The organism is Stenotrophomonas sp. NLF4-10 (assembly GCF_022359915.1).
Lineage (GTDB): Bacteria > Pseudomonadota > Gammaproteobacteria > Xanthomonadales > Xanthomonadaceae > Stenotrophomonas > Stenotrophomonas daejeonensis.
Genome location: NZ_JAKSEE010000003.1, coordinates 2,980,793 through 3,090,718, shown reverse-complemented (window position 1 = coordinate 3,090,718; position 109,926 = coordinate 2,980,793). Strand labels below are relative to the sequence as shown.

Genomic DNA, 109,926 nt, shown 5'->3' with positions numbered 1-109,926 from the left:
GAATACCCGTTCAGCGTGTCGCTGCTGCTGGACGGAAAAACCGCAAGGGGCTGCGCCTTCGACCCGGCTTCGCCACCGCCGCCGCAGTGAACCGTCGGCGGCGGTTCCGGTGGGAGGGACGAGGCTGCGGATGGGGTATGGTCATGCCATCGATGACAAGGGAGGGGACACATGCGGCAACGTGAACGCGGTTCGGCACAGGTGGGCGTCTGGGTGGTGACGGGGCTGGTCGCGCTGGTGCTGGTCGGCACTGCGTGGGCCGTGCCGAGGTACCGGGTGTACGCACAGGAGCTGCGCGGCAAGGCGGCCCTGGTCGAGGCCGAAAGCAACCGGCGCATCGCCGTGCTTGAGGCCGAAGCCGCGCGGGATGCCGCCGTCGCGCTGGCCGCCGCCGAAATCGAACGGGCCAAGGGCGTGGCCGAAGCCAACCGCATCATCGGCGACAGCCTGAAGGGCAACGAGGGCTACCTGCGCTACCTCTACATCGATGCGCTGAAGACCACGCCGAACCAGACCATCTACATTCCCACCGAGGCGGGCCTGCCCATCCTCGAGGCCCAGCGCAAGGCATTGCCGGCGCAATAGTCGTCCAGACGCGGCCGCCGGGCCTGCCCGGCAGGTTGCCGGATGCTCAGCCGAGGGCTTCCAGCCGGAAGCCGTCGGCGTCCACCCGCAGTACCGAGCCTTGTTCGTACCAGTCGCCGAGCACGATGCGGGTGCAGCTGGCGTCGCCCGCCTGCACCGTGTGCACGGCCGGGCGGTGGGTGTGGCCGTGGATCATCGTGTCCACGCCGTAGCGGCGGAAGGTGGCGACGACCTCGGCCGGGGCCACGTCGGTGACGGTCTCGAACTGGGCGCGGTCGCCTTCCTTCATTTCCGACTGGCGCGCCTGGCTGGCCGCGCGCGCCTTCTGCGCGAAGGCGATGCGCGCTTCCAGCGGCTGCGACAGGAACTGGGCGATGAAGGCCGGGTCGCGGGTCTGCGCGCGGAAGGCCTGGTAGGCGACGTCGTCGGTGCACAGCAGGTCGCCGTGCTGCAGCAGCACCGGCTTGCCGTACAACGGGACCACGCAGGGGTCGGGCAGGATGCGCATGCCGGCCCGCCTGGCGTAATCCTCGCCGAGCAGGAAGTCGCGGTTGCCGCGGATGAAGAACACCGGCACGCCGGCATCGGCCAGTTCGCGCAGCGCGGCGGCCACCGCGTCGGCGGCGGGCGAAGGCGTGTCGTCGCCGATCCATGCTTCAAACAGGTCGCCGAGGATGTACAGCGCCTCGGCCTGCCGCGCTTGCCCGCGCAGGAAGTCGAGGAACAGGTCGGTGATGGCCGGACGGCTGGGGTCCAGGTGCAGGTCGGAGATGAACAGCGTGGTCATGCCGGGCATTGTAGGGGCAACGCCGTCACGTCACCCGTAGGTCGGGGTTACATCCCCGGCTGCGTGAATGCCGGGAGGTGCGGGGTTGCCGGGCAGCGGCCGGCACCACCGTCAGAACGGCAGCGGCCACAGCTGCAGCGAGGCGGTGCCCAGCAGCAGGGCGATGCCGGTCGCGGCCAGCACGTCGCTGGGGTAGTGCAGGCCCAGCACCACGCGCGACAGCGCCACGCCGGCGCTGAACGGCAGCAGCAGCGGCGCCAGCCACGGGTAATACGCCAGCGCCACCACGGTGAACGACACCGCGTGCAGGGTATGCCCGGATGGGAAGCTGTATTCGTCCAGCGGCGCCACCCAGGCGCGGATGCGCAAGTCGGCGGCGAACGGGCGCGGGCGCCGGGTCCAGCGCTTGAGCACCTTGTACAGGGTCAGCGCGACCACGCCGGTGGCGGCCATGTGCGCCGAGGCGCGCAGGCCATCCATGCCGTCGGCCAGCACCAGCGCGCCCATCAGCAGGTACCAGAACACGCCGTCGCCGAGGCGGCTGAGCACCGCAAACAGGGTGCGGATGCCGCGGCGCCGGCAATAGCGGTTGGCCTGCCGGCACCAGCGGGTTTCGCGGGCGAGCAGGCCGTCAGGCGGCGGCAAGCGCATGGCCACGCCTCCGTTCGGAAAGTTCGCGCAGCAGGGCCTCGAACTCGGCGACCACGTGTTCCGGGTGCAGCCGCTGCATCGTGCGGCTGGCATTGGCGCCGAGCAGGGGGCGCAGGTCGTCGTCGCTGGCCAGCCGCAGGGCCGCGTCGATGAATCGGTCGTCGCTGTCGACGCTCATGCCGCTGTGTCCGTTCTGCAGGTGTTCGCGCGCGGCGCCGTAGTCGAAGGCGACCGTGGCCACGCCGCTGGCCATCGCTTCCAGGGTGACGTTGCCGAAGGTTTCGCTGCGGCTGGGGAACAGGAACAGGTCGCCGCTGGCGAAATGGCGGGCCAGCGCTTCGCCGCGCTGCACGCCGCAGAAGATGAAATCCGGGTTTTCCTGCGCGAGGCGCCCGCGCAGCGGCCCGTCGCCGACCCAGACGAAGCGTGCCTCCGGGCGCCGCTGGCGGAGGTGGCGGAATGCCTGCACCGCCAGCTCGAGGTTCTTTTCCGCGGCGATGCGGCCGACGTGGATCACCGCCAGCCCGTGGTCGCCCAGTCCCCACTCCCGGCGCAGCGCCGGGTCGCGCCGGTGCGGCGAGAACCGCGCGGTATCCACCGCCCGCGCCAGCAGCCGTGGCTGGCGGAAGCCGCTGTCGAGCAGGAAGTCGTGCAGCTCGCGGGTCGGGACCAGGGTGGCGTCGCCGCGGTTGTGGAAGCGGCGCATCCAGCCCAGCGCCGCCGGTTGCAGCCAGGCGGCGCCGTAGTCGGGCAGGTAGCTGTCGAAGCGGGTGTGCAGGCCGGTGGCGACCGGGATGCCGAGCCGGCGCGCGCTGCGCAGCGCCGACCAGCCCAGCGGTCCTTCGGTGGCGATGTAGACCGCGTCGGGGCGGTGCCGGCGCCAGTAGTGCGCCAGCTGGTACGGCGCCGGCAGGCCGAAGCGCAGGCCGGGATAGCGCGGCAGGGCCGCGCCGCGTACCAGCAGCTCGTGCGGCCCGGCGCTGTCCCCGGGCTGGCGCGGGCGGATCAGGTCCACCGTGTTGCCGCGCGCGCGCAGGCCGCGCTCCAGGCCCTGCACGGTCAGGGCGACGCCGTTGACCTCCGGCGGATAGGTCTCGGTGACGATGGCATAGCGCATGCGCGTTCTCCCGTTTGCATCAGCATGGGGACGGGCGGTGGCAGCGATGTGACCGATATGCGTCTGTGGAGTGACACGCGGATGCGAAGCCATGCCGCACCCGTAGATGCGGGGCTTGCCCCGCACGGGGCATTCCCGGTGATGCTTCGTGCGGGGCAAGCCCCGCATCTACAAGCACGCAGGTCGGGGTTACGCCCCCGACGCGGGAGGCCAAGGGCGTCGGGGGCGTAGCCCCGACCTGCGTGTCTCCCCGTTCCCCGTCCTCAAGCCACGAACGGCCGGAAGCTGATGCCCAGCCCGGCCATGCCCTCGGCCTCGCCGACCAGGTCGGCGCGCAGCAGCGGGCGGGCGTCGATGAAGGCCTTGTCCAGCACCAGCGACAGCGTGTTGCCGTCGATCGACAGTTCCAGCGTCGGGATCGGGTCGTCCTCGCGCGCACGATGCAGCAGTACCGCCAGCCGCAGCAGCGCGGCGGTGCGTTTGGCCGGCAGCAGCAGGCGCTCGGGCAGGGCGTCGAACGCGGCCTTGGGCACGTTGCGGCGGTGGGTGCGGATCAGCGCCGCCAGCACCTGCTGCTCTTGCCGCGAGAAGCCGGCGATGTCCGAGTGCTCGATCACGTAGCTGCCGTGTGTGTGGTAGCCGCTGTGCGCGATCATCAGCCCCAGCTCGTGCAGGTGCGCGGCCCAGCCGAGCATGCGGGCGTCGTCCGAATCCAGCTTCCAGCCCTCGGCCACCTGCTCGAACAGGCGCTGCGCGGTCGCCTCCACGCGCTGCGCCTGGGCTTCGTCGATGGCATAGCGCCGGGTCAGCGCCGCCACCGATTCGTCGCGCGGGTCGTTGTCGCCGGCGCGGCCGACGATGTCGTGGAGGATGCCCTCGCGCATCGCCGCCTTGCTGACCAGCAGCTTCTGCAGGCCCAGCGCCTGGAACGCGGCCTCCAGCACCAGCACGCCGCCGGCGATGATCGGCCGCCGTTCGCTGGACAGCGTCGGCAGGTTGATGTCGTCGATGTGCTTGGCGCGCAGCAGTTCCTCGCGCAGCTGTGGCAGCGCTTCGGCGGTGATCGCGCCCTTGCTCAGCTTCATCGCCGCGCAGATCTCGCTGATCGCCTTGTGCGTGCCGGACGAGCCCAGCGCCTCGTCCCAGCCCAGCGCGCGGTACTTGGCCGCGAACGGCTGGAACTCGGCGCCGATCTCGGTCAGCGCGTCCTTCCAGCGCTTCTTGCTCAGCTTGCCGCCGGGGAAGAAGCGCCGGGTGCTGGCGATGCAGCCGGCCTGCAGGCTCTCGCGTTCCAGCGGCTGCATGCCGGCGCCGATGATGAATTCGGTGGAGCCGCCGCCGATGTCGATCACCAGCCGCCGCTGGCCGGGTTTGGGCGGCTGCGCGTGGGCCACGCCGAGGTAGATCAGGCGCGCTTCCTCGCGGCCGCTGACCACCTCGATTGCATGGCCCAGCGCGGTTTCGGCCGGCATCAGGAACGACAGCGGCGAGCGCAGCTGGCGCACGGTGTTGGTGGCCAGCGCGCGCACCCGGTACGGCGGGATGGTGCGGATGCGCTGGCCGAAGCGGGCCAGGCACTCCAGCGCGCGCTGCCGCGCCTCGGCCGACAGCCCGCCCTTGCCGTCCAGCCCGTCGGCCATGCGCACCGTCTCGCGCAGGCGGTCCACCACCCGCAGCTGGCCGAGCAGGTAGCGGGCGATGACCATGTGGAAGCTGTTGGACCCCAGGTCGATGGCGGCCAGCAGGTCGCCGTCCTGCAGGGGGGGGAAGGTCGGGGGGGACTGGGGCATGGCGGAATGGTAGTGGATGGCCGGGACGGGTGTGTAGGAGCGCACCTCGGTGCGTGGGAGGCTTTCCCGGCAAAGCGCCATCGCGCAGCAAGCTGCGCTCCTACAGCGCTTCCAGCAACGCCTGCTGCGCCGAGTGCGGCGCCTGCCCCGGCTGCGGCTCGCACTTGCGGTAGTGGCCGTCGGCCTGCAGTTCCCAGGCGTTGAGGTTGTCGTCCAGGTAGTTCTGCAGCACCTCGCGGTGGATGCGCTGGACCAGGTTGTCGTCCAGCACCGGGAAGCAGGTTTCCACGCGCCGCAGCAGGTTGCGTTCCAGCCAGTCGGCGCTGGCGCAGAACAGCTCCGGCCTGCCGTCGTTGCCGAACCAGTAGACGCGGCTGTGTTCGAGGAAGCGGCCGACGATCGAGCGCACCCTGATGTTGTCGGAAATGCCTTCCACGCCGGGGCGCAGGGTGCAGGCGCCGCGCACGATCAGGTCGATCCGCACGCCGGCCTGCGAGGCCGCGTACAGGGCGCGGATCACCTGCGCCTCGTTGAGCGCGTTCATCTTGGCGATGATCCGTCCCGGCCGGCCTTCCAGCGCCAGCCGCGTCTCGCGCTCGATCCGCTGCAGCAGCCCGCTGTGCAGGGTGAACGGCGATTGCAGCAGGCAGTCCAGCGTCCTTTTCGAGGCCAGCCCGGACAGTTGCTGGAACAACTGGTGCACGTCGTTGCCGATGTCGGCGTCGGCGGTGATCAGGCTCAGGTCGGTATAGGCGCGCGCGGTGCCGCTGTGGTAGTTGCCGGTGCCCAGGTGCACGTAGCGGCGCAGCTTGCGGCCCTCGCGGCGCACGATCAGCAGCATCTTGGCGTGGGTCTTGTAGCCGACCACGCCGTAGACGACCTGCACGCCGGCGTCCTGCAGGCGGTCGGCCAGTCCGAGGTTGGCTTCCTCGTCGAAGCGCGCGCGCAGTTCCACCACCACGGTCACGTCCTTGCCGTTGCGCGCGGCCTGGATCAGCGCGTCGACAATGCCCGAGTCCTTGCCGGTGCGGTACAGGGTCTGCTTGATCGCCAGCACGTTCGGGTCCACCGCCGCCTCGCGGATCAGTTCCAGCACCGTGCCGAACGAATCGAACGGGTGGTGCAGCAGCACGTCCTTGCGCGCCACCGCGGCGAAGATGCCTTCCGGCGCCTTGAACACGCGCGGGGTCATCGGCGGGTACTTCAGGTCCGGCCGCTGCACCAGGTCGTAGACCTGGATCACGCGGTTGAGGTTGACCGAACCATCGATGCGGTAGGCCGCGTTGTCGGACAGGCCGAAGTTCTGCAGCAGGGTCTGCACGATCGGTTTGGGGCAGTCGTGGGCGATCTCCAGCCGCACCGCCGGGCGGTAGCCGCGGTCCACCAGCTCGTCGCGCAGCGCCAGCGCCAGGTTCTCGACCTCTTCCTCGTCCACCACCAGCTCGGAGTTGCGGGTGACCCGGAACTGGTAGGCGCCGCGCACGTCCATGCCGGGGAACAGTTCGTCGACGAAGGTGGACAGCACCGCCGACAGCAGCACGAAGTTCTGCGCCCCGCCCAGCGATTCGGGCAACTGGATGATGCGCGGCAGCGAGCGTGGCGCGCGCACCACCGCCAGGTGCCCGGCGCGGCCGAAGGCGTCGGTGCCGGTGAGCACCACGACGATGTTCAGCGACTTGTTGAGGATCTTCGGGAACGGGTGCGAGGGGTCCAGCCCCAGCGGCGACAGCACCGGCATGATCTCGTTGCGGAAGTAGGCGCGCAGCCAGCGGCGCTGGCGCGCGGTCCACGCCGACGGCGACAGGATGCCGATGCCGGCCTCCTGCAGCGCCGGGCGCAGCACCTCGTTCCAGCAGCGGTACTGCTGGTCCACCAGTTCGGCGGCGCGGTCGTGGATGGCCGACAGGATCTGCTGCGGGCTCAGCCCGTCCGGCGCCGGCGGCAGGCCGAACTCCTGCGCGTGGCGCACCGCCGCGGCGCGGATCTCGAAGAACTCGTCGAGGTTGGTGCAGGAAATGCACAGGAAGCGCAGCCGCTCCAGCAGCGGCACCTGCGCGTCCATCGCCTGCGCCAGCACGCGGAAGTTGAAGTCCAGCTGCGACAGTTCGCGGTTGATGTACAGCGCCGGATCGCGCAGCGGATCGGCGGCGGGAGCCGCTGTGGCGACAGGCGGGACGGAGGGATTCATGCCGGGGAGTCTTCGGTGGGGGCGGTAGGGAGGGCGATGTCGCGCGGGCGCACGTGCTCGGCGTCGAAGTGGCAGGCGAACACGCTGCCCTGGCCCACCTCGCTGCGGATCTCCAGCCGCGCCTGGTGCAGGCCGAGTATGTGCTTGACGATGGACAGGCCCAGCCCGGTGCCGCCGCTCTCGCGCGAGCGACTGCTGGACACGCGGTAGAAGCGCTCGGTCAACCGCGGCAGGTGGCTGGCGGGGATGCCGTAGCCGGTGTCGGTGACCGACAGCACCGCGCCGCCGCCCTCGCGGGCGAAGCGCAGGCTGATGCGGCCGCCGGCCGGGGTGTAGCGCACCGCGTTGGTGACCAGGTTGGAGAACGCGCTGTGCAACTCCTTGTTGGAGCCGGCCAGGTCCACCCCGGCGGTGTCCTCGACGCTGATGTCATGGCGGCCCTGGCTGTGCGCCTCGGCCTCGCGGCGCAGCGAGGCCAGCATCGAGGTCATCGCCACGGTTTCCAGCTCGGTGTGCTGCTGCGACTCCAGCCGCGACAGGGTGAGCAGGTCCTCGACCAGCTGCGCCATGCGCTGGCTCTGCTTGCGCATCTCCGCCAGCATCGGCCCGGTGTCGGGGAAGTCCTCCGGGTCCATCATGTCCAGGTAGCCGTGGACCACGGTCAGCGGCGTGCGCAGCTCGTGCGAGACGTTGGCGACGAAATCGCGGCGCACCTGCTCCAGGTGCAGCAGCTTGGTGACGTCGCGCGCCACCAGTAGCCAGTGGTGGTCCGAATACGGGATCAGCCGCAGGTGCAGGCGGATGCCGGCATCGACCGGCGAATTGGCGTCGAGGATCGGCTCGGCGTTGCGGCCGCCGGCCAGCCAGTGCGCCAGCGGCAGCGGTTGCAGGCGCTCGACCAGCGGCGCGCCCATGTCGGCCGGGTGGCGCAGGCCGAGCAGGCCGGTGGCCGCCTCGTTGAACCACTGGATGCGCTGGGTGTTGCGGTCCACCACCACCACCGCGTCGGGCAGCGCCGCGGCGGCGGCGCGGTAGCTGCGCAGCATGTCCAGCAGGCGCCGCTTGCGCGCGCGCATTTCCTGCTGGTTGCGGTACAGCAGCCGGTCCAGCTCGTTCCACACGCCGGTGCCGTCGCGGGTTTCCCAGCGCTGGCGCGCGGTCAGCCGCAGCAGCACCTGGCGCAGCCGCCAGTAGTGCCAGGCGAGGATGCCCAGCGCGGCCAGCGCCACCACCGAGGCCGGCTTGCCGAGCAGCGCGCCGAGCAGCCCGGCCAGCAGCAACAGCGCGGCCACGGTGGCCAGCGTCTTCAACCAGGCGGATCGGAATTGGCGGGGCATCGTGGGGAGGCGGGGAATGTGGGAACGGGGAATGCGGGGTGATCGGGCGCCCGTTACATGCAGGCGGGAAGGGAGTGCTTGTGCTGCTTCAACTATTGCGCATCAGGCAGGGAAAGGGGAGCCGTGGGGCCATGCCGTGGTTTTGCGCCGTTCCGGTGATTCCCCGCTTTTCACCTACCGACTCCCGGCCTTGCTTCATTCCCTGTTCCCCGTTTCCGTGTTCCCCGCTTCAGGATGCCGAGAAGCGGTAGCCGGCGCCGCGCACGGTCTGCACCATGTTCTCGGCACCGAACGGCTCCAGCGTCTTGCGCAGGCGGCGGATGTGCACGTCGATGGTGCGCTCTTCCACGTAGACGCTGCCGCCCCACACGTGGTCGAGCAGCTGCGAGCGGGTATAGACGCGCTCGGGGTGGGTCATGAAGAAGTGCAGCAGGCGGTATTCGGTGGGGCCGATGGCCACCGGCGCGTCGTTGGCGAACACGCGGTGGGCGGCGCCGTCGATGCGGATCGGGCCGACGCCGACGCTGCCGTCCTCGTCGTCGTCGCGGGTGCGGCGCAGCACCGCGCGGATGCGCGCCAGCAGCTCGCGCGCCGAGAACGGCTTGACCACGTAGTCGTCCACGCCCGCTTCCAGCCCGCCGACGCGGTCGTTCTCCTCGCCGCGCGCGGTGAGCATGATGATCGGCACCTCGCGGGTCAGCGCCTCCTTGCGCCAGCGTCGGGCCAGCTCCAGGCCGCTGGTGCCGGGCAGCATCCAGTCCAGCAGGATCAGGTCCGGCACGTGGTCGGCGATGGCGGTCTGCGCCTCCAGCGCGTCGCCGGCATGCACCGGCTCGTACTCGCCCTTGCGCAGGGCGAAGGCGACCATGTCGCGGATCGCCGGTTCGTCGTCGACTATCAGGATGCGTTTGAGCACGTTTTGCCTGTCATGGAGCCCGTTCGGCCGCGATTAGACTACGGTTTGATGACGGGTTTGTGACAGCAATGACGAGCGTGGTGGCCTGGCACGCAGGTCGCAGGTCGCAGGTCGCAGGTCGAGGCTACGCCCCCGACACCTCGACATGCTCCCATGTGCGACCGTCGGGGGCATGGCCCCGACCTACCGGCGCTGCATGTCCGGGTCGCGCTGGCCCAGCCGCCGCATCTCCAACACTGTCGGCATGATCGCCTCGATGCGGGCATCGACGCGGGCGCGGCCGACGTAATCTAGCGCCGGCTGCTTGAGCAATGCCTGGAACTGCAGCAGCGCCTGCTCGGGGCGGCCGTTCAGGTAGGCGGCCTCGGCATAGGCCTCGCTGGCGCGGGTGGTGTCGCCGGCCAGTTCGCAGGCGCGGGCGAAGGTGCGCTGGAACACCGGGTCGTCGCCGGCGCGCGCCAGCAGCGGGCGCAGCATCGCCTGGGCGCGCTTGCCGGCCTCGGCGCCGCCCTGTTCGTTGAGCACCTGCGCGTAGGTCAGCGCTACCGGGCGACTCTGCGGCAGCTGCCGCAGCAGCGCGTCGAAGCGGCGGTTGGCGTCGTCGTGGCGGCCGCTGCGCGATTCGGCCTCGCCCAGTGCCAGGCCCACCCACAGGTTGTCCGGGTACTCGGCGTGCAGTTCCTGAAGTTCCTGCAGCGCCTGCTGCACCGCCTTGCCGCCGTCGCGCAGCTGGGCGATGGCCACGCCGTAGCGCTGCGGGTCGCTCAGGCCGTCCTTCTGGCTGCGGCGCAGGTCCTGGTATTCGCGCACCAGTTCGGACGGGGTGGGCGCGCTGAGCACGCGCAGGCGCTCGCGCGCCCAGTCGAACTGGCCGCTGGCGCCGCGCGGCAGGTCCAGCGACGGCAGCGACAGCTGCATCGAGCCGGGCAGCAGCGGGTTGCCCAGCGTGGTGAGCGGGTCGGCGGCCGGGTCGGACGGGTCCACCCGCTCCTGGCGCACGCCGCTGGGCGTGGTGGTGGTCAGCAGCACCGTGTCCTTCTTCATCTGCTCGGCGCGGGCCTTGGCCTCGCTGATGCGGGTGACGGTGACCGGGTGGGTGCGCAGGAAATCCGGCGTGGAATAGCCGCCCTCGTTGCCGCGCATCGCCGCCGCCATGCGCTCGAAGAAGCCGGCCATCGCATCGACGTCGTAGCCGCTGCGCGCCAGCGTGCGGATGCCGAGCCGGTCGGCCTCCGATTCGTTGGAGCGGGTGAAGTTGATCTGCAACTGCTGCATCAGGCCCATGCCGGAGGTGATCGCGGCCATCGTCGCGTCGCCCGAGGAATTGCCGCCGGCCTGCTGCGCGGCGACCACCGCGGCCAGCATGCCCAGCAGGATCGGGATCTGGTCGCGCTGCGCCTTCTCGACGCTGCGCAGCACGTGCTGCTGGGTGACGTGCGAGATCTCGTGCGACAGCACCGCCGCCACCTCGTCCTCGCGCTGCGCGGTCAGCACCAGCCCGGCGTTCATGCCGATGTAGCCGCCCAGGGTGGCGAAGGCGTTGATCTGCCGGTCCTTGAGCATGAAGAAGGTGAATGCCTGCTGCGGCTGCGCGCTGTTGGAGCCGAGCCGGGTGCCCATGCGCTGCAGCCAGTCGTCGACCAGCGGGTCGTCGACCAGGTAGCCATAGTTGCGCAGCTCGCGCAGCATCATGCCGCCGTACTCGGCCTGCCGCGCCGGGGTCAGCAGTTCGCCGGCGGACGAGCCGATGTCCGGCAGCCTGCTCTCCTGGGCGGAGGACAGCGGGGTGGCCAAGGCCAGGGTGACGGCGGTGGCGAGCAGCAGCGTGCGCAAGGCAAGGCTCCGGTGGGGCTGGACGGAGGATGACGGGGAAGCGGCGGGGCGGGGTGAAGCACAGATTAACCCGCAGTGTTCCAGCGACGGGCGGTGCAAGGGGCCTGTGGAATCGGCGCGGCCGCTACCATATGCAGACAACAATCCCGCGTGGAGTTTCCCGTGAGCAACCAGACCCCCGAGATCACCATTTATTCGACCGCCGTGTGCCCGTACTGCGTGGCGGCCAAGAACTTCCTCAAGAGCAAGGGGCAGTCGTGGACCGAAGTGCGCATCGACCTGGACCCGGCCGCGCGCGAGAAGATGATGACGCTGACCCGCCGCACCAGCGTGCCGCAGATCTTCGTCGGCGAGGTCCACGTCGGCGGCTACGACGACATGATGGCGCTGCACCGCGAGGGCAAGCTCGAACCGCTGCTGGCGGGGCAGGGCGCATGAGCGGCGCGGAGAAGGACCGCCTGGCCGAATTCACCGAATTCCGCCAGCGCATGAACCAGCGCATCCTCGCCGAGCCCAACCAGGTGGTGCGGCGCTTCTTCGCGCTGGACACCCAGACCTACCAGGCCGGCGCGCTGGACGTGAAGACCAAGGAGCTGCTGGGGCTGGTGGCCTCGCTGGTGCTGCGCTGCGACGACTGCATCAGCTACCACGTGGCCCAGTGCAAGGACGCCGGGGCCAGCCGCGAGGAGCTGTTCGAGACGTTCTCGGTCGGGCTGGTGGTCGGCGGTTCCATCGTCATCCCGCACCTGCGGCGGGCGGTGGATTTCCTCGACCAGCTCGAATCCGGGGCCGCGCAGGCCCCGGCCGGGCACGACCACGGCTGAACCTGCGACCTTGGTCCAGTTGGGGCAGGGGGCGGGGATCGGGCATAATTGACAGTTGAAACTTTCTGACGCGCCTGATACCGGGCAGCCGGCCGGCGCGCACCCCCTCATCTGTTCGGAACCCCAAAACATGACGCAGACAATCACCGTCATCCGCGGCGATGGCATCGGCCCGGAAATCATGGACGCCACCCTGTTCGTGCTGGACCAGCTCGGCGCCGGGCTGTCCTACGAGTTCGCCGACGCCGGCCTGGCCGCGCTGGAAAAGCACGGTGAGCTGATCCCGGCTTCCACGCTGGAGTCGATCAAGAAGAACAAGGTCGCGCTGAAGAGCCCGCTGACCACCCCGGTCGGCGGCGGCTTCAGCTCGATCAACGTGGCCCTGCGCCGCCAGTTTGACCTGTATGCCAACGTGCGCCCGGCGATCTCGTTCCCGAACACCAAGTCGCGCTACGAGAACGTCAACCTGATCACCGTGCGCGAGAACACCGAAGGCGCCTACCTGAGCGAAGGCCAGGAAGTGTCGGCCGACGGCGAGACCGCGTTCTCCGGCACCCGCATCACCCGCAAGGGCTCCGAGCGCATCGTGCGCTATGCCTTCGAGCTGGCCCGCAGCACCGGCCGCAAGAAGGTTACCGCCGTGCACAAGGCCAACATCATCAAGTCCACCTCGGGCCTGTTCCTGAACATCGCCCGCGAAGTGGCCGCGAACTACCCGGAAATCGAGTTCCAGGAAATGATCGTGGACAACACCTGCATGCAGCTGGTGATGCGCCCCGAGCAGTTCGACGTCATCGTCACCACCAACCTGTTCGGCGACATCATCTCCGACCTGTGCGCCGGCCTGGTCGGCGGCCTGGGCCTGGCCCCGGGCGCCAACATCGGCGAGAACGCGGCCATCTTCGAGGCCGTGCACGGCACCGCGCCGGACATCGCCGGCAAGGGCATCGCCAACCCGTGCGCGCTGCTGCTGGGCGCGGCGCAGATGCTGGACCACCTCGGCCAGCCGCAGAACGCCGAGCGCCTGCGCAACGCCATCGTCGCCACCATGGAAGCCAGGGATTCGCTGACCGGCGACCTCGGCGGCAACAGCGGCACGATGGATTTCGCCAAGGCGATCGCCAGCCGGCTGTAAGCGGGCGACCATGCGGTCGAAGAAGAAGGGCGCCGTTGGCGCTCTTCTTCGTTTCATGCGTACTGCTCCCAGCCTTACTGCAGGAGCGACGCCAGTCGCGAATGGGGCTTCACCAGGAAAGCCTCGTCGCGACCGACGTCGCTCCTGGGGGAGGCGGGAGATCAGTTGCGCGACTGCAGCTTGGACAGCAGCCGCAGGAACTCGATGTACAGCCACACCAGCGTCACCATCAGGCCGAACGCGCCGTACCACTCCATGTACTTCGGCGCGCCGGCTTCCACGCCGCTTTCGATGAAGTCGAAGTCCAGCACCAGGTTCAGCGCGGCGATCACCACCACGAACAGGCTGAAGCCGATGCCGACCAGGCCCGAGTCGTGGATGAAGGGAATGTTGATGTTGAAGAAGCCCAGCACGATGGTCGCCAGATAGACCAGCGCGATGCCGCCGGTGGCAGCGATCACGCCGAGCTTGAAGTTCTCGGTGGCCTTGATCAGCCCGCTGCGGTAGGCGAACAGCAGTGCGAACAGCGTGCCGAAGGTCAGCAGCACCGCTTGGAACACGATGCCCTGGAAGCGCGCCTCGTAGATCGCCGAGATCGTGCCGAGGAACAGGCCCTCGGCCAGCGCGTAGAGCGGCGCGCTGACCGGTGCCCAGCTCTTCTTGAAGATGGTGACCAGCGCCAGCACGAAGCCGCCGATCATCCCGCCCCACAGGTACAGGCGCGCGCCGGCGGCCAGCTCGCCGCCGTCGGTGAGGGTATGGTTCCAGGCGAAGGCCGCGGTGAGCACGGCCAGCAGCAACAGGATGCCGGTGCGGTTGACCGTGCCGTTGAGGGTCATGGTCCCGCCGTCGCGGGTCACCACGGTGCCGCTGCCGAGGTCGAGGAAGGTGGAGTCGGAGAGGGCGGGGTTGCCGCTGCGCATGTGAGGCTCCGGATGTAGGGGGAATGCCCGAGCATAACCAAACGCGCGGCGATGCAATCCGCCGTTGACAGACTGTCGCGCAGTTCCGACAATAGCCGACCTTTCGGGGGGAACCTCGGGAGATTCACCGCCGGGGTATAGCGCAGTCTGGTAGCGCGCCTGCTTTGGGAGCAGGATGTCGGGGGTTCGAATCCCTCTACCCCGACCATCCAGTGCACCGCAGTGCGTTGGAGTGCGACGATCCGGTCAGAGCGCCCGTAGCTCAACTGGATAGAGCACCGGCCTTCTAAGCCGGCGGTTACAGGTTCGATTCCTGTCGGGCGCGCCAATCGGCGCAAGCGGTGGGTTGTTGTTTTCAGTGGTGGCTGTAGCTCAGTTGGTTAGAGTACCGGATTGTGATTCCGGTGGTCGGGGGTTCGAATCCCCTCAGCCACCCCATTGAACAGGACGCCGGCGTGCATGCATGCCGGGGTTGAAAGAAGCAAAGGGTGCGGGTACCATGTGCACCCTGATTTTTCAGGGCCGTTAGCTCAGTTGGTAGAGCAGTTGACTCTTAATCAATAGGTCCAAGGTTCGAATCCTTGACGGCCCACCAGTTGCGACAGCCATCCAGAAGTTTCGGATGGCTGTTTTGTTGAAAGATGTGGTTTCGCGTTTTACGGGCTGTTAGCTCAGTTGGTAGAGCAGTTGACTCTTAATCAATAGGTCCAAGGTTCGAATCCTTGACAGCCCACCAGATCCAGGCACCCGCTACCACGGGTGCCTTTTTCTTTGCCGCCGCCCTCCTTGGCGGCACCCCTCCGGACCGGGCGTTTTTTGCCCGGCGGCCTGCGATAATGCCGGTCGCATGCGAAAGTGGCGGAATTGGTAGACGCCCTGGATTTAGGTTCCAGTGCCGCAAGGCGTGGGGGTTCGAGTCCCCCCTTTCGCACCATCCGTGGGTCGTCCGGATGTCCGGCCGCGCCGCGTGCCGGGCGCAGGCTGGCGGCCAGGGCCGGAATCGGCCAAACTATAGGGCTGCGGCGGGGACAGGTGCCTGCCGGAAGTCATTCATTTCAGTCCACATTCGTGCCGGGGCCCGGGGCCGCCGGTGGCAGGAGTCCACATGCAAGCTTCGATCGAATCCACCGGCAATCTGGAACGCCGCCTGACCTTCTCCCTGCCGGAGGAGCGCCTGCAGAGCCACATCGATGGCCGCCTGGGCGAGATCGCGCGCACCGTGCGCATCAAGGGCTTCCGCCCGGGCAAGGTGCCGGCCAAGGTGGTCGAGCAGCGCTTCGGGCCGCAGGTGCGTGCCGAGGCGATGGATGGCCTGTTGCGTGAAACCTTCGACGCCGCGCTGCGCGAGCACGAGCTGCGCATCGCCGGCAACCCGCGCATCGAGAAGGCCGGCGAGGGCGAGTTCGACTTCGTCGCCAACATCGAGCTGGTGCCGGATTTCGGCGACGTCGACGTCACCAAGCTGACCGTCGTGCGCCACACCGCCGAGGTCACCGACGCCGACATCGACCAGATGATCGAGAACCTGCGCCAACAGCGCCGCAGCTGGAAGGCGGTCGAGCGCGCCGCGCGGGAAGGCGACCTGGTCGCGCTGGAAACCTGGTCGCAGGCCGGTGACGAGCGCCTGCCGGCCGAGGGTGCCGAGAAGGGCACCGTCATCGTCGGCCAGGGCATGATGTTCGAGCAGATCGAGAAGGGCCTGGTCGGCCTGGCCAAGGGCGAGGAGAAGACGCTGGACGTCGAGTTCCCGGCCGACTGGCGGGTGCCGGCGCTGGCCGGCAAGCAGGTCAAGGTCGCGGTCAAGGCAACCGAAGTGTCCGAACCGGTGGTGCCGGACGTCGATGCCGCCTTCATCAAGAGCTTCGGCGTCAAGAACGGCGGGCTGGAGCAGTTCCGCGCCGACATCCGCTCCAATCTGGAGCGCGAGCTGAAGGGCGCGCTGATGAACCGCCTGCGCCGCGAGGTCGGCGAGCAGCTGATCGCCGCCTACGCCCACGTCGAGCTGCCGCCGCGGCTGGTCGAGAACGAGGCCCGCGCGATGCTGGCCCAGCAGGTCGATGCCATCCGCCGCCAGGGCGGCAACCCCGGCAACGTGCCGGCCGACGCCCACGAGGGCTTCAAGGACGCCGCGTCCAAGCGCGTGCTGGTCGGCCTGCTGGTCGGCGAGGTCGCCCGCAGGAACGAGTTGCGCCTGGACCCGAAGCGCCTGAACGAAACCATGCGCCTGATCGCCTCGACCTACGAGGAGCCGGAGCAGGTCATTGAGATGTACCGCAACGACCCCCAGCTGATGGGTGGCCTGCAGAACCGCGTGATGGAAGAGCAGGTGATTGACTGGATCGCCGAGCGTGCCCAGCACACCGCGCAGTCGCTGTCGTTCCAGGACGCGATCCGCCCGTAAGCGCGGGTCGCCCGCAAGGCCCCGCGCTCCATGCGCGGGGTTCCAACACACCTCAGGAGATTCCCGCGTGGACAACCGAACCACAGCCTTGAACATGGTTCCGATGGTGGTCGAGCAGACCAGCCGCGGCGAGCGCGCCTACGACATCTATTCGCGCCTGCTCAAGGAGCGGATCATCTTCCTGGTCGGCCCGATCGACGACCACGTCGCCAACCTGGTGGTCGCGCAGATGCTGTTCCTCGAGGCGGAGAACCCCGAGAAGGACATCAACCTGTACATCAACTCGCCCGGTGGCGTGGTGACCGCGGGGCTGGCGATCTACGACACCATGCAGTTCATCAAGCCCGACGTCAGCACCATGTGCATCGGCCAGGCCGCCAGCGCCGGCTCGCTGCTGCTGATGGCCGGCGCCAAGGGCAAGCGTTTCGCCCTGCCGAATTCGCGGGTGATGATCCACCAGCCGTCCGGCGGCGCGCAGGGCCAGGCGACCGACATCGAGATCCAGGCGCGGGAGATCCTGTACCTGCGCCAGCGCCTGAACGGGCTGTACGCCAGCCACACCGGGCAGCCGATCGAGCAGATCGAGCGCGACATGGAACGCGACCGCTTCCTCAGCGCCGAGGGCGCCAGGGAATACGGGCTGATCGACCAGGTCGTGGACCGGCGTTCGGAGGAGTCGATCCAGCCGGCATGACGGCGGCAAACAGCCGAAAACACGGCAATTCCGCAGGGTCGGAACCGGGCTGGCGCCCGTCCGGCCCTGTGCTATTCTCGAAATCGAATCCCCTGTTCATGGGGGAGGGCAACTGGGTAAGCGAAGCATGAGCGAAGACCGGCAAGGTCGTTCCGGGGACGGTGGCAAGATTCTCTACTGCTCGTTCTGCGGCAAGAGTCAGCATGAAGTACGCAAGCTGATCGCGGGTCCGAGCGTGTTCATCTGCGATGAATGCGTGGAGCTGTGCAACGACATCATCCGCGAGGAACTGGAGGAAAAGGCGCAGTCGGCGCGCAGTTCGCTGCCCAAGCCACGCGAGATCCTCGAGGTCCTGGACCAGTACGTGATCGGCCAGAACCGCGCCAAGCGCACGCTGGCGGTGGCCGTGTACAACCACTACAAGCGCATCGAGAGCCGCCAGAAGAGCGACGACGTCGAGCTGTCCAAGTCCAACATCCTGCTGGTCGGCCCGACCGGCTCGGGCAAGACGCTGCTGGCCGAGACGCTGGCGCGCTTGCTCAACGTGCCGTTCACGATGGCCGATGCGACCACGCTGACCGAGGCCGGCTATGTCGGCGAGGACGTGGAGAACATCATCCAGAAGCTGCTGCAGAAGTGCGACTACGACGTCGAGAAGGCGCAGCAGGGCATCGTCTACATCGACGAGATCGACAAGATCTCGCGCAAGAGCGAGAACCCGTCGATCACCCGCGACGTGTCCGGCGAAGGCGTGCAGCAGGCGCTGCTGAAGCTGATCGAGGGCACCGTGGCCAGCGTGCCGCCGCAGGGCGGGCGCAAGCACCCGCAGCAGGAATTCCTGCAGGTGGACACCAAGAACATCCTGTTCATCTGCGGCGGCGCGTTCGCCGGGCTGGACAAGGTGATCCAGCAGCGTTCCTCGGACAGCAGCGGCATCGGCTTCGGGGCCAAGGTCAAGAGCGCCGAGCGCAAGCAGGAAGTGGGCAAGATACTGGCCGAGGTGGAACCCGAGGACCTGATCAAGTTCGGCCTGATCCCCGAGTTCGTCGGCCGCCTGCCGGTGGTGGCGACGCTGGAGGAGCTGGACGAGCCAGCGCTGGTCAGGATCCTGACCGAGCCGAAGAACGCCATCACCAAGCAGTTCAAGAAGCTGTTCGAGATGGAGAACGTCGAGCTGGAATTCCGCCCCGACGCGCTGGCGGCGATCGCCAAGAAGGCGATCAAGCGCAAGACCGGCGCGCGCGGCCTGCGCACCATCGTCGAGTCGGTGCTGCTGGACACCATGTATGACCTGCCGTCGCAGGAGAACGTGAGCAAGGTGGTGGTCGATGAATCGGTCATCGAGCACAAGTCCGAGCCCTACGTGATCTACGAGGCGCCGCCGGCCAAGGCCGCCTCCGGCGACTGAACCGGCAGGCCCCCCGGCCTCTTGCAAGCCCCAGCCGATGGCCCCATAACGGGGCCATCGGCTTTTCAATGGCCGCCCCCTGACCCAGTGGAGCCCTCATGGCCCAGCACAAACCCGAAGTCCTCGACCTGCCGGTCCTGCCACTGCGCGACGTGGTGGTGTTCCCGCACATGGTCATCCCGTTGTTCGTCGGCCGCGACAAGTCGATGCAGGCACTCGAGCGGGCGATGGAGGCGGACAAGCGCATCCTGCTGGTGGCGCAGAAGTCGGCCGAGACCGACGACCCGGCGGCGGCCGACCTGTACACGGTGGGCACGCTGGCACAGGTGCTGCAACTGCTGAAACTGCCCGACGGCACCATCAAGGTGCTGGTCGAGGGCCTGTCGCGCGTGGCCGTGGAGAAGATCCGCGAGCAGGACGGCTCGCTGCAGGGCGTCGGCGTGGAGCTGGAATCGGACGAATCGCGCGAGCCGCGCGAGATCGAGGCCATCGCCCGCTCGCTGATGTCGCTGTTCGAGCAGTACGTCAAGACCAACCGCAAGCTGCCGCCGGAGCTGCTGCAGACCCTGGCCGGCATCGAGGAGCCGGCGCGGCTGGCCGACACCATCGCCGCGCACATCGGCGTGCGCCTGGCCGACAAGCAGAAGCTGCTGGAAATCCTGCAGGTGGGCGAGCGGCTGGAAATGCTGGTGGGCCTGGTCGATGGCGAGATCGACGTGCAGCAGCTGGAGAAGCGCATCCGCGGCCGGGTCAAGTCGCAGATGGAGAAGAGCCAGCGCGAGTACTACCTCAACGAGCAGATGAAGGCGATCCAGAAGGAGCTGGGCGACCTGGACGAGGCCCCCGGCGAGCTGGAGGAACTGGCGCGCAAGATCGCCGGGGCCGGCATGCCCAAGGCGGTGGAGGCCAAGGCGAAGAACGAGCTGAACAAGCTCAAGCAGATGTCGCCGATGTCGGCCGAGGCCGCGGTGGTGCGCAACTACCTGGAATGGCTGCTGGGCGTGCCGTGGAAGAAGCGCAGCAAGGTGCGCAAGGACCTGAAGGCCGCCCAGGACACGCTCGACGCCGACCATTACGGGCTGGACAAGGTCAAGGAGCGCATCCTCGAATACCTCGCGGTGCAGTCGCGGGTGAAGCAGATGAAGGGCCCGATCCTGTGCCTGGTCGGCCCGCCGGGCGTGGGCAAGACCTCGCTGGGCCAGTCCATCGCCAAGGCGACCAACCGCAAGTTCGTGCGCATGAGCCTTGGCGGCGTGCGCGACGAGGCCGAGATCCGCGGCCACCGCCGCACCTACGTCGGCTCGATGCCGGGCCGCATCGTGCAGAACCTCAACAAGGTCGGCAGCAGGAACCCGCTGTTCGTGCTCGACGAGATCGACAAGATGTCGATGGACTTCCGCGGCGACCCGTCCTCGGCGCTGCTGGAAGTGCTCGACCCCGAGCAGAACAACGCCTTCAACGACCACTACCTGGAAGTGGACCTGGACCTGTCCGAAGTGATGTTCGTGGCGACCTCCAACTCGCTGAACATCCCCGGCCCGCTGCTGGACCGCATGGAGGTCATCCGCATCCCCGGCTACACCGAGGACGAGAAGCTCAACATCGCCCTGCGCTACCTGGTGCCCAAGCAGCTCAAGGCCAACGGCCTGAAGCCGGAGGAACTGGCGGTCGAGGAAGCGGCCATCCGCGACATCGTGCGCTACTACACGCGCGAGTCCGGCGTGCGCAACCTCGAGCGCGAAGTGGCGAAGATCTGCCGCAAGGTGGTCAAGGAGATCGCCCTGGCCGGCCCGCAGCCAGTGAAGCCGGCGAAGAAGCCCGCGAAGAAGGCCAAGGCCCGCGTCGTGGTCGATTCGGCCAACCTCGACAGGTACCTGGGCGTGCGCCGCTTCGACTTCGGCCGCGCCGAGGAGCAGAACGAAGTGGGCCTGGTCACCGGCCTGGCCTGGACCGAGGTCGGCGGCGACCTGCTGCAGATCGAGTCGACGCTGATCCCCGGCAAGGGCGCGGTGACGCTGACCGGCCAGCTCGGCAACGTGATGAAGGAATCGGCCACCGCGGCATTGTCGGTGGTGCGCGCGCGGGCCGAGGCGCTGGGCATTGACGTGGATTTCCTGCAGAAGCACGACGTGCACCTGCACGTGCCCGACGGCGCCACGCCCAAGGACGGCCCCAGCGCCGGCATCGCGATGGTCACCTCGCTGGTGTCCACGCTGAGCAAGGTGCCGGTGAAGGCCGACGTGGCGATGACCGGCGAGATCACCCTGCGCGGCCGCGTCACCGCCATCGGCGGGTTGAAGGAGAAGCTGCTGGCCGCGCTGCGCGGCGGCGTCCGCACCGTCATCATCCCCGACGAGAACCGCAAGGACCTGGCCGACATCCCCGCCAACGTCACCCGCGACCTGGACATCGTGCCGGTGAAGTGGATCGACGAGGTGCTGGACCTCGCGCTGGAGACGCCGCTGGCCCCCAGGAAGGCGCGTGGCAAGGCCCAGCGGGTGGCGATGCGCGGCAAGCCGAAGCCGGCGCCGAGCGCACGCGTCAAGCATTGAAGATGAACGCGAAATGCCCTGAAACCCGCGCCATTGCTGGCTTTTCGGCTTGCGTGGGTAGGGGGGCGCTGGTATAAAAGCTCGACCCACCTGCCCGCGTCAAAGCGGGCAGCGTGTTTGCAGGATCTTCCGGTTGCCGCCGCTGCCGTCATGGGCGGGGACCAACCCAATCTATTCCGCGGGATCGTCCGCATAGGGAGTTTTACGTAAATGAACAAGACCGAATTGATTGATGGCGTTGCCGCTGCCGCTGACCTCTCCAAGGCCGAAGCCGGCCGTGCGGTCGATGCCGTCGTTGCCGAAATCACCAAGGCGCTGAAGAAGGGCGATGCGGTGACGCTGGTCGGCTTCGGCACCTTCCAGGTCCGCGAGCGCGCCGAGCGCACCGGCCGCAACCCGAAGACCGGCGACACCATCAAGATCGCCGCCTCGAAGAATCCCTCGTTCAAGGCTGGCAAAGCCCTGAAGGATGCCGTAAACTAAGCGGCTCACCGGGGGTGCTTAGCTCAGTGGTAGAGCGTCTCCCTTACAAGGAGAGGGTCGGGGGTTCGAAACCCTCAGCACCCACCACGAAGCACCGTCAGTAAGCAGTTTTGAAATGTGGAGCGGTAGTTCAGCTGGTTAGAATGCTGGCCTGTCACGCCGGAGGTCGCGGGTTCGAGTCCCGTCCGCTCCGCCAGTTTCAAGAAGGCCCCTGAGCGATCGGGGGCCTTGTTTTCTCCGACGCCCGCGAGGGCGCGGGGAAACGAAGGGTCAAAGCGCGGAGCGGTAGTTCAGCTGGTTAGAATGCTGGCCTGTCACGCCGGAGGTCGCGGGTTCGAGTCCCGTCCGCTCCGCCAGTTCCACCCTGCCATTGCCCTGCAATGGCGCGCACGCCGCGGTGTCGGTGGGGCGCAGCAGCACAACGCGGAGCGGTAGTTCAGCTGGTTAGAATGCTGGCCTGTCACGCCGGAGGTCGCGGGTTCGAGTCCCGTCCGCTCCGCCATTGATCGCAAAGCCCCCGGCGCAGGCCGGGGGCTTTTTCGTTGGCTGCCCGCAATGGCGGCAAGGCCCGCCGTTTGGGCGTGGGGCGGGAAGCGGGTTACACTGCCCGGCTCGCCATCAGGCCCTGATTTTTCCCATGCTGCAGAAACTTCGCGACAAGACCTCAGGCTGGATCGTTACCGTGATCATGGGCCTGCTGATGATCCCGTTCCTGTTCGTGATCGACAACAGCTACCTCGGTGGCGTCGGCGGGCAGAACGTGGCCAAGGTATCGGCGCCACCGTCGTGGTGGCGTTCGGCGCCGTCGTGGTGGCCGATGTCGTTCCTGTGGAGCCACCATGAGATCAGCAACGACGAGTTCCGCACCCGCTTCGAGCAGGCGCGCATGCAGGCGCGCGAGCAGCAGGGCGAAGATTTCGACCCGCGCGAGTTCGAGACCACCGAGAACAAGCTGGTCGTGCTCGACCAGATGATCGACGAACAGGTGGTGCGGCTGGCCGCGGAAGACGCACGCATCGTCATCGGCGATGCCACCGTGCGCGACTACATCGCCAGCATCCCGGCCTTCCAGCGCGACGGCAAGTTCAACGCCGAGCAGTACCGGCTGACGCTGGCGCAGAGCATGCCGCCGCGCACCCCGGCGATGTTCGACCAGGTGGTGCGCACCAGCTTGCAGCAGTCGATCATCCCGACCGCGCTGGCGCAGTCGGGCTTCGTGACCCAGGGCGAGAGCGAGCGCCTGTTGAAGCTGCTGGGCGAAACCCGCGACGTCGAGTTCGCGATCCTGCCGGCGCCGGAAGCGGATGCCGCGGCGGTGGACGATGCGCAGGTCAAGCAGTGGTACGAGGCGCACCCGGCCGACTTCCGCCAGCCGGAGAGCGTGTCCATCGAATACGTCGAGCTGGACGCGGCCAGCATGCCGCCGGCGGCAGCGGCTGATGACGCTACGCTGCGCCAGCGCTACGAGGAAGAGAAGGCGCGCTTCGTCAAGCCGGAAGAGCGGCTGGCTTCGCACATCCTGATCGGCAACGGCGAGGGCGCCGAGGCCAAGGCGGCCAGGCTGGCCGAGGAAGCAAAGCAGCCGGGCGCCGACTTTGCCGCGCTGGCCAGGGCCAATTCCGACGACCCGGGCTCGAAGGAGGCCGGTGGCGACCTGGGTTGGGTCGAGCGCGGGGTGATGGTCAAGCCGTTCGAGGACGCGCTGTTCGCCATGCAGCCGGGCGAAGTCAGCGGCCCGGTGAAGACCGAGTTCGGCTACCACGTGCTGCAGCTGCGCGAGACCAAGGGCGGCGAAGGCCGGCCGTTCGAGGAGGTGCGCGACCAGCTGGCGGCCGAGCAGTTGCAGGCCGACACCGAGCGCGCCTTCAACGAGCTCAGCGGCAAGCTGGTGGACTTGGTCTACAAGAACCCGACCGTGCTCGAGTCGGCCGCGGAGGAACTGAAGCTGCCGGTGCAGACGTTGGGGCCGTTCAGCCGCGCCACCGCCAGCGGCATTGCCGCCAACCCGGCGGTGCTGCGTGCCGCGTTCTCCGATGCGCTGAAGGAAGACGGCACGGTCAGCGACCCGATCGAGCTGGGGCCGAACCACAACGTGATGATCCGCGTCACCGAGCACACCCCGGAGCAGGCCATCCCGCTGGAGCAGGCCCGCGAGCAGGTGATCGCGGCGGTGCGTGCGAACCGCGCCGAGGAAGCCTCGAAGAAGGCCGCCGACGCGCTGCTGGCCAAGCTGGAAGGCGGGCAGACGCTGCAGGCCCTGGCCGAAGGCGAACACCTGCAGCTGCTGCCGATTCCGGGCCTGCCGCGCTCGGCGCCGATGCCGACGGCGGCCGCCAACCGCGCGGTGTTCACCGCCACCCCGCCCACCGGCGACAAGCCCAGCTACGGCAAGGTGGTGCTGGACGACGGCCGCTATGCGGTATTCGCGCTGACCAAGGTGACGCCGGGCAAGCTCGACGAAGTGCCGGAGCCGCAGCGGGCGATGCTGAAGCAGCAGCTGAGCCAGATCGACGGCGCGGCGGCGGCCAAGGCCTATGTGGACGGCATGCGCAAGCGCTTCAAGGTGCAGGTGCAGGAATCCCAGCTCTGAGCGCAACGCATCGCTGAAACGGAAAACCCGGCCACTGGCCGGGTTTTCCATATGGGGCATCTGCCATGGATTGTTTGCAGGAGCGACGTGAGTCGCGACCGGGGATTGCCGGGAAGGCCCCATCGCGACTCACGTCGCTCCTGCAGGCAGGCCGCGATCAGCGTGGATCGTCGAAGCGCAGCACCATGCCCGGCTTGAGCACCGCAGTGGCGTCCAGGTTGTTGCGCGACAGCAGCACCTTCAACGGGATGCCGTGGCGGCGCGCGATCGACCAGGCGCTTTCGCCGCGGCGGACCGTGTGCCTCTGCGTGCCGGTTGCCGCCACGGTGGCGACGGCAGCGGCGGCGGACGCGGGTTCGCTTTCGGTGGCGGCGACGACCACGGGCGAAGGCTGCCTGCCCGGCTCCGGTTCGGGCAGGGCCGGGGCCAGCACCCGGGCACCGTTGCGTTTGCCGGTGAGCGCCGGGTTGAGGCGGGCGATGCGGGTGGCGTCCAGCGCGTTCGCCGCCGACCATTCGGCCAGCGTGGTGCCGGCCGGCAGGCTGTGCCCGCGCAGGATCGGCACCGGGCGGTCCAGCGCCGCCATCAGCTCCGGTTCCTGCTCCGCCTGTTCCAGCACGCAGGCCAGCGCGTGCAGCTTTTCGACGTAGGCGTGGGTGATCGGCGACAGCCCCGGCAACTCGGCCGGGCGCGCGTTCTGCGCGTTCATGCCGCCCCGGCGCAGTGCCTGCAGGATGCGGTATTCGCCGGCGTTGTAGGCCATCACCGCCAACTGCCAGTCGCCGCCGAACATGCCGTACAGGGTCTTGAGGTAACGTACCGCCGCCTGCGTGGATTCCACCGCCGAAAGCCGGCCGTCGTAGCCCTTTTCCATCGGCACGCGGTGGTTGCGGGCGGTGGTGGCGATGAACTGCCACAACCCGGCTGGCCCGTTGGCGTTGCGTGCGCCGGGGCGGTAGCCGCTTTCGACGAAGGGAATCAGCGCGAACTCGGTGGGCAGCCCGGCGGTGCGCAGTTCGTCGACCACGTAGCCGAACAGCGGCAGCGCGTCATCCTCCGCGTTGCCCAGCCGTGTTGGCGCATGCGCGAACTGCCGGCGCCAGCGCGGGTTGGTCGCCTCGCTGTCGCATTGCGGCGCGGCCAGGCCATCGCGGAAATTGGCGAGGATCAGGTGGCCGTTGCGCGTGAGCGGTGCCGGCAGCGCGGCCGGATCGGTGGGCAGGCGGTTCAGCGCTGCGAAGTTCTGCGCCAGCCCGACGCCGGCCGGGATCGACTGCGCGGCGGCGATGCCGCTGCCGGCGCCGAGCAGCACTCCCAGCGCCATCGGCAGGTGCCGCTTCACGCGCGGAAACCGTCTTTCCAACGCCGCAGTTCGGCGAATACCTCCACCTCGTCCTCCGGCGCGCGCCCCAGCCGTGCGGCAATGGCCGCGACGACGGGGGCCGCGGACGTGCGCAGGAACGGGTTGCAGGCCCGCTCGTCGCTCAGCAGCGAGGGAACGGTGGGGAGCGAGCGGCTGCGCATGTCCTGAGCTTCCTTCTGGCGGCGTTGCAATGCCGCGTTGGTGGGATCGACATGCCGCGCGAACGCGGCATTGCCCAAGGTGTATTCGTGCCCGCAGCAGACCTGCGTCCGTGCCGGCAGCGCCGCCAGCCGTTGCAGCGAGGCCAGCATCTGCGCGGGGGTACCTTCGAACATGCGCCCACAGCCCAGACTGAACAGCGTGTCGCCGCAGAACAGGTGGTCGTGGCCGTGGAATGCGACGTGGCTGCGGGTATGGCCGGGAACGGCCAGGACCGTGAAGTCGAAGCCGGGCAGGCTTGCCCGGGCGCCTTCGCCGACCCGTTCGCATTCCAGCCCGATCCGTTCGTCCTCCGGCGCGAACACGGGCAGCTGCGGCCAATGCCGGCGCAGCTCGGCGACGCCGCCGGTGTGGTCGTCATGGTGGTGGGTGAGCAGGATGGCCGTCGGCTGCATGCCCTGCGCCACCGCGTCGAGCACAGGTTGCGCCTGTCCCGGGTCGACGAACAGCGTGCGCCCGTCCGGCGCCTGCAGCGCCCAGATGTAGTTGTCCTGGAATGCGGGCAGGGCGGTCAGTCGCATAGAATTGGGACCATGCCTGCCGCCCCGTTCCCCCGTCAAGCTGCAGTCTCTACCTGGTTTGAGAAGACGGGTGCGGAAACGGTGAGGGCGATGGAAAACCGCCATCTGCTCGACCAGTTGCAGGGCGTCCCCGCACAGCCTTGGCTGTGGCTGGCGCCGTGCAGCGCGTGGCGCCCGCAGCCGGCCCCCGCCGGGCGCGGCCTGCGCCTGCAGCGGACGCCGGAGGGCGCGGGCTGGGAGGGCGACGTGTACTGCGCCCTGCCGCTGCCGCTGCCGTCCGAGGCGGTCAACGCCATCGTGCTGCAGCACCCGGCGACGATGGAGCTGGAACCGCTGCTGGCCGAATGCGCGCGGGTGCTGATGCCGGGCGGGCGCCTGTGGCTGACCCTGCTCAACCGCCACAGCCTGTACCGCGGGCACTGGCAGTGGCGCGGCATGCGCCCGCCCACGGCGTTGCGTTGCCGCAGCGGTCTGCAGCGCGAGGGCCTGCGCATCCGCACGACGCGGCATGTCGGCCCGTTGTGGAACGACGCGGCGGCGCCGGCCGGCAAGGTGTTGCCGGCATTGCGCGCGGTATGCGTGCTGGAATTCGAGAAACGCACGGTAGCCTTCATCGGCCCGGAAAAAGCGCAGCCGGTAGGCTGGCGCGGGCCGGTGGCGACCTGAACGACGGAGCAAGATGAAAGAGATCGAGATACACACCGACGGGGCCTGCCTCGGCAACCCCGGGCCGGGCGGCTGGGCGGCGCTGCTGCGCTACAAGGGCCACGAACGCGAACTGGCTGGGGGCGAAGGGCATACTACCAACAATCGCATGGAGCTGATGGCCGCGATCATGGGGCTGGAAACGCTGACCGAGCCGTGCCGGATCGTGCTGCAGACCGACTCGCAGTACGTGCGCCAGGGCATCACCGAGTGGATGCCCGGCTGGGTACGGCGCAACTGGAAGACCGCTGGCGGCGACCCGGTGAAGAACCGCGACCTGTGGGAACGTCTGCATGCTGCCACCCAGCGGCACCAGATCGAGTGGCGCTGGGTGAAGGGCCACAATGGCGATCCCGACAACGAGCGCGTGGACCAGTTGGCCCGCGATGCCGCAATCCACGTGCGCAACGGCGCCGCAAGCAACTGAGGTAACCCGTGCGCCAGATCGTCCTTGATACCGAAACCACCGGCCTGGAATGGAAGAAGGGCAACCGCGTGGTCGAAATCGGCTGCGTGGAGTTGCTCGAACGCCGCCCCAGCGGCAACAACTTCCACCGCTACCTGAAGCCGGACTGCGCGTTCGAGGCCGGTGCGCAGGAAGTGACCGGCCTGAGCCTGGAGTTCCTCGCCGACAAGCCGCGCTTCGAGGAGGTCGTCGACGAATTTCTTGCCTATGTCGACGGTGCCGAGTTGATCATCCACAACGCCGCGTTCGACATGGGCTTCCTCGAGAACGAGATGCTGCTCGTGGGCAGGGGGCGGCTGGACGAACGGGTGACGGTGACCGACACCCTGGCGATGGCGCGCGAGCGCTTCCCCGGCCAGCGCAACTCGCTGGACGCGCTGTGCAAGCGGCTGGGCGTGGACAACTCGCACCGCCACCTGCATGGCGGCCTGCTCGACGCGCAGATCCTGGCCGACGTCTACATCGCGCTGACCTCGGGGCAGGAGGAGATCGGCTTCGGCCTGCCGGAGGCGGAAGCGGCGAGTGCCGGCGGCGTGGTGCAGGTATTCGATGCCGCCGTGCTATTGCCGCGCCCGCGCGTGCTGGTCACCGCTTCCGAGCTGGAGGCGCATGCGGCGCGGCTGGAACGCCTGCGCAAGAAGGCCGGCCATGCGCTGTGGGATGGCGCGAAGGCGGAAGAAACAGTCAGCGCGTAGATGCGGGGCTTGCCCCGCATGCTCGTGGCAGGCGACGCCGGGAAGGCCCTGTACCGGGCAAGCCCGGCACCTACGGTGCGGGTTCCGGCATGACGGCGTTGCTCAATGGCAGCGCACCAGGATGGCGGTGATGTTGTCCGAGCCGCCGCCGTCCAGCGCCGCGGCGACCAGCATGTCCACGCATTCCTGCGCGCTGCAGTCGTGCTGGGCAAGGGCATCGGCGAGGCCGGTGTCGTCCACTTCCTCGGTCAGGCCGTCGCTGCACAACAGCAACTGCATGCCCGGCCGCAGCTCGCCGGTCATCGTCGCGACATTCAGGTGCGCCGGGTCGGTCACGCCCAGTGCCTGGGTGACGACGTTGCGGTGCGGGTGGGCGCGGGCCTGCTCGGCGGTCAATGAGCCCTGCGCGATCAGCTCCTGCACGTAGCTGTGGTCCTGGCTGAGCTGGGCCAGCTTGCCGTCGCGCCACAGGTAGGCACGGCTGTCGCCGACCCAGGCCACCTCGAAGCGGTTGCCCAGCACGCGCGCGGCAACCACCGTGGTGCCCATCGGCAGGCTGTCGTTGCGGTGGCGCGAGGCGCGGATGATGTCCTCGTCGGCGATGCGGATCGCCTGCGGCAGCGTGGTGCCGCCGCGGACCTCGCGGACGATGGCCTCGCGCGCCAGCGCGCTGGCGACCTCGCCGCAGGCATGGCCGCCCATGCCGTCGGCCACCAGCCACAGCCCCAGTTCGCTGTCACCGTGGTAGGTGTCCTCGTTGAGCTGGCGGCGCAGGCCGACGTGGCTGAGGTGTCCGAATTCGATCATGGGCGCCGGCGGGGGCGGTTTTCAGCGGAAGCGGCCTGCATCATCGCGTCCGCGGCCGGTGCACGGCAAGCGTCTTGCCAGGGTGGAAGGGCAGAAACCGCTTGTCCACGCCGCCCGCGCCCCTTATCATTCGCAGCCCGGTTCGCCGGGAACCGCCGGGAAGGTGGCAGAGTGGTTGAATGTACCTGACTCGAAATCAGGCATGCGTTTATAGCGCATCGGGGGTTCGAATCCCCCCCTTCCCGCCAGACACGCGAGTTTCTCGCAACCCCGCGCAATGCTGCGCGGAACATCGAAACCGGGCCGCGCACTGCGCGGCCTGCGTCTATGGTGGCCCCGTCGGCCCCTCGCGACGCTAGGTCGAAAATCCCGCCAGGGCCGGAAGGCAGCAACGGTATCGACTGACGCGGGCGCCGAGGTCAGCCGGCGGGGCCGCCACCTTTTCGGGCCTGCCAACTGCCGTAGCATGTGATATTGGGCATGCTGTAGATGCGGGGCTTGCCCCGCATGGAACCTCCACGGCAAAGCCCCATGCCGGGCAAGCCCGACATCTACGGGGAAGCGAATGGCTCCGCCTGCGCTGTCGTGGGCGCGGCCAGCGCCACGCATTGCCCCGGCTCGGCCACGCGGTGCCCGCGCGCGCGCAGGGCGGCGCCATCGGCGGCGCTGGCGTAGTGGTAGAGCATCATCCGCGCGCGCAGCTCCGGCGGGTATTCGCGTTCGAGGTCGTCGATGCCGGTATGCGACGGATTGCCGTGCAGGCCGCAGTCGTGCGCGACCAGTTCGCCATCGTCCGCGTAACGGGCCAGCATTTCCGGAATGGGGCGGGTGTCGCCGCTCCATGCCAGCGCGCCCTGCAGGCGCAGGCCCCAGGCGGTTTCCGGCCAGTGGTGGCGCACCGGGAACACCTCCAGGCGCAGGCCGTCGTGCCAGAACGCCTCGCCGACCACGACCAGCTGGAACGCGTCCCAGAAATTGGCGCCGCCCTCGGCCAGCACGTTCGGGTAGTCGGCCACGCGCCGGTGCAGCAGCGGCACCACCGGCGCCGGCACGTACACGCGGACCTTGCCGCGCCGTTGCGGGTTGAAGTACGTATCGACGAACAGGCGCTCGAACCCGGCCACGTGGTCCAGGTGCACGTGGGTGACGAACACGGCATCGGGCATCGCGCCGTAGTGCGCGTGGTAGGCGGTCAGGCCCTCGCCGCCGCAGTCGATGGTCAGCCACGGCCGGCCGTCGCGCTCGATCACCGCCATCGGCGAGCCGAGCTCGACCGCCGATGCGTTGCCGACGCCAAGGAAACGCAGTGCCCAGCTCACTTCACACGCCCCGGTTCCAGGCCAGGTCGTAGGCGCGGCGCAGGCGCGCGAAATCCTTCTCCACGTCCTCGCGGCTGCGCTCGCCACGCAGCTTGAGCAGCGAGCGCAGCAGGCGCTTGAGGTTGCGCTCGCGCCAGCGCGTGGCGGGGATGCGCAGCACGCCGCGGTCGAAGTCGATCAGCCAGCCGCGGCCATTGGCGTCGAACAGGATGTTGTGGGCATTGAGGTCGGCATGGTCCAGCCCGGCGCGGTGGAAACGCGCGATCAGGCGCCCGGCTTCCTCCCACGGCGCGCCGCGCCCGGCGACCAGCGCGCGGTCGGCCAGCGAGCGCACGTCGTCCAGCCGCTCCATCAGGAGGGCCGCGCGGTAGCGCAGCCCGTCGCGCATGTAGAACGCCGCCACCGGCCGCGGCACCGGCAGCTTCTGCGCGATCAGTTTCCGCATCAGCCGGAATTCGGCGAAGCTGCGGGTGCGGTTGGCGCCATGCCACAGGTAATGCGCATGGCTGATCCGCGCCGCCAGCCCGCCGCGCAGGTAGTGGCGCAGCACGCACTGGCCGAAGGGCGCGTTGACGAACCATGCGCCGCCGCGGCCGCCGGCGCCCACCGGCCGCGCCTTGTCGCCCCACCAAGGGGGCGAGAACATCGCGGCTTCGGCTTGCCGCAGATATTCGTGGTCGAACAGAATGGCGCCCTGGCCGCGGCCTTCGCGGCAAGGCGTCAGCGCTTCAGTGGCGTCGAAAGCGACCATTCCGGCGAGTCTAACAACACCATGCCCGCAACGTCCTCCCCATTGTGCCTGCTGCGCCTGTCGGCGCTGGGCGACGTGACCCATGTGCTGCCGCTGGTGCGCACGCTGCAACGCGGCCTGCCGGGCGCCGAGCTGCATTGGGTGATCGACAAGGCCGGGCACAAGCTGCTCGACGGCCTGCCGGGCGTCGGCTTCCACGTCTACGACAAGAACAGCGGGCTGGCCGGCATGCGCGCGCTGCGCCGCGAATTGCCGGCGGGTGGTTTCGACGCGCTGTTGCAGATGCAGGTGGCGTTCCGCGCCAACGTGCTGTCGGCGTTCATCCCGGCGCGGCGGCGCATCGGCTACGACAAGTCGCGCTCGAAGGACCTGCACGGCCTTTTCATCAACGAACGCATCCCCGACCGCCCGGGCATCCACGTGCTCGATGCCATCGGCAGCTTCTGCGAACCGCTGGGCCTGAAGCAGACCGACGTCGCGTGGGACCTGGGGACGCCGCCGGAAGCGCACGCATGGGCGCGCGCGCAGTGGGAGGACGATGGCCGCCCGGTGCTGATGATTTCCCCCTGTTCCAGCCATGCGCGCCGCAACTGGCGCGCCGACCGCTACGCCGCGGTGGCCGACCATGCCGCCGCGCGCGGCTGGAAGGTGGTGCTGTGCGGCGGCCGCAGCGAACTGGAACGCAGCACCACCGATGCGATCCTCGCGGCGATGCGCGGGCCGGCACTGGACCTGGTCGGCAAGGACACGCTCAAGCAGTTGCCGGCATTGCTGGCCCGCGCCGACCTGCTGCTGACGCCCGATTCGGGGCCGATGCACATCGCCAATGCCGTCGGCACCAAGGTGTTGGGCCTGCACGCGGCCAGCAACCCCGAGCGCAGCGGCCCGTATTCGGACCGCCGCTATTGCGTGGACCGCTACGACGACGCGGCCCGCCGTTTCCTGCACAAGCCGGCCAGCGCGCTGAAGTGGGGCACCAAGGTCGAGTTCGACGGGGTGATGGACCTGGTGACGGTGGACGATGCCATCGCCGCGTTCGAGCGTTACGTGGCTGATCACCTGGCCTGAAACCCCCTGCAGGAGCGACGCAAGTCGCGACGAGGCTTTCCCGACAAAGCCAGGTCGCGACTTGCGTCGCTCCTGCAAAACGGGTGGTTCAACGCGCGGCGTAGTCGGCGTAGGACTTCTCTTCGACGTAGCCCGAGCCCAGCGCGAGGTTGATCGCCTTCTTGATACGCGCGCGCTCGTCGTTGCGGAAATACACGCTGCGCGCCAGTTCGACGAAGCCGTCGTCGAAGGCCTGCGCCTTGTCCTTCAGGCGGATGTCGTCCTCGATGTCCCACAACTGCTCGTTCACCGCCTTCAGCTCCGCGTGCAGGGCACCGATGTCCGCGGCCGCGGCCGGATGCGCGGACCAGGTGGCCTCCAGCGCAGCCAGTTCCTTGCGCACGTTGGCCAGCTTGGCCGCGTCGCTGATGCGCTCGGACTTGATCTGCAGGATCGTGATCTTGTCGAGCAGCTCGCCGAAGGAGACGGGGACCAGGATTTCGGACATGACGGACACCATTGAAACGATGATGGGAAGTGTAGCGGCCATCGCGCCGGGCCGATGGTTTGCCATGATCGGCCTGTGCCCCGACCCGTGCCCGCCGATATGGGTTCCGCCCAAAGAAAAACCCCTGACGAGTCAGGGGTTTCGCATGATCTGGCGGAGAGAGGAGGATGGGTTCACCCCCGTTTTCACGGACACTTACGAGAAGGCCGATCGAGGCCTGAGGAGTGTTCATGTCGAAGCGAAGGAAGTTCAGCGCCGAGTTCAAGCGCGGTGCTATTGAGCAGGCCAGCCAGCCGGGTGTGAGCTGTGCCCAAGTGGCTCGGGAGTTGGGGATCCGCGACACCCTGTTGACCCGCTGGAAGCGGGAAGCCCAGAGCCAGGGGGTGGTGGCTTTCGGCGGCAGCGGGACGCCCCGGGACGAAGAGCTGGCCCGCCTCAAGCGCGAGCTGGCCCGGGTGAGGAAGGAACGGGATTTTTTGCGAGAAGCGGCGACGTTCTTTGCCAAGGGATCATCCTGAGGTATCAGGTGATCGAACGTTGCCGCGACGCGTTTCCGGTTCGACTGATGTGCCGCTGCCTGAAGGTGTCGGCCAGCGGTTACTACGACTGGAGCCAGCGACTGCCCAGCGCCCGACAGCGCGACAACCAGCGCCTGGCCGCGCGAATCCGCGAGATGCACGAGGACAGCCGTGGCACTCTCGGCGCCGGTCGCATGCACGAAGACCTGGTCGATCAGGGCGAGTCGGCCAGCTTGAACCGCGTGGCGCGACTGATGGCGGCCGAGGGTTTGCAGGGCTGGCCGCGCCCGAAGCGGCGCGGTCAGCGCGGACGGCCGGCGCTCACGCCTCCGGGCGTGCGCAACCTGCTGGAGCGGGACTTCACCGCACTGGAGCCGGAGACCAAATGGGTCACCGACATCACTGAGATCAAAACAGGACAAGGCAAGCTGTATCTATGCATCGTGCTGGATTTGTTCGACCAGCGCGTGGTGGGTTGGTCGATGCACCACAGGCAGGACCGGCACATGGTGATCCGGGCGGTGCAGATGGCGGTATGGCAGCGGCAAGGCGCGGAGCCGGTGATCCTGCATTCCGATCGCGGCAGTCAATTCCGAAGCGGCGACTACCAGCGGTATCTGTCGAGAAACGGCCTGGTCTGTTCGATGAGCGCGGTGGGACACTGCGGCGACAACGCGGCCTGCGAAGGGTTTTTCGGCGTGCTCAAGCGCGAGCGGATCTACCGCACGAAGTACCTGACACTCGATGCAGCGAAGACTGATGTGTTCGAATACGTCGAGCGGTTCCATAACCCGAGGATGCGGCGAAGAGTCGCCAGGCGCGATCGGGAGTTCCAAGCTCTTTCACAACCGTCCGTGATTTCGGGGTAGAACCCTGGTTGGGTGAAGGGCACCGGCAACTGGACCGAGGAGGAGTCCAAGAACGTGGCGGCGTCGCTCTACAAGCAGCAAGTGAACGACCCCCTCATCAGACGAGTAGATGCGGTCACCGGCGGCTTGGGGAAGGACGGGGCGCACAACGTGTTTGCGGTTTACGCCCCGTACGGGATGGACAAGGGGCCGCTCTTCCATGCGCATGTCGATGGCCATCAGGCCGCGCAGGAGCCTGCGCAGCAGAACCTGCAGCAGGCCGAGTTCATCAAGCAGGACCAGGTCCGTCAGCAAGCACTGGAGCAGACGCAGCAGCAAACCGTCCAGCAGGAGCAAGGGCCGCGGATGACCATGGGCGGCCTATGAAAGCGCTGGCCGATGAAGCTTGCTTTATAGAATTGGATGGTTAACCGGCCGCCAACACCAACGCGCGCATCCGCGCGTCTTTGCATGTCGCAGGTTTGCAGGGTGCGCTTGAAGGTCTGCCGGCCCACGACTGACTGGAGATCGACGGGCACCCGTTGCCGAAACGACCAGAGACCGGTTGGTGCACGGGAGAGATGATGAGGGATGCGCATAGGCGTCATGTGTCCCACCTTGCGTCTCTGTAGCCCAATCCTTACGCCAACAAAAAACCCCTGCGTAAACAGGGGTTTGCGTAATCTGGCGGAGAGAGGGGGATTCGAACCCCCGAAGCGCGGTTTAGACGCTTACACACTTTCCAGGCGTGCTCCTTCAACCACTCGGACACCTCTCCAGGACTTGCCGCCACTTTGGGCGGTGGCAAGGGCGGGAATTCTATAGGGGCGGGACGGCGGCCACAAGTCGGGAACGCGGAGTCGGGCGGCAGTCCGCCTCCGTGCGCCGCCCGGTGGCGGCGGCCTGTTCAGGCCAGCCGGAACACCGCCACCATCTGCGCCAGTTCGTCGGCCTGCTCCTGCAGCGAGCGGGCCGCGGCGCTGGCTTCCTCCACCATCGCCGCGTTCTGCTGGGTGGCGCCGTCCATCTGCACGATGGTCTGGTTGACCTGCTCGATGCCGGCGCTCTGTTCCTGCGAGGCGGCGGCGATCTCGGCCATCAGGTCGCTGACGCGCTGCACCGAGGCGATGATCTCGCGCATGGTGTCGCCGGCGTCGCCGACCAGCGCCGCGCCCTGGCCCACGCGCTGCACCGAGTCGCCGATCAGGCCCTTGATCTGCCGCGCGGCCTCGCCCGAGCGCTGCGCCAGCAGGCGCACTTCGCTGGCGACCACGGCGAAGCCGCGGCCCTGCTCGCCGGCGCGGGCGGCTTCCACCGCGGCGTTCAGGGCGAGGATGTTGGTCTGGAAGGCGATGCCGTCGATCACGCCGATGATGCTTTCGATCTGCCGCGAGGCGTGGCTGATGCCGTCCATCTGCTCGACCACCTGCCCGACCAGCGCGCCGCCGCGGCCGGCGATGTCGGCCGCGCCGGTGGCCAGCTGCCGCGCCTGCTGCGAGGTGGTGGCGTTGTTGCGCACGGTGGAGGTGAGCTCTTCCATCGACGCGGCGGTTTCCTCGAGGTTGGCGGCCTGCTGCTCGGAGCGGGCGGCCAGGTCGTTGTTGCCGGCGGTGATGTCGTGGGCGGCGGTGCCGATGGCGTCCACCGCGCCGCGCACGCCCTGCATGATGCCGGTCAGGCGCTCCACGGTGGCGTTGGTGTCGTCGCGCATCTGCCCGAACACGCCGCGGTAGTCGGCGGTGATGCGCTGGGTGAGGTCGCCCTGCGCCAGCGCGCCGAGCACGCGCTGCACGTCGCCGATGGTGCCGGCGTTGGCGTCGAGCATGCCGTTGACGCCGTCGGCCAGGCGGCGGAAGAAACCGGTCTTGCCGTCGCGGCCGATGCGCCGGGACAGGTCGCCGTCGGCGGCGGCGTCGATGACGCTGCCCACTTCGGCCTCCACCGCCACTTCCTGGCTGCGGTCGCGCCATTCCACCACCACGCCCAGCCGTTGGCCGTCGCCGGCAACCACCGGTGCGGCGGTCTGCGCGAACACGGCGCTGCCGAAGGCCAGTTCGCGCTGCACGATGCCTTCGATGTGGGCCAGCGCGTCGCCACCGTCGGGCTGCAGCTGTGCCAGCGGTTGTTCCTCAAGATGCTCGAGATCGGCATCGGGCAGGTGCCGGGCCAGTTCGGCGCGGTGCTGCGCCAGCAGTTGCCGCATCGCCGGGTTGGCATAGGCGACGCGGCCGCCGGCATCGGCGATCAGCATCGCGGTGCCGGCATTGTCCAAGGCGATGCGCACGCGCAGGTTCTCCGCGGCGATGCGGCGCTCGGCGTCCAGCCGCGCCTTCAGGTCGGCCTGCATCTTGCGCAGGGCGCGCGAGACTTGTCCCACTTCGTCGTCGCCACCGGCGGCGATGGGGTAGTCCAGTTGCCCGGCGGCCACCGCGTCCACGCCCTGCACGATGCCGCGCAGCGGGGTGCCGACCAGCTGCCGCAGCAGCAGCACGACCACCGTCACCAGCGCCAGCACGCTGGCCACGCCGACCCAGATTACCCGGTTGCGGATCTGCACCACACCGGCCATCACCACATCGACCGGGGCCGAGACCATCAGCGCGAAGGCGTCCGGGGCATGGCCGACGGTGATCGGCACGTAGACGCGGAAGACCTCGCCGCCGACGCTGGCGTCGACGGTGCGCTGGTGGACGATTTCGCCCTTGGCCAGCCGCGCCAGCAGCGGCGCCAGGTCCGGGGCGAACGGTTTGCCCAGGCTCTGCTGCTCCGGCGCGGCGAGCACGGCGCCGGTGGGCGAGAGCAGGCGCACCACGCCGCGCTGGTAGGGGCGCACCTTGGCGAGGTTGGCCTGGATGGCGGACAGGGCGATGTCGGCGCCGGCCACGCCGTGGAACTGGCCGTCCAGCTTGATCGGCACCATCAGGCTGGTCATCAGCACCTTGGTGGTACCCACGTCGTCCAGGTACGGCTCGAACATCAGCTCGTCGCCGCGCTCCTTCACCGCCACGTAGTACTTCTCGGCGTCGGGGCCGTCGATCTTGATCTCGTTGCTGCTGCCGACGGTGTCCTGCAACGCCGGTTCGGCGTCGCCCTGGCGGGTCCAGTAGATGGAGATGCGGCCGGCGTCGCTGCTGACCTGCTGGTCGGGGTCCAGTCCGGCGATGAAGGCCTGCAGTTCGTCGCCCTCGGGTTCGCCCTCGGGCCAACTGCGGGCGAACTCGGCGTCGCGGCCGTCGTAGCCATTGGGCTCGAATTCCAGCCAGTAGCCCAGCACCGCCGCGTCCGCGGCGGTGAAGCGCCGGGTGAGTGCGGACACCTCGCCGCGGCTGGCGTCGCCGCGGGCCATCAGCGCCTCGGTGGCGTCGGCCAGGCCGCGCACGCGCGACAGGGTCTCGGTGGCGTCGCCGCGGACCTTGGCGGCCTCGGCCTGGGCCAGGTGCTCCAGCTCGTTCAGGGCGGCCGCCTCCTGCACCGCCGCCGCCTTCTGCTGGATCAGCCACGCCGCGCCGGCGAAGCAGGCCGCGGCCACCAGTCCCAGCACCAGCGCGGTACGCGCCACCACCGATTTCAAACCCGTTCGGCGAACTTGCATTGGTCCAACCTCTGGAATGTTGCCGGAGCGCAGTCAGCACAAGGCTGGGCGGCAATGCCGGCCCCGTTGCTGGAGATATCGCCCCCGGCGGCCGGATCTTTAACCGGGCCGGCGGCGCGGGTGTGGCACCGGCCGGCCGGCACCGGCACAATGACGGTCCAGATGAAGACGGTTGCCTGATGTCCTACCTCGTCCTCGCCCGCAAGTGGCGCCCCAAGCGTTTCGCCGAGCTGGTGGGGCAGGAACACGTGGTCCGCGCGCTGAGCAACGCGCTGGACAGCGGCCGCGTCCACCATGCCTTCCTGTTCACCGGCACCCGCGGCGTCGGCAAGACCACCATCGCCCGCATCTTCGCCAAGTCGCTGAACTGCGAGCACGGCACCAGTGCCGACCCCTGCGGCCAGTGCGCGGCCTGCCTGGACATCGACGCCGGCCGCTACATCGACCTGCTGGAGATCGACGCGGCCTCCAACACCGGCGTGGACGACGTGCGCGAGGTGATCGAGAACGCCCAGTACATGCCCTCGCGCGGCAAGTACAAGGTGTACCTGATCGACGAGGTGCACATGCTGTCCAAGGCGGCGTTCAACGCGCTGCTGAAGACGCTGGAGGAGCCGCCGGAGCACGTGAAGTTCCTGCTGGCCACCACCGACCCGCAGAAGCTGCCGGTGACCGTGCTGTCGCGCTGCCTGCAGTTCAACCTGAAGCGGCTGGACGAGGAACAGATCCGCGGGCAGATGACCCGGATCCTCACTGCCGAGCAGATCGAGTTCGAGGACGGTGCCATCGCGCAGCTGGCGCGCGGCGCCGATGGCTCGCTGCGCGACGGCCTGTCGCTGCTGGACCAGGCCATCGCCTATGCCGGCGGCGTGCTGGGCGACGAGGTGGTGCGGGCGATGCTCGGCACCGTGGACCGTACCCAGGTGGCGGCGATGCTCGATGCGCTGGCCGCGGGTGATGGCGCGCGGCTGTTGCAGGTGGTGGCCGCGCTGGCCGATTTCTCGCCGGACTGGAGCGGTGTGCTCGATGCGCTGGCCGAGGCGCTGCACCGCATCCAGGTGCAGCAACTGGTGCCGGGCGCTTTGGTGCCGGGCGACGGCATCGACGCGGTGGCGTTCGCGCCGCGCCTGCGCCCGGAAGTGGTGCAGCTGTGGTACCAGATGGCCCTGGGCGGCCGCCGCGACCTGCATCTGGCGCCGAGCCCGCGCGCCGGTTTCGAAATGACCGTGCTGCGCATGCTGGCCTTCCGCCCGGCCGGCAGCGTGCCGGCGGTGCCGGAAGGCGCCGGCCCGGAGGCGGGCGCTGGAGCGTCGTCGGCAAGCGGTTCCGCGCCTGTGGCGTCGGCCGCGGCCATGGCCGCGCCGGTGCGGCGGGCGAATGCCACGCCCGCAGATCCTTCCCCGGGGGCTTATGCGGCAGCGAACCCGGTGGCCGCCGCGCCCGAGCCTTTGCGTGTGCGCGAACCCCGGTCCGAGCCGGTGGCTTCCCCGTTGCCGGCCCCGACAGCAGCCCACCGCGACGACGACCTGCCGCCGTGGATGGAAGAAACCGCCGCCGCGCAGGCGCGCGACGACGCGGCCGACGCCCTGCCGGCCCCGGTTCGCCAGGCGCCGCCTTCGCCGTTCCGCGCCGACGGCATCGCGATTGCGCCGCCGCCCGCCGTCGAACGCAGCGCCGCCGCCACGCGTGCGCTGGAAAGCGCCGGGCAATGGCTGGACCTGGTTGCCGCCAGCGGCCTGTCCGGGCCGTCGCGCGAACTGGCGGCCAACGCCGCCTTCGTCAGCTACCGCAATGGCGTGCTGCGCCTGGCGCTGCCGCCGGGCTTCGAATACCTGCAGTCCGAGCGCTCGCTGGCGGCGCTGGCGCAGACCCTGGCGCAGGCGCTGGGCAGCGCGCCGAAGATCGTGGTCGAGGCCGGGCAGGAGGCGCAGGCCGAGACCCTGCACGCCCGCACCGACCGCCAGCGTGGCGAACGACAGACCGCGGCCGAGGCCGCCTTCATGGCCGACCCGCAGGTACAGCACCTGCTCGCGCAGGGCGCACGGGTCGTGGCCGATTCCATCCGTCCCTTTGAAGAGTAAGCAAGCATGCGCGGCAATATCGCCCAGATGATGCAACAGGCCCAGAAAATGCAGGAAAACCTGCAGAAGGCCCAGGAAGAAATCGCCAAGCTGGAAGTCACCGGCAGCGCCGGCGGCGGCATGGTCAACATCACCCTCACCGGCACCAAGGAGTGCCGCAAGGTGCGCATCGATCCTAGCATCCTGTCCGACCAGGAAATGGTCGAGGACCTGATCGCGGCGGCGTTCAATGACGCCTCCAACAAGATCGACGCCGAATCGCAGGCGCGCATGGGCTCGGCCACCGCCGGCATGAAGCTGCCGCCGGGCATGAAGCTGCCGTTCTGACGGCAGCGGACGCCAGCCATCAAGCCCCTCTCCCGCCGGGAGAGGGGTTGGGGTGAGGGTTCGGGGGCGAAGCCTTGCGCACCCTGTGTATGCAAACAGCGGTATCTCGATTGTTTTCTCCACGGGCGCGTGGCGACGCGTTCATCGTCAGGACCACCGTCAGTTCCCTGCGGCGCGGCTTCGCCCGTACCCTCATCCGCCCCTGCGGGGCACCTTCTCCCGGAGGGAGAAGGAAACAGCCGGCATTCGACGCCGATCACGTCCAGCCAAGCCTTCCCGACTCCCCGTGTCCTCACTTCTCGAACAACTGATCGACGCCTTCCGGGTACTGCCCGGCGTCGGCCAGAAGACCGCGCAACGCATGGCCTACCACGTGCTCGAACGCGCGCGCGAGGGCGGCCAGCGCCTGTCGGTGGCGCTGGCCGATGCGATCGAGAAGATCGGGCATTGCACGCAGTGCCGCGATTTCAGCGAGACCGAGGTGTGCCCGGTGTGCGCCAGCACCAGCCGCGAGCGGCAGACCCTGTGCGTGGTGGAGTCGCCGGCCGACCGTCTGGCGATCGAGCATGCCACCAGCTACCGTGGCCTCTACTACGTGCTGCAGGGGCGGTTGTCGCCACTGGATGGCATCGGCCCGCGCGAGCTCGGCCTCGACCAACTGGAAGCAAGGTTGGCGCAGGGCGAGGTCAACGAGTTGATCATCGCCACCAATTCCACCGTCGAAGGCGAGGCCACCGCGCACTACCTGGCGCAGCTGGCGCGCCGCCACGGCGTGCGCCCGAGCCGGCTGGCGCAGGGCCTGCCGCTGGGCGGCGAGCTGGAATACGTGGACCGCGGCACGCTGTCGCACGCCTTCGGCAGCCGCAGCGAAATCCGCGACTGACGGTTCATTGCCGGTGGCCGAGGTTGCCGGATGCCGGTGGGTGCTGACCGTTGGCCGGCACGGCTGTTCGCCATCCATCGAACCGCACGGTGCTGCGCATCGCCGCCACGACCAACGGTCGGGCGGGTATCGGCATTGCATACAATGCCTTGGACATTCCGCCGAGGCAGACCATGCGCAACGACACCCTTTTCGGCAAGATCATCCGCCGCGAGATCCCCGCCACCATCGTCTACGAGGACGAGGAGGTGCTGGGCTTCAAGGACATCGCCCCGCAGGCGCCGGTGCACGTGCTGTTCATCCCGAAGAACGAGCTGATCCCGACCCTGGACGACCTGCAGCCGGCGCAGGCGCACCTGATCGGCAAGCTGGCGCTGGCTGCGGCCGGGTACGCGCGCCGGGAAGGCTTTGCGCAGAATGGCTACCGCATCGTGATGAACTGCCGCGAGGATGCCGGGCAGACCGTGTTCCACATCCACCTGCACCTGCTGGCCGGCGCGCCGCTGGGGCAGTTCGGCGCGGCTTGACTGCTGCTGCATGCGGGGCAAGCCCCGCATCTGCGGCGCTGCATCCGCAGGTGCCGGGCTTGCCCGGCACGGGGCTTTCATGGCGTGCCCGACGTGGAACCTTTTCGCCAATGAGGGTGCAAACGAAAACGCCGCCCATCGGGCGGCGTTTTGCATCAGGCGCTGCGCGGGCTTACCACCAGCCGTAATAACCCCATCGGCCCCAGCCCGGACCCCACGGGCCATAAGGGTAGGCCGGCACCACTTCCACCTCGCGCTGCACCGGCCACAGGTAGACCACGTCGGCGGCGATCTTCGGCAGCGGGTAGTCGTAGTCGCCGATCTTGGTCGACTGGTAGCCGTCGATGCGGCCGATGAAGGTCACGTCGCGGCCCGGTTCGAACACCGCCGGGTCGTAGAAGCCGGCGCGGCAGGCCAGGAAACGGCCGTCGCTGGCATCGGCGGACGTCGTGCTCGGGCGGCCGGTGCCGTTGAGCGGGCGGGCGATCATCTGGAAGCAGGTCTCGCCCTGGCCGGGCAGGGTCTCGATGATGCGGCCACCCCAGCGCACCGGCGTGCCGGTCTGTTGCTGCGCGACGGAATCACGCGGCGAAACGGTGCTGAACTGCCCCTGCAACGGCTTGGGGGCGGTGGCACAGGCAGCCAGTGCGAGGCTGGCGCCGAGGGTCAGGAAAATGCGGATGTTCATGGTCATGCTCCGGTTCGTGCTCCGCGTTGGGGGCGATGCCTGTGCAGGTCCGACAATAATGCGCTGTCCAGACCGGCGCCAGCGTAGCGTGCATCGGTGAAACGGCGGCTGAGCGCCGGCAGGCTGCTGCCGGGTCGCGCCGCTTCCACGCGTGCGGCCCAGCGGCCGGCGGTTTCGTGCGGCAGGCGGCCCAGGCCGAGGCGGGCATAGCGGCGGTCCAGCCGGCGCCAGGCACGCAGCAGCGGATCGCGCTCGCGTTCCCCGCGCGCCAGCAGCCAGGCCATCATGCCGATGGCAAGCAGCGCGAAGGTGGCGAACAGGCCGACCAGTTGCGCCGGCTGCAACCGCTCGACGCCGAACGCGCGCAGCAGTTGCTGCTGGCGGCGGGCGTCGAAGGACAGCACCATGCCGTTCCAGTTGCGGCGCAGCCAGTCGCCCACCTGCGCCACCTGCAGCCAGCGCGTGCCGAGGTCGAGCGTGCCGCCGCCGGCGCGGGCCTGCGCCAGCCGGTCCTCCAGCGTGTCGCGGATGCGCTCGGGCGCCACCGCGGCGGTGGGGTCGACGCGGGTCCAGCCGCGCTCGGGCAGCCACACTTCGGCCCAGGCGTGTGCGTCCATCTTGCGCACCAGCCAGTAGTCGCCATAGGGGTTGCGGGTGCCGCCGGCATAACCGGTGACCACGCGCGCGGGGATGCCGGCGCTGCGCATCAGCACCACGAAGGCCGAACTGAAGTGCTCGCAGAAGCCGGCCTTCCATTCGAACAGGAATTCGTCGGCGCCATGCCGGCCGGGCAGCGGCGTGCTCAGGGTGTAGCTGAAGTCGCGCCTGATCCATTGCAGCGCGCGCTCGACGATGGCGGCATCGTCGTCGCCCGCGTCATGGCGCCACTGCCGGGCCAGCGCCAGCGTGCGCGGGTTGTAGCCGGCTGGCAGTTGCAGGGCCTGCCGCCGCAGCAGGGCAGGCAGTTCCGGCTGGAACCGGGCCGGGGCCGCCGAGCGCAGCTGCAGGCGGGTCAGCGCGGTCAGCGGGCGGTTGCTTATCAGGGTGTAGTCGGCATCCAGCCGGGTTTGGTCCGGGGCGGCCAGCGGCAGGTCCAGCGCGACCAGTTCGCGGCGTTCGCTGGCTTCGTATTCGACCTGGTAATCCCACTGCGCCGCGCCGGTGCTGATGGGCGGTGGTGGTGCGCCGCGCTGGTAGTCCAGGCGGCTCCAGCGGCGGCCGTCGAAACGGGTCAGTACCGGACCACGCCAGTAGCGCTGCTGCGGTGCCGGTGCGGCGCCGGAGAACTGCACGCGCAGCGCCGGGCTGTCGTCGGTCATCAGGTCCAGCCACTGCCCCGGCTGCATCGTGTCCGACAACCCCGGCAGCGCCACGGCCCGCTGCGGGATGCCCCACAGCGGCGTGGGCAGGCGCGGCACCAGCCAGAAGGCCGACAACGCCAGCGGCAGCGCCACCAGCATCAACCGGCCGACCGTGCGCAACTGGTGCGGTGCCGGCAGTGGCGCGGTACCGGTGTCGGCATCGGCCAGCCGTTGCAGGGCGAGCAGGGCGGCGACCACCGCGGCCACGGCCAGCAACAGGGAGCCGGGCCCCTGGTCGAGCAGGAAGGCGGCGAACGGGGCGAACAGGGCGAAGCCGAGCAGACTGCGGGCGTCGCGCAGCGTGCGCAGCTCGCCGGGCTTGAGCGCGAGCATCGCCGCCAGCAACGCGCAGCCGCTGTCGCGGCCGGGCGTGGCACCCATCTGCCAGTAGATGACCGCCAGCAGCGCGACGACCAGCAGCAGCCGCAATGGCGCAGGCAGCACGCGCCGCCACGCCAGCGCCCCGACCGCGAGCGCGCTGGTGGCGAATATGGCGGCCAGCACGCGGGGCAGTTGCAGCAGCAGCGGCAGCAGGGCCAGTGCGGTGGTCAGCAGCAGCCAGCCGCGCGCGGTCGTTGGCAGGGTGGTGGACCTGTTCATGACGCACATCCCCGTGCACCACCTTTCGGGCGGCTTCGCTGTGGGAAATGCCTGTCCTGTCGTTTTTTCATGGCGCACATCCGTGTGCGCCGCCCTTCGGGCGGCTTCGCCGTGAAAAACGACTGTCCTGTCGTTTTTTCATGCGGCGGGCATCAGTGCCAGCGCGCGCAGGCACTGGTGGCGGTGGGCGTCGCCGCTGGACGGGCCGAGCGCCGGCTGCCCCGGCAACAGCAGGCGGTAGCGGCGGCCCTCGCGTTCGGCGTCGTCGACCCAGCGCGCCAGCCGCGCGATGCGGTGTTCGTGCGGCAACGGGCCGAGGGCGTGCCAGTCCAGCAGCAGTTCATTGCCGGTGGCGCGTTCGTGCTCGCGCACCAGCAGGCTGTCGCGGCGGGCGGAGTGCTTCCACGCGATGGCGCGGCGGGCGTCGCCGTGGCGGTATGGACGCAGTTGCTGCAGGTCGTCGCCGAGCGGATCGGGGCGGGTGTGGGTGCCGCGGTCGCCGGTATCGGGCAGTGGCGGGGCATTGCGCTCGGGAGCGGGATAGACCAGCACCGGCGTCGCCGGCCAGACCCAGCCCCAGGCGCGCACCAGTCCCAGCGGTTGCAGGGTGGACAGGCGGATGCGCTGCAACGGCAACCAGCCGCGCCGCTCGGTGGGCAGCCACAGGTCGGCTTCCACCTGCTCGCCCTGCAGCAGGTCCACGCAGGCGCTGGCCGTCCCGTAGGACAGCTGCAGGCCGCGGCGCGGGCGGTGGTCGTCGCGGGCGAGGGCCAGCCGCAGCCGCAGCGGTTGGCCGGCGGTCACCGGTTCGGCGGACAGCGCACGCAGGCGCAAGCTGGACAACTGCAGGTGCGCATGCAGCGCACTGGCCAGTGCGCTGGTCGCCAAGACCAGCGCCAGCAGCAGCGCCGGGTTGTTGTTGTAGTTCAGGGCGCCGAGCAGCATCACCGCCAGCAGGGTGCCGAGGAACAGGCCGAAGCCGGTGGGCAGCACGTAGATGCGGTGGCGGTCGAGCGTGACCGGCAGTGCTTCGGGCCGCCGCGGGCGCGCCAGCAACTGCAGCCTCCGCGATTGGACATGCAGCCAACCGGGCATCTCAATCGACCTGCACGCCGTGCAGGATGGCCTGGGCCAGCGCCGGTGCGGCGGTGGCCTCGGCCTCGGCCACCAACCGGTGCGCGGCGACGGCGACGAACAGTGCCTGCACGTCGTCCGGCAATGCATGGTGGCGGCCCGCCAGCAGCGCATGCGCCCGCGCCGCGCGCAGCAGTGCGATGCCGGCCCGGGGCGACAGACCCACGCGTATGCCCGGATGCTGGCGGCTGCGCGCGAGCAGGCGCTGCACGTAATCGACCAGGGCGTCGCTGGCATGCACCTGTTCCACCGCCACGCGCAGTACGCGGATGTCCTGCTCGGACAGGCACGGCAGCGTCTGCGCGATCAGCTCGCGGCGGCTGCTGCCGGCCAGCAGGGTGCGTTCGGTGGCGGCGTCGGGGTAGCCGAGGGTGAGCCGCAGCAGGAAGCGGTCCAACTGCGAGTCGGGCAGCGGGAAGGTGCCCGACAGGTCCACCGGGTTCTGCGTGGCGATGACGAAGAACGGGTCGGGCAGGGCGTGGGTGGTGCCGTCCAGGGTGACCTGTTGTTCGGCCATCGCCTCGAGCAGCGCGCTCTGCGTGCGCGGCGGCGCGCGGTTGATCTCGTCGGCCAGCAGCACGTTGCTGAACACCGGGCCGGGGTGGAAGCGGAAGCTGCGGCTGTCCGCTTCGTAGATGGACACGCCCAGCACGTCGGCCGGCAGCAGGTCGGAGGTGAACTGCACGCGCTGGAACTGCAGCCCCAGCGCGGAGGCCATCGCATGGGCGAGGGTGGTCTTGCCCAGCCCCGGCAGGTCCTCGATCAGCAGGTGGCCGCCGCAGAGCAGGGCGACGAAGGCCAGCCGTACCTCGTCGGCCTTGCCCAGCAGCAGGGCGTTGACCTGCGCCTGCGCGCGCTGCAAGGCCTGCAACGTGACTTCGGGTAGCATTTCGGTGGATGCCGGGGACATGCGGTGTCTCGCAGGGGATATTCAGGGGAGTGTAAGTGGCATTGCAGGGCGAACAGCGGGCGCGGGCAATCTTCCTGTCGTTGTGGGTGATTGTCACGGCGATCAAGATATTCGTGGCCTGGCGGCTGCCGTTGTTCGTCGACGAGGCGTTCTACTGGCAGGAAGGGCAGCATCTGGCCGCGGCCTATTCGGACCTGCCGGGGCTGACCGCGTGGCTGACGCGGCTGGGCGTGGAAATCGGCGGCGGCCACCGGCTGGGCCTGCGCCTGCCGTTCCTGCTGCTGGGCGCGCTGTTGCCGTGGATGGTGGCGCGGATTTCCGCGCGCTGGTTCGGCGGCAGGATCGGCTGGCTGGCCGGCTCGCTGACCCTGTTGATGCCGCTGTCGGCGACGCTGGGCATCCTCGCGGTGCCGGACGTACCGATGGCATTCGCCTCGGTGCTGTGCCTGGGGGCCGGGGCGAAGCTGCTGCGCGACGTCGATGCCGGTGGCGCGCTGCTGCTGGCCGCCGGGTTGCTGGTCGGGGCGCTGAGCCATTACCGCTTCATCGGCGTGATCGGCTTCGGTTTCATCGCGTTGCTGCTGTTGCCGGAAGGAAGGCGGATGCTGCGCGACGCGCGGGTGTGGATGGCGCTGACGGTCGGCATCGTCGCCTGGCTGCCGCTGCTTGCGTGGAATCTGGGCAACCAGGATGCCGGCCTGCGTTTCCAACTGGTCGAGCGCCACCCGTGGTCCTTCCAGGCCACCGGGCTGTGGTTCCTGGTGATCCAGCCGCTGCTGGTGACGCCGTTGCTGTGCCTGGCGATGTGGCAGGTGGGCGTCGCCGGGTTCCGCCCGAATCATGGTGACACCTACCGGGTGCAATGGCGCTATTTCGCGCTGGTGGGCGGCGTTTCCACGCTGGCGATCTTCCTGTTCGGTTTCTTCACCGACGTGGAGCGCATCAGCTTCCACTGGCCGCTGCCGGGCTACTTCGCCCTGCTGGTGGCCGCACCGGTGGTGCTGAGCCGCTGGCCGCGGCACTGGCGCCGCATCACCTGGGGCCTGACCTCGGTTGGCCTGCTGCTGGCGCTTGCCTATTACGTGATGGCGGCGACACCGTCGCTGCGCGAGGAACTGGCCGGCAACAAGTTCTATCCGCGCAATTTCGCCGGCTGGCGGCCATTGGCGGTGGCGGTGCGCGAGGAACTGGTGGACATGCCGGCCGACACCAAGGTGCTGGCCGGCAATTTCAAGATTGGCGCGGAGCTCGGTTTCCGGCTGGGCGATGCCTCCATCGAGGTGTTGCCGCATGCACTGAACGACAAGCATGGGCGCACCGCGCAGCTGGCACTGTGGGGGCTGATCAGCGACGGCAGCCGTTCGACGCCGCGGCTGCTGGTGCTCGCGCCGGGCGACCAGCGCTATCGCGACCTGCTCCAGCGCTATCACCAGGTCTGCGACCTGGTCGGGCCGCTGCCGCCACCGCGGGTGGTGGCGCTCGACCACGGCAACCAGCGTTTTCTGCTGTTCCGGCTGCCGGCCGAAAAGCAGCCCGGCCCCTGTGTGACGCCGGCGATGGCGTGGATCAATACGCCGCTGCCGCACGAGGCGGTGGGCGGGATCGTCGAGATGCAGGGCTGGGCTTTCAAGGACGGGGTGGGCCTGAGCGGCGTCGAGGTGCTGGTGGATGGCCGGGTTATGGCCACTGCCGATTACGGCGCCGACTACGACGTCTCCGGTTTTTGGAAGATATCCACCGATCCCAACCATCCGAAGACCGGCTTCACCGCCCGCTTCGATACCACCGCGCTGGCACCCGGCAGGCATTGGCTCGGGCTGCGCCTGCATGGTGCGGATGGCAGCGTGGAGGACTGGAAGGAGCAGCCGTTCGAAATTCCGGACCGCTAACCATGCCGCGTCGTTCAGGCCGGATCAGGGCAAGGTGAAGCCGGCCTCGCGCAACAGCCCGGCGGTGGCGATCAGCGGCAGGCCGACCAGCGCGGTGGGGTCCTGGCTGTGGATCGCCTCGAACAGGGTGATGCCGAGGCCTTCGCACTTGAAGCTGCCGGCGCAGTCCAGTGGCAGCTCGGCATCGACGTAGCGTTCGATCTCTTCCGGCCGCAACCGGCGGAACGCCACCCGGGTCAGGTCGCAGGCTTCCCGTTGCATGCCCGCGCCGGCCACGCACACGGCGGTATGGAACGCCACTTCACGGCCGGACATCGCCGCCAGCTGCGCGCTGGCGGCATTGCGACTACCGGGTTTGCCGAGGGGCCGGCCGTCCAGTTCGGCGACCTGGTCCGAGCCGATTATCCAGGCGCCGGGATGTTGCGCGGCCACCGCCATTGCCTTGGCGCGGGCCAGGCGGACGGCCAGGGCGCGGGGTGCCTCGCCCCGCAGTGGCGTCTCGTCCACCTCGGGCTTGGCGCAGTCGAACGCCAGCCGCAGCCGTGCCAGCAGTTCGGCCCGGTAGCGGGAGGTGGAGGCGAGGACGAGGGTGGACATGCGAAAATCCCGGCGTGAAGGCGCCGCCGAGTCTGCGGCGCGGTTGCCGGCATGGCAACGGCGGCCGGGGCGGGTTTGACAGCGGCCGGGGCGGGCCCTAACATTCTGCGGCTTATGTCCGCGAACGTGCCCGAATTGCTGGATGCTTGGCGGATGGTCGCAGCGCACAGGCGCTTTGACGGCCGGGTGCCGTTGTCCGGGCTGGAGCGCCTGCAGGGGCTGGTCGCCGATACCGAAGGGGAGTGCGCGTATGCACTGGAATTCGGTCGCGACGAGGCTTTGCAGGTACCCTATGTCGAACTGACCATCGAAACCGCGCTGCCGTTGACCTGCCAGCGCAGCATGCAGCGTTTCCTGCTGCCGGTGTCGCTGGTGCAGCGGTTGGGCCTGATCCGCGACGAAGACGAGGAACAGGCGCTTCCGCCGGATTACGAAGCGCTGCTGGTGCCCGAGGACGGCAACCTGCGGCCGCTGGACCTGGTGGAGGACGAGTTGGTGCTGGCGGTGCCCGTGGTACCGCTGGCGCCGGGAAGCGAGGCGGTCGAGCGCGACTTCTCCGCGACCAGTGAAGAGTTGGACAAGGCCAATCCGTTCGCGGCATTGGCGGCATTGAAGAAACAATAGCGGCCGGTTGTCGTCGGCGGCTGCGGCGAAAGCGAAAAAACAGTGCCGGACATTGGCGTCCGCATGCACTGCAACGACGAAGCAAACGAACCGAAGTTTGGAGCAACCCCAATGGCTGTGCAGAAATCCCGTGTCACCCCGTCCCGCCGCGGCCAGCGCCGTTCGCACGATTCGCTGAGCGCCAAGCAGCTGTCCACCGATCCGACCACCGGTGAAGTGCACCTGCGCCACCACATCACCGCCGACGGCTTCTACCGCGGCAAGAAGGTGATCACGACCAAGTCCTCGGTCGTCGAAGAAGATTGATCGGTGAAAGCCGCCATCCGCAAGGGTGGCGGCTTCACTCGTTTCTTCAGGGCCGCCTGCGGCGGCCCGCGCAACAGGAACCAGCATGAGCAAGCGGATCTACTCGAGGATCGCGGGCACCGGCAGCTATTTGCCCGAGAAGGTGTTGACCAATGATGATCTGACCAAGATCGTCGACACCAGCGACGAGTGGATCCAGTCGCGCACCGGCATCCGCGAGCGGCACATCGCCGCCGAAGGCGAGACCACCGGCGACCTCGGCTACAACGCCGCTCTGCGCGCGCTGGAAGCGGCTGGCATCGAGCCGTCGCAGCTGGACATGATCATCGTGGGCACCACCACGCCGGATCTGATCTTCCCGTCCACCGCCTGCCTGATCCAGGCGCGCCTCGGCGCGGCCGGCGCGGCGGCGTTCGACGTCAACGCGGCATGCTCGGGCTTCCTGTTCGCGCTGAGCACGGCCGACAAATTCATCCGCTCCGGCGACGCCAAGCACGTACTGGTGATCGGTGCGGAAACCCTGACCCGCATCGTCGACTGGAGCGACCGCACCACCTGCGTGTTGTTCGGCGATGGCGCCGGCGCCGTCGTGCTCAAGGCCGACGAGGAAACCGGCATCCTCAGCACCCACCTGCATGCCGACGGCAGCAAGAAGGAATTGCTGTGGAACCCGATCGGCGTGTCCACCGGCCTGGACCAGCCCGGCAAGATCCTGATGAAGGGCAACGACGTGTTCAAGTACGCCGTCAAGGCGCTGGACTCGGTCGTCGACGAGGCCCTGCACGCCAATGGCCTGGACAAGTCCGACCTGGACTGGCTGATCCCGCACCAGGCCAACCTGCGCATCATCGAAGCCACCGCCAGGCGGCTGGACATGCCGATGGAGCAGGTGATCGTCACCGTCGACAAGCATGGCAACACCTCGTCCGGCTCGGTGCCGCTGGCGCTGGACGCGGCGATTCGCTCCGGGCGCGTCGGGCGCGGCCAGCTGCTGCTGCTGGAAGCCTTCGGTGGCGGCTTCACCTGGGGTTCGGCGTTGCTGCGCTATTGATCCACCGGATATGGCCGGGGGCACGAGGCTCCCGGCGTGGCCGCAAGGCCGTCGATTCCGGGAGATATCGTCATGGCTGAACCCATCGTCATCGAAGGGCAGCGCGCATGGCTCAAGCATTACGGTGAAGGCAGCCGGGCCGTGGCCCTCGGGCTGCTCAACTTCGTCGCGCGCCGTTTCCATCTCGATGCCCTGCGGCCGCCGCCGCATCGCGGTGGTGCCGGTGCGTGCGGGATCGAGGCGCGGCGCCTGCTCGAATTGAAGGCGCAGGGCGTGCACGTGCCGGAAGTGATCGGCCAGGGCGATACCGTGCTGGTGCTCGAGCACACAGGTGATTCGTTCAACGCCTGCCTGCGCAAGGCCGACATGGCCGGACGCGACCGCCTGGTGGGTGCGGCCATCGCCGCGATCGCCGAGGCGCACCGCAACGGCGCCTATTTCGGCCAACCGCTGCCGCGCAACATGACCTGGGACGGGCAGCGCGTGGGTTTCATCGACTTCGAGGAAGACCCGCTGGAAGTGATGGACCAAGCCCAGGCGCAGGCCCGTGACTGGCTGATGTTCGGCTATGGCGTGGCCAAATATTACGACGACCGGCCGCAGGCGCTGGAAGCGATGCTGGCCGCGGCGATGGAACAGGCCGGCAAGCCGGTGGTCGAGCATGCGCATGCGGTGACCGGGCGCCTGCGGCGGCTGGCCCGCATGCTGCGCCGCGCCGGCAAGTCGGGGCGCGCGCTGGCCCATGCCATCCTGGTCGTGCACGGGGCCAGCACCTTCGGGTTCGTGGTGCTGGCGGTGCTGTGCCTGGACCTGCTGGGCGACGGCGAGCTGGATCTGTTCGACCTCATCGGCTGAGCCGTGCCGCCGCACCTGCATACGCGGCAGTACAGACGGGTGGCGACATTCGCGATTATCATGGGCGGTCTTGATTCATGCAGTGAATGACCGCGTGACCGATTCCCGACTCGCTTTCGTATTCCCCGGCCAGGGCTCCCAATCGCTGGGCATGCTGGCCGAACTGGCCGAACTGCACCCGCAGGTCCGCGAGACCTTCGCCGAGGCTTCCGACGGTGCCGGCGTCGACCTGTGGGCGCTGTCGCAGGGCGGACCGGAAGAGCAACTCAATCGCACCGAATACACCCAGCCGGCGCTGCTGGCCGCCGGTGTCGCGGTGTGGCGGCTGTGGGCCGGGCAGCGCGTGCAGCGCCCGCTGGTACTGGCTGGGCACAGCTTGGGCGAATACACCGCGTTGGTCGCGGCTGGCGCATTGTCGCTGCGCGAGGGCGCACACCTGGTGCGCCTGCGCGGGCAACTGATGCAGGAAGCCGCACCGGCCGGCGTCGGTGCGATGGCGGCCGTGCTTGGCGCCGAGGATGCGCTGGTGCAGGAGGTCTGCGGGCAGGCCTCGGGCAGCCAGGTGGTGGTGCCGGCCAACTACAACTCGCCCGGCCAGATCGTCATCGGTGGCGATGCCGCCGCGGTCGATCGCGCGCTGGCGCTGCTGGCCGAAAAGGGCGTGCGCAAGGCGGTCAAGCTGGCCGTCAGCGTGCCCTCGCACACACCGCTGATGCGCGAGGCCGCCAATCGCCTGGCCGAGGCGATGGCCGGGCTGGACTGGCGCCTGCCGGTGCTGCCGGTGGTGCAGAACGTCGATGCGCAGGTGCATGAAAGCGTCGAGGCCATCCGCGACGCGCTGGTGCGCCAGCTGTACCTGCCGGTGCGCTGGACCGAGTGCGTGCAGGCGCTGGCCGCGCGCGGCGTCACCAGCGTGGCCGAATGCGGCCCCGGCAAGGTATTGACCGGGCTGGTCAAGCGCATCGACAAGTCGCTGGAAGCCCGTCCGCTGGGCACGCCCGCCGATTTCGACGCCGCGCTGGACGAGTGGACCCACTAAACAATGCGAGCCGCGATGGGGCACCGCGCGTGCCGCATCGCCTCCGGTGGCCGTTCGGCCGCCCGCCATCGAGGAAAATGCATGAGCAAGCCATTGCAGGGTGAAATCGCGCTCGTCACCGGCGCCAGCCGCGGCATCGGTGCGGCCATCGCCGACGAACTGGCCGCGCAGGGCGCGACCGTGATCGGCACCGCCACCACCGAATCCGGTGCCGCCGCCATCGGCGCGCGCCTGGCCGCGCTGGGCGGCCACGGCCGCGCGCTGAACGTGACCGAGCCGGGTGCGGTGGACGCGCTGATCGACGCGGTGGGCAAGGAATTCGGCGCCATCACCATCCTCGTCAACAACGCCGGCATCACCCGCGACAACCTGCTGATGCGGATGAAGGACGAGGACTGGCAGGCCATCCTCGATACCAACCTGACCAGCGTCTACCGCACCTCCAAGGCGGTGATGCGCGGCATGATGAAGGCGCGCAAGGGCCGTATCGTCAACATCGCCTCGGTCATTGGTGTCACCGGCAACGCCGGCCAGGCCAACTACGCCGCGGCCAAGGCCGGCATCATCGCCTTCTCCAAGTCGCTGGCCAAGGAAATCGGCAGCCGCGGCGTGACCGTCAATGTGGTCGCGCCGGGCTTCATCGACACCGACATGACCAAGGATCTGCCCGAGGACGCCAAGACCGCGATGCTCGGCCAGATCGCGCTGGGCCGCCTCGGCGAGCCGGCGGACATCGCCCGCGCGGTGGCGTTCCTGGCCGGCCCGTCGGCCAACTACATCACCGGCGAAACCCTCCACGTGAACGGCGGCATGTACATGCCGTAAGCGTGTGGCGCAGGGACTGCGCCCAAGTGGTTGATCGCCGTGGCTTTTTGCCAGAATGCATGGGTCCGGCGGTTTCCACTACACTATCCCACGGCCATCAATCCGATGGCGCCTTTTGAACCACTACTCCATCTGGAGCGATATCCAATGAGCACCATCGAAGAACGCGTCAAGAAAATCGTCGTCGAACAGCTTGGCGTCAAGGAAGAGGAAGTCACCAACAGCGCATCGTTCGTCGATGACCTGGGCGCAGACTCGCTGGACACCGTCGAGCTGGTGATGGCGCTGGAAGAGGAATTCGAGTGCGAGATTCCGGACGAAGAGGCCGAGAAGATCAGCACCGTGCAGGCTGCCATCGATTACATCAAGGCCCACGTCAAGGCCTGATCCATGCCTGACGCAGGCGTGGCCGGGCCGTGCGCCGGGCCGCGCCGCACTCATGGGGCCGCGGAATGCGGCCCCGTGTATTTCCGCTTCAATTCCACAATCCCCGGGAACGTCCCCCACGAACGGGACCAGGAGAATCCGCAATGAGTCGTCGTGTCGTCGTTACCGGCCTGGGCATGGTGTCGCCGCTGGGCAATGACCTGGCCAGCAGCTGGGAAGGCATCGTCAATGGCCGCTCGGGCATCGGCCCGCTGACGAATGTTGCAGACGCCTATCTGGAGCGTTTCACCACCAGGATCGCGGGTGAGGTCAAGGACTTCGACATCACCGCCGACAACGCGCAGTTCGGCAAGTACCGGGTCAGCGGCAAGGACGCCAAGAAGATGGACCCGTTCATCCATTACGGCCTGGGCGCGGCGTTCATGGCGCTGCACGATTCCGGGCTGGAGATCACCGAGGCCAACGCCGAGCGCATCGGCGCCATCGTCGGCGCCGGCATCGGCGGCCTGCTGGGCATCGAGGAACAGGCCATCGAGTTCCACGAGGGCAGGAAGATCTCGCCCTTCTACGTGCCCAAGACCATCATCAACATGCTGCCAGGGCAGCTGAGCATCATCGCCGGGCTGAAGGGGCCGTCGTTCTCGGCGGTGTCCGCCTGCGCCACCTCGAACCATTCGATCGGCACCGCGATGCGCATGATCCAGTACGGCGATGCCGACGTGATGGTGGCCGGCGGCGCCGAGCGCGGTTCCTCGCCGACCGCCATCGGCGGCTTCTGCGCGATGAAGGCCATGTCCACCCGCAACGACGCGCCGGAAAAAGCCTCGCGCCCGTGGGACAAGGAACGTGACGGCTTCGTGCTGGGCGACGGCGCCGGCATCCTGATCCTCGAGGAATACGAGCACGCCAAGGCGCGTGGCGCGAAGATCTACTGCGAGCTGGCCGGCTTCGGCGCCAGTTCCGACGCCTACCACATGACCGCGCCGAGCGAGAACGGCGAGGGCGCCGCGCGCTGCATGGTCGCGGCGCTGAAGGATGCCGGCGTGACCCCGGAGCAGGTGGGCTACCTCAACGCCCACGGCACCTCGACACCGCTGGGCGACCTCGGCGAGACGATGGCGATGAAGGCCGCCTTCGGCGACCACGCCTACAAGATGATGGTCAGCTCGACCAAGTCGATGACCGGCCACCTGCTCGGCGCGGCCGGCGGCGTGGAGGCGATCTTCTCGGTGTTGGCGCTGCGCGACGGCGTCATCCCGCCGACCATCAACCTCGACCAGCCGGGCGAGGGCTGCGACCTCGACTACGTGCCGAATGTTGCCCGCCAGGCCAAGGTGGACGTGGTGATGTCCAATGGCTTCGGCTTCGGCGGCACCAACGGCACGCTGGTGTTCAAGCGCGTCTGACGCTTGCTTTTGCTTGAGTCCCTCTCCCTTCGGGGTAAGAGGGGCAGTTTGCGAACCACTGGTTCGCTGCCCCTCGAACGCCCTTGCGCCAGCGCAAGGGCCGGGGCGCGAAGCGGGGGTTGGGGGCGAGCGAAGTCATGATCGTCCAGGTTGCACTGGCTCCGTTCGCCCCTCATCCGCCCTTCGGGCACCTTCTCCCGGAGGGAGAAGGAAACAAACTCTGCTCATCCGGCTTTCTTCGCCAGATCCGGACGGAAAACCACCAGCGGTCTGTGCCGCCCCATGCCGATGACCCGCCTGATTCCCCTGCACGCCGACACCGACCTGCTGGCGCTGCACCGGCTCGCCCCGCAGCGTTACCCGCTGCTGCTCGAATCCACCGCCGCCGGCCGGCAGGGCCGCTGGGACATGCTGCTGATGGCCGATGGCGGCCAACTGCGGCTGGATGCCGATGGCCAGGTCCGGCGCGAGGATGGTGCTTTGGTCGAGGGCGACTTCCTCGCCGCGCTGGACCGCGAATGGCAGGCGCGGCGCCTGCCGCGTGACGCGGACGCGGACGCGGACGACGTGCCGTTCCGAGGCGGCTGGGCGCTGCTGCTGGATTACGAACTGGCCACGCAGGTCGAGCCGGTGCTGTCGCTGCCGGTGCGCGGCGACGGCCTGCCGCAGGCGCTGGCCCTGCGCTGCCCGGCGGCGGTGCTGCGTGATCGCGGCGATGGCCGCTGCTTCGCGGTGCTGGAAGACTCCGGTGCCGCACTGCTCGAACAACTGCAACGCGACCTGCATGACGCGGCCGCGTTGCCAGCGCTACCGGAATGGCAGCCGCCCACGCGGATCGACGAAGACGATGGCGTGCGTTTCACCGATGGCGTGGCCCGCGTCATCGACTACCTGCGCGCCGGCGACGTGTTCCAGGTCAACCTGTCGCGCTGCTGGCAGGCGTGCTTTGCCCAGCCGCTCGATCCGGCTGCGTTGTATGCGCGGTTGCGGCAGGCCAACCCGGCGCCGTTCGCCGGCCTGTTCCATGCGGCCGGGCGCGCGGTGGTCAGTTCCTCGCCGGAGCGGCTGGTGTCGGTCTGCGGCGAGGTGGTACAGACCCGCCCGATCGCCGGCACCCGTCCGCGCTTCGATGGCGACGACGATGTAGTGCGCATCAGCGAGCTGGTCGGCCATCCCAAGGAGCGTGCCGAGCACGTGATGCTGATCGACCTGGAGCGCAACGACCTGGGCCGCATCGCCGCGCCGGGCAGTGTCGAAGTCGATGAACTGATGACGGTGGAGAGCTATGCCCACGTCCACCACATCGTCAGCAACGTGCGCGCGCGGCTGCGGCCGGAGGTGACGCCGGGGCAGGTGATTGCCGCCACGTTCCCCGGCGGCACCATCACCGGCTGCCCCAAGGTGCGCTGCATGCAGATCATCGCCGAGCTGGAACGGACCGCGCGCGGTGCCTATACCGGTGCCTTCGGCTGGTTGAACCGGGATGGCGACATGGACCTGAACATCCTGATCCGCACCGCCGAAGTGGGGGGCGACAGCGCCAGCTTCCGCACCGGCGCCGGCATCGTCGCCGATTCCGACCCGCAGAAGGAACTGGACGAAACCCGCGCCAAGGCGCGCGGCCTGTTGCGGGCGCTGCAACGGTAGCGCCGGCCGCTGGCCGGCAACCCCGCACATCGCCATCCCGTAGATGCGGGGCTTGCCCCGCATGAAGCTTTCCCGGTGATGCCTTGTTCCAGGCAGGCCCGATGCCTGTGTACTTCATGCGGGGCAAGCCCCGCATCTACGCCATTCAGGTGCACATCCATGCTGAATCATGGAAGAATCGCCGCTTCCTGACATCGGCAACCATCGCCGTCAGACCATCCGGGGAAATACGTGGAATCCATCGTCCAGTTCGTCAACGACATCATCTGGAGCAATGCGCTCATCTTCATGTGCCTGGGCGCGGCGCTGTGGTTCAGCCTGCGCACGCGCTTCATGCAGGTGCGCGGCTTCGCCGAGATGTGCCGGCTCACCGTGCGCGGCGAGAAGTCCGACGCCGGCGTGTCCTCGTTCCAGGCATTGGCCGTGTCGATGGCCGGGCGCATGGGCATCGGCAACATCGCAGGCGTCGCCACCGCGATTGCCTATGGCGGCCCCGGCGCGATCTTCTGGATGTGGGTGATGGGCTTCCTCGGCGCGGCCACGTCCTACGTGGAGTGCACGCTGGCGCAGATCTACAAGGTCAAGGACGCCGAGGGCCGCTACCGCGGCGGCCCGGCCTACTACATCGAGAAGGCGATGGGCCTGAAGTGGTACGCCGTCGCCTTCGCCGTCGCCACGATCATCGCCGCCGGCTTCCTGATGCCGGGCGTGCAGGCCAACGCCATCGCCGACAGCGCGGCCAACGTGCTGTGCGGCACCGACGGTTGCGCCGCGGTCGGCGGTACCGGGATGTTCAAGCTGTGGGCGGGCATCGCCGTGGCGCTGCTGCTGGGGGCGATCATCTTCGGCGGCATCAAGCGCATCGCCACCTTCGCCGAGGTGGTGGTGCCGTTCATGGCGCTGGCCTTCATCCTGATGGCGGTCACGGTGATGGTGCTCAACGCCGACAAGGTGCCGAAGATGTTCTCCGACATCTTCTCCAGCGCGTTCGGTGCGCACGCCGCGTTCGGCGCGATCATCGGCCAGGCCATCGCCTGGGGCGTCAAGCGCGGTGTCTACGCCAACGAGGCCGGCCAGGGTACCGGCCCGCACGCGGCCGCCGCCGCCGAGGTCTCGCACCCGGCCAAGCAGGGTTACGTGCAGGCCTTCGCGATCTACTTCGACACCATGCTGGTGTGCACGTCCACCGCGTTCCTGGTGCTCTCCACCGGCATGTACAACACCTTCAGGGTGGTCAGGGACGGCGGCAAGGAGACGCTGGAGGCCATCGTCTCCGGCGTGCCGGGCCTGCAGCCCTCCGACGGCGCGCAGTACACCCAGGCGGCGGTGGAATCGGTGCTGCCGGGCTGGGGCGCGGGCTTCGTCGCGCTGGCGCTGTTCTTCTTCGCCTTCACCACGATCATGGCCTACTACTACATGGCCGAAACCAACCTGACCTACATCGCCGGCACCCGCCGCACCCATCCGCTGGCGACTTTGCTGCTGCGGCTGGGCATCATCGGCATGGTGGTGTTCGGTGCGTTCCACGACGCCAGGATGGCATGGTCGCTGGGCGACATCGGCGTCGGCCTGATGGCGTGGCTGAACGTCATTGCGATCTTCATCCTGCAGAAGCCGGCGATGCTGGCGCTGCGCGACTACGAACGGCAGAAGAAGCTGGGCCTGGACCCGGTGTTCGACCCGGACGCGGTGGGCATCCGCAACGCGAACTACTGGGTGGAGCGCAGGCGCGAGGCGGCGCGCGGTGAATAACCCCTGGAACAACCGGCGCCCATCCGCGCGCCCGCCGCGCGCCACGCCGTTGGCCGCCCCCGGTGCGCCGCCGGCCGCGGCCGGGGTGCCGTTGCGCGGCAGCGACGAGCTGCGCCTGTACGGCGTCAACGCGGTGCGAGCGATGTTCGCCCGGCGCCCGCAGGCGCTGCGCAAGCTGTACCTGGCCGAAGCGCTGATCCCGCGCCTGCAGCCGCTGCTCAAGTGGTGCGTGGCCAACCGCGTCGGCTACCGCGTGGTCGGCGAGGGCGACCTCAACAAGCTCGCCGCCACCACCCACCACGAAGGCGTGGTGGCCGACGTGCTGCGCACCGAGCCGCTGTCGCTGGCGGCGTGGCTGGCCACGTTGGGCGAGGGCCCGGCGCTGGCGCTGTGGCTGGACGGCGTCGGCAACCCGCACAACTTCGGCGCGATCCTGCGCTCGGCCGCGCACTTCGGCGTGGCCGGCATCCTGCTGCCGGCCGAGTCCTCGCTGAGCCTGTCCGGCGCCGCCGCGCGCGTGGCCGAAGGTGGCGCCGAGCACGTGCCGCTGGTGCGCCTGCCGCTGCTGCCGCAGGCATTGGCGCAACTGCGCGAGGCCGGCTTCGCGCTGGCCGCCACCCTGGTCGAAGGCGGCGACGACCTGTTCGCCACGCCGCTGCCGGCGCGCATGGCCTACGTGATGGGCGCCGAAGGCGAGGGCATGGACCGCACGCTGGCCCAGCACTGCGACCTGCGCCTGTCGATTCCCGGCACCGGCGCGGTGGAGAGCCTGAACGTGGCCGCGGCCACCGCGGTGTTCCTGTCGGGCTGGCGGCGCCATCAATGACACCAACAGGAGCGACGCAAGTCACCAGCGAAGCCCGTCGGTATTGCGCAAGGATGCCGGGTTCATCGTAGATGCGGGGCCTGCCCCGCATGGGCTTCACCGGCGAAGCCTCGTGCCGGGCAAGCCCGGCACCTACCGTGTCCTCGGGCGACTGCCCTCAACCCCGATAGCCATTGCTGACCGGGTAGCGGCGCTCGCGGCCGAATGCCCTGCGCGACACCTTCGGCCCCGGCGCGGCCTGATGGCGCTTCCACTCGCTGGTGCGCACCAGCCGCAGCACCCGGTCCACCACTTCGGGCGCGTAGCCGGCGGCGACGATGTCCTCGCGCGACTGCTCCTGGTCGACGTAGCGGTAGAGGATGCCATCGAGCACGTCGTAGGCCGGCAGCGAATCCTGGTCGGTCTGGTTCTCGCGCAGTTCGGCCGAGGGCGCGCGCGCGATCACCGCCGGCGGGATCACCGGCGCGCCGCCCACCGTGTTGCGCCACTTCGCCAGGCCGTAGACCTCGGTCTTGTACAGGTCCTTGAGCGGCGCGTAGCCGCCGCACATGTCGCCGTAGATGGTGGCGTAGCCGACCGCGTACTCGCTCTTGTTGCCGGTGGTCAGCAGCAGCCCGCCGAACTTGTTGGACAGCGCCATCAGGATCACGCCGCGGCTGCGCGATTGCAGGTTTTCCTCGGTGACGTCACTGGGCTGGCCGTCGAACAGCGCCGACAGCGACTGCATCAGGCCCTGGAACGCCGGCTCGATCGGCACCGTCTCCAGCTTCACGCCGAGGGCGCGGCACTGCTCGGCGGCCAGGTCGTTGGACAGGCCGGCGGTGTAGCGCGAGGGCAGGGCGACGGCGGTGACGTTGCCTGCGCCCAGCGCATCGACCGCCAGCGCCAGCACCAGCGCCGAGTCGATGCCGCCGGACAGCCCCAGCCAGACCTTGCCGAAGCCGTTCTTGCGGCAGTAGTCGGCGATGCCGCGGGTCACCGCGCGCCAGGCCAGTGCGTCCATGCTTTCGTCGCCGTCGTCGATCCAACGCAGCGGGGTGAACGCGCGCGCATCGGCGTCGTACTCGACCACCAGCATTTCCTCGGCGAACGCCACCGCCGCCGGGTGCACCGTGCCGTCGCCGTCGGCGACCACCGACGAGCCATCGAACACCAGCGCGTCCTGCCCGCCGACGTTGTTGACGTAGGCGATGCCGATGCCGCCGTCGCGGCTGCGCTCGGCCAGCAGCGCATCGCGCTGGGCATGCTTGCCGCGCTCGTAGGGCGAAGCGTTGGCCACCAGCACCAGTTCGGCGCCTGCGGCGACGGTGGCGGCCAGCGGCTCGGCGAACCACAGGTCCTCGCAGACCAGCAGCCCGAGCTTCACCCCGGCGACCTCGAACACGCAGTCGCCGCCATCCGGATCGACGTCGAAATAGCGGCGTTCGTCGAACACCGCGTAGTTGGGCAGCTCGCGCTTGCGGTAGGTGGCGGCGATGGCGCCGTCGCGCAGCACGCTGGCGGCGTTGTAGGTCACCGCGCCGGCGTCCTGCGGCCAGCCGACCACGGCGACGATGCCCTGCGCCTGCGCGGCGATGCGCGCCAGCGCCTGTTCGCAGTCGCGCAGGAAGGACGGGCGCAGCAGCAGGTCCTCCGGCGGGTAGCCGCTGATCGCCAGTTCGGGGAACAGCACCACGTCGGCACCGTATTCGTCGCGCGCGACCTGCATCGATTCGACGATGCGCGCGCTGTTGCCGGCGACGTCGCCGACCGGGAAGTCGAGCTGCGCCAGGGCGATGCGGAGGGAACGGGACATGGAGCGGCTGCCTTGCTGTGCGGTGCCCGCATTATCCCGTAGGAGCGCACCTTGGTGCGCGAGGGAGTTTTTCCCTACTCCCTTCGGGAGAAGGTGCCCCGAAGGGGTGGATGAGGGTTCGGGCGAAGCCTGGTGTAGCCAAATTCCACGGAGGCTTCGCCCCGTACCCTTTCCCAATCCCCCGCACCGCGCCCCTGCCGTGGGCGCTCAACCGCACACGCGCCAGTGGCGCGTAAACTGTGCGGCCTCGCCCCGGAGGGAGAGGGGTTTTCGGGTGCGTCACTCCTGCGGCGGTACCACGTCCTTCGCCTCGCTGCCGAAGCCGCCCTCGGCCTCGGCGGCGAGGTAGGCGAACACGGTGTAGGCGGCCACGTTCTGCGCCAGCGCCTTCGGGTCGATCTTGTCCAGGGTGTCGTCGGCGGTGTGGTGCAGGTCGAAATAGTCGGTGCCGTCCTGCGCCAGCCAGGCCCAGGCGCCGCCCTTGGACGCCAGCGGAATGATGTCCGGCCCCGGCCCGCCCTCGTCCGGGCGGTACTCGATGCCCAGTGGCGCCAGCGCTTCGGCGATCTGCGCGGTGGCCTCGCGCGAGCCGTCGGGGTTGCCCGAGCCGGTATTGAACGCATAGATGCGGCCGGCGCCGAAGTCGCTTTCCGCACCGATGTGCTGCAACGGGATCTCCCCGGCCTTCGCCCGCGCGGCGGCATAGGCGAAGCCGCCGTGCAGGCCCTGCTCCTCGTTGGCGAAGGCGATCACCCGGATGGTGCGCCTGGGTGCCTGCTCGAGCTGGCCGATCAGGTGGCCGGCGGCCATCGTGATGCCGACGCCGGCGGCATCGTCGATCGCGCCGGTGCCCAGGTCCCACGAGTCGAGGTGGCCGCCGATCACCACCACTTCCTGCGGCAACTCGCGGCCGGTGATCTCGCCGATCACGTTCTGCGAGGTGTAGCTGCCGTCCCAGCCGCAATCCAGCGCCATGCGGATGCGGACCGGGCCGCGCGCGACCAGCCGCGCCAGCTGGTCGGCGTCGGGCATCGCCAGCGCCGCCGACGGCACCGGCGTCAGGCCCTCATCGAAGTGGGTGATGCCGGTATGCGGCACGCGGTGCGAATCGGTGCCGGCCGAGCGCATGATGTAGCCCACCGCGCCCTTGCGGATCGCCTCCGATGGCCCCTGGCTGCGGACGGTGCCGCCGATGCCGTAATCCATGCCGTTGCGGCTGCGGCTCATCTGGTAGTCGATGAAGGCGATCTTGCCGGCCAGCGAACCTGCCGGCGCGGCCTTCAAGGCATCGAGGCCGTCGAAGCGCACGACCTCGCCCTCGGCGCTGCCACCGGGGCTGCCACCCAGCGCGGTGATGGACAACGGCTGCGCATGCGCGCCCAGTACCTCGGCGCGTTCGCCACGGCGCTCCCACTTGGGGAAGGTGACCGGCTCGGTCCACACCTTGTCGAAGCCCAGCGCCTTGAACCGCGCCTTGGCCCATTCCACCGCGCGCGCGTCGGCCTCGCTGCCGGCCAGGCGCGGGCCGATCTCGGTGGTCAGCGCTTCGACCACCTTCCAGCCGGTATCGTCGGCCAGCGCCTGCTCGCGCAGTTGCGCGGCCTGCGCCAGTGCCTGTTCGGGGATACGGGTGGGCGCGGCCTGCGCGTTGGCGCAGGCGAGCACGGCGGCGATGGCGAGGGCAAGACGGCGCATGGGCGGCTCCATGAACGGGAAGACCGCGAGCATACGCCCGCGGTCTTCGCTGGAACCGTGCTGGAGGTCACCGGCTTTGCCGTTATCCCTTCTCCCTTCGGGAGACAGTCCGGCAGGATTGCCGGACTGCACGGCGAAGCCGCCCGAAGGGTGAGGCACGGGGATGTGCCGAATGCAGGTGCCCGAAGGGCGGATGAGGGCGAACGGAGTACTGATGGTTGACCATCATGGACTTCGTTCGCCCCTCACCCCAACCCCTCTCCCGAGGGGAGAGGGGCTTTAAAGGCATCACTTCTTCAGGTTGTCGCGGATCTCGCGCAGCAACAGCACTTCCTCGCTCGGCTCGGCCGGCGCGGCGGGGGCTTCTTCCTTCTTGCGCGAGAGCTTGTTGACCACCTTGACCAGCATGAAGATCGCGAAGGCGACGATGACGAACTGGATCAGGGTGTTGATGAAGTCGCCATAGCCGATCACCACCGCCGGAATCTCGCTGCCGTCGGCGGCCACCTTGGCCGGGGCCAGCGTCCAGACCAGGTCGGAGAAGTCGACGTTGCCGATCAGCCAGCCGATCGGCGGCATGATCACCTTGTCCACCAGCGAGCTGACGATCTTGCCGAACGCGCCGCCGATCACGACGCCGACCGCCAGGTCGATGACGTTGCCGCGCATCGCGAATTCCTTGAACTCAGCCATCATTCCCATGTGTTTCTCCTGTAGGCATGCATGAAAGGGAGCCGGCACAGACTACCCCGGCGCGGGTTCATCCGGCGATCACGCCGTCGCAGCGGGCGACGTCGCCCAGGCGCGCGCTGAAGCGGTCGCCCGGTTGCAGCGCGGCCACGCCGGCGGGCGTGCCCATGAACACCAGGTCGCCGGCGCGCAGCGCGTAGAGTTTCGACAGCTCATGCAGGATTTCCGGCACGTTCCAGATCAGGTTGTCGAGGGTGGAGCGCTGGCGCGGCTCGCCGTTGACTTCCAGCGACAATTCCAGCGGCGCCAGTTCGCCCACCTGCGCGATCGGCACCAGTTCGCCGATCGGCGCGGAGTGGTCGAAGCCCTTGGCGATGTCCCACGGCCCGCCCTTGGCCTTGGCTGCGGCCTGCAGGTCGCGGCGGGTCAGGTCCAGGCCCACGCCGCAGGCCAGCACCAGCGCCATGGCTTCGGCGACCGGCAGCACGCCGGCCGGCGCATCCTTGCCCAGCGCGACTACCAGTTCGACCTCGTGGTGCAGCTCGGAAGTGGCAGGCGGGTAGGGCACCGCCGCGCAGCCGGTGACGATGGCGTCGGCCGGCTTCATGAAGAACATCGGCTGGCCGCGCCCGGCCGCCGAGGCCGGGGCGCTGGCACCCATCTCGCGTGCATGGTCGGCGAAGTTGCGGCCCACGCAGTAGATGCGGCGCACCGGGAAGGTGCCGCCGCCGGCCACCGGAATGCGCGGCAGGGGCGGGGCGGGGATCAGGTCGGTCATGGGTCGTCCGGAAAGCGATGGGCAGGCGCCATGATGCCGGAGGATGAAAGGGTGCAGATAGCGCCGGGTGCCGACCGTTGGTCGGCACTGGCATTTGGCGGCAACCATCGCCACCCGACCAACGATCGGGCGCTACCGCAAACAAGCGTTACCGGGATGCAGAGGTCAATGCGTACCGGGCAATGCCGGCTTGCGCACCACCCGGTATTCGCCATCCATCACGTTGCCGGCGGCCTTGCGGGCGGCCAGCAGTTTCCACGCCAGCCCGATCAGGATCATCGCCGCGCCGACGAACACGCCGGCCACCACCAGCACCGCGAGGATCGCCAGGCCCAGCAGGCCCAGCACGACCCGCAGCAACGGGTTGCGCGGCTTGCGCGGCGCGAACAGGTTGCGGAGATGGGCGAACTGGAAGTAACGGGTCTGCATGACGGAAGGATGACGGTGTGGCAAAGGGCAGTATCGGCGCTGGGGAGGGGTGTTGCGTGAAGTTGTCGTTAAATCCGGTCGGCGTGCGGGCGTGCACCGGCGTCCCGTCGGGCCTCGCGGAAAGCCCCGCGCACCGCGCCCATTACCGGCCCATGCGACAATCACGCCCTGTCTCCGCGCGTATCGCCATGTCAGCCAACGCCTCCACGCCGGTCGAGCTGGTTCCGCTCGATGCCTTGCCCGACCAGGGTTTCCATGCCGCCGAGGCGGTGATCGACGGCGATGCCGAGCCGCTGATCCTCTACCGCGACGGCGGGCAGGTACGGGCGTGGCTCAATGTCTGCCCGCATGCCGGCCGCAACCTTGACTGGGCGCCGGGCCAGTTCCTGAAGAGCGGTGACGGTCACCTCGTCTGCGCGGTGCATGGCGCCGCGTTCGAACTGCACGGCGGGTGCTGCGTGGCCGGCCCGTGCAAGGGCGATGCGCTGCGCGCGGTGCCGGTGCGGGTGGAGGACGGCAAGGTGCTGCTGGGTTGAGTGGTGACCGTAGGTGCCGGGCTTGCCCGGCACATGGCTCTCCCGGTAATGCCCATGCGGGGCAAGCCCCGCATCCACGGATCGCCCCTCCTAGAACATGATGTTGATCATCACCACCACGATCACCGTGTAGAGCAGCGACAGCGGCGCGCCGATGCGCCACATCTCGCGCGGGGTGTACTTGGCCGGGCCGGCCACCATCGAGATCACCGGGTTGGACGCGGTCATCAGGTTGTTGGAGGCCGACAGCGCCACGATCAGCGCGAACGCGGTCGGGTTGCCGCCGACCGCCAGCGCCAGGTTGACCGCGATTGGCACGGTGACGATGGTGGCGCCGACGTGGCTGATCACCAGCGAGAAGGCGGTGGTCAGCAGCGCCAGCGCCAGTTCCAGCACCCATATCGGGATGCCGTCGGGCAGCTTGTCGATGGTGTGCCCGGCCACCCACGCCGCCGCGCCGCTGGAATCCATCGCCCAGCCCAGCGGGATCAGCCCGGCCATCATGAAGATGGTTTTCCAGCTGATCGACGCATAGGCCTCGTCCATGCGCAGCACGCCGGTGAGCAGCATGCCGGCCACGCCGGTGAGCAGGGTCAGCGCCACCGGCAGCCGCGAGGTCAGGGCGATGATGATGGTGATGGCGAAGATCGCCATCGCGATCTTGAACTTGTGCGGGCGCTGCTCGCCCTTCGGGTAGTCGGTGACCACCACGAAATCGCGGCTCTCCGCCGCGGCGGAAAGGTCCTGCCAGATGCTGTGGAACACCAGCATGTCGCCGGCGCGCAGCGCCACGTTGCGCACGTCCTCGCGGATCACCTGCTTGTCGCGGTTGATCGCCAGCAGGCTGATGCCGCGTTCCTTGCGCAGGCGCAGCTGGCCGGCGGTCTTGCCGATCAGCTTCGAGGTCGGCGGGATCACCGCCTCGGAAATGCCGGCGCGGCTGGGGTTGAACAGGTCCCCGAGCTGGCGCAGGCGCGAGGACATGCGCAGGAACTGGTTCTGCGCGAAGTCGGCCACCTGCTGGCGCGGGCCCATCGCGCCGATCACGCTGCCGACCCAGATACGCATGTCCGCCGGCGGCGCCAGGCGGGTGTCGCTGCCGGTCTTCAGCGCCAGCAGCAGCGGCGCGTCGAACAGGTTCTCGGCCTCGCTGACGGTCATGCCGACCAGCGGGCTTTCGGTGGAGACGGTCAGCTCGAACACATCGCCCTCGATGCCATAGGCACGGGCGAAGTAGCTCTCGGTGCGCGCCGGGGCCTGGCTTTCGCCGTCGCCGTCTTCTCCGGCCAGCGACTTGCGGTCGCCGTGGAAACGGAAGTACAGCAGCGAGGCGACCAGCAGCGCCACGCCGATCGGCAATGGCGCGAACATCCGCAGCGGCTCGATGGTGGCGCTGCCCGAGGGCAGGTTGTTGTTGGCCGAGATCAGCAGGTCGTTGAGCAGGATCAGCGGCGAGTTGCCGACCATCGTCAGCCCGCCGCCCATCACGATGGCGGCGGTGATCGGCATCAGCAGGCGCTTGAGGGTGAGCCCGCTGCGCGAGGCCAGCCGCGCGGCCACCGGCAGGTACAGCGCCATCACCGAGGTGTTCTGCATGAACGCGGAATTGATGCCGGCGGTGGCGCTGGCCAGCAGCAGCAGGCGCTGTTCGATGCCGCGCGAGCGCCGCAGCAGCCAGCTGGCCAGCCGGTTCAGCGCGCCGGTGCGGTCCAGCCCGGTGCCGAGGATGGTGGTGGCGATGATGCTCATCACCGCGTTGCCGGAGAAGCCGGCGAAGATCTCCTCCGGCGCGATCAGCCCGGTCACGCCCAGCACCACCATCACCACCAGCGCCACCACGTCGGAGCGGATGCGCTCGAACAGGAACATCGCCATCGTGAAGCCGACCAGCCCGAGCACGAGCTTCATGTCGGTGGTCAGCGTCAGCGCGGTATCCATTACGGCAGGGAACGAGGAACGGGGAACCGGGAATGGAAGAGGGCAGGTGCCTTCATCCGCGCGTTGCTTCCGGCGCTTGCGCTTGGCAGGGCCCCGCTGGAACGTGAAAGCGTCATGGCAGTTTCATTCCCTCAGTCCCCGTTCCCTGTTCCCTGCCTGTCATACAGCAAATCCCATACGCCGTGGCCCAGCTTCTGCCCGCGGGTCTCGAAGTGGGTCTGCGGCCGCCAGTCCGGGCGCGGCACGCTGCCGCGCGGGCCGGCGCGGTTGACCAGCCCCGGGGTGGCGTCGAGCACGTCCCACATCTGCTCGGCATAGTTCTCCCAGTCGGTGGCACAGTGCAACCGCCCGCCGGGGCGCAGCTTGCGCACCAGCAGCGCGGCGAACGCCGGCTGCACCAGGCGGCGCTTGTTGTGGCGCTTCTTGTGCCACGGGTCGGGGAAGTAGATGCGCACCTCGTCCAGCGCGCCGTCGGCGATCTCCTTCTCCAGCACTTCCACCGCGTCGTGGTGGTAGAGCCGGACGTTGCTTGCGTCGTCCTCGGCCAGCGCGTTGAGCAGGCGGCCGACGCCGGGGGCGTGGACCTCGATGCCGATGTAGTCCTTGGACGGGTCGAACCGCGCGGCATGGCGCAGCGCGGCGCCGTTGCCGAAGCCAATCTCCAGCACCTTGGGCGCGCTGCGGCCGAAGGTAGCGTCGAGGTCGCGCGGCCGGCCGTCGAAGTCGATGCCGAAGCGCGGCCAGCGTTCGTCGAACGCGCGCTGCTGGGCCGGGGTGAAGCGGCCTTGGCGCAGCACGAAGCTGCGTACCTCGCGGCGGCCCTCGGTGACGGTGAAGGGCTTGGGCGGCGCCTTGGCGCCGGCGCTGTCGAACGGGTTGGTCATCAGCCGATCAACCCGTCCACCGGCGAGGAGGCGCTGGCGTGGCGCTTGCGCGGGATGCGCCCGGCCAGGAATGCCTCGCGCCCGGCCTGCACCGCCTTGCGCATCGCGGCGGCCATCAGCACCGGGTTGCGCGCGCCGGCGATGGCGGTGTTCATCAGCACGCCGTCGCAACCCAGTTCCATCGCGATGGCCGCGTCCGAGGCGGTGCCGACGCCGGCGTCGACGATGATCGGCACCTTGGCGTTCTCGATGATCTCGATCAGGTTGTACTTGTTCTGGATGCCCAGCCCCGAGCCGATCGGTGCGGCCAACGGCATCACCGCGGCGCAGCCGATTTCCTCCAGGCGCTTGCACAGGATCGGATCGTCGGAGGTGTAGACCATCACCTCGAAGCCGTCGGCGACCAGTTGCTCGGCGGCCTTGAGGGTCTGCACCACGTCCGGGTACAGGGTCTTCGCATCGCCCAGCACTTCCAGCTTGGTCAGGTTGTGGCCATCGAGCAGCTCGCGTGCCAGCCGGCAGGTGCGCACCGCGTCTTCGGCGGTATAGCAGCCGGCGGTGTTGGGCAGGATGGTGTAGCGGTCCGGCGGCAGCACGTCGAGCAGGTTGGGCTCGCCCGGGTTCTGGCCGATGTTGCTGCGGCGGATGGCGACGGTGACGATCTGCGCGCCGGCGGCCTCGGTGGCCAGTCGGGTTTCTTCCAGATCCTTGAACTTGCCGGTGCCGGTCAGCAGCCGGGATGCATAGGTCTTGCCGGCGATGACCAGCGAATCGGTGGGGGCGTGTGCATTCATCGGGTGATTATCGCCGATCGTGCCAAACGCTGCGTTGCGTGGCACTACCCCGTAGATGCGGCGCTTGCCCCGCATGGGGCTTCTCCGGCAAGGCCCCGTACCGGGCAAGCCCGGTACCTACGGTGGACAGCCTGCGTCTCGTAGATGCGGGGCTTGCCCCGCATGGGGCATTCCCGGTAGGGCCCCGTGTGGGGCAAGCCCCACACCTACGCGCGATAAGAGAAACCAGCCGCCGCCCAGCGCATGCACGATCTCGACCGAGTCGCCTTCGTTCAATCCCTGCGCGCTTAGCCATAGATGCGGCGCTTGCCCCGCATGGGGCTTTCCCGGCAAGGCCCCGTGTGGGGCAAGCCCCACACCTACGCGCGGTAAGAGAACTCAGCCGCCGCCCAGCGCGTGCACGATCTCGACCACGTCGCCCTCGTTCAACGGATGCTCGCCATGTCGGCCACGCGGCACGATCTCGCCGTTGACTTCCGCGGCCACGCGGCGTTCGGCCAGGCCTTCGGCGGCCAGCAGCGCGGCCAGGGTCAGGGGAGCGGGAAACTGGCGGGGTTCGCCGTTGAGCTGGATGTTCATGCGGCCATTCTCGCCAGCGGAAGAGGAAAATCCCAGCCCGATGCCGCGGTGCAGCGTGAGCCCGCCGTGGGGTAATGAAAAACTAACACCGTGCGGCGGCGTACGCTGCCGCTTTCCTCGTTCGCCAGGAGTTCTCCCATGCGTTTCCCGTCCCGTCCTTTGCGCTCGGCCCTTGCCGCGGCGCTTGCCCTTGCCGCCGTACCGGCACTGGCGCAGTCCCCGTTCTCGAAGACGGTGTTCTTCGGCGACAGCCTGACCGACACCGGCTATTACCGCCCGGTCTTGGTGCAGCTTGACCCCAGCGCTTCCATCGTCGGCCGTTTCACCACCAACCCCGGCTGGGTCTGGTCCGACTATCTGGCCGATTACTACGGCACCAATGCCATGCCCAATGGCAATGGCCAGACCGGCGACAACTATGCCGCCGGCGGCGCGCGGGTAGGCGTGGACAACACCAATCCGCTCAACCCGATGCTGCCGGCCACCCCGTCGCTCAAGACCCAGCTGAATGCCTACCTGACCGCCAATGGCGGCAAGGCCGACGCCAATGCGCTCTACACCGTGTGGGGCGGCGCCAACGACCTGTTCGCGGTGGCTGCCGGCGCGCCGGCGCAGGCCACCATCGGTGCGGCGGTGGCCGACCAGGTGGGCATGGTCGCCACGCTCGAAGGCGCCGGCGCGCAGTACGTGATGGTGCCGAACCTGCCCGACATCGGCCTGACCCCGTCTTCGCGCGCCGGTGGCGCGGTGGCGATGGCGCAGGGCACCGCGCTGGCCAAGGCCTACAACGACGCGTTGTTCGGCGGGCTGAAACAGGCCGGCCTGCAGGTGATCCCGGTCGATACCTTCAGCATCCTGCAGGAAATCGTCGCCAACCCCGGCAGCTACGGCTTCAGCAACGTCAGCGACATGGCCTGCACCTCGGCGTCGTCGCTGACCTGCAGCCCGCTGAGCTATGCCAGCCCCGGCGCAGCGGATGCCTACGTGTTCGCCGACGGCGTGCACCCGACCACCGCCGCGCACCGGATCCTGGGCCAGTACGCCATCTCGATCCTCGAGGCACCACGCCTGCAGCAGGTGCTGAGCCATTCGGCGCAGACCACCGGCCGTGCCCGTGCCGACCAGGTCGGCGCTCATCTGGTCGGCCAGCAGGATGACGGCCTGCGTTGGTGGGGCAACGTGCGTGGCGACATGCAGCGTTACGGCCACGCCGACCTGTACGACGGCATGGCCCCGGCCGGCCTGTTCGGCATCGATTGGGCGCGCAACGGCACGGTATTCGGCGGCTTCGCCGGCTATGGCCGCATGGATGCCGATTTCGGCAACAGCCAGGGCGACTTCACCCAGTCCGATACCACCCTGGGCCTGTTCGCCGGCTGGTATGGCGAGCGTACCTGGGTCAACGGCCAGGTCAGCTACAGCTGGCTGGACTATGACGTCGCCCGCAAGGTGCAGTTGGGCCCGGCCACCCGCGTGCACAAGGGCTCGCCGGATGGCAGCAACCTGACCGCCGCGCTCAACGCCGGCTACGAGTTCGGCCAGCAAGGCGGCTTCCGCCACGGCCCGGTGGCGGGCGTCACCTGGCAGAAGGTCAAGCTCGATGGTTACGTCGAAAGCAACGCCAGCGCCACCGCGCTGGGCTATGGCGACCAGGAGGTGGATTCCACCGTGGGCCGCATCGGCTGGCAGGCGCGTTTCGATGGCGGCAGCGTCCGTCCCTACGTGCAGGTCACTTGGGACCACGAGTTCGAGGACGGCCAGCAGGCCAACGCCTGGCTGCAGACGATGGCCGACGTGGGCGCCTACAAGGTGCCGGGGCTGCAGTTCGACCGCAACTACGCCAGCGCCGTGCTGGGTGCGCGCATCACGCTGTGGGGGCTGGACAGCAACATCGGCCTGAGCACCACCACCGCGCAGAAGTCGGCCCGTGACGCGACCCTGTTCGCCAGCTTCGGCGGCAGCTTCTGAGCCAATGAAAGCAGGCGGTGCCGACAAGCGGCACCGCCTTTTTGCCGGTAGGTCGGGGCTATGCCCCCGACGCTCCGCATGCTCGAACATCCAGCGTCGGGGGCGTAGCCCCGACCTACCCGGACAAGTTCGGCACCTGCAAGGGCGAGCCCGTTGCACTGCACACCTGCCACCGCATAGACTTCACCCCGCGCCACGCGGGCGTAGCTCAATGGTAGAGCTGTAGCTTCCCAAGCTACTGACGTGGGTTCGATTCCCATCGCCCGCTCCAGTTCAGCTTCCATGGAGTTCCAAGGAGTTCCATAAAGCATTACCAGCAAAGGCTTTTTCGCCGGATGAGCGTCCAGTGAAGGCCACCGGAATCCACCCACAGATGGACTGATTTAGTCCATCCAGCAGTCCATCAAGGCGGTTGGGTTCGAGTCCGGATTGTTGCTGGGGACGAGCGGGCCATGGGATGAGGATCTGACTCCTGACTCAGTTCAGGAGCAGACATGGCACTTTCTGATGTCACCGTCCGGCAGGCCAAGACCACCGGCAAGGACTACACCCTTCCTGACTTCGATGGCCTGTCGCTGGCCGTCTCGGCCGCGGGCACGAAGACCTGGCACTTCCGCTACACCTGGCTCGGCCAGCAGAAGCGGATGTCCTTCGGGATGTATCCCGAGATCAGCCTGCGCGAGGCACGTACTCGTCGCGACGAGGCGCGGGCGCTCGTCGCCAAGGACATCAACCCTCAGCGCCATCGGACGAGGGATCGGCAACTGGCGACCCAGGCCGAGCAGAACACGTTCCAGGCCGTCTACGAGAAATGGCTGAAGTTCCGGGAGCAAGGCCGCCTCAAGAAGGGGCGGCAGACGACGCTCTCTCTGATCCCGCGCATCTTCGGCAAGGACGTCCTGCCGAGCCTGGGCAGGCGGTCGATCCACGTCATCACCCGCGCCGACCTGCTGGAAATCGTCGGCCGCATCGAGAAGCGCGGTGCGCCCTCGGTGGCCGAGAAGGTGCGCACCTGGCTCAACCAGCTGTTCCGGTATGCGCTGGTGGTCGTGCCCGGCCTGGAACGCAACCCGGCTTCCGACCTGGATGTGGTCGCCATGCCGCAGCCGCCCGTGCGTCACAACCCGTTCCTGCGCATGCCCGAGCTGCCCGAGTTCCTGCAACTGCTGCGCAAGTACCCCGGCCGGCTGCAGACCCAGCTCGGCGTCCGCATGTTGTTCCTGACGGGCGTGCGCACGGGCGAGCTGCGGCTGGCGACCCCTGATCAGTTCCACCTCGATGACGGCCTATGGATCATCCCGCCGGACGTGGTGAAGCAGCTGGAACTGAAGATGCAGAAGGAAAACCTGCGCACGGAGGACATTCCGCCGTACATCGTGCCGCTGTCCGTGCAGGCGGTGGAGATCGTCCAGTACATGCTTGAGCGGTTCAAGCAGGGACAGAAACACGTATTCCCCGGGGCCAAGAGCTTGAAGCAGCGCATAAGCGAGAACACGCTCAATACGGCGATCAAGCGCTTGGGCTACGACGGTCGGCTGACGGGCCATGGCATCCGCGCCACCCTCTCGACCGCGCTCAACGAGTTGGGCTATCCCGACAAGTGGATCGACGCGCAACTCTCGCACGTCGATCCGAACCCGGTTCGTCGTACCTACAACCATGCCGAGTACGTCGATCAGCGCCGACGCATGATGCAGGATTGGGCCGATCGGCTGGATCTGCTGGAGCAAGGCCAAGTGGAAGCCGCCAGCGTCCCCCTGACGATCCACGTGGAAGGATTGCCGGTGGCCGACGACGGCGCTAACAAGCAACCGATGCCCACGAGCACGACGGTGCCGACCTTGGTGCTATCCAACTTCCAAGATGCTCCGTTCCAGCGAGCCATCCAAGTGCAGCGGCTGTCTTCGGTGCGCGCCCCGAAGACGCAGCCGGCGCTGTCGAATGTCCAGCGCGAGCGGATGCTGCTGCTCGACATCCTGGAGTCGCCCCACAACCTCTCCGTCGCCGACTACGCCAAGCTCGCCGGCAAGTCGCGACGCTGGATCACCTACGAGGTCACCGCGGGCAACCTGTTGTCGATCAGCCTGGGCAACCGTGGCCAGCGCGTGCCTGACTGGCAGCTCGATCCGATCAAGCGCCAACTGGTGCAAGCCATCCTCAAGCAGACAGCCCGTGGTGTGGACCCGTGGGAGATTTACCATGCACTCACCCAGCCCTACGACGAATTCGGCGGCCAGTCGCCGATCGAGGCGGTGACGGCGAAGAATCTGAACGCGGCGGTGAAAGCAGTTCGCCGCGTCCTGACCATGCAGATGTTCGATGGCCCCATTCCGCAGCGCGAGGGCAACCGGGCTACGCGACCTTCCGCGCTCGTCTGACGAAGTGCTCGATGGCCGGCGAGTCGCGACGCTCGGATCGGAACAGGTGCGTTCCGATCCAGAAGGTGCCGTCGGCCAGCGGTCGCATCACCACGTCCCAGTTCCGGGACTGCTCGATCCGCAGGCGGGAACCGATGCCTACCCCGTAGCCGGCCGCGACCATAACGATCATCAATTCGTACGACGTGACTTGGCAAGAAACCCGCCACTCTTCGCCGAACAGTGCTTCGCACGCGAGCGGCTGACTCTGGAGCAAGGGGTAGATCCGTAGGGCGCTGGAGGGAACCGCGGTGTAGCTCAGCAGGGGGGAGCGATCAGGCACGGCGATCGCCAACTCGTCACGCCACAGTGGCGCCTCGTCGGTGGGTACCGTTGTCGCCAAGCCAATGTCGTAGCGACCGTCCTTCACGCCCGCGATGAGATCGGCGGATGTCGCGACTTCCTCCATCACCACAGGCGTCTCGGGCGCCTCCGCGCGCTGGAGCGCGAGTAGTATCGCCAACTGGTGCGACGGCACGCCAGGCGATACGCAGAGCTTGAGCGCCGATGACGAGGGGATGGCGCGCATGGCTGTCCCTATGGAAGCGATTTGTGGCGGGGAAAAGCAAGCTCCGTAGCATACCAAGAGTTAAACTTAACGTGGTTTAATTAATGGTGGTATTCGACGCTTCTGCTGATGCAGAAGCGTACTGTCCGACGAGGCCGCCCCGCTGGCTCGACTACCTATGAACCTGCGCCGGCGTTGGCCTTTGGCTTGGCGGTGCGCGCGGCACGCATGGAGCAGGGAATAGCGCAGGAAGAGCTTGCATCCTTGGCCGAAATCGAGCGTTCTCACATGGGCAAGATCGAGCGCGGCGAACACATGCCTACGCTCGCCTTGATCCTCAAAATCGCTACTGCACTGAAGACCAGTGCTGCGGATTTGATGGCAGCAACAGAAAACAACCTGCGTGCAGGGCCGAAGGTGTGAGCTCAGCACTGCGCGGCATTCCGTCAGTCGTTCACCTGCTCACGCAGTCGTGCCGTGAACCGGTCTAAAGGAATGGCAGAGCTGTTGCTGATCACCCTGAGCAGATAGGTCGTCAGCAGCGCTGAGTCGATCGCCAACGGCCGGATCACGACGTCAGGATGACGGCAAATACCGACCCTGGTCGTCGTCATGAAGCCGATCCCGTAGCCTGCCGCAACCAGGGTGAGCATCATGTCCAGCGAAGCCACCCGCTCGGCGATGTGGAGCTCCCGATCCAGTGGGCGCAGCAATCGGGTCAGTTCGCGGGAGTAGCCTTCGCAGAGGTGCTGATTGCACATAATTAACGAATGACTGGCCAGTTCGTGTAGCGGCACTTCCTTGTAGATCAGGAGGGGATGCCGAGCGGGAACTGCCACGACGAGAGGGTCGCGCCAAAGGGGCTCGGATGCAATACCGTCACCGACGTCCGCTGTATGGGCGAAGCCGATGTCGAAATCGCCTGATCGCAGTCCGCGCAGCTGCTCGGCCAGCGGTACTTCGGACAGGCGTAACTCGACCTCCGGTTCTTCTTCGCGGCAACGTGCAAGGAACGTAGACAATCGCGGATCGACAGCCCCATCGGAGACCGCGATGCGCAGGCTGCCACGATAACCTGCCGACACGGCTCTGGCGTTCTTGCACGCCTGCTCCAGCGCCGTGAAAACTCGCCGGACATCCTGTAGGAACACCGTGCCCGCTTGAGTCAGGCGAGTTCCTCTCCGGTCACGGGTGAACAGCAGGACGCCCAGTTCGTTTTCCAGTTCCTTGATGATGCGAGACAGCGGCGATTGTTCGATGTGTAGACGTTCGGCCGCGCGAGTGAAGTGCAGTTCCTCGCCGAGGACCATGAAGCAGCGAAGGTGTCTTAATTCCATCGATAGTTCTCCACCTGCAAACTAGCGCCAAACACGTCATTTCCCAGCGAAGATCGACCTTTAGTTGCGCAGATCGCTGGTGCGAATGACCGCATGGTGGCTTGCTCAAGGCGGCGACATGCGATCCTGACGGACGAAGCCGACGACAATCACTTGCGATGCGCGGCGACGCAAAGCCAGTACAGCACCGCATCAGAAATGGGCACGCGCCCAGCGCACGATCTCGGCGGTGGGCATGGCACCGGACATGCGGGCCAACTCGCGTCCCGCATTGAACAGCACGAGTGTCGGGATACTGCGGATGGCGAAGCGCATGCCGAGTTCGGAACTGGCCTGAGTGTCGATCTTGCCCAGCCGCATCGCCGGTTCCAGCAGAGCGGCGGCGGCCTCGAAATGCGGTGCCATGACACGGCACGGGCCGCACCACGGCGCCCAGAAATCCACCAGCAGCGGCAGTTCCGAGCGTGCCGCGTGCAGGTCGAAGTTGCCGCTGTCCAGCGTCACCGGTTGTCCGGTGAACAGCGCCTTGCCGCAGCGCCCGCAGTTGGGTGCGTCGTCCAGGCGTTCCCCCGGCACGCGGTTGAGGGCGTGGCAGTGCGGGCAGGCGATTTGCAGCGGCGGGCTCAAGAACCGGCCTCGAAGCTCTTGTCGCCGAACAGCACCCGACCGTCGCCGTCGACCACGTTCACGTCGACCTCGATGCCCTGGCGCACGCTTTGGGTGACCACGCAGAAGTCCTCGAACTGCGCCAGGACACGATCCAGGTTGCGATAGTCGGCATTGTGGCCGGGCAGATGCAGAGTCGCCTTCGCCGACGCGATCCGCCAACGGCCGTGTTCGTTTCGCGTCGGCAGCGCGCAGATCTCGGCGGTCAGCGTGCCGGGTTCGTTGCGGTGCTTGCGCAGCGCGAACAGCAGGCTAGCGGCCAGGCAGTTGGCGACCGCGGTCAGCAACAGCCGCGACGGATTCGGTCCGCGGTCGTGGCCCAACGGCGCCGGTTCGTCGGTCAGCAGTGGTGCCAGCGCGGTGTCGTCGAAGGTGATGCGGAAGGCGTAGTCGCTGTCCTGATCGAGGCGGATGCGGATCGGAGCGTCGGCGCTCATGGCGTGTCTCCCGTGGTCGCGGTCGTTGCGGGCACTTCGACCCACAGTGCGCCGCGCAGGTCGCCGACGGCAAAGCCGGTGGCGCCGTCGTCCGGATAGCGGGCAAGGATGGCCTGGCGGATGTCTGTGGCGATTTCGCTACCGTGGCAGGCCAGGCAGCCTGGTTCGGTCACGATGCCGCGCATCATCCGCAGCGCGATGCCGTCCGGCAGTCCCTCCCGCATCACCGCTACCTGTCCGCCCGCGGGCGCGCCGCCATCGACCGCTTGCTGGAACGCCTCCAGCGTGGTGAGTTGCCAGGCGTTGGCGGCCTGCACCGGGTGGCGGTTGCGGCCCGGAAGGGCGACGCGGCCCAGCCGCAGGCCGTGTTCGCCCATCACGGCTTCGGCAATGGCCGGTGCCTCGGCGTTGCAGATCGCGACCGCGGCCGTCGGACCGCCGTCCCGCATCGCCGCCTGGAGCCTGCCGCGCAACTGGGTACTGAAGGCCTGCGCAGCAGCCTGCGCGCGGTCCAGATCGGGGTCGGTCGATGCAGCAGGTTCGGGTGTGAGCTGTGGCTGGCCCGGCACCTGGTGCATCGCGGGATTCGAGGACAAGGCCACGCCGGTGCCGCCGATTCCCGGTAGGCAGGCGGTACCGACGAGCAGCAGCGTTGCGACCAGCAGGAGGGTCGCAGGAAGAGGACGGGGCGTCATGGCGGGGCTTCCTTCGGGTGACGGCGCGTGATCAGCACGTAGTACAGCAGCGGGATGACGACCAGGGTCAGCACGGTCGAAACGAGGATGCCGAAGATCAGCGAGATCGCCAGGCCGTTGAAGATCGGGTCGTCGAGGATGAAGAACGCGCCGGCCATCGCCGCCAGTGCGGTCAGCGCGATGGGTTGTGCGCGCACCGCGCAGGCATCGACAACCGCGCGTTCCGGCGTGTGCCCGCGCTCGATCAGGTGGTTGATGAAATCCACCAGCAGGATCGAGTTGCGCACGATGATGCCGGCCAGCGCGATCATGCCGATCATGCTGGTGGCGGTGAACTGCATGCCCAGCAGCGCGTGGCCCGGCATCACCCCGATCACGGTCAGCGGGATCGGTGCCATGATGACCAGCGGCACGATGTAGTTGCGGAAGTAGGCGACCACCAGCAGGTAGATCAGCACCATGCCGGCGGCGTAGGCGATACCCATGTCGCGGAAGGTCTCGTAGGTGATCTGCCACTCGCCGTCCCACTTGATGCCGAAGCCGGCGGTGTCCGGCGGCTGCCGGATGAAGAACTGCGACAGGCGCTGGCCGTCGATGGCGTTGTCCGAGACCTGTCCGACGAGATCGAACATGCCGTAGAGCGGGCTGTCCACCATGCCGCTCTCGTCTGCCATCACATAGACCACCGGCAGCAGGTCCTTGTGGTGGATGGCGCCGTCCCAGCGCGCCGGCCGCGCCTGCACCAGTTCCGACAGCGGCACCAACTGGCCATCGCCACCGCGCACGCGCAAGCTCAGCAGTCCGTCGAGCGTGGCCTGGTCGGACGTGGTCAGGCGCAGGCGAATCGGGCGCGGGTACTTCGAGCTGCCGTCGATGATGTGGGTCGCATCCATGCCAGACAGACCTGCAGCGATGGTCTCGGCGATAGCGGATTGCGGTACGCCCAGCCGCGCGGCGCGCACGCGGTCGATGGCGAGCACTTCGCGCGTGGCATCGGCCTCGACGCTGGTATCCACGTCGACGATGCCTTCGGTGGCAAGGAAGCGCTGCTCCAGCGCCAGACCGATCCGGCGCTGGCGTTCGTAGTCCGGCCCATAGATCTCGGCGACGATGGGCGAGAGCACCGGTGGGCCGGGCGGCACTTCGACCACCTTCACCGAAGCGTCGTGGCGGCGGCCGACGTCGGCCATCTGCGGGCGCAGCGCCACGGCGATGTCGTGGCTCTTGCGGCTGCGCTCGCGGCGGTCGACCAGGTTCACCTGCAGGTCGCCGACGTTGGCGCCGGCGCGCAGGTCGTACTGGCGCACCAGGCCGTTGAAGTTGATCGGCGCGGCGGTGCCGGCGTAGCCCTGGTAGTCGCGCACCTCCGGCGTACGGTCGAGCACCGCGGCCAGGTCGGTCAGCAGCGCATTGGTGTCCTCCAGCGTGCGGCCCTCGGGCAGGTCGACCACGACCTGCAGTTCGGACTTGTTGTCGAACGGCAGCATCTTCAGCACCACCAGCTGGAACACCGCCAGGCTCGCGGCCAGCAGCACCAGCCCGGCCATCGCCGCGAACAGCGCGTAGCGGCGGCGGGTGCCCCGTTCGGGATCGAGGAACGGCGTCATGACCCGCTCGAACACGCGATGCAGGCGCGCGGCCATGGTGCCTTCGGCGTGGCCGCCGTCGCCGGTTCCGTCATCGTGCGCGGCATGGCCGCCTGCGTGCCGCTTGAGCAGCTTCAGCGACAGCCACGGGGTGACGATCAGCGCGATCAGCAGCGACAGCAGCATGCCGACCGAGGCGTTGATCGGAATCGGCCGCATGTACGGCCCCATCAGGCCGGTGACGAAGGCCATCGGCATCAGCGCCGCGATCACGGTGAAGGTGGCCAGGATGGTCGGCCCGCCAACCTCGTCCACCGCCGGCGGGATCGCTTCGCGCAGGCTCTTTCCGCCCTGCGCCATGTGCCGGTGGATGTTCTCCACGACCACGATGGCGTCGTCGACGAGGATGCCGATGGCGAAGATCAGCGCGAACAGCGAGACGCGATTCAGGGTGAAGCCCATCGCCCAGGATGCGAACAGCGTGACCGCAAGCGTCAGCGCCACCGCGCTGCCGATCACCACCGCCTCGCGCCTGCCGAGCGCGAACAGCACCAGCAGCACGACCGACCCCGTTGCGAAGAACAGCTTCTGGATCAGCGTCTTCGCCTTGTCGCTGGCGGTCAGGCCGTAGTCGCGCGTCACTTCGACATTGACGCCCTCGGGAATCACCTGTCCGCGCAACGCATCGATGCGCTGCAGCGCAGCGCGGGTGATGTCGGAGGCGTTGCTGCCGGGCTTCTTGGCAATCGCCAGCGTGACCGCTGGCGCAATGCCGCTGGCGGGGCCGTCACGGCCGACCGGCGCGCCGTGCCAGACGTAGCTCGACGGCGTGTCGGATGCATCGCTCACGTGGGCCACGTCCTGCAGCCGCACCGGCTGTCCGCCCGCTACGCCAAGCACCAGGTTCGCCACGTCGTCGCGGTCGGCGAGGAACTGCCCCGAAGTCACCTGCGCCACGCCGTCCTGGCCCACGCGCTCGCCGGCCTGGCGTGCGAGGTTGGCCGCCTGCAGCGCGCCGGCCAGGTCGTGCACGGTCAGACCGTGGCTGGCCAGGCGCGCGGCGTCGAGTTCCACCATCACCGCGCGTTCCGGTGCACCGATGGTGAATACGTCGCGGGTGCCGGGGATGCGTTTGAGTTCGGTCTCCAGCGTATGCGCGACCTCGGCCAGATCCTGCGTGCCGCGCTCCGGGTCGTCCGTCCACAGCGTCAGCGCCATCACCGGCACGTCGTCGATGCCCTTGGGCTTGACGATCGGCTGGCCGACGCCGAGGTTCTGCGGCATCCAGTCCTGGTTGCTGAACACCTTGTCGTACAGCCGCACCAGCGCCGGCTGGCGCTTTACCCCGACCTCGAACTCGACGGTCAGCACCGCCATGCCCGGCCGGCTGACCGAATAGGTGTGCTTGACCTGCTCGATCTCCGACAGCTTCTGTTCGAGCGGATAGGTGACCATCTGCTCGACTTGGCGCGCGTCGGCGCCGGGGAAGGGCACGATGACGTTGGCCATGGTCACGTCGATCTGCGGCTCTTCCTCGCGCGGCGTGATCATCACTGCGACTACGCCCAGCAGCAGGCCGAGCAGCGCCAGTATCGGCGTCAGCGGGTTGGCCTGGAAGGTCGCGGCGATGCGCCCGGAGATGCCGAGCCGGGGCATGGTGTCGTGTGCCGCCATGTCAGCCGCCCTGGCGCGCGGCGACCAGCGCCTGCACCGCGGCCACCGGATCGGCGGCAATGGTCTCGCCAGGCGCGAGGCCGGCGATCACGTCGATGTCGTCGCCGACCCGTTGGCCCAGGCGCAGCTGGCGCAGCAACAGGCGGCCGTCGGCCAGCACGTACACTGCGTTCACCTCGCCCCGGCGCACGAGCGCCGACGCGGGAACTCGCGGATACGCCGTGCCGGCCACCGCCGGGAACGTGACCTTGGCGGTGCTGCCCGGCTGCGGCGCGGGATCGAGCGCGGGCAACTGCACGCGCACCTTCACCGCGTGGGTGAACGGATCGGCGGCGGGGAACACGGTGACCTCGGACGCCTCCACGCTGCGGCCGTCGTCGAAGGTCACCGTCGCCGCCGGATTCGCGCGCACGCGCTCCGCGTCCGATTGCGGGATGCTGACTTCGATGCGCAGCGCCTCGGGCGCGAACACCATCATCAGCGGCTGACCGATGCCGACGCTCTCGCCGGGTTCCACGTCGCGCGAGGCGACGATGCCGGCGTATGGCGCGCGGATCGTGGTGTAGTCGGTCTGCTGGCCGGCACTGGCGACCTGCGCGCGCGCGGCGTCGCGCGCGGCGACGGCCGAATCGCGCGTCGCGCGCATCTGGTCGAGCTGCGACTTTGACACGTACTGGCCCTGCGACAGTTCCAGGTAGCGCCGGTAGTTGCCTTCGGCTTCCGCGGCGGCCGCCTCGGCGGCGCGCAGCTGCGCGCGGGCGGCGTCCACACCGGCCCGCTGTTCGACCGCGCTCAGTCGCACCAGGACCTCGCCGGCGGCGACGCGATCGTTGACGTCGCGCAGGACTTCGGCGACGCGGCCGCTGGTCTGCGCGGTCAGCGTGGCCTGGCGCACCGCCTCGACCACGCCGTCCCAGGCGCGGCCTCGGCCCGCGTCGGCGGCGCCCACGGTCAGCGTGTCGAGCCCCTGGATCGGGGAGGGGTCGCGGAGGCGCTCGTCGCTGCCGCAGGCGGCCAGTGCGCCCGCCAGCAGCAGGGCGAGTCCGGCGCGGGTCGGGACAAGGCGGAAGGGCGTGGCCGTGTTGCGCGTCACCGGGGGTTCCTCACTTGAACGCGCAGCCGCTGGCCACGCCCAGCTTGCGGAACACGATGGCGGCGGGACAGAAGCCGGTGACGCTGGCCTGCAGCATGTTCACGCCGATGAAGGCGGTGAACCACAGCCACAGCGGCGAGACGAAGTGCGCCAGCGCCAGGCTGATCAGGATCATCAGGCCCGCGAAGGCGAGGACGGCACGGTCGAGGTTCATGGCATGTTCTCCTTGGGAATGGGGATGTGTTTCAGCGGGTACGCAGGATGCCGAGCAGCTTGAGCACGTATTTCTCGTAGACCGGTTCGGTGTTGCCGGACTTCATCTTCATCAGGAAGTACTTCTCGAAGGCCACCTTGGCCAGGTGCACCCACTTGCCGACCTTGGCCCAGGTCACGTTGCGCGGCGGGAACTGCGGCAGCGCCACGAAGGCCGCGCCGGTGTCGCCCATGTCGGCCAGGCAGATCGCGTTCCACGTCGCCTCGGCGGTCGCAGGCTCTCCCTTCAGGTCGGCCCGGATGTTCTGCGCCACTGCGGTGACCATCGACTCGATCATGAAGCCGGTCTTCGGCGCGCCGGTCGGCACCGGCGTCGCCTCCACCGGCGGGATCGCCACGCACACGCCCAGCGAATGGATGTTCGGGTTGGCCGGATTGCGCTGGTGCCTGTCGATCAGGACGAAGCCGCGCGGGTTGCACAGCCCTTCGACCCGCCTCACCGCATCCACGCCGGTGAACGCCGGCAGCACCATCGAATACTTGAACGGCAACGTGCGCGTCTTCTTCGGCTGGCTGTCCTCGTCCACCTCGACGACGTCCATCTCGCCGTCGCGCACCTCGGCGATCTTCGCGTTGACGATCCAGCCGATGTGGCGCTGGCGGAACTCGGCTTCCATCAGGCCCTTGGAATCCCCAACGCCGCCCAGGCCCATGTGCCCGATGTACGGCTCCGGCGTCACGTAGGTCATCGGCACCTTGTCGCGCAGCTTGCGCTTGCGCAGATCGCGGTCGAGGATCATCGCGAACTCGTAGGCCGGGCCGAAGCAACTCGCGCCCGGCGCGGCACCGACCACGATCGGGCCAGGGTTCTCCAGAAACGCCTGGTAGGCCTCCCACGCGGCGGTCGCGTGCCCGGTGGTGCAGACAGACTGGGTGAATCCCGTGTCGGGGCCGAGCCCCGGAATCTCGTCGAACGCCAGCCGGGGCCCGGTGGCGATGACCAGATGGTCGTAGGCCACGTGGCGGCCGTCGCGCAGCCGCACGCGGTTGTGCGCCGGCTCGACCAGTTCCGCGCCGGCGCCCTCGAACGCGATCTTCTTCTTCGCGAGATGGCTCGGCACCGCGATCTGCACGTCCTGCGGCTTGCGCCAGCCCACCGCCACCCACGGGTTGGACGGGGTGAACGAAAACAGGTCGCCTTCGCCGATCACGGTGATCTGCGGGCCGGAACCCAGCGTCCCACGCAGTTCGTAGGCGGCGCTCATGCCGCCGATGCCCGCGCCCAGTACCACGATGTGCGTCATTGTCATGCCCTCCCAAGCGCCGGACCCGGCCCGGGTGCCGGGTCGCATCGATCCAGTTGCATCTAAATTAGCAATGCCTTATATTTAAGTCAACTCATGTTGCTGGAACGCTGCAATGCCCTGCACCGTCGAAGATCTCGTGGCCGAGGCCCGTTCGAGAATCCGCGAGATCTCCCTGGAGGACCTGGTGGACACGCTCGCGGGCGACCTCGTGCTGGTAGACGTCCGGGAACCGGACGAGTACGCGCAGGGCCACCTGCCGGGCGCGGTCAACCTGCCGCGGGGCGTGCTGGAGTTCCAGATCCATGCGCATCCGGCGATGGCCTGCGTCGCGGACGCGGCGCTGGCGGAGCCTTCCCGCCGCATGGTGCTGTACTGCCGGACGGGCGGGCGATCCGCGCTCGCCGCCGACAGCCTGCGGCAGCTGGGCTTCGCCGACGTGTGTTCGCTTGCCGGCGGCTTCGAGGCGTGGCGCAATGCAGACCTGTCCGTGAGCATGGAATGACGATGGCACCGAAGAAGACCAAGACGGCGAAGACAGCGAATGTCGCCTTCGACATGGAGGCGATGCGGGCGCATGCCGGCAATGCGGCGCGGCTGCTGAAGGCGCTGGCCAACGAGAAGCGCCTGCAGGTGTTGTGCCTGCTGGCGGAGGGGGAGCGTTCGGTCGGCGAGATCAACGCGATGCTCGATCTCAGCCAGTCCGCGCTGTCGCAGCACTTGGCAGTGCTGCGCGAGGAAGTCCTGGTGCAGACCCGCCGCGAGGCGCAGGTCATCTACTACTCGCTCATGCCAGGGCCGGCGGCGGAAGTGATGCAGACGCTGCACGGCATCTACTGCAGCCCCGCACCGGAGCGGTCGAAGAAGAGGGCCGCATGATCGGACTGCTCAAGGCGCTACTGGGCATGGGCGGCGAACAGGTCGGCCCGCGCGAGGCGGTGCAGCGCATCAACCGTGGCGCGATGCTGGTCGATGTCCGCGAGCCCGGCGAATTCGCCGCCGGCCACGTCGTCGACGCCATCCACCTGCCGCTCGGCCGCATCCGTGCGCACGGCGCGGGCGCGTTCGACGCGTGCTCGGTGCCGGAAGGCGCTGAAGTCCTGCTGGTCTGCCAGAGCGGGATGCGCTCGCGCATTGCGCAGTCGTCGCTGGCCAAGGATGCGCGCCGCCGCTACGTCAATGTCGACGGCGGCATGGCCGCGTGGGCGGCCAGCGGCCTGCCGGTCGTCCGCGGCGGGAGTGCGACATGAGCGCCGTGGAAACCGGCAAGGCCGACGTTGCCCGCTGGGACGCGCGCTACCGCACCGACGACTACGTATTCGGTACAGAGCCCAATGCCTTCCTCGCCTCGCAGGCACACCGGTTGATGCCCGGCATGTCCGTGCTGGCGGTGGCCGACGGCGAGGGCCGCAACGGCGTCTGGCTGGCAGCGCAGGGCATGAACGTGTTGTCCGTGGACGCTTCCGAAACGGGTCTGGAGAAAGCCAGGAAGCTGGCCGCCGCACGTGGCTTGCGCATCGCCACCGAACGGGTCGATCTGGGCGAGTGGGACTGGGGCGCGGACCGTTTCGATGCGGTCGTGGCGATCTTCGTCCAGTTCGCCGATCCGGCGCTGCGCGAGGCCATGTTCGACGGCATGCAGCGCACGCTGAAGCCCGGCGGACTGCTGCTGTTGCAGGGCTATCGCCCCGAACAGCTCAAGTACGGTACCGGCGGCCCGCCGGATGCGGACAAGCTCTACACCGCCGACCTGCTGCGCGATGCCTTCGCCGGCCTGGAACTGCTGCATCTGTTCGAACACGACAGCGTGCTGGCCGAGGGCGCCGGCCATGCCGGCATGTCCGCGCTGATCGACTTGGTCGCACGCAAGCGCCGGTCGCCTCCCGCACGCTACTCCACTGAAGGATGACAGCCATGTCCGCCATCGATTCCTACACCGATCTGACGCGCAGCGTTTCGAAGAACCTGACGCCGCTGCGCACGCACAACGCCGAGGTCATGCAGGGCTTCGGCGCGCTGAGCAAGGCGGCACTGGCGCCGGGCGCGCTGGACGAGAAGACCAAGGAGCTGATCGCGATGGCGATCGGCGTGGCGGCGCGTTGCGATGCCTGCCTCGGTTTCCACGCCAAGGCGTTGGTGCGCCTGGGCGCCACGCCGGAGGAGTTCCAAGAGATGCTCGGCGTCGCCGTTTACATGGGCGGCGGGCCGTCGCTGATGTACGCGGCCAATGCGCTGGCGGCGTTCGATGAGTTCTCCGCGCAGGCGGCCTGATCTCGTCGCGGGTGCGTCGTTTTGTCCTCTTATTCGTGACGGAGTTGCGCAGGATAATGAAACGCCATGGGATTGAACCGGACAATCGACACTCTTTTCCGACAGTATCGTGGCGATCGGGCGGCCGCTCGCGAACATGCCGAACGGCCGGCTCCACGCGCCGCGACGCGTGGCTGTTCCACCTGATGATCGGAGAGTGCCATGCTGGGTGAACTCGATGTCGTAATCCTGTCGCGGTTGCAGTTTGCGTTGACCGCGATGTACCACTTCATCTTCGTGCCGCTGACGTTGGGATTGTCGTTCCTGCTGGCGATCATGGAGAGCGTCTACGTCATGACCGGCCGCGAGATCTGGCGGCGGATGACGATGTTCTGGGGCGTGCTGTTCGGCATCAACTTCGCGCTCGGGGTGGGCACCGGGATCGTCATGGAGTTCCAGTTCGGCATGAACTGGTCGTACTACAGCCATTACGTCGGTGATATCTTCGGCGCGCCGCTCGCCATCGAGGGACTGATGGCGTTCTTCCTCGAAGCGACCTTCATCGGCCTGTTCTTCTTCGGCTGGAACCGGATGAGCAAGGTCAAGCACCTGATGGTGACCTGGCTGGTGGCGCTGGGCACCAACCTGTCGGCGGTGTGGATTCTCGTGGCCAATGGCTGGATGCAGAACCCGGTCGGCGCGGTGTTCAATCCCGACACCATGCGCATGGAGATGACCGACTTCGTCGCGGTGGTGTTCAACCCGGTGGCGCAGGCCAAGTTCGTGCACACGGTGGCGGCCGGCTACGTCAGCGCGGCGATGTTCGTGGCCGCGATCAGCGCCTGGTACCTGCTGCGCGGGCGCCACCTCGACATCGCCAAGCGCTCGATGGCGGTGGCGGCCAGCTTCGGCCTCGCGGCTTCGTTGAGCGTGGTGGTGCTGGGCGACGAGAGCGGCTACCTCAGCACCGAACACCAGAAGATGAAGCTGGCGGCGATGGAGTCGATGTGGGAGACCGAGCCGGCGCCGGCCAGCTTCAACATCGTGGCCTGGCCCAACCAGGCCGAGCGCCGCAACGAATTCGCGGTGCACGTGCCGTGGGCGATGGGCCTGATCGGCACGCGTTCGATCTCCAAGGAGATGCCGGGCATCAATGCACTGGTGGACTCGGCCGAGCGCAGGATCGTCAACGGCATGCGCGCCTATGCCGCGCTGGAGCGGGTGCGCGCGGACGCGGGCGACCGCGAGGCACGCGAACTGTTCGCGGAGAACTGGCCCGACCTCGGCTACGCGCTGCTGTTGAAGCGTTACAGGGACGATGTGCAGAACGCCACGCAAGACGAGATCGAGGCGGCGGCCTTCGACACCGTACCCAAAGTGATGCCGCTGTTCTGGACGTTCCGGTTGATGGTGGCGCTGGGCTTCTACTTCGTCGGCTTCTTCGCGTTCGCGTTCTGGCTGGTCTCGACCGGCAGGCTCGAGCACAGCCGCCGCTTTCTTAAAGTCGCGCTTTGGAGCGCGGCGCTGCCCTGGGTCGCGATCCAGTGCGGCTGGTTCGTGGCCGAGTTCGGGCGCCAGCCATGGGTGATCGAGGGCGTGCTGCCGACCTTCTACGCCGTGTCCGGACTGTCGGTGCTCGATCTGGTGATCAGCCTGCTGGTGTTCTTCGTGCTCTACACCACGCTGGCGATCGTGGGCTTCCGGCTGCTCCTGAAGGCGATCCGCAAGGGGCCGGAGGAACCGGACGCGTCCGGCGTGCAGGTCGCGCCCGACGCGCCGGAAGCGCATGCCGGCCATGCCGCGCTCGCGGCGCACTGACAGGAGACGGTCATGGACGTTTCGTGGATTCCCCTTGACTACGGCACGCTGCGGCTGATCTGGTGGCTGCTGCTGGGCGTGCTGCTGATCGGCTTCGCGGTCATGGACGGCTTCGACCTCGGCGTCGCCGCGCTGCTGCCCGTGGTGGCGCATAGCGATGAAGAGCGCAGGGTGATGCTCAACCTGGTCGGCCCGGTCTGGGAAGGCAACCAGGTCTGGCTGATCACCGGCGGCGGCGCGATCTTCGCGGCCTGGCCGCTGCTGTACGCGGCTTCGTTCTCCGGCCTCTACCTGGCGATGCTGCTCCTGCTGGTGGCGCTGATCCTGCGCCCGGTTGGCTTCAAGTACCGCAGCAAGCTGCCCGATCCCCGCTGGCGCAGCACCTGGGACTGGCTGCTGTGCGGCTCCGGCGTGGTCGCCAGCCTGGTGTTCGGGGTGGCGATGGGCAACCTGCTGCTCGGCCTGCCGTTCGGCGTCGAACCGAAAACCCTGCGCCCGGTGTACGAGGGCAGCCTGTTCCAGCTGTTCATGCCGTTCGCCTTGCTGGCCGGTGTGCTGAGCGTGACCATGCTGACCGCGCACGGCGCCGCCTTGCTGGCTTGGCGCACCGACGGCAAGGTCGCGGCGCGCGCGCGCCAGGTCGGTGGCTGGCTGGCCCTGGCGACCGGCGTGCTGTTCGCGCTGGGCGGGGTGTGGGTCGCGTTCGGGCTGGACGGGCACGTGCTGACTGGCGCCGTCGATCCCGCCGCGGCGAGCAACCCAGCGCTGAAGGCGGTCGATCTGGTCGACGGCGCGTGGATGCGCAACTTTGCGCAATGGCCATGGATGTGGGCAGCGCCGGTGCTGGGTGTGGCCGCGTCGCTGTTGGCGGCACCGTTGCTTTGGCGTGGCGCGAAAGTGCTGGCGTTCCTCGCCACCTCGACCGCGATCACGGGGATCATCCTCACCGTGGGCTTCGCGCTGTTCCCCTTCCTGATGCCTTCGTCGCTGCAGCCGGGCATGGGGCTGACGGTCTGGGACGCGTCGTCCAGCCACTTCACGCTGTGGGTGATGCTGCTAGCGACGGTGGCGTTCCTGCCGATCGTGCTGTCCTACACGGGTTACGTGTACCGGGTGATGCGCGGCACGGTCACGTCGGAGTCGGTTTCGGAAAATCCCAATGCGTACTGATGGCGGCGCGCATCGGCAACAGATCGGGAGATAGCGGCATGTGGTACTTCTCGTGGATCCTGGGGCTGGGCCTGGCCTGTGCCTTCGCCATCCTCAACGCAATGTGGTTTGAACTGCGCGAGCACGACCGCATTGATAAAACATGACGCTTGCGGCCAGCGGGGAGGCCGTCGCCGACGAGCGATTGCCCCCCAAGCAAGCGGCATGGATGCGGACGCTGGCCGACCAGGCGCGGCGTCCGCTCGCATTCGCGGTAGCGCTGCCGCTGCTGTCGGGCCTGCTGTTGCTGCCGCAGGCTTGGGCGCTGGCCTGGGCGTTGCAGATGATCGTGGTGGATCGGCTGCCGCTGTCCGCCGCGTTGCCGTCGATCGGGCTGGCCGGCACGCTGCTGCTGGTGCGGGCGGCGCTGGTCTGGGTGGCCGAGCATGCCGGCCAGCATGCGGCCGAATCGGTGAAGCGCTCGGTGCGTATCGCGCTGTTCCGGCACCTGCTGTCGGCCGGCGTGCTGTGGAGCCGGGCGCGCGCCTCGGGCGAACTGGCCGACGCGCTGAGCGCGCGCGTCGAGACGCTGGACGGCTACTTCGCGCGTTACCTGCCGGCAATGGCGTCGGCGGCGGTGCTGCCGCTGGTGTTCTGCATCGTGCTGCTCGGGTTCGACTTGATCGCCGCGCTGGTGCTGGCGTTGACGGTGCCCGCCATCCCGCTGTTCATGGCGCTGGTGGGGTGGGGCGCGGAGGCGGCCGGCCGCCGCCACGCCACCGCGCTGGCGCGGCTGTCGGGCCTGTTCGCCGACCGTGTGCGCGGCCTGACCACGCTGAAGCTCCACGGGCGTTCGCAGGCGGAGGCCGAACGCGTGGCGCGCGCCAGCGATGAAGTGCGCGAGCGCACGATGTCGGTGCTGAAGATCGCGTTCCTGTCCTCGGCGGTGCTGGAGTTCTTCGCCGCGCTGGGCGTGGCCGGGCTGGCGGTGTACTTCGGGCTGACCTTCCTGGGCATGCTGGAATTGCGTGCCAGCGTGCTGACCCTGGAAGCGGCGCTGTTCTGCCTGCTGATGGCGCCGGAAGTCTACCTGCCGATGCGGCAACTGGCCGCGCACTACCACGACCGCGCGAACGCGCGCGCGGCGGTCGCGGAGATCGCGGGACTGTTCGACGGCCTGCCGGAGATCACGGATGCACCCGTGGAAGAGGCGGCGCCTGCTTCCGCGCCGGCGTCGACGGCGTTTTCCGTCGGCGCGTTGCGGATGCCGGTGCCCGGACGCGGCGCGATCGGCCTGCCGACTCATGCGGACATCGCGCCGGGCGAGTGGATCGCGCTGACCGGCGCCAGCGGCAGCGGCAAATCCACGCTGCTGGAGACGCTGGCCGGCCTGCGTGCCTACGAGGGCGAGTTGCGTTTCGGCGGCCAGCCGCTGCGGGAGTGGCCCGCCGCAGCGCTGCGCCGGCACGTGCTGCTGATCCCGCAGCGGCCGTGGCTGGCGCCTGGCAGCATCGCCGACAACCTGCGCCTGGCGCGCGCCGGCGCGGACGATGCGGCGCTGGCGCGGTCGATCGCTGCCGCCGGGCTCGCGCCGATGATCGCCGGCCTGCCGCGCGGGCTGGACACGCCGCTGGCCGAGCGCGGGCAGGGCGTCTCCGGCGGGCAAGCGCAGCGCATCGCGCTGGCGCGGATGTTCCTGTCCGATGCGCCGGTGCTGCTGCTCGACGAGCCGACCGCGCATCTCGACGACGCCAGCCGCGACCTCGTGCTCGCCGAAATCGCCGCGTTCGCCCGCGGACGCACGCTGGTCGTGGCGACGCACGATCCCGTCGTGGCCGCGATCGCCGGCCGGCGGTGGACGATCGATGCCGGCGGACAGGTGCATCCATGAGGCGGCTGCTGGCCTGGATGTGGCCGATGTTCCGGCAGCGCTGGCGCACGCTGCTGCCCGCCTGCGCGCTGGCGCTGGTGACGGCGGCTGCGGCGGTGGGATTGCTGGGCGTCTCGGGATGGTTCCTGACCGCGACCGCGTTGGTGTCCGGCGCGCTGGCGACGTTCAACCTGTTCGTGCCCTCGGCGATGGTGCGCGGGCTGGCGTTCGTCCGCATCCTCTCGCGCTACGGCGAGCGCGTCAGCGGGCATGCCGCGACGCTGCTTCTGTTGACCGACCTGCGCACGCGGGTGTTCGGGAACCTGCTCCGGCTCGATGCCGGGCAACTGGCGCGCTGGCGCGACGGCGACCTGGTCGCGCGCCTGACCAGCGACATCGACGCGCTGGACTCGACCTTCCTGCTCTCGCTGCTGCCGCTGCTGGTCGGCGGGATCGCCGGTGCGGTGGTGATTGCGGTGCTGGCGGTCTACGTGCCACCGGCCGCGGCGGCCGTCGGATTGCTGTGGCTGTGCGTCCTGCTGCTCGCGCCGGCCTGGCTGGCGCGCCGCGTGCGCCGCAGCGGGGCCGAACGCCAGGCGCACGCGGCGGACCTGCGGCAACACGTGCTGCAGGCCGTCGAAGGCCATGCCGATCTGCTCGCGCTGGGTGCGGCTGGACGCGCCGAAGCCGCGCTTGCCGACAGCAGCGACCGCCTGCGCGCGGCGGCGCTGTCCGAATCGCGGGCATTCGCCTCGGGCCAGGCGCTGGCGCTGGCCTGTGCGGGACTGGCGATGCTGGCGGTTGCGACGGCGGGCGCCGCGGCGCTGCGCGAGGGACGGGTCGGGGGTGCGGTGCTGGTCGGCTGCGTGCTCGCGGTGGCCGGATTGTTCGAGGTGGTGGCGCCGGTGCTGCGGGGCGCGGTACGGCTCGGTGCGGCTTCCGCTGCCGCAGAGCGCGTGCGCGAGATCGAGCGGGCCGGCCCGGAGATCCTCGATCCGCCGCGGCCGAAGGCGCTGCCCATGCGTGGCGCGGTGGAGTTCAGGCAGGTGTACTTCCGCCACCACCCGTCGCTGCCGCTGCTGGAGGGCGTGGATCTGCGGATCGCGCCGGGCGAGCGGGTGGTGGTGACCGGGGCCAGCGGCAGCGGCAAGTCGACCCTGCTGGCCTTGCTGCTGCGGCTGCGCGATCCGCAGGCTGGTGGCATCTGCTGGGAAGGCGTGGATCTGCGCGAGGCGTCGCTGCCGGAACTGCACCGCCGCGTGGCGCTGCTGCCGCAGGACGCGCCGGTCTTCCTGGGAACCGTGCGCGACAACCTGCGCATCGGCGACCCCGATGCGGACGATGCCGGGCTGTGGGAGGCGCTTCGCCAGGCCGGACTGGACGAGGAAATCCGCGCCTTGCCCGGTGGGCTCGACCAGTGGCTGGGCGAGGGCGGGCGCACGCTGTCGGCCGGGCAGGCGCGGCGCCTGTGCCTGGCGCGGGTGCTGCTGACCGCCGCGCCACTGGTCGCGCTCGACGAGCCGACCGAAGGGCTCGACCCCGATGCCGAACAGGCCTTCTTCCGCGACCTGCCGCGCATCCTGCACGGCCGCAGCCTGCTGCTGGTCACCCATGCGGCGGTGCCAACCGGCGTGGCCGACGCGACTTGGGAACTCGTGGACGGAAGACTGAAGAAGCCGATCTAATACATGCCTTGAGTGTGGCTTGGGTTATTCGAGGTTCCCTAGGGTGGAGGAGCGCCGCGTAAGTCACCTGTAAGTGACACGCCTGCATATTGGGCCCTCCCCCCCTCTCGTGGATGCTTGATGATGCACCGGTTCGCAATCGCGCTTTTAACCCTCCTCCCGGCATCCGTATTCGCCCAGACCAGTACGATCGAACAATCCGGCGCTGTCGAACAGCGGGCCGATGACCGTTGGACCCTCGGTGTTGCGGTGTCCTCAGAGGACAGCCCATATGCCGGGGAGGGGATGAGGACGCGTCCATTCCCGTTCGTGACCTACCAGGGCGGGCGCATCTACTGGGTCGGCGCCACCCTCGGCGTCAAGCTGTGGGAGACCGAGCGGTTCCGGCTCGACGCCAATTTCTCGGGGCGCTTCGACGGCTTCGACAGCGGGGATCTGGGCCGAGCCGAACTCGCGGCGAACGGGGTGGACATCGATCGTCTCGAGGATCGCGACCACGGCGCCGATGCCGGCCTCGCGGCCCGTTGGGAGTTGGGCGGCAACGAGATCATCGTGCGTGCGCTGGCCGACATCACCGGCACCAGCGAGGGCTACGAGGTGTCCGCTGATTTTGCCCGTCGGTTCCGCGTGGGCAAGGTCACCCTGGTGCCCGGCATCGGCGTGCAATGGCTCTCGGACGATCTGGCCGACTACTATTACGGCGTCCGGTCGACGGAGACGTTCTCGGGGATGGCCTACCAGCCGGATGCGGCACTCATTCCCCGCGTGAGCCTCGGGTTCGCCGTCCCCCTGGGGCAGAGCAAGTGGCGGGTGCAAGGCCTGGTGCAGTATCGGTTCCTGCCGGAGGAGCTGACCGACAGCCCGCTGCTGGAACCCGATGCCGACGGGGTGGCCCATGTGGTGATCGGCGTGGTACGCAGTTTCTGATCGTCGGCCGGACTTCGAATGAACCGCATCGCCCTCGTCGAGGATCATGAGCGCATGGCGAGCCTGATCGTCCGTGGGCTGCTGTCCGCCGGCATCGCGACCGATGTGTTCCATACGCTCGAATCGGCGTGGCGACCCCTGAACGAGCGTGACTACGGCGCGGTGATCGTGGATCGGGGCTTGCCCGAAGGAGATGGGCTCGAACTCGTCAGGCGGCTCAGATCCGCGGGCAGGCTGACGCCGTGCCTGATGCTGACCGCCCGGGACGCGCTGAGGGATCGGGTGGACGGCCTGGAGGCGGGCGCCGACGACTACCTGCCCAAGCCGTTCGCCATGGAGGAACTGCTGGCCCGGGTTCGGGCCCTGCTGCGCAGGACGCCTTCGCTCCAGCCCAACGAACTCGTGCACAGGGGCCTTCGCGTCGTTCCCGAGGCCGGGTGCATGGGCTTCGGAGACGAGGTCGTGACGCTGTCGCCCGCCGAACTCCAGATCATGGTCTGCTTGCTGCGGGCGAACGGGCAAACGGTCACGCGCCGCAGCCTCGAGCAGGCGGCATGGGGCCTCACCGACGCCGTCACCCCGAATGCGCTCGACGTCGCGATGCATCGCTTGCGCAAGAAGCTGGCGGCCATCGGCTGCGATCTGGCGCTCCTGAACATCCGGGGGCATGGATTCGCGCTGGGGGACCGCGATGTGGCCGCCTAGCCTCGCCGGGCGGCTGCTGCTCTCCGCACTGATCGGGATGCTTGCGGCAGGCGTGGCCGCCGCGGCCATCTTCGTGTCGTTCGCTTGCCTGCGGGACACGAACTACCTGATCGACGCGACCCTCGAAGACGAGTTGGACAGCCTCGAAGAGGGTGTCCAGGTGGACGGGAACGGCCGGCTGGCCTTCAGGCCGCAATGGTCGTCCGACAGCTATGACGCGCTGAGGAAGGACACCGCGTTCCGCATCATCGATGCGGACGGAACCACCTTGTTCAGCAGTCTTGACGGGCCGGCCCTTCAGGCGTTGGAGCGGATGCCTGTCGGCGCCCGCACGCTGGATGTCGACGACGCGGGGCTTCCGGTTCGATTGCAGGTGCGCGAAAGGCAAGTCGTCCGCTCCGGCGCCAGGTACGGATTGCAGGTGGCACGAAGCGATCGCATGGTGGAGCGATTGGCCGGCTACGCCCGCCAGCTCTACCTGAGCGCAACCGCGGTTGCCGTCCTGGTCGCGCTTTCGATTTTTGCGGTTGTCGTCTGCATCACCGTCCGCCGTGCAGTGGTGCCGTTGCGGCAGGCATCCGCGATTGCGTCGAGGATCGGCCCTCGTGCGCTCTCGGCACGCCTGCATGTCGATGGCATTCCGTCCGAGATGGCGCCCCTGATCGATGCGTTGAACTCGGCCCTGGAGCGGCTGGAGCAGGGATTCAACGTGCAGCAGGACTTTCTTGCGATGGCGGCGCACGAGCTCAAGACGCCGTTGACGCTGTTGCGAGCCGAGGTCGAGTTGGGCGGCGAGATGAACAAGGAGGCGATGCTCCGCGAGACGCAGCTCATGGCGCGGCAGGTCAACCAACTCCTGCATCTGGCGGAGGTCAGCGAAGGACGCAACTACCGGTTCTCGAAACGTTCCCTGTGGGCGATGTCGGCGGATGCGGTCGACTACCTGAACCGGTTGGCCGACCGCGTCGGCGTGTCGCTGCACGTGGAGCACCTCGGACCCGACAGGTTGGTCGATGCGGACGAGGGGGCGGTCTTCGTCCTGCTCAAGAACCTGCTCGAGAACGCCATCAGCCACTCACCGCGGGGAGGGGTCGTGACGCTCGAGGTGACGCCCGGCGGGTTCGCGGTCGTCGACCAGGGCGCTGGGGTGGATCCGGGGGATCGCGAACACGTGTTCAAGCGTTTCTGGCGCGCGTCGAGCGCCACCGATGGCGCCGGGCTTGGACTCGCCATCGTCCGTGAAATCTGTCTTGCGCACCGGTGGGCGGTGTGGGTGGAGGACGCCCAGGGCGGAGGCGCCCGATTCGTGGTGGCGATTCCCGACACGGCACCGCAGGACGCGTGATGACCGGGCACGCGATTGAAAGATGCATCTTGACCATGGCTGCGCGCATCGCCGCCGGGGAGGCCGAGGCGCGGCAGTGGTATCGCTCCGAACCCATTGCCGGGCTGGGCGGCAGGACCGCGCTGGAGCTGGTTCGAAGCGGGCGTGGTCCCGCGGTGCTGGATTTTCTTCTTGGTGTGCTTCGGGACGAGATGCAGGCTGCATCGGGGACGAGCGGCGGGCACGAATGGCGAGACTGAGCCGCTGATGGAGGGATTCTCCGGGCAGTCCGGCTCCGGCGGCGACGCTGCTGGCGGCGGTGCTTGTCTGGGCGTCCGTGCCGTGGAGATCCGGTTGATTCGGGGGCCTGTGCGGAGGTCCTACAACTTGCCAACTTGCGAATCGTGTAACCGTCCGAATGGCGGCGATGTCGCCTTCACAGGTTCGCCAGACCAGTTTCCCTGAATGGGAGCGCGACCAGACGCCTCCAGGCAATCCGCTTCGTCCTCCGATCACAGGCTGACGCCGTTGCCGGCCTGCGCCTGCGTTCCAGAGAATTCCCATGTGGTTGCGATTGGCCGCATTGGCTGTCTTCACGATCGCGCCGTGCATACAAGCACGGGCGCCATCTCCTGCTGCGCCAAACCAGAGACTTGCGCTCGACGACGCCTTTGCGCGTCACCCGGGCCCATCCCGATCTTCGCCTGTTCGGTGTGCGTGCCGAGGGATTGCTTGCTGAGCGCGATACGGCGGCGTTCGGCCCCCCCCCCCACTGCGTGCCGGTCTCGATGTCGAGAACGCGTTCGGCAGCGGCGCCGCGCGAGGTTTCGACGAGGCCGAGATCACCCTGCGTCTTGGAGCGCGGTGGCAAGTTCGATGCCCGTCGTACGCTGGCGCTGAACGTCGGCGCGGGTACGGAGGTGCAGTGGCCGCTGGTCACGGTGGTGATCGGCGGCATCGTGTCCTCGACGCTGTTGACCCTGGTGGTGTTACCGGCTCTTGTACCGCTGGTGGCACTGCGAAGCCGACGGCGCTGTGGCGAAGGAGAGCACGCACTGATGAACGATACGCTGCGCATCGACCTGCAGACGCGGACTGCGGGATTGGTGCAATGGCCGTCCTGGGATCACGCCTTTCAAAACTTCATCGCTGCCGGTGCATCTGGCTCGATGCGCACCAGACCGCGGCGCGATCCAACAGCGGCAGATCACGGCCCTCAATCCCTCCCTGCGGTCCACGGCTTGACGTTCTCGGCGGCCCACTCGCTCAGGAACGCACCCAGCGCGCGGTAGCTGTCGGCACGCGCGGCATTGCGGCGCCAGCACAGGCCGATGCTGCGGGCGTTGGCATCGTCGCCCAAGGGGCGGACGACGACATCACTGCCGTCGATGATGCCGCCGTTGATCGCCAGATCGGGCAGGAAGGTCGAGCCCATGCCTTCGGCGACCATGGCCACCAGCGTGTGCAGGCTGGTGGACGAGAAGCTGGCGTGCTCGGTTTCGGCGGCGCGCTGCAAAGCCGGCAGCGCATGGCTGTGCAAGCAGTGGTCGTGCTCTAGCAGCAGCAGGCGGTCGCCGTCGGCGACGTCGCCCGGGTCGAACGCCCGCAGACCGGGCGCCAGCGCTGGCGAGCCGCACGCGGAGACGTAGCGGTAGGCGTCGTCAAAGAGCATGAAGCTCTCCATGCCGGGGGTATCGTAGGGGAAGGCCATCAGCACCAAGTCCAGCCTGCCGTCCGCCAGCTGGTCGAGCAGGTGCCGGGTCTTGTCCTCGCGCAGCACCAGCCGCAAGCGCGGGAAACGTTGCCCGAGTGCGCGGATCACGCGTGGCAACAGATACGGTGCGATGGTCGGCAGCACGCCCATTTGGACGATGCCGGACATCGGCTGCGCCGCGTCGCGTCCCAGCGCCACCAGGTCTTCGGCATCGCGCAGCAAGCGTCGCGCGCGAGCGGCCAGATGGTGGCCGATGGGCGTAATGCGCACCGAGCGCTTGTTGCGTTCGGCCACCGCCACGCCCAGTGCGAGTTCCAGTTCGCGGATGCCGGCGCTGAGCGTGGACTGGCTGACGAAGCAGGCCGCGGCGGCGCGGCTGAAGCTTTGGTGGTCGTGGAGGGCGACCAGATAGCGCAGGTGGCGCAGGTTCGGCAGGTAGGACACGGTCAGTTCCTGGATGGAGGGTGGCCGGAACAATTTATCGTATCAAGCGATCACTGAGTTCAATTTAATTCGTTTCCATCTGTTTCACGATGCTTCTAGAGTGCTTGCCATACGCAAGGTCGACACTCGACAGGAGATCAGCCGATGGCTACCCCGAACCTCCCCACACCTTCCGATGCCCGCCCCGAGGTCACGGGCTTCTTCGACGGGCAGACCAACACGATAAGCTACGTGGTTCGGGACCCGGCCAGCTGTGCATGCGCCATCGTCGACTCGGTAATGGACATCGACTATGCCGCTGGCCGGATCGCCTTCGAGCATGCCGACCGCATCATCGAACACGTCCGCCGGCACGGTCTGGAAGTGGAGTGGCTGATCGAAACCCATGTCCACGCCGACCACCTGTCGGCCGCGCCGTACCTGCAGCAGGAACTCGGTGGCCGCATCGGCATCGGCGAGCGCATAGTCCAAGTGCAGGACACCTTCGGCAAGGTGTTCAACGAAGGCACCGAGTTCCAGCGCGACGGCAGCCAGTTCGACTGGCTGTTTGCCGATGGCGACCGTTACCGCATCGGCACGATGGAGGCGTTCGCCATGCACACGCCGGGCCATACACCGGCCTGCATGACCCATGTGGTCGGCAATGCGGCCTTCGTGGGCGACACGCTGTTCATGCCTGACGGCGGGACCGCGCGCGCCGATTTCCCGGGCGGCGATGCGCGTACGCTCTACCGTTCGACCCGCCGGATCCTCGCGCTTCCCGAGGACACGCGGCTGTTCATGTGCCACGACTACGGCCCTGGCGGGCGGGACATCCGCTGGGAAACCACCGTGGCCGAACAGCGTGCACAGAACATCCACGTCCACGATGGCGCCGGCGAGGACGACTTCGTGCGGATGCGCAGCGAGCGCGACGCCACGCTGTCGATGCCGCGCCTGATCCTGCCCTCGCTGCAGGTGAACATGCGCGCTGGCCACCTGCCGCCCGCCGACGACAGCGGCCGGCGGTTCCTGAAGCTGCCGATCGACGCGCTCTGAACCCGTTTCCCCCGCCGGTGGGGCTCCCCCCTATCCCCTGGTCTCACCGGCACCTTCCCACCCCCGCAACACAGGAGCATTTGCCATGAGCTGCACCGATTCCGATCCGAAAATCGTCGCCGCCGCGACCGTCGTCCCGGCTTCTGCCGCCCCCATCGCCGCTGCCTTGGCCGGCCCCGCCCCGGTCGCGATGCCGCGGATCAACGAGCCTGCACCGGCATTCAATACCCAGACCACGCACGGCCCGCGTTCGCTCGCCGACTACAAGGGCAAGTGGCTGGTGCTGTTCTCGCATCCGGCCGACTTCACCCCGGTCTGCACCACCGAGTTCACCGCCTTCGCCCGCGCCGCCGGCGAGTTCGGTGCGCTGAACACAGAACTGCTGGGGCTGTCGATCGACTCGGTGTTCTCGCACCTGGCCTGGGTGCAGAACATCAAGGAGAAGTTCGGCGTCGAGATCCCGTTCCCGATCATCGAGGATTTGTCGATGAACGTGGCCCGCGCCTACGGCATGATCCATCCCGGCGCTGCCGACACCTCGGCGGTGCGCGCGACCTTCATCATCGACGACAAGGGCATCCTGCGCGCGATGGTGTACTACCCGATGACCAACGGTCGTTCGGTAGCCGAGATCCTGCGCCTGGTGAAGGGGCTGCAATACAGCCTGGCCAACGGGGTCGCCACGCCGGAAGGCTGGCAGCCGGGCGAGAAGGTGCTGCTGGGCGCGCCCAAGACCGTCGCCGAGCTGGAAGCCCGCAGCGGCCAGGACCTGGAAACGACCGACTGGTACTTCTCGATGAAGCCGGCGGCCTGATACTCCCGTTCCGCGACGGTGCCGGCGCTGACGCCGGTGCCGTCGATCCTTTTTTCGCAGTCCGATTCGCAACCCGGAAAAAAACGAAGATCGCCGCCATGCCCGTCATCAACGCCCTCTCGGACAGCTACCACGTCTGCCCGCAACTCCATCCGGACGATGTCGCCGACGTCGCAGCCTGCGGCTACGTCGCGCTGGTCTGCATGCGGCCCGACGGCGAATCTCCGGGGCAGCCAGCCTGGGCCGAGGTGGCCGAACAGGCCCGGCGGCACGGGCTGGCGTTCCATTTCATCCCGGCACTTTCCGGTGCGGTCACGCTGGAACAGGCGGCGCAGTTGCGCGAGCTGCTCGCCGATGCTGGCGGCCCCGTGCTGTCGTATTGTGCGTCGGGCAACCGCTGCGCCCTAGCCTGGCGCATGGCCATGCAATCGCAGGTCTGAAGCGATGGATGCATGGCAGACCGTGGCGTCGCTGCTCTCCGGTGGGCTGGTCGGCTTCGTGCTGGGCCTGATCGGCGGCGGCGGTTCGATCCTGGCCACGCCACTGCTGCTCTATGTGGTCGGCGTTGCGCCGCCGCACGTGGCGATCGGCACCGGCGCGCTTGCGGTCTCGGCCAACGCCTACGCCAATTTCATCACCCATGCGCGGCGGCGCAACGTCTGCTGGCGCTGCGCGATCGTGTTCGCGCTGGTGGGCACGCTCGGCGCGCTGGCCGGCTCCAGTCTCGGCAAGGCGATCGATGGCCAGCAACTGTTGTTCCTGTTCGGGCTGGTGATGGTGGTCGTCGGTGCCGCGATGCTGCGACCGCGGCGCGAGCGTGCGCCGGAGCACGAGGTCACCACCTTGCGCAATTGCCTGCGCGCTGGGGCGCTCGCATTGCTCGCTGGCGCGGCCTCCGGCTTCTTCGGCATCGGCGGCGGTTTCCTGATCGTGCCGGCGCTGATCCTGGCCACCGGCATGTCGATGGGCAATGCGGTCGGTTCGTCGCTGCTGGCCGTCGGCACCTTCGGCCTGGCCACGGCGATCAACTACGCCGCGTCGGGACTGGTCGACTGGGGCATCGCGGGCCTGTTCATCCTCGGGGGCGTGTTCGGCGGCGTACTCGGAACGCGGTTGTCGCTGCGCTGGGGGCAGCGTCGCGCACTGCTGACGCGGATCTTCGCCGGGTTCGTATTCGCAGTCGCCGGCTACATCCTCTACCGCAGCGGGACCGCGCTGTCGGGTTGAAACTGCGGACCGGTCTGCGCGCCGAAGCGCTTGCGCAGGGTGTCGGCGAGGCTGGCGCGGGTCAGTTCGCCCATATGGCTGTCGACGAGGCGACCGTTCGCATCGAAGAACAGTGTGGTTGGCAGGCCGCGGGTATTGGTGGCGGGCATCGCCTGAGAATGCGGGTCGAGCAGGATGTGTTCGTGCAACGTCAGTCCCTGGCCGTCAAGGAACTCGCGGATGGTGGCCGCGTCCTCGCCCTGATTGAGCAGCACGAAGTCGATGCCTGGGTAGCGTTGCGCCGCATCCTCGAACACCGGCATTTCGCGACGGCACGGCGGGCACCACGTCGCCCAGAGGTTGAGCACGATGGGCTTGCCGGCGCTGGCGTCGAGCGTCGCGGAGGCGCCGTCGAGCGTGCATGCGGCAATATTGGGCAGCGGTGGCGCGGAGCGTTGCAACAGGGCCAGCGTGCCGTTGAGTGCGAACCACACCAGCAGGCCGGCGGCGATGCCGGCAAACAATGGCTTGCGCAACCGCCGCTGCCTTGCGCTCCGCCACCACGCGAAGGCGAGAGCGGTAGGCAGGCCGATCCACCACAGGAAACCGCCGTCGCCGATGGCGACGATGGACCACGGCGCCGCCGTGTATTCCGGCCACCAGCGCACCACGTAGCCAAGGCGCGCCGCCAGCAGGCCGACGAGGAATGCATCGGTGAACAGGGCGTCGGCCAGCTTCGGTGTGGATGCGTCGGTGTGGCTGTCGCCCCAGCGCCGCGCCAACAGACGCACCAGCCACCAAGCCAATAGCGCAGCTGCGGCCACTAGCACCGCGCGCATCGGGAACGGGCCCAGGGAGTTCAACGATAGGCCTTGAGGTAGCGGTCCTCGAACTTGCGCTTGAGCCAGTGGAACATGCGCGAATGCGGCGAGGTGAAAGTCCGCGATTGGCTGCGGTAGATCAGCAGGCCGCTGTCGAGCGTATCGACGATGCAGGTCAGTTCGGTCTTGAAGCCGTGATTTGCGGGTTTGCCGAGCAACTCGGCGGCGATGTTCCTCGCCACCGCTTCGGCCTGCAGGTCGGCCTGGTGCGCCTGCTTGGCCATCCAGTCGGGGCCGGGATAGCTACCGATGTCGCCGGCCACGTACACGTGTTCCAGGCCGCGTGCGCGGCAGTGTTCGTCGGCCGCGACGAAGCCGCCATCCGAGCGCGGCAGTTCACTGTCGTCCAGCCACGCGGGGCCGGTGAGGCCGGGCATGAACAGGATCAGGTCGGCGGCGAATTCGCCGCCTTCGGTCACCACCTTGTCGGCTTCGAAGCGCACGGGCTTGTGGCCCAGATGCGTCTCGATGCCGAGCGTGCGCATCCGTTCCAGCATCTTCTTTACCGCGGACGGACCAAGGCGCTGCCCCGGCTCCCTCGACGGATTGAAGAACACCAGCTTGAACCTGTCGCGCCGGCCCTGGCGGCGCAGCAGGGTATCGATGCCGAACAGGAACTCGAACATCGGACCGCCGCGCACTGCGCCGGGCTCGTTCGGATTGGATGCGAAACCGATGGCGATGGTGCCGCCATCCATCGTCGCCAGGCGATCGCGAATGGCCTCGGCCGAAGCGATGCCTTCACAGGGGGTGAGCGCGTGCTCGATGCCCGGCAGCTTGCGCAGGTAGCGACCTCCGGTAGCGGCGATCAGCACGTCGTTGGCGAGTTCGCCGTTGTCGGTGACCACGCGGCGCCCGCCGTCGAGGACCTGCCGCACGCTGCCCTGGTGCCAGCGCACTCGCATGCGCTCGAAGAATCCGGCCAGCGGGATGCGCAGGTCGTCCCCGGTCTTCTCGCCCGACGGCAGCCAGATCAGGCTGGGCAGGTAGACCAGTTCGTTTCGCGGCGACACCACGGTGATGTCGGCGTCGACGCGCTGTTCGCGCAGTTGGCGGATGGCGGTGAGCGCAGCGAAGCCGCTGCCGAGAATGACGATGCGCTTCATGGCTGCCTCCAACGGTTGTTGTGCGGGTGGCGCGGGCTTTCGGCGCAGCACCATGCCGATGGTGATCCCCGCGAACGCGATCGCTGCCAGGGCACCCACACCCTTGAAGAGGAAAGCGCGCCGCGCTTCCCGATGATTGATGTCCATCTTACGCATATACATTAGCATAGTCTAATTTATAATGTTGTAAGAGTACATAAACAGAACAAGCCTGATGATCCACATGAAGAGGAACCTCCTCAAATCGCCAACACGACCGGATGGAGATCGTGGTTCTCCTGCGCGATCAGGCGGCGAAGCTGGCACTGCGCGAGAAGGCGTTCGCGGTTCGCCTGGGACGGCCGCATGCAGACGCGGCGCTGATCGCCACCCTCATCAATGCAGGCGTGCGTATCGAGGTGTGTGCACAGTCGTTGCATCGCCAAGACTACCCGCGTGATGACGTCGATCCGCGCATCCCGATACAGTTGTCCGCCCTGCTGCGGCGCGAGTAGTTGCTGGCGGACGGATTCATACTTAGTGCGCTAGATGTGCGCCGCAGGTGGGCGGACGTGCCGTGTCGGGCAATCCGCGACATGGCGGCAGCGGTCACGCGCCAAGCGCGAGCGACAGGTAGGGGTTGTTCGCAGGCGGATCGATGAATAGACGACGAGGGTCCTCCAGCAGGTAGCCGTGCAGCCGTCGAGACTTGCGAGGCCCGGTCACGTTGCAGGTCCAGATGTTCAGGCCGCTGCGCTGCTTGCGATGGAGCTGCAGCTTCTCGAAGCGCTTTTGCACCCACTGCCAGCCGGATACGTCGTCCTGCTTGGCGAGGAAGGCGACACGCGGGTGCTCCTGCGCGTAGCGCTGAAACACGCCGGGGCTGATGAGGTACGCGGTGTCGGCGACGGTATGCACGAGCGCTTTGGCATCGTTGATGATCAGCTTGTGCGACTGGATGCCTTGCCTGAGCCAATCCATGAAGTGTTCGCCCGAAGGCGTCGCCGGAGTCGTATCGGCCCACGCCTCGGCAGGGGCTACAGGCGTCTCCACCGGATACAGTGGCGCGACCCCGGGAGGCGGCGGTTCGACCGGCGCGGTGGCGTTCGTGCCGAGCAGTTCCAACAGAGCATCGACGCCATCGATCGGCGCCGCCACCGCTTGAGAGGCCTCGGTCAACGCGGTGTCGGTGGCCGGCGGGGGTGAAGCAGGTGCCTCGGGCTCGGCCACGGCGCCGTCCTTGGGCGTCACCGTGACGGTGCCGGCGAACGGTGCAGGCCGGTCAGCCGACTCCCAGATCAGCGCCGGCGACAGGCGCAGGAAGGTGAAGCCGTGCGACCAGCCGCTGTTGCCCCTCACCGTGGCCTTCCAGATTGCCTTGCCGTCCGGTGTCGGGAGGATGAGTCCGTGGTCTTGCAGCACATCGAACACGACCGTGTTGCTCGTCGGGATACCGTCGATGCCCTGCGACAGCAGATGCGCGCGCAGCTTGTCGGAGACAGTCTTGCTCACCAGCCAAAGCGCGTCCTCGGTGAGCCAGCCATCGGAGGCCTCGGGCTGGTTCAGCTTCAGCGCCTCTTTGAGCAAGTAGCGCAACCCGTCGAGCAGCTTGCGTTGCAACGCATGCTTGGGAGCGGCCATGGCGCGGGCCGGATCGCCGCCCAGCTCCTGGGCGACCGATGCACGGTCGGCCTGCACGACCAGCTCGCCCAGCACCCCGGCGTGCTCGTATTGGCCGGCCAGGACGTAAAGCAGCGGCCCCCAGAGCGCCGGGTAGTCGCTGAGCCAGTCCAGGATGTGCCGGTCGAGCAGTTGGTGGTAGAGCAGACCCGTCGCGGCGCTGTGCAGCCGGTATTCGCGGTCGTCGCGGTAGCGGAAGCGGTACGGCTGATGCAGCGGGCCGTGCCACGGGTGCCAAACCGAGGCGTCGACCAGCTCGACGTGCAGATCGACGGCGATCTTGCCGATGTCGTGCAGCAGCGCGGCGTAGGCGACGGCGGCAGTCCAGGCTTCGGACTGCGCCGCCTGGTCTTCAGGGCTGGCGCCGATGGGCAGCAGATAGGACTGCCGCAACTTCAGGCTGTAGGCGACGATCTCCAACCCGTGATCCAGCATGCCGCCCGGGTAGGCGTGATGGTGGCTCTCCGAGGCGGGAAACTTCTGGACGAGTTCCGCATAGCGCTCCAGCGGCGCGCGGTACAGGGTGGCGAACTGCCTGCGCGAGAGCGACGTGCGCTGCCAGATGTGTTCCAGCAACTTTTGCCGGCGCGGTGTCGCCAGCAGCGATGCAGCCGACTCAGGTCGCAGCAGCCCTTTCGGGGGATCGGCGGCGGGTGCTGGCGACGGAGCGGTAACGACCGAGGCCCGTTTTCGCTGGAACAGGGAAAGCATCTGAGTGTCCTGATGGGGGGCGACCGGGAGGCCTTTTGCCTTTTCGAGGTAGGGCCTTTCCCCTTGCGCCCCATTCCCTTGCCCTTTCCGTTTGACCTTTGACCGTTTGGGTATAGGGCGGCGCGGGCCGCGACTCCAGCGTCAATGAGGAACCGGCTCGAAGGGATTGGACGGCGACCTGGTGCGGGGACTCGACCTATGCTGCGCCGATGCCTCCACCCACCCGGGATGGCGGCGATCTCTGCCAGGGATGGTCTCTGTCGGGCGACATAGTTGACATACGAGACATACGAGAATAGAGTGGTGCTGTCTCAATCCTGCCTGTAGGAGATGACCATGCCCAAGACTCTTGAATTCATCGCCGACCATCTGCCGCGCGTCACGGTGGAGGATGTGCGCCGTTTCGCGAATACCGTCGAAATCCGTGACGCCAGGGCTTTCGCGGCAGAACTGCAGGCGTTCGTCCACGAGCGTGTGGAGGCGGTGGAGCTTCCCGCCGTCCTGGAAGTGGAGACGGCGGCACAGACCGCTGCACGCAAGGCAGCTGCGCTGCGTGCCGGTACGCGCTGGGTGCCCGGCGAAACCGACATCCAGCGTGGCCGCGCCATGCTGCTCGAAGCCTTCGAGCGACCGCACAATCTGCCGCTGCCCGAGTTCGCCAGGCTGGCGGACAAGTCCCGCCAGCAGATCTACAAGGACATCGTTGCCGGTCGGCTCCTGGCATTGAACGTGGGCCCGCGCGGCCAGAAGCTGCCCGACTGGCAGCTCGACCCCGTGAAGCAGCAGTTGACTCAGACTGTGCTCCAGGAGGCCGAGGGCATCGACAACTGGACGATCTACCGCGCGCTGTCCGAACCGCTCGAAGGCCTGGGCGGCCGTTCGCCGGTGGATGCGGTAACGCCCGGTTCGATAGACGACGTGGCCAGGGCCGTGTTCAACGTGCTGGGCGTACACGTACATTGAGGCGAGGTTGACGTGAGCAAGGAGTTGCCGTCGTTCCTGATCGATGCGGGTGAACTGCTCCAGCATGTGAGCCGCACCGTCTATCGAGGTGAGCCGTTGTACTACGGCCGTGACGGCACCAATCGCTACGACGACCCGGCGCGGGTCTACGGCGTGCTCTACCTGGGTCGCGATCTTCCCACGGCGCTGATGGAGTCGGTGTTCCACAAGCACCAATGGCTCGCGGACACGAAGCGCTCGATCGCGCTGAAGGAAGTCCAGAGCAGGATGGTGCGCGCCGTGGGTGTCCTAGACGGTCTGCGCCTGGCCGATCTCACGGCACCGGGCGTGATGGCGGGCTACTTCGGCTTGAATCTGGAGCAGTTGGCCAGCCGGGACTACACGCATACGCAGCAGGTGTCCGCCCAGGTGCATGCGATGCTCGGAGACGACGGCCTGCCGCCGTTCGACGGGGTGCTCTATCCGTCGCGCAACAACTACCCCGACGCGAGCATCGCCCTGTTCGAGCGTGCAAAGGCGAAGGTCAGTGTCTTCGAGGACATCGACCTGGTTGACCATGTGGACTGGCCGGGCTTCGTTGCTGACTATCACATCGGCTTCGAATCCGATCCCGGCCCGGTGGAACCGGATGGTGAAGCGTCCTGAAACCGCTGGAGAACACATCGAAGTCACGCGTAGAACGGATGGGAGCAAGCTGGAGCAGGCAATCCTCATGTAGCAGGAGACGACCATGAACACGACGACCCGCATCAGCATCGCAGAACGCCTTGGTCGCGGTTTCGGCCGTGGATGGCGCGCCTATGCGCGCGGCGAACGGTTGGTGTCGGGCCGGCTCGTGTCCTCGGGCTTGCCGGCCGGCGTCGCGGTGGCGCTGCTGTGGGTGGTGAAGCTGGTCGTGCTGGGCGTGCTGCTGTACGCCGCGTTCTGGCTGGCGCTGCTTGTCGTCGCCGTCATGGCGGTGGCCTGGGCAGCGCAGCGAGGCGACTCGGCCCCGGCGGACGACTACTCGTTCACGACGCTCGACGAACTCCGGAACACGCCCGGCTACGACCCGAACCTCTACAACGATCACTCGCATGAACGGTACGAGGACGACTGAGCGGCTTCGCTTCTAGGGCTGAACGAGAAAACGGCAGGTCATCGATAGAAATGGTTGTTGAGGGGGGGCGATCGAAATGGCAAAGACCTGCATCGTCTGTGGGAACCCCGCTGGCTCCAAGGAGCACGTGTTCCCTGCGGCGCTCGGAGGCCGAAGGACGAACTCCGGCATCTACTGCACCACGCACGACAACAACTATTCCGGCCTGGTCGGGGAGATCGCTGGGCAGATCGACTTCCTCAACGCCTACCTCGGCGTTCGCCCCGACCATTCCGATCAGGTCAAGGTTGTCTATGCAGATGACCCACTAACGGGCGCGCCGATCGCCATTTCCGCCAACGAGATCAAGTTCACGGAGCCCAGGGTCATTTCAAGCACCCCCATCGGCGAAGGCACAGCGGTCGAGATGGCCTTCCCGGATCGGCAGTCGGCAAATCGATGGGTTGCCGACCTACAGGGCAAGGGCTACTCCGTCACGATGCAGTCGAAGCCGACAGAGGAACGCTACCTACTTGGATCAGTCCACCATCGGCGCGCGTTCGGAGGGGAATGCGGCTTGGGTGCAGTCGCATACGTCGCGCAAACTTTCTTTGCCCAGGAGTTTTCGGAGATCGCCAGATCCGGAGCGCTGTCCGAGTTCATCGCCTATACGCAGGCCATCGCCAGGGTGGCGCTCCTTGGCGGATGCAAGTCGACCGACAGCGAAAGCGAGGAGTTGTCAGCGGCGAAGTCGAATCTCGCGTCCGCTCTGCTGCCTTTCAATGGCTCTGCTCCGGTGTGGTGGGATTTCCGTCCAACCGTAGGAGAAACCCCCAATGCGTTCGAGTTCGGGCACCGCGTCATCGTCGGTGTCGACGCTTCGGATGGACAGATCTATGGCCGTATCTCGCTGTTCTCCGCTTTGAACTTCGCGATCCGCCTTGGAGCCGTCCGGATCGAAACCGAGACACGCGAGGTCACTATCGACATCGATCCCTTGGCGGAGCATCCTCCCAACGACATCAGGAAGTCCGCCGCGCAGCATTCTGCGGGCCACATCGATGCGCCGCATCCCTCCACCGACGGACTTGCCGAAGCGTTGCGCAACGGCGCGCAGAAGCAAGCGATTGAGGGTCTGCTGGAGCGCCTGACCGACTACCAGCTCATCCGGCTCGCGCGCACCATGGCAACTGCCTTGGCGCCGCTTCCGACGCTGTCGGCGCCCGAACGCCGCGCCTTGATCACACAGTCGATCGAAGAGCAATCGCAGCAGGTCTGGCGCGCGGTGACGTATGTGATCGATGGCTTCAAAGCTGAGATGATCGAGAAAGGAGCGGCGAGCATCGCCCCCATGCTCGACATGCTGATCGCGTACGACGCGCGCTCGGCAAGCGGGTTGACCCAGGAAGCCCAGGCGATGCTGTCATTGGCCAAGGTGGCGCTCGCAGATCAGATGGAGCAGGACTTTGCAGCGGGTGCGCTCGACGAGCAGCGGATTGCTGAGCTGATGGGGCGTGGCCCCGGACTACACATTGTCGGTTCCGCCGTGCTGAATCCTGTTCTACACGCTTTTCAACGCAACGCCTGATTCGTTTCCCAGCGGCTACCTCAGCCGTGGCGAGATTGCTCCCGCCCCCTTGCTGCCCGCCTGTGTAGCGCCCTTGGTGCCCTCCGACATGCCCTGCAGCGAATAGCCGGCACGGATGCCGACCCAGCTCAGGCCGGCCAGCCAGAAGCTCGGCAGCACCACGAACATCGTCGCCATGACGAAGTTCAGCAGCATGTCCCCGAAGGCGTTGTTCAACCCGATCAGCGGGTCGAAGTTGGTGTGCGGACGATTCCACCCGAATCCCCAACCATATAGGGCATCCAGGATCGTGCTGTCGATCCAGCGCGCCAGTTGGAACCAGAAATCGACGAAGAACATGGCGAACTGCACCACGCTCAGCGTGACCAGCGTCTTGAGGTCGTAGGTGCCGATCAGCAGCACCAGCGGAATGCAGATCACCAAGGCGAGCTTCAGCAGCGCCAGTACCATCGGCAGCGCTTGGCGCATCACGTCCATCGCGGGGAAGTACCCCAGCGCCCCTACGGCCATGCCCACGTCGCCCGCGGCCCGCGTGATGATGTTCGGCAAGGTCTTGTCGATCTGGCCGCCGTAGTCGGTATAGACCGAACCCCGGTTGAGCTTCTGCTGCCGCGGCGAGGCGATCGCGCGGATCACCGAATCGTCCACCTCGGCCCGGGTCAGGAACCCGGCCCAGCCCGCCAGCCGGTTCAGCAGGCTCGGATCCACCTGACCCAGCAGCCGTGCCCGCAGGCCGTTGCTGCCATCGGCCCACCATTGCCGGCAGGTCGGGTAGCCGCCGCCGCTGGCCACCTGCGCCAGCCCCGCGTCGCGGGTGCTGTCGTAGGGCCAGTCGTCGCGCGGCGTGCGGGAACGATAGTTGTCGTAGTAGCCCGCCGTGTCCGTGAAGAGGCGCGAGCCGATCCAGGTCACGTCGTGCATCTGCGCTTCATCGAGATCCGGGCGCTGCATGAACAGCTTGGCGCGGGCCGGCCCGTAGCAGTCGTGCGTGAAATCCGCCACCTCCTGGGCCAGTACCGGGTCGTCGATGCGCGTTGCGTCGATCTCCATCCGCATTTGCCGCAGGTCGGTGCCGCATGGGATTGCCGCCACCGATGCACCCGTGACGGCGCGCGAGACCGCGTGCATGAAGCCCCACCAGACCGGCACCTTCGCCGACTGGTTGTTGAGCGTGCTGAAGGACTGCGACCAGCCGGTGTCCGTGGGCTGCGGCACGCTGACCTGGCACTGCGCGGATCGTGAGGTGTCGTACCGGATGGTGTTGAGATCCACGTCGATGAACGGGATGCCTGCGAACATCACCACCACGATCGCCACGAACACCCGGTTCTCGATGCGCGCCGCCGAGAGCACACCCTTGTTGCCTTCGTCGGCGCCTTCCGCGCGAGCCTTCAGCCATTCCTGCAGGACGATCGCCACGAAGGGCAGCGCGAAGACCCCGCTGGACACCAGCACCGCCCAGATGCCGTTGTGGACGATCCAGGACACCAGCGTCAGGTAGTACTCCAGGTAATCGGTCGTGAAGAGCGTCATGGCCCAAATCTCCCCTCAGCCCTGCATCCACAGGCTGGCTTCCAACGCCACGATGGCGACGACGCCGGCGATCTCGCTGCGCACCAGGCGGCGCCGCGCCTGCGCATCGGCCTCGCGCGCCAGCAGTCGGCGTCGCATCCACACCCATCCGTAGGCCGT

Annotated in this window: 106 protein-coding genes, 13 tRNA genes, 1 other RNA gene and 1 pseudogene (2 of these 121 only partly in view); 74 read left to right on the top strand and 47 right to left on the bottom strand. The window is 68.2% G+C overall.

All coding sequences use genetic code 11. The annotated features are described in order from the left end of the window. Together MIC98_RS14680 and MIC98_RS14675 are read left to right on the top strand one after the other, a co-directional pair. Nucleotides 1-90, top strand: partial view of a hypothetical protein gene (locus tag MIC98_RS14680; protein ID WP_239737658.1) — the final stretch only. It extends 231 nt beyond the left edge of the window; 90 of the gene's 321 nt are visible here — the last part of the coding sequence; its start codon lies off the left edge, out of view; the stop codon is at nucleotides 88-90. 81 nt (nucleotides 91-171) lie between these two features. Then, a complete protein-coding gene (locus MIC98_RS14675; protein WP_057641969.1) occupies nucleotides 172-585 on the top strand; it encodes a hypothetical protein in 414 nt (137 codons plus the stop codon). 46 nt (nucleotides 586-631) lie between these two features. Here the strand turns inward: MIC98_RS14675 and lpxH are convergent, their stop codons facing one another. From lpxH to MIC98_RS14635, 8 genes are all read right to left on the bottom strand, one after another. Then, complete coding sequence (lpxH, locus tag MIC98_RS14670) at nucleotides 632-1,372, bottom strand: UDP-2,3-diacylglucosamine diphosphatase (protein ID WP_239737657.1); 741 nt, start codon at nucleotides 1,370-1,372, stop codon at nucleotides 632-634. Nucleotides 1,373-1,483: 111 nt separating this feature from the next. After that, nucleotides 1,484-2,023: a phosphatase PAP2 family protein gene (locus tag MIC98_RS14665; RefSeq protein ID WP_057641971.1), complete on the bottom strand. Its 540-nt coding sequence runs from the start codon at nucleotides 2,021-2,023 to the stop codon at nucleotides 1,484-1,486. Further along, nucleotides 2,004-3,140, bottom strand: coding sequence for a glycosyltransferase family 1 protein (locus tag MIC98_RS14660; protein ID WP_239737656.1), 1,137 nt, complete (start codon nucleotides 3,138-3,140; stop codon nucleotides 2,004-2,006). The genes MIC98_RS14665 and MIC98_RS14660 overlap by 20 nt, the downstream gene beginning before the upstream one ends. 263 nt (nucleotides 3,141-3,403) lie before the next feature. Next, complete coding sequence (gene ppx, locus MIC98_RS14655) at nucleotides 3,404-4,930, bottom strand: exopolyphosphatase (RefSeq protein WP_239737655.1); 1,527 nt, start codon at nucleotides 4,928-4,930, stop codon at nucleotides 3,404-3,406. Between the two features lie 100 nt (nucleotides 4,931-5,030). Further along, nucleotides 5,031-7,118, bottom strand: coding sequence for a polyphosphate kinase 1 (gene ppk1, locus MIC98_RS14650; RefSeq protein ID WP_239737654.1), 2,088 nt, complete (start codon nucleotides 7,116-7,118; stop codon nucleotides 5,031-5,033). Further along, the gene (phoR, locus tag MIC98_RS14645) at nucleotides 7,115-8,455 is read right to left on the bottom strand and encodes a phosphate regulon sensor histidine kinase PhoR (protein WP_239737653.1); all 1,341 of its coding nucleotides are present in this window, start codon (nucleotides 8,453-8,455) and stop codon (nucleotides 7,115-7,117) included. The genes ppk1 and phoR overlap by 4 nt, the downstream gene beginning before the upstream one ends. Nucleotides 8,456-8,684: 229 nt before the next feature. Next, nucleotides 8,685-9,371: a phosphate regulon transcriptional regulator PhoB gene (phoB, locus tag MIC98_RS14640; protein WP_239737652.1), complete on the bottom strand. Its 687-nt coding sequence runs from the start codon at nucleotides 9,369-9,371 to the stop codon at nucleotides 8,685-8,687. Nucleotides 9,372-9,554: 183 nt separating this feature from the next. Next, entirely contained in the window at nucleotides 9,555-11,204 is a 1,650-nt protein-coding gene (locus MIC98_RS14635) for a M48 family metalloprotease (RefSeq protein WP_239737651.1), read from the bottom strand. Nucleotides 11,205-11,354: 150 nt separating this feature from the next. Here MIC98_RS14635 and grxC point away from each other — a divergent pair, with 150 nt between their 5' ends. The 3 genes from grxC (at nucleotide 11,355) to MIC98_RS14620 (ending at nucleotide 13,163) form a co-directional block, all read left to right on the top strand. After that, entirely contained in the window at nucleotides 11,355-11,642 is a 288-nt protein-coding gene (grxC, locus tag MIC98_RS14630) for a glutaredoxin 3 (protein ID WP_057640612.1), read from the top strand. Continuing rightward, a complete protein-coding gene (locus MIC98_RS14625; protein ID WP_057640613.1) occupies nucleotides 11,639-12,028 on the top strand; it encodes a carboxymuconolactone decarboxylase family protein in 390 nt (129 codons plus the stop codon). Before grxC ends, MIC98_RS14625 begins: the two co-directional genes overlap by 4 nt. Before the next feature lie 130 nt (nucleotides 12,029-12,158). Then, entirely contained in the window at nucleotides 12,159-13,163 is a 1,005-nt protein-coding gene (locus MIC98_RS14620; protein WP_239737650.1) for an isocitrate dehydrogenase, read from the top strand. 161 nt (nucleotides 13,164-13,324) lie between these two features. On the opposite strand, the gene MIC98_RS14615 is transcribed toward MIC98_RS14620, so the two are convergent. After that, nucleotides 13,325-14,086 (bottom strand): Bax inhibitor-1/YccA family protein, encoded by a 762-nt coding sequence (locus tag MIC98_RS14615; protein ID WP_239737649.1) that lies wholly within the window; start codon nucleotides 14,084-14,086, stop codon nucleotides 13,325-13,327. A 131-nt stretch (nucleotides 14,087-14,217) separates the two neighbouring features. Between MIC98_RS14615 and MIC98_RS14610 the strand changes: the two genes are divergently transcribed. From MIC98_RS14610 to MIC98_RS14535, 16 genes are all read left to right on the top strand, one after another. Then, nucleotides 14,218-14,294: transfer RNA gene (locus MIC98_RS14610), tRNA-Pro, on the top strand. Nucleotides 14,295-14,337: 43 nt separating this feature from the next. Continuing rightward, nucleotides 14,338-14,414 (top strand) — tRNA-Arg (locus MIC98_RS14605). Between the two features lie 33 nt (nucleotides 14,415-14,447). Continuing rightward, nucleotides 14,448-14,524, top strand: a tRNA-His gene (locus MIC98_RS14600). 81 nt (nucleotides 14,525-14,605) lie between these two features. Beyond that, nucleotides 14,606-14,681: transfer RNA gene (locus tag MIC98_RS14595), tRNA-Lys, on the top strand. 65 nt (nucleotides 14,682-14,746) lie between these two features. After that, nucleotides 14,747-14,822: transfer RNA gene (locus MIC98_RS14590), tRNA-Lys, on the top strand. A 113-nt stretch (nucleotides 14,823-14,935) separates the two neighbouring features. Beyond that, nucleotides 14,936-15,020 (top strand) — tRNA-Leu (locus MIC98_RS14585). 171 nt (nucleotides 15,021-15,191) lie between these two features. Continuing rightward, nucleotides 15,192-16,487 (top strand): trigger factor, encoded by a 1,296-nt coding sequence (gene tig / locus MIC98_RS14580; RefSeq protein WP_057640616.1) that lies wholly within the window; start codon nucleotides 15,192-15,194, stop codon nucleotides 16,485-16,487. 94 nt (nucleotides 16,488-16,581) lie between these two features. Then, entirely contained in the window at nucleotides 16,582-17,181 is a 600-nt protein-coding gene (gene clpP / locus MIC98_RS14575) for an ATP-dependent Clp endopeptidase proteolytic subunit ClpP (RefSeq protein WP_239738201.1), read from the top strand. A 127-nt stretch (nucleotides 17,182-17,308) separates the two neighbouring features. Then, nucleotides 17,309-18,589: an ATP-dependent Clp protease ATP-binding subunit ClpX gene (gene clpX / locus MIC98_RS14570; protein WP_057640617.1), complete on the top strand. Its 1,281-nt coding sequence runs from the start codon at nucleotides 17,309-17,311 to the stop codon at nucleotides 18,587-18,589. A gap of 98 nt (nucleotides 18,590-18,687) precedes the next feature. Next, nucleotides 18,688-21,141 carry an endopeptidase La gene (gene lon / locus MIC98_RS14565; protein WP_239737648.1) on the top strand — a complete coding sequence of 818 codons (2,454 nt, stop codon included), beginning with the start codon at nucleotides 18,688-18,690 and terminating at the stop codon, nucleotides 21,139-21,141. Nucleotides 21,142-21,351: 210 nt separating this feature from the next. Beyond that, nucleotides 21,352-21,624, top strand: a complete 273-nt coding sequence (locus MIC98_RS14560) for an HU family DNA-binding protein (RefSeq protein WP_057640619.1) — start codon at nucleotides 21,352-21,354, stop codon at nucleotides 21,622-21,624. Between the two features lie 12 nt (nucleotides 21,625-21,636). Beyond that, a tRNA-Val gene (locus tag MIC98_RS14555) sits at nucleotides 21,637-21,711 on the top strand. Between the two features lie 32 nt (nucleotides 21,712-21,743). Then, nucleotides 21,744-21,820 (top strand) — tRNA-Asp (locus MIC98_RS14550). Between the two features lie 83 nt (nucleotides 21,821-21,903). Continuing rightward, nucleotides 21,904-21,980 (top strand) — tRNA-Asp (locus MIC98_RS14545). 69 nt (nucleotides 21,981-22,049) lie between these two features. Further along, nucleotides 22,050-22,126, top strand: a tRNA-Asp gene (locus MIC98_RS14540). A 135-nt stretch (nucleotides 22,127-22,261) separates the two neighbouring features. Further along, nucleotides 22,262-24,214 (top strand): peptidyl-prolyl cis-trans isomerase, encoded by a 1,953-nt coding sequence (locus tag MIC98_RS14535; RefSeq protein ID WP_239737647.1) that lies wholly within the window; start codon nucleotides 22,262-22,264, stop codon nucleotides 24,212-24,214. Between the two features lie 157 nt (nucleotides 24,215-24,371). Here MIC98_RS14535 and MIC98_RS14530 read toward each other — a convergent pair whose 3' ends face one another. Continuing rightward, entirely contained in the window at nucleotides 24,372-25,538 is a 1,167-nt protein-coding gene (locus tag MIC98_RS14530) for a lytic transglycosylase domain-containing protein (protein ID WP_239738199.1), read from the bottom strand. A gap of 14 nt (nucleotides 25,539-25,552) precedes the next feature. Continuing rightward, nucleotides 25,553-26,317 (bottom strand): hydroxyacylglutathione hydrolase, encoded by a 765-nt coding sequence (gene gloB / locus MIC98_RS14525; protein WP_239737646.1) that lies wholly within the window; start codon nucleotides 26,315-26,317, stop codon nucleotides 25,553-25,555. Nucleotides 26,318-26,407: 90 nt separating this feature from the next. Between gloB and MIC98_RS14520 the strand changes: the two genes are divergently transcribed. The 3 genes from MIC98_RS14520 to dnaQ are packed head-to-tail and all read left to right on the top strand — an operon-like array spanning nucleotide 26,408 to nucleotide 28,183. Further along, nucleotides 26,408-26,983, top strand: coding sequence for a class I SAM-dependent methyltransferase (locus MIC98_RS14520; RefSeq protein WP_239737645.1), 576 nt, complete (start codon nucleotides 26,408-26,410; stop codon nucleotides 26,981-26,983). A gap of 13 nt (nucleotides 26,984-26,996) precedes the next feature. Beyond that, nucleotides 26,997-27,449, top strand: a complete 453-nt coding sequence (gene rnhA, locus MIC98_RS14515) for a ribonuclease HI (protein ID WP_239737644.1) — start codon at nucleotides 26,997-26,999, stop codon at nucleotides 27,447-27,449. 8 nt (nucleotides 27,450-27,457) lie between these two features. Continuing rightward, entirely contained in the window at nucleotides 27,458-28,183 is a 726-nt protein-coding gene (dnaQ, locus tag MIC98_RS14510) for a DNA polymerase III subunit epsilon (RefSeq protein WP_239737643.1), read from the top strand. A gap of 102 nt (nucleotides 28,184-28,285) precedes the next feature. Here dnaQ and MIC98_RS14505 read toward each other — a convergent pair whose 3' ends face one another. Further along, nucleotides 28,286-28,990, bottom strand: coding sequence for a protein phosphatase 2C domain-containing protein (locus tag MIC98_RS14505; protein ID WP_239737642.1), 705 nt, complete (start codon nucleotides 28,988-28,990; stop codon nucleotides 28,286-28,288). Between the two features lie 157 nt (nucleotides 28,991-29,147). Between MIC98_RS14505 and MIC98_RS14500 the strand changes: the two genes are divergently transcribed. Both MIC98_RS14500 and ffs read left to right on the top strand, forming a co-directional pair. Beyond that, nucleotides 29,148-29,238: transfer RNA gene (locus MIC98_RS14500), tRNA-Ser, on the top strand. 88 nt (nucleotides 29,239-29,326) lie between these two features. Continuing rightward, nucleotides 29,327-29,423, top strand: an RNA gene (gene ffs / locus MIC98_RS14495) — signal recognition particle sRNA small type. Nucleotides 29,424-29,541: 118 nt separating this feature from the next. On the opposite strand, the gene MIC98_RS14490 is transcribed toward ffs, so the two are convergent. Then, entirely contained in the window at nucleotides 29,542-30,309 is a 768-nt protein-coding gene (locus tag MIC98_RS14490; RefSeq protein WP_239737641.1) for an MBL fold metallo-hydrolase, read from the bottom strand. A gap of 1 nt (nucleotide 30,310) precedes the next feature. Further along, on the bottom strand, nucleotides 30,311-31,060 hold the full coding sequence (locus MIC98_RS14485; RefSeq protein WP_239737640.1) for a 3-deoxy-D-manno-octulosonic acid kinase: 750 nt from the start codon (nucleotides 31,058-31,060) through the stop codon (nucleotides 30,311-30,313). 21 nt (nucleotides 31,061-31,081) lie between these two features. Between MIC98_RS14485 and MIC98_RS14480 the strand changes: the two genes are divergently transcribed. Beyond that, a complete protein-coding gene (locus MIC98_RS14480) occupies nucleotides 31,082-32,128 on the top strand; it encodes a glycosyltransferase family 9 protein (RefSeq protein ID WP_239737639.1) in 1,047 nt (348 codons plus the stop codon). 88 nt (nucleotides 32,129-32,216) lie between these two features. Here the strand turns inward: MIC98_RS14480 and MIC98_RS14475 are convergent, their stop codons facing one another. Beyond that, entirely contained in the window at nucleotides 32,217-32,615 is a 399-nt protein-coding gene (locus MIC98_RS14475; protein ID WP_057639658.1) for a DUF6165 family protein, read from the bottom strand. Here MIC98_RS14475 and MIC98_RS14470 point away from each other — a divergent pair. The 3 genes from MIC98_RS14470 to MIC98_RS14460 all read left to right on the top strand — a co-directional run bounded on the left by MIC98_RS14470 (nucleotide 32,614) and on the right by MIC98_RS14460 (nucleotide 34,368). Continuing rightward, entirely contained in the window at nucleotides 32,614-32,895 is a 282-nt protein-coding gene (locus MIC98_RS14470; protein ID WP_239737638.1) for a hypothetical protein, read from the top strand. The genes MIC98_RS14475 and MIC98_RS14470 overlap by 2 nt on opposite strands. Further along, a protein-coding gene (locus MIC98_RS14465) for an IS3 family transposase (RefSeq protein WP_239734866.1) occupies nucleotides 32,846-34,002 on the top strand; the annotation gives its coding sequence in 2 pieces (ribosomal slippage) (nucleotides 32,846-33,086 and nucleotides 33,086-34,002; 1,158 coding nt in all). The genes MIC98_RS14470 and MIC98_RS14465 overlap by 50 nt, the downstream gene beginning before the upstream one ends. A 12-nt stretch (nucleotides 34,003-34,014) precedes the next feature. Next, nucleotides 34,015-34,368, top strand: coding sequence for an XVIPCD domain-containing protein (locus MIC98_RS14460; protein ID WP_239737637.1), 354 nt, complete (start codon nucleotides 34,015-34,017; stop codon nucleotides 34,366-34,368). 83 nt (nucleotides 34,369-34,451) lie between these two features. On the opposite strand, the pseudogene MIC98_RS14455 reads toward MIC98_RS14460, so the two are convergent. The 3 genes and pseudogenes from MIC98_RS14455 to MIC98_RS17070 form a co-directional block, all read right to left on the bottom strand. Continuing rightward, nucleotides 34,452-34,580, bottom strand: a pseudogene (locus MIC98_RS14455) (DUF6538 domain-containing protein); the annotation flags it as partial. Between the two features lie 86 nt (nucleotides 34,581-34,666). Then, nucleotides 34,667-34,759, bottom strand: a tRNA-Ser gene (locus MIC98_RS14450). 129 nt (nucleotides 34,760-34,888) lie between these two features. Further along, nucleotides 34,889-37,573: a methyl-accepting chemotaxis protein gene (locus tag MIC98_RS17070; protein ID WP_275584514.1), complete on the bottom strand. Its 2,685-nt coding sequence runs from the start codon at nucleotides 37,571-37,573 to the stop codon at nucleotides 34,889-34,891. A 179-nt stretch (nucleotides 37,574-37,752) separates the two neighbouring features. On the opposite strand from MIC98_RS17070, the gene dnaX reads away from it, so the two are divergent. From dnaX to MIC98_RS14420, 4 genes are all read left to right on the top strand, one after another. Next, complete coding sequence (dnaX, locus tag MIC98_RS14435) at nucleotides 37,753-39,654, top strand: DNA polymerase III subunit gamma/tau (RefSeq protein WP_239737636.1); 1,902 nt, start codon at nucleotides 37,753-37,755, stop codon at nucleotides 39,652-39,654. A gap of 6 nt (nucleotides 39,655-39,660) precedes the next feature. Further along, entirely contained in the window at nucleotides 39,661-39,981 is a 321-nt protein-coding gene (locus tag MIC98_RS14430) for a YbaB/EbfC family nucleoid-associated protein (protein WP_057639651.1), read from the top strand. Nucleotides 39,982-40,267: 286 nt separating this feature from the next. Further along, nucleotides 40,268-40,864 carry a recombination mediator RecR gene (gene recR, locus MIC98_RS14425; RefSeq protein WP_239737635.1) on the top strand — a complete coding sequence of 199 codons (597 nt, stop codon included), beginning with the start codon at nucleotides 40,268-40,270 and terminating at the stop codon, nucleotides 40,862-40,864. 173 nt (nucleotides 40,865-41,037) lie between these two features. Next, nucleotides 41,038-41,391, top strand: a complete 354-nt coding sequence (locus MIC98_RS14420) for a histidine triad nucleotide-binding protein (protein WP_057639649.1) — start codon at nucleotides 41,038-41,040, stop codon at nucleotides 41,389-41,391. 172 nt (nucleotides 41,392-41,563) lie between these two features. On the opposite strand, the gene MIC98_RS14415 is transcribed toward MIC98_RS14420, so the two are convergent. The 4 genes from MIC98_RS14415 to MIC98_RS14400 all read right to left on the bottom strand — a co-directional run bounded on the left by MIC98_RS14415 (nucleotide 41,564) and on the right by MIC98_RS14400 (nucleotide 46,084). Further along, nucleotides 41,564-42,079 (bottom strand): Slp family lipoprotein, encoded by a 516-nt coding sequence (locus MIC98_RS14415; protein ID WP_239737634.1) that lies wholly within the window; start codon nucleotides 42,077-42,079, stop codon nucleotides 41,564-41,566. A gap of 2 nt (nucleotides 42,080-42,081) precedes the next feature. Then, nucleotides 42,082-44,040, bottom strand: a complete 1,959-nt coding sequence (locus MIC98_RS14410) for a DUF3488 and transglutaminase-like domain-containing protein (RefSeq protein ID WP_239737633.1) — start codon at nucleotides 44,038-44,040, stop codon at nucleotides 42,082-42,084. Between the two features lie 138 nt (nucleotides 44,041-44,178). Next, nucleotides 44,179-45,135 carry a DUF58 domain-containing protein gene (locus MIC98_RS14405; RefSeq protein ID WP_239737632.1) on the bottom strand — a complete coding sequence of 319 codons (957 nt, stop codon included), beginning with the start codon at nucleotides 45,133-45,135 and terminating at the stop codon, nucleotides 44,179-44,181. 1 nt (nucleotide 45,136) lies between these two features. Continuing rightward, nucleotides 45,137-46,084: an AAA family ATPase gene (locus MIC98_RS14400; RefSeq protein WP_239737631.1), complete on the bottom strand. Its 948-nt coding sequence runs from the start codon at nucleotides 46,082-46,084 to the stop codon at nucleotides 45,137-45,139. A 41-nt stretch (nucleotides 46,085-46,125) separates the two neighbouring features. Here MIC98_RS14400 and MIC98_RS14395 point away from each other — a divergent pair, with 41 nt between their 5' ends. After that, complete coding sequence (locus tag MIC98_RS14395; RefSeq protein ID WP_239738195.1) at nucleotides 46,126-47,973, top strand: glycosyltransferase family 39 protein; 1,848 nt, start codon at nucleotides 46,126-46,128, stop codon at nucleotides 47,971-47,973. A 24-nt stretch (nucleotides 47,974-47,997) separates the two neighbouring features. Here MIC98_RS14395 and MIC98_RS14390 read toward each other — a convergent pair whose 3' ends face one another. After that, entirely contained in the window at nucleotides 47,998-48,570 is a 573-nt protein-coding gene (locus MIC98_RS14390) for a Maf family nucleotide pyrophosphatase (protein WP_239737630.1), read from the bottom strand. Nucleotides 48,571-48,684: 114 nt separating this feature from the next. Here MIC98_RS14390 and MIC98_RS14385 point away from each other — a divergent pair, with 114 nt between their 5' ends. The 11 genes from MIC98_RS14385 to MIC98_RS14335 all read left to right on the top strand — a co-directional run bounded on the left by MIC98_RS14385 (nucleotide 48,685) and on the right by MIC98_RS14335 (nucleotide 59,288). Then, complete coding sequence (locus MIC98_RS14385) at nucleotides 48,685-49,194, top strand: YceD family protein (RefSeq protein WP_239737629.1); 510 nt, start codon at nucleotides 48,685-48,687, stop codon at nucleotides 49,192-49,194. A gap of 111 nt (nucleotides 49,195-49,305) precedes the next feature. Then, nucleotides 49,306-49,500, top strand: coding sequence for a 50S ribosomal protein L32 (gene rpmF, locus MIC98_RS14380; RefSeq protein WP_057639642.1), 195 nt, complete (start codon nucleotides 49,306-49,308; stop codon nucleotides 49,498-49,500). An 85-nt stretch (nucleotides 49,501-49,585) separates the two neighbouring features. After that, nucleotides 49,586-50,551: a beta-ketoacyl-ACP synthase III gene (locus tag MIC98_RS14375; protein ID WP_239737628.1), complete on the top strand. Its 966-nt coding sequence runs from the start codon at nucleotides 49,586-49,588 to the stop codon at nucleotides 50,549-50,551. Between the two features lie 72 nt (nucleotides 50,552-50,623). Beyond that, nucleotides 50,624-51,406 (top strand): serine/threonine protein phosphatase, encoded by a 783-nt coding sequence (locus MIC98_RS14370; protein ID WP_239737627.1) that lies wholly within the window; start codon nucleotides 50,624-50,626, stop codon nucleotides 51,404-51,406. 94 nt (nucleotides 51,407-51,500) lie between these two features. After that, nucleotides 51,501-52,445, top strand: a complete 945-nt coding sequence (gene fabD, locus MIC98_RS14365) for an ACP S-malonyltransferase (RefSeq protein ID WP_057639672.1) — start codon at nucleotides 51,501-51,503, stop codon at nucleotides 52,443-52,445. An 81-nt stretch (nucleotides 52,446-52,526) separates the two neighbouring features. Next, on the top strand, nucleotides 52,527-53,270 hold the full coding sequence (gene fabG, locus MIC98_RS14360) for a 3-oxoacyl-ACP reductase FabG (RefSeq protein WP_239737626.1): 744 nt from the start codon (nucleotides 52,527-52,529) through the stop codon (nucleotides 53,268-53,270). A 147-nt stretch (nucleotides 53,271-53,417) separates the two neighbouring features. Next, nucleotides 53,418-53,657: an acyl carrier protein gene (acpP, locus tag MIC98_RS14355; protein WP_005415509.1), complete on the top strand. Its 240-nt coding sequence runs from the start codon at nucleotides 53,418-53,420 to the stop codon at nucleotides 53,655-53,657. A gap of 143 nt (nucleotides 53,658-53,800) precedes the next feature. Next, the gene (gene fabF / locus MIC98_RS14350) at nucleotides 53,801-55,063 is read left to right on the top strand and encodes a beta-ketoacyl-ACP synthase II (protein ID WP_057639638.1); all 1,263 of its coding nucleotides are present in this window, start codon (nucleotides 53,801-53,803) and stop codon (nucleotides 55,061-55,063) included. 288 nt (nucleotides 55,064-55,351) lie between these two features. Beyond that, entirely contained in the window at nucleotides 55,352-56,710 is a 1,359-nt protein-coding gene (locus MIC98_RS14345) for an aminodeoxychorismate synthase component I (protein ID WP_239738193.1), read from the top strand. Between the two features lie 231 nt (nucleotides 56,711-56,941). Further along, nucleotides 56,942-58,462, top strand: coding sequence for an alanine/glycine:cation symporter family protein (locus tag MIC98_RS14340; RefSeq protein ID WP_239737625.1), 1,521 nt, complete (start codon nucleotides 56,942-56,944; stop codon nucleotides 58,460-58,462). Further along, nucleotides 58,455-59,288 (top strand): TrmH family RNA methyltransferase, encoded by an 834-nt coding sequence (locus tag MIC98_RS14335; protein ID WP_239737624.1) that lies wholly within the window; start codon nucleotides 58,455-58,457, stop codon nucleotides 59,286-59,288. The genes MIC98_RS14340 and MIC98_RS14335 overlap by 8 nt, the downstream gene beginning before the upstream one ends. 157 nt (nucleotides 59,289-59,445) lie before the next feature. Here the strand turns inward: MIC98_RS14335 and MIC98_RS14330 are convergent, their stop codons facing one another. The 5 genes from MIC98_RS14330 to MIC98_RS14310 form a co-directional block, all read right to left on the bottom strand. Next, nucleotides 59,446-61,083, bottom strand: a complete 1,638-nt coding sequence (locus MIC98_RS14330; protein ID WP_239737623.1) for an NAD+ synthase — start codon at nucleotides 61,081-61,083, stop codon at nucleotides 59,446-59,448. 279 nt (nucleotides 61,084-61,362) lie between these two features. Beyond that, nucleotides 61,363-62,778 (bottom strand): M28 family peptidase, encoded by a 1,416-nt coding sequence (locus MIC98_RS14325; RefSeq protein WP_239737622.1) that lies wholly within the window; start codon nucleotides 62,776-62,778, stop codon nucleotides 61,363-61,365. Nucleotides 62,779-63,066: 288 nt separating this feature from the next. After that, nucleotides 63,067-63,480 (bottom strand): large-conductance mechanosensitive channel protein MscL, encoded by a 414-nt coding sequence (mscL, locus tag MIC98_RS14320; RefSeq protein WP_057639918.1) that lies wholly within the window; start codon nucleotides 63,478-63,480, stop codon nucleotides 63,067-63,069. Nucleotides 63,481-63,538: 58 nt separating this feature from the next. Continuing rightward, complete coding sequence (locus MIC98_RS14315) at nucleotides 63,539-64,246, bottom strand: fumarylacetoacetate hydrolase family protein (RefSeq protein WP_239737621.1); 708 nt, start codon at nucleotides 64,244-64,246, stop codon at nucleotides 63,539-63,541. A 165-nt stretch (nucleotides 64,247-64,411) separates the two neighbouring features. Continuing rightward, on the bottom strand, nucleotides 64,412-64,675 hold the full coding sequence (locus MIC98_RS14310) for a hypothetical protein (protein WP_239737620.1): 264 nt from the start codon (nucleotides 64,673-64,675) through the stop codon (nucleotides 64,412-64,414). A gap of 188 nt (nucleotides 64,676-64,863) precedes the next feature. Between MIC98_RS14310 and MIC98_RS14305 the strand changes: the two genes are divergently transcribed. After that, a complete protein-coding gene (locus tag MIC98_RS14305) occupies nucleotides 64,864-65,211 on the top strand; it encodes a Rieske (2Fe-2S) protein (RefSeq protein WP_239737619.1) in 348 nt (115 codons plus the stop codon). Nucleotides 65,212-65,301: 90 nt separating this feature from the next. Here the strand turns inward: MIC98_RS14305 and MIC98_RS14300 are convergent, their stop codons facing one another. From MIC98_RS14300 to thiS, 4 genes are all read right to left on the bottom strand, one after another. Beyond that, nucleotides 65,302-67,149, bottom strand: a complete 1,848-nt coding sequence (locus MIC98_RS14300) for an SLC13 family permease (RefSeq protein WP_239737618.1) — start codon at nucleotides 67,147-67,149, stop codon at nucleotides 65,302-65,304. A gap of 131 nt (nucleotides 67,150-67,280) precedes the next feature. Continuing rightward, the gene (gene trmB, locus MIC98_RS14295; protein WP_239737617.1) at nucleotides 67,281-68,033 is read right to left on the bottom strand and encodes a tRNA (guanosine(46)-N7)-methyltransferase TrmB; all 753 of its coding nucleotides are present in this window, start codon (nucleotides 68,031-68,033) and stop codon (nucleotides 67,281-67,283) included. Then, on the bottom strand, nucleotides 68,033-68,827 hold the full coding sequence (locus MIC98_RS14290) for a thiazole synthase (protein WP_239737616.1): 795 nt from the start codon (nucleotides 68,825-68,827) through the stop codon (nucleotides 68,033-68,035). Before MIC98_RS14290 ends, trmB begins: the two co-directional genes overlap by 1 nt. Nucleotides 68,828-69,205: 378 nt before the next feature. Next, nucleotides 69,206-69,406 carry a sulfur carrier protein ThiS gene (thiS, locus tag MIC98_RS14285; RefSeq protein ID WP_057639911.1) on the bottom strand — a complete coding sequence of 67 codons (201 nt, stop codon included), beginning with the start codon at nucleotides 69,404-69,406 and terminating at the stop codon, nucleotides 69,206-69,208. A 138-nt stretch (nucleotides 69,407-69,544) separates the two neighbouring features. Between thiS and MIC98_RS14280 the strand changes: the two genes are divergently transcribed. The 3 genes from MIC98_RS14280 to MIC98_RS14270 all read left to right on the top strand — a co-directional run bounded on the left by MIC98_RS14280 (nucleotide 69,545) and on the right by MIC98_RS14270 (nucleotide 73,752). After that, entirely contained in the window at nucleotides 69,545-71,374 is a 1,830-nt protein-coding gene (locus MIC98_RS14280) for an autotransporter domain-containing protein (RefSeq protein WP_239737615.1), read from the top strand. 197 nt (nucleotides 71,375-71,571) lie between these two features. After that, a tRNA-Gly gene (locus MIC98_RS14275) sits at nucleotides 71,572-71,645 on the top strand. Nucleotides 71,646-71,868: 223 nt separating this feature from the next. Beyond that, nucleotides 71,869-73,752 carry an integrase arm-type DNA-binding domain-containing protein gene (locus MIC98_RS14270; protein WP_239737614.1) on the top strand — a complete coding sequence of 628 codons (1,884 nt, stop codon included), beginning with the start codon at nucleotides 71,869-71,871 and terminating at the stop codon, nucleotides 73,750-73,752. Here the strand turns inward: MIC98_RS14270 and MIC98_RS14265 are convergent. After that, on the bottom strand, nucleotides 73,727-74,320 hold the full coding sequence (locus MIC98_RS14265) for a substrate-binding domain-containing protein (RefSeq protein WP_239737613.1): 594 nt from the start codon (nucleotides 74,318-74,320) through the stop codon (nucleotides 73,727-73,729). The genes MIC98_RS14270 and MIC98_RS14265 overlap by 26 nt on opposite strands. 108 nt (nucleotides 74,321-74,428) lie before the next feature. On the opposite strand from MIC98_RS14265, the gene MIC98_RS14260 reads away from it, so the two are divergent. Then, on the top strand, nucleotides 74,429-74,722 hold the full coding sequence (locus MIC98_RS14260; RefSeq protein WP_239737612.1) for a helix-turn-helix transcriptional regulator: 294 nt from the start codon (nucleotides 74,429-74,431) through the stop codon (nucleotides 74,720-74,722). 23 nt (nucleotides 74,723-74,745) lie between these two features. Here MIC98_RS14260 and MIC98_RS14255 read toward each other — a convergent pair whose 3' ends face one another. From MIC98_RS14255 to MIC98_RS14220, 8 genes are all read right to left on the bottom strand, one after another. After that, a complete protein-coding gene (locus tag MIC98_RS14255) occupies nucleotides 74,746-75,636 on the bottom strand; it encodes a LysR substrate-binding domain-containing protein (RefSeq protein WP_239737611.1) in 891 nt (296 codons plus the stop codon). A gap of 192 nt (nucleotides 75,637-75,828) precedes the next feature. Then, nucleotides 75,829-76,263 (bottom strand): thioredoxin TrxC, encoded by a 435-nt coding sequence (trxC, locus tag MIC98_RS14250; RefSeq protein ID WP_239737610.1) that lies wholly within the window; start codon nucleotides 76,261-76,263, stop codon nucleotides 75,829-75,831. After that, nucleotides 76,260-76,739, bottom strand: a complete 480-nt coding sequence (locus tag MIC98_RS14245) for an OsmC family protein (protein ID WP_239737609.1) — start codon at nucleotides 76,737-76,739, stop codon at nucleotides 76,260-76,262. The genes trxC and MIC98_RS14245 overlap by 4 nt, the downstream gene beginning before the upstream one ends. Continuing rightward, nucleotides 76,736-77,434, bottom strand: coding sequence for a DUF3365 domain-containing protein (locus MIC98_RS14240; protein ID WP_239737608.1), 699 nt, complete (start codon nucleotides 77,432-77,434; stop codon nucleotides 76,736-76,738). Before MIC98_RS14240 ends, MIC98_RS14245 begins: the two co-directional genes overlap by 4 nt. Next, the gene (locus MIC98_RS14235; RefSeq protein ID WP_239737607.1) at nucleotides 77,431-80,694 is read right to left on the bottom strand and encodes an efflux RND transporter permease subunit; all 3,264 of its coding nucleotides are present in this window, start codon (nucleotides 80,692-80,694) and stop codon (nucleotides 77,431-77,433) included. Before MIC98_RS14235 ends, MIC98_RS14240 begins: the two co-directional genes overlap by 4 nt. Before the next feature lies 1 nt (nucleotide 80,695). Beyond that, nucleotides 80,696-81,787, bottom strand: a complete 1,092-nt coding sequence (locus MIC98_RS14230) for an efflux RND transporter periplasmic adaptor subunit (RefSeq protein ID WP_239737606.1) — start codon at nucleotides 81,785-81,787, stop codon at nucleotides 80,696-80,698. Nucleotides 81,788-81,797: 10 nt separating this feature from the next. Then, nucleotides 81,798-82,001 carry a DUF2892 domain-containing protein gene (locus MIC98_RS14225; protein WP_146313515.1) on the bottom strand — a complete coding sequence of 68 codons (204 nt, stop codon included), beginning with the start codon at nucleotides 81,999-82,001 and terminating at the stop codon, nucleotides 81,798-81,800. 31 nt (nucleotides 82,002-82,032) lie between these two features. Beyond that, nucleotides 82,033-83,304 carry an FAD/NAD(P)-binding oxidoreductase gene (locus MIC98_RS14220; protein ID WP_239737605.1) on the bottom strand — a complete coding sequence of 424 codons (1,272 nt, stop codon included), beginning with the start codon at nucleotides 83,302-83,304 and terminating at the stop codon, nucleotides 82,033-82,035. A gap of 115 nt (nucleotides 83,305-83,419) precedes the next feature. On the opposite strand from MIC98_RS14220, the gene MIC98_RS14215 reads away from it, so the two are divergent. The 14 genes from MIC98_RS14215 (at nucleotide 83,420) to MIC98_RS14150 (ending at nucleotide 95,292) form a co-directional block, all read left to right on the top strand. Next, a complete protein-coding gene (locus tag MIC98_RS14215) occupies nucleotides 83,420-83,809 on the top strand; it encodes a rhodanese-like domain-containing protein (RefSeq protein WP_239737604.1) in 390 nt (129 codons plus the stop codon). A 2-nt stretch (nucleotides 83,810-83,811) separates the two neighbouring features. Continuing rightward, nucleotides 83,812-84,183: a metalloregulator ArsR/SmtB family transcription factor gene (locus MIC98_RS14210; protein WP_239737603.1), complete on the top strand. Its 372-nt coding sequence runs from the start codon at nucleotides 83,812-83,814 to the stop codon at nucleotides 84,181-84,183. Further along, nucleotides 84,180-84,554 (top strand): rhodanese-like domain-containing protein, encoded by a 375-nt coding sequence (locus tag MIC98_RS14205; protein ID WP_239737602.1) that lies wholly within the window; start codon nucleotides 84,180-84,182, stop codon nucleotides 84,552-84,554. Before MIC98_RS14210 ends, MIC98_RS14205 begins: the two co-directional genes overlap by 4 nt. Beyond that, nucleotides 84,551-85,213 (top strand): class I SAM-dependent methyltransferase, encoded by a 663-nt coding sequence (locus MIC98_RS14200; protein WP_239737601.1) that lies wholly within the window; start codon nucleotides 84,551-84,553, stop codon nucleotides 85,211-85,213. Before MIC98_RS14205 ends, MIC98_RS14200 begins: the two co-directional genes overlap by 4 nt. Before the next feature lie 5 nt (nucleotides 85,214-85,218). Next, nucleotides 85,219-85,575 carry a carboxymuconolactone decarboxylase family protein gene (locus MIC98_RS14195; protein ID WP_239737600.1) on the top strand — a complete coding sequence of 119 codons (357 nt, stop codon included), beginning with the start codon at nucleotides 85,219-85,221 and terminating at the stop codon, nucleotides 85,573-85,575. A 204-nt stretch (nucleotides 85,576-85,779) separates the two neighbouring features. Then, nucleotides 85,780-87,372, top strand: a complete 1,593-nt coding sequence (locus tag MIC98_RS14190) for a cytochrome ubiquinol oxidase subunit I (RefSeq protein ID WP_239738191.1) — start codon at nucleotides 85,780-85,782, stop codon at nucleotides 87,370-87,372. A 12-nt stretch (nucleotides 87,373-87,384) separates the two neighbouring features. Then, entirely contained in the window at nucleotides 87,385-88,542 is a 1,158-nt protein-coding gene (gene cydB, locus MIC98_RS14185) for a cytochrome d ubiquinol oxidase subunit II (protein ID WP_239737599.1), read from the top strand. Between the two features lie 38 nt (nucleotides 88,543-88,580). Continuing rightward, nucleotides 88,581-88,688 carry a cytochrome bd-I oxidase subunit CydX gene (gene cydX / locus MIC98_RS14180; protein WP_146313519.1) on the top strand — a complete coding sequence of 36 codons (108 nt, stop codon included), beginning with the start codon at nucleotides 88,581-88,583 and terminating at the stop codon, nucleotides 88,686-88,688. Then, entirely contained in the window at nucleotides 88,685-90,412 is a 1,728-nt protein-coding gene (gene cydD / locus MIC98_RS14175) for a thiol reductant ABC exporter subunit CydD (RefSeq protein WP_239737598.1), read from the top strand. Before cydX ends, cydD begins: the two co-directional genes overlap by 4 nt. Continuing rightward, nucleotides 90,409-92,076 carry a thiol reductant ABC exporter subunit CydC gene (cydC, locus tag MIC98_RS14170; protein ID WP_239737597.1) on the top strand — a complete coding sequence of 556 codons (1,668 nt, stop codon included), beginning with the start codon at nucleotides 90,409-90,411 and terminating at the stop codon, nucleotides 92,074-92,076. Before cydD ends, cydC begins: the two co-directional genes overlap by 4 nt. 120 nt (nucleotides 92,077-92,196) lie before the next feature. Next, nucleotides 92,197-93,003 (top strand): MipA/OmpV family protein, encoded by an 807-nt coding sequence (locus MIC98_RS14165; RefSeq protein WP_239737596.1) that lies wholly within the window; start codon nucleotides 92,197-92,199, stop codon nucleotides 93,001-93,003. A gap of 18 nt (nucleotides 93,004-93,021) precedes the next feature. Then, nucleotides 93,022-93,708 (top strand): response regulator transcription factor, encoded by a 687-nt coding sequence (locus MIC98_RS14160; protein WP_239737595.1) that lies wholly within the window; start codon nucleotides 93,022-93,024, stop codon nucleotides 93,706-93,708. Then, complete coding sequence (locus tag MIC98_RS14155; protein WP_239737594.1) at nucleotides 93,671-95,053, top strand: HAMP domain-containing sensor histidine kinase; 1,383 nt, start codon at nucleotides 93,671-93,673, stop codon at nucleotides 95,051-95,053. Before MIC98_RS14160 ends, MIC98_RS14155 begins: the two co-directional genes overlap by 38 nt. A 35-nt stretch (nucleotides 95,054-95,088) precedes the next feature. Then, nucleotides 95,089-95,292, top strand: coding sequence for an antitoxin Xre/MbcA/ParS toxin-binding domain-containing protein (locus tag MIC98_RS14150; protein WP_239737593.1), 204 nt, complete (start codon nucleotides 95,089-95,091; stop codon nucleotides 95,290-95,292). Nucleotides 95,293-96,248: 956 nt separating this feature from the next. Here MIC98_RS14150 and MIC98_RS14145 read toward each other — a convergent pair. Beyond that, on the bottom strand, nucleotides 96,249-97,190 hold the full coding sequence (locus tag MIC98_RS14145; protein WP_239737592.1) for a hydrogen peroxide-inducible genes activator: 942 nt from the start codon (nucleotides 97,188-97,190) through the stop codon (nucleotides 96,249-96,251). 144 nt (nucleotides 97,191-97,334) lie between these two features. Here MIC98_RS14145 and MIC98_RS14140 point away from each other — a divergent pair, with 144 nt between their 5' ends. From MIC98_RS14140 to MIC98_RS14125, 4 genes are all read left to right on the top strand, one after another. Further along, complete coding sequence (locus tag MIC98_RS14140) at nucleotides 97,335-98,228, top strand: MBL fold metallo-hydrolase (RefSeq protein ID WP_239737591.1); 894 nt, start codon at nucleotides 97,335-97,337, stop codon at nucleotides 98,226-98,228. Nucleotides 98,229-98,313: 85 nt separating this feature from the next. Next, on the top strand, nucleotides 98,314-99,042 hold the full coding sequence (locus MIC98_RS14135) for a peroxiredoxin (protein ID WP_239737590.1): 729 nt from the start codon (nucleotides 98,314-98,316) through the stop codon (nucleotides 99,040-99,042). A 98-nt stretch (nucleotides 99,043-99,140) separates the two neighbouring features. Next, entirely contained in the window at nucleotides 99,141-99,482 is a 342-nt protein-coding gene (locus MIC98_RS14130) for a TIGR01244 family sulfur transferase (RefSeq protein ID WP_239737589.1), read from the top strand. Between the two features lie 4 nt (nucleotides 99,483-99,486). Further along, complete coding sequence (locus MIC98_RS14125) at nucleotides 99,487-100,269, top strand: sulfite exporter TauE/SafE family protein (protein ID WP_239737588.1); 783 nt, start codon at nucleotides 99,487-99,489, stop codon at nucleotides 100,267-100,269. On the opposite strand, the gene MIC98_RS14120 is transcribed toward MIC98_RS14125, so the two are convergent. Both MIC98_RS14120 and MIC98_RS14115 read right to left on the bottom strand, forming a co-directional pair. Further along, the gene (locus tag MIC98_RS14120) at nucleotides 100,239-101,111 is read right to left on the bottom strand and encodes a TlpA disulfide reductase family protein (protein ID WP_239737587.1); all 873 of its coding nucleotides are present in this window, start codon (nucleotides 101,109-101,111) and stop codon (nucleotides 100,239-100,241) included. The two genes, MIC98_RS14125 and MIC98_RS14120, sit on opposite strands and share 31 nt — an antisense overlap. Further along, nucleotides 101,108-102,235, bottom strand: coding sequence for an FAD-dependent oxidoreductase (locus MIC98_RS14115; RefSeq protein ID WP_239737586.1), 1,128 nt, complete (start codon nucleotides 102,233-102,235; stop codon nucleotides 101,108-101,110). The genes MIC98_RS14120 and MIC98_RS14115 overlap by 4 nt, the downstream gene beginning before the upstream one ends. A gap of 260 nt (nucleotides 102,236-102,495) precedes the next feature. Between MIC98_RS14115 and MIC98_RS14110 the strand changes: the two genes are divergently transcribed. After that, nucleotides 102,496-102,729, top strand: a complete 234-nt coding sequence (locus MIC98_RS14110; RefSeq protein ID WP_239737585.1) for a DsrE family protein — start codon at nucleotides 102,496-102,498, stop codon at nucleotides 102,727-102,729. 94 nt (nucleotides 102,730-102,823) lie between these two features. On the opposite strand, the gene mobH is transcribed toward MIC98_RS14110, so the two are convergent. Beyond that, nucleotides 102,824-104,605 (bottom strand): MobH family relaxase, encoded by a 1,782-nt coding sequence (mobH, locus tag MIC98_RS14105; RefSeq protein WP_239737584.1) that lies wholly within the window; start codon nucleotides 104,603-104,605, stop codon nucleotides 102,824-102,826. A gap of 336 nt (nucleotides 104,606-104,941) precedes the next feature. Here mobH and MIC98_RS14100 point away from each other — a divergent pair, with 336 nt between their 5' ends. From MIC98_RS14100 to MIC98_RS14085, 4 genes are all read left to right on the top strand, one after another. Continuing rightward, complete coding sequence (locus tag MIC98_RS14100) at nucleotides 104,942-105,568, top strand: integrase (RefSeq protein ID WP_239737583.1); 627 nt, start codon at nucleotides 104,942-104,944, stop codon at nucleotides 105,566-105,568. A 12-nt stretch (nucleotides 105,569-105,580) separates the two neighbouring features. After that, the gene (locus tag MIC98_RS14095) at nucleotides 105,581-106,213 is read left to right on the top strand and encodes an RES family NAD+ phosphorylase (protein WP_239737582.1); all 633 of its coding nucleotides are present in this window, start codon (nucleotides 105,581-105,583) and stop codon (nucleotides 106,211-106,213) included. Nucleotides 106,214-106,298: 85 nt separating this feature from the next. Next, on the top strand, nucleotides 106,299-106,667 hold the full coding sequence (locus MIC98_RS14090) for a DUF3742 family protein (RefSeq protein WP_239737581.1): 369 nt from the start codon (nucleotides 106,299-106,301) through the stop codon (nucleotides 106,665-106,667). Between the two features lie 76 nt (nucleotides 106,668-106,743). Next, nucleotides 106,744-108,234, top strand: coding sequence for an HNH endonuclease (locus tag MIC98_RS14085; protein ID WP_239737580.1), 1,491 nt, complete (start codon nucleotides 106,744-106,746; stop codon nucleotides 108,232-108,234). 15 nt (nucleotides 108,235-108,249) lie between these two features. Here the strand turns inward: MIC98_RS14085 and MIC98_RS14080 are convergent, their stop codons facing one another. Together MIC98_RS14080 and MIC98_RS14075 are read right to left on the bottom strand one after the other, a co-directional pair. Then, on the bottom strand, nucleotides 108,250-109,767 hold the full coding sequence (locus tag MIC98_RS14080) for a conjugal transfer protein TraG N-terminal domain-containing protein (RefSeq protein ID WP_239737579.1): 1,518 nt from the start codon (nucleotides 109,765-109,767) through the stop codon (nucleotides 108,250-108,252). A gap of 15 nt (nucleotides 109,768-109,782) precedes the next feature. Continuing rightward, nucleotides 109,783-109,926: the 3' portion of a hypothetical protein gene (locus MIC98_RS14075; protein ID WP_239738189.1), read on the bottom strand. The gene runs 204 nt beyond the window's last position; the window shows 144 of its 348 coding nt (coding positions 205-348); its start codon lies beyond the right edge, outside the window; it ends in the stop codon at nucleotides 109,783-109,785.

What these genes read in the sequence shown, in the direction of transcription:
- MIC98_RS14625 (WP_057640613.1), top strand. Translation starts at nt 11,639, where the DNA reads ATGAGCGGCGCGGAGAAGGACCGCCTGGCCGAATTCACCGAATTCCGC.
- MIC98_RS14530 (WP_239738199.1), bottom strand. Translation starts at nt 25,538, where the DNA reads ATGGCGCTGGGAGTGCTGCTCGGCGCCGGCAGCGGCATCGCCGCCGCG.
- MIC98_RS14085 (WP_239737580.1), top strand. Translation starts at nt 106,744, where the DNA reads ATGGCAAAGACCTGCATCGTCTGTGGGAACCCCGCTGGCTCCAAGGAG.
- phoR (WP_239737653.1), bottom strand. Translation starts at nt 8,455, where the DNA reads ATGCCCCGCCAATTCCGATCCGCCTGGTTGAAGACGCTGGCCACCGTG.
- gloB (WP_239737646.1), bottom strand. Translation starts at nt 26,317, where the DNA reads ATGCGACTGACCGCCCTGCCCGCATTCCAGGACAACTACATCTGGGCG.
- dnaX (WP_239737636.1), top strand. Translation starts at nt 37,753, where the DNA reads ATGTCCTACCTCGTCCTCGCCCGCAAGTGGCGCCCCAAGCGTTTCGCC.
- MIC98_RS14535 (WP_239737647.1), top strand. Translation starts at nt 22,262, where the DNA reads ATGCTGCAGAAACTTCGCGACAAGACCTCAGGCTGGATCGTTACCGTG.
- MIC98_RS14475 (WP_057639658.1), bottom strand. Translation starts at nt 32,615, where the DNA reads ATGTCCGAAATCCTGGTCCCCGTCTCCTTCGGCGAGCTGCTCGACAAG.
- ppx (WP_239737655.1), bottom strand. Translation starts at nt 4,930, where the DNA reads ATGCCCCAGTCCCCCCCGACCTTCCCCCCCCTGCAGGACGGCGACCTG.
- MIC98_RS14385 (WP_239737629.1), top strand. Translation starts at nt 48,685, where the DNA reads ATGTCCGCGAACGTGCCCGAATTGCTGGATGCTTGGCGGATGGTCGCA.
- MIC98_RS14125 (WP_239737588.1), top strand. Translation starts at nt 99,487, where the DNA reads ATGGATGCATGGCAGACCGTGGCGTCGCTGCTCTCCGGTGGGCTGGTC.
- lpxH (WP_239737657.1), bottom strand. Translation starts at nt 1,372, where the DNA reads ATGACCACGCTGTTCATCTCCGACCTGCACCTGGACCCCAGCCGTCCG.
- tig (WP_057640616.1), top strand. Translation starts at nt 15,192, where the DNA reads ATGCAAGCTTCGATCGAATCCACCGGCAATCTGGAACGCCGCCTGACC.
- cydB (WP_239737599.1), top strand. Translation starts at nt 87,385, where the DNA reads ATGGACGTTTCGTGGATTCCCCTTGACTACGGCACGCTGCGGCTGATC.
- MIC98_RS14225 (WP_146313515.1), bottom strand. Translation starts at nt 82,001, where the DNA reads ATGAACCTCGACCGTGCCGTCCTCGCCTTCGCGGGCCTGATGATCCTG.
- MIC98_RS14420 (WP_057639649.1), top strand. Translation starts at nt 41,038, where the DNA reads ATGCGCAACGACACCCTTTTCGGCAAGATCATCCGCCGCGAGATCCCC.
- MIC98_RS14345 (WP_239738193.1), top strand. Translation starts at nt 55,352, where the DNA reads ATGACCCGCCTGATTCCCCTGCACGCCGACACCGACCTGCTGGCGCTG.
- clpP (WP_239738201.1), top strand. Translation starts at nt 16,582, where the DNA reads ATGGTTCCGATGGTGGTCGAGCAGACCAGCCGCGGCGAGCGCGCCTAC.
- MIC98_RS14150 (WP_239737593.1), top strand. Translation starts at nt 95,089, where the DNA reads ATGGCTGCGCGCATCGCCGCCGGGGAGGCCGAGGCGCGGCAGTGGTAT.
- MIC98_RS14255 (WP_239737611.1), bottom strand. Translation starts at nt 75,636, where the DNA reads ATGGAATTAAGACACCTTCGCTGCTTCATGGTCCTCGGCGAGGAACTG.
- MIC98_RS14470 (WP_239737638.1), top strand. Translation starts at nt 32,614, where the DNA reads ATGACGGACACCATTGAAACGATGATGGGAAGTGTAGCGGCCATCGCG.
- MIC98_RS17070 (WP_275584514.1), bottom strand. Translation starts at nt 37,573, where the DNA reads ATGCAAGTTCGCCGAACGGGTTTGAAATCGGTGGTGGCGCGTACCGCG.
- acpP (WP_005415509.1), top strand. Translation starts at nt 53,418, where the DNA reads ATGAGCACCATCGAAGAACGCGTCAAGAAAATCGTCGTCGAACAGCTT.
- MIC98_RS14100 (WP_239737583.1), top strand. Translation starts at nt 104,942, where the DNA reads ATGCCCAAGACTCTTGAATTCATCGCCGACCATCTGCCGCGCGTCACG.
- fabG (WP_239737626.1), top strand. Translation starts at nt 52,527, where the DNA reads ATGAGCAAGCCATTGCAGGGTGAAATCGCGCTCGTCACCGGCGCCAGC.
- cydX (WP_146313519.1), top strand. Translation starts at nt 88,581, where the DNA reads ATGTGGTACTTCTCGTGGATCCTGGGGCTGGGCCTGGCCTGTGCCTTC.
- fabF (WP_057639638.1), top strand. Translation starts at nt 53,801, where the DNA reads ATGAGTCGTCGTGTCGTCGTTACCGGCCTGGGCATGGTGTCGCCGCTG.
- MIC98_RS14260 (WP_239737612.1), top strand. Translation starts at nt 74,429, where the DNA reads ATGCAGAAGCGTACTGTCCGACGAGGCCGCCCCGCTGGCTCGACTACC.
- MIC98_RS14415 (WP_239737634.1), bottom strand. Translation starts at nt 42,079, where the DNA reads ATGAACATCCGCATTTTCCTGACCCTCGGCGCCAGCCTCGCACTGGCT.
- MIC98_RS14315 (WP_239737621.1), bottom strand. Translation starts at nt 64,246, where the DNA reads ATGACCGACCTGATCCCCGCCCCGCCCCTGCCGCGCATTCCGGTGGCC.
- lon (WP_239737648.1), top strand. Translation starts at nt 18,688, where the DNA reads ATGGCCCAGCACAAACCCGAAGTCCTCGACCTGCCGGTCCTGCCACTG.
- cydC (WP_239737597.1), top strand. Translation starts at nt 90,409, where the DNA reads ATGAGGCGGCTGCTGGCCTGGATGTGGCCGATGTTCCGGCAGCGCTGG.
- MIC98_RS14235 (WP_239737607.1), bottom strand. Translation starts at nt 80,694, where the DNA reads ATGGCGGCACACGACACCATGCCCCGGCTCGGCATCTCCGGGCGCATC.
- MIC98_RS14220 (WP_239737605.1), bottom strand. Translation starts at nt 83,304, where the DNA reads ATGACGCACATCGTGGTACTGGGCGCGGGCATCGGCGGCATGAGCGCC.
- MIC98_RS14660 (WP_239737656.1), bottom strand. Translation starts at nt 3,140, where the DNA reads ATGCGCTATGCCATCGTCACCGAGACCTATCCGCCGGAGGTCAACGGC.
- MIC98_RS14390 (WP_239737630.1), bottom strand. Translation starts at nt 48,570, where the DNA reads ATGTCCACCCTCGTCCTCGCCTCCACCTCCCGCTACCGGGCCGAACTG.
- rnhA (WP_239737644.1), top strand. Translation starts at nt 26,997, where the DNA reads ATGAAAGAGATCGAGATACACACCGACGGGGCCTGCCTCGGCAACCCC.
- clpX (WP_057640617.1), top strand. Translation starts at nt 17,309, where the DNA reads ATGAGCGAAGACCGGCAAGGTCGTTCCGGGGACGGTGGCAAGATTCTC.
- MIC98_RS14165 (WP_239737596.1), top strand. Translation starts at nt 92,197, where the DNA reads ATGATGCACCGGTTCGCAATCGCGCTTTTAACCCTCCTCCCGGCATCC.
- MIC98_RS14310 (WP_239737620.1), bottom strand. Translation starts at nt 64,675, where the DNA reads ATGCAGACCCGTTACTTCCAGTTCGCCCATCTCCGCAACCTGTTCGCG.
- MIC98_RS14210 (WP_239737603.1), top strand. Translation starts at nt 83,812, where the DNA reads ATGGCACCGAAGAAGACCAAGACGGCGAAGACAGCGAATGTCGCCTTC.
- MIC98_RS14115 (WP_239737586.1), bottom strand. Translation starts at nt 102,235, where the DNA reads ATGAAGCGCATCGTCATTCTCGGCAGCGGCTTCGCTGCGCTCACCGCC.
- MIC98_RS14080 (WP_239737579.1), bottom strand. Translation starts at nt 109,767, where the DNA reads ATGACGCTCTTCACGACCGATTACCTGGAGTACTACCTGACGCTGGTG.
- MIC98_RS14485 (WP_239737640.1), bottom strand. Translation starts at nt 31,060, where the DNA reads ATGGTCGCTTTCGACGCCACTGAAGCGCTGACGCCTTGCCGCGAAGGC.
- MIC98_RS14265 (WP_239737613.1), bottom strand. Translation starts at nt 74,320, where the DNA reads ATGCGCGCCATCCCCTCGTCATCGGCGCTCAAGCTCTGCGTATCGCCT.
- MIC98_RS14560 (WP_057640619.1), top strand. Translation starts at nt 21,352, where the DNA reads ATGAACAAGACCGAATTGATTGATGGCGTTGCCGCTGCCGCTGACCTC.
- thiS (WP_057639911.1), bottom strand. Translation starts at nt 69,406, where the DNA reads ATGAACATCCAGCTCAACGGCGAACCCCGCCAGTTTCCCGCTCCCCTG.
- MIC98_RS14430 (WP_057639651.1), top strand. Translation starts at nt 39,661, where the DNA reads ATGCGCGGCAATATCGCCCAGATGATGCAACAGGCCCAGAAAATGCAG.
- MIC98_RS14240 (WP_239737608.1), bottom strand. Translation starts at nt 77,434, where the DNA reads ATGACGCCCCGTCCTCTTCCTGCGACCCTCCTGCTGGTCGCAACGCTG.
- MIC98_RS14290 (WP_239737616.1), bottom strand. Translation starts at nt 68,827, where the DNA reads ATGAATGCACACGCCCCCACCGATTCGCTGGTCATCGCCGGCAAGACC.
- trmB (WP_239737617.1), bottom strand. Translation starts at nt 68,033, where the DNA reads ATGACCAACCCGTTCGACAGCGCCGGCGCCAAGGCGCCGCCCAAGCCC.
- MIC98_RS14675 (WP_057641969.1), top strand. Translation starts at nt 172, where the DNA reads ATGCGGCAACGTGAACGCGGTTCGGCACAGGTGGGCGTCTGGGTGGTG.
- MIC98_RS14110 (WP_239737585.1), top strand. Translation starts at nt 102,496, where the DNA reads ATGGAGATCGTGGTTCTCCTGCGCGATCAGGCGGCGAAGCTGGCACTG.
- MIC98_RS14135 (WP_239737590.1), top strand. Translation starts at nt 98,314, where the DNA reads ATGAGCTGCACCGATTCCGATCCGAAAATCGTCGCCGCCGCGACCGTC.
- MIC98_RS14410 (WP_239737633.1), bottom strand. Translation starts at nt 44,040, where the DNA reads ATGAACAGGTCCACCACCCTGCCAACGACCGCGCGCGGCTGGCTGCTG.
- MIC98_RS14205 (WP_239737602.1), top strand. Translation starts at nt 84,180, where the DNA reads ATGATCGGACTGCTCAAGGCGCTACTGGGCATGGGCGGCGAACAGGTC.
- MIC98_RS14620 (WP_239737650.1), top strand. Translation starts at nt 12,159, where the DNA reads ATGACGCAGACAATCACCGTCATCCGCGGCGATGGCATCGGCCCGGAA.
- cydD (WP_239737598.1), top strand. Translation starts at nt 88,685, where the DNA reads ATGACGCTTGCGGCCAGCGGGGAGGCCGTCGCCGACGAGCGATTGCCC.
- MIC98_RS14375 (WP_239737628.1), top strand. Translation starts at nt 49,586, where the DNA reads ATGAGCAAGCGGATCTACTCGAGGATCGCGGGCACCGGCAGCTATTTG.
- MIC98_RS14480 (WP_239737639.1), top strand. Translation starts at nt 31,082, where the DNA reads ATGCCCGCAACGTCCTCCCCATTGTGCCTGCTGCGCCTGTCGGCGCTG.
- MIC98_RS14200 (WP_239737601.1), top strand. Translation starts at nt 84,551, where the DNA reads ATGAGCGCCGTGGAAACCGGCAAGGCCGACGTTGCCCGCTGGGACGCG.
- MIC98_RS14615 (WP_239737649.1), bottom strand. Translation starts at nt 14,086, where the DNA reads ATGCGCAGCGGCAACCCCGCCCTCTCCGACTCCACCTTCCTCGACCTC.
- MIC98_RS14400 (WP_239737631.1), bottom strand. Translation starts at nt 46,084, where the DNA reads ATGTCCCCGGCATCCACCGAAATGCTACCCGAAGTCACGTTGCAGGCC.
- MIC98_RS14155 (WP_239737594.1), top strand. Translation starts at nt 93,671, where the DNA reads ATGGATTCGCGCTGGGGGACCGCGATGTGGCCGCCTAGCCTCGCCGGG.
- mobH (WP_239737584.1), bottom strand. Translation starts at nt 104,605, where the DNA reads ATGCTTTCCCTGTTCCAGCGAAAACGGGCCTCGGTCGTTACCGCTCCG.
- MIC98_RS14370 (WP_239737627.1), top strand. Translation starts at nt 50,624, where the DNA reads ATGGCTGAACCCATCGTCATCGAAGGGCAGCGCGCATGGCTCAAGCAT.
- ppk1 (WP_239737654.1), bottom strand. Translation starts at nt 7,118, where the DNA reads ATGAATCCCTCCGTCCCGCCTGTCGCCACAGCGGCTCCCGCCGCCGAT.
- MIC98_RS14665 (WP_057641971.1), bottom strand. Translation starts at nt 2,023, where the DNA reads ATGCGCTTGCCGCCGCCTGACGGCCTGCTCGCCCGCGAAACCCGCTGG.
- MIC98_RS14505 (WP_239737642.1), bottom strand. Translation starts at nt 28,990, where the DNA reads ATGATCGAATTCGGACACCTCAGCCACGTCGGCCTGCGCCGCCAGCTC.
- mscL (WP_057639918.1), bottom strand. Translation starts at nt 63,480, where the DNA reads ATGGGAATGATGGCTGAGTTCAAGGAATTCGCGATGCGCGGCAACGTC.
- MIC98_RS14160 (WP_239737595.1), top strand. Translation starts at nt 93,022, where the DNA reads ATGAACCGCATCGCCCTCGTCGAGGATCATGAGCGCATGGCGAGCCTG.
- MIC98_RS14520 (WP_239737645.1), top strand. Translation starts at nt 26,408, where the DNA reads ATGGAAAACCGCCATCTGCTCGACCAGTTGCAGGGCGTCCCCGCACAG.
- MIC98_RS14270 (WP_239737614.1), top strand. Translation starts at nt 71,869, where the DNA reads ATGGCACTTTCTGATGTCACCGTCCGGCAGGCCAAGACCACCGGCAAG.
- MIC98_RS14280 (WP_239737615.1), top strand. Translation starts at nt 69,545, where the DNA reads ATGCGTTTCCCGTCCCGTCCTTTGCGCTCGGCCCTTGCCGCGGCGCTT.
- rpmF (WP_057639642.1), top strand. Translation starts at nt 49,306, where the DNA reads ATGGCTGTGCAGAAATCCCGTGTCACCCCGTCCCGCCGCGGCCAGCGC.
- MIC98_RS14090 (WP_239737581.1), top strand. Translation starts at nt 106,299, where the DNA reads ATGAACACGACGACCCGCATCAGCATCGCAGAACGCCTTGGTCGCGGT.
- MIC98_RS14245 (WP_239737609.1), bottom strand. Translation starts at nt 76,739, where the DNA reads ATGAGCGCCGACGCTCCGATCCGCATCCGCCTCGATCAGGACAGCGAC.
- MIC98_RS14300 (WP_239737618.1), bottom strand. Translation starts at nt 67,149, where the DNA reads ATGGATACCGCGCTGACGCTGACCACCGACATGAAGCTCGTGCTCGGG.
- MIC98_RS14130 (WP_239737589.1), top strand. Translation starts at nt 99,141, where the DNA reads ATGCCCGTCATCAACGCCCTCTCGGACAGCTACCACGTCTGCCCGCAA.
- MIC98_RS14325 (WP_239737622.1), bottom strand. Translation starts at nt 62,778, where the DNA reads ATGCGCCGTCTTGCCCTCGCCATCGCCGCCGTGCTCGCCTGCGCCAAC.
- MIC98_RS14305 (WP_239737619.1), top strand. Translation starts at nt 64,864, where the DNA reads ATGTCAGCCAACGCCTCCACGCCGGTCGAGCTGGTTCCGCTCGATGCC.
- MIC98_RS14140 (WP_239737591.1), top strand. Translation starts at nt 97,335, where the DNA reads ATGGCTACCCCGAACCTCCCCACACCTTCCGATGCCCGCCCCGAGGTC.
- MIC98_RS14330 (WP_239737623.1), bottom strand. Translation starts at nt 61,083, where the DNA reads ATGTCCCGTTCCCTCCGCATCGCCCTGGCGCAGCTCGACTTCCCGGTC.
- MIC98_RS14215 (WP_239737604.1), top strand. Translation starts at nt 83,420, where the DNA reads ATGCCCTGCACCGTCGAAGATCTCGTGGCCGAGGCCCGTTCGAGAATC.
- MIC98_RS14405 (WP_239737632.1), bottom strand. Translation starts at nt 45,135, where the DNA reads ATGCCCGGTTGGCTGCATGTCCAATCGCGGAGGCTGCAGTTGCTGGCG.
- MIC98_RS14195 (WP_239737600.1), top strand. Translation starts at nt 85,219, where the DNA reads ATGTCCGCCATCGATTCCTACACCGATCTGACGCGCAGCGTTTCGAAG.